Consider the following 111,708-nt stretch of genomic DNA (forward strand, 5'->3'; position numbering starts at 1 on the left):
CAGCACGTCGAACTCGGGGCGAGGTCGAAACGGGACGGTCGCGGCATCAGCGCGTAGCAACTCCGCAGGCGACGCCGGGGCACTCACAGGTTCCGCTAGTCCCGCCAACTCGACGGCTTCCACCAGCGGCGGCCGGCCTGTGTGCTCGGCGACGATCTCGGCGAACCTAGCGTCCGAAGCGACCTCGGCAATCGGCATGGTGACCAGACGGCGGCTATCGAATCCGCTCGGATCCTGAGTTACGACACCGACCAGGAGGCCGACACGGTCTCCGCAGCGCAGCGCCGCACCGGTGATGGTGCTCTCTGAATAGGGCCAGTCCTGCTCTCTGAAATTCCCCAGTTGGGGTGTCCTGTCGGCGCGCCGTTTGCGCTGGTCAGCGGCCTTCGGGTGACGGTTTCGGTGTTGATCACCGTGACCGTTGCCGGAGGCGTGGATGCTCACTCTGGAGGAAGACGTGGAGGCGCAGGCGCTGCGTGCTCAAGGCTGGTCAGTCTCGGCGATCGCCCGACATCTCGGGCGTGACCGCAAGACGATCCGCCGCTATCTGGCCGGTGAGGTGGTGCCGGGCAAGCGCCGGTCGGCGGGGCCGGACCCGTTCGAGCCGTTCGTGGCCTATTGCCGTGCCCGGCTGGCCGACGACCCGCATCTGTGGGCGGCGACGCTGCTGGACGAGGTCACCGAGCTCGGCTACCAGGGCGGCTATTCGACGTTCACCCGGGCGCTGCGCCGCTATCAGCTGCGCCCGCATTGCGAGCCTTGTCAGGTTTCCCGCGGCCGTGACGTCGCGATCATCGCCCACCCGCCGGGTGAGGAAACCCAGTGGGACTGGCTCGAGCTGCCGGACCCACCGCCGGGCTGGGGCGCCGGGAAGCAGGCACATCTGCTGGTCGGCGCGCTCGCGCACTCGAGCAAGTGGCGCGGAGTCCTGGCCGACGCCGAGGACTTCCCGCACCTGATCGAGGCCCTCGACCAGGTCGTCCGGCGCCTGGGCGGGGTGACCCAGGTCTGGCGCTTCGACCGGATGGCCACTGTCTGCCACCCCGCCTCCGGCCGCATCACACCCGCGTTCGCGCAGGTCGCGAAGCACTACGGGGTCCGGTCGGTGACGTGCCCGCCGCGGCGCGGGAACCGCAAGGGCGTGGTCGAGAAGGCCAACCACTCCGCCGCGCAGCGCTGGTGGCGCACCCTCGGCGACGACGTCACGCCCGTCGAGGCCCAGGCCGGGCTGGACCGGCTCGCGGCCAAGCTCGACAGCCGCCGCCGGGTCCTCGACGGCGAACGCACCACCGTCGCCGGCCTGGCCGCGGCCGAGCGGCTGCACGCCCCGCCGCTGGTCGCGTTCCCGGCCGAGTTCGACCTGCCCCGGACCGTCACGCCGCAGGCGCTGGTCGCCTTCCGCGGCAACTCCTACTCCGTCCCGCCCGGGCTGGGCGGCGCGCAAGTTCAGGTCCGCCATCGGCTCGGCGCGGACGTGCTGCGGATCGTCACCGAGGGCGGCGCGACGGTCGCGGTCCACCACCGCGCCCCGGACGGGGCCGGGCGGGTTGTCCGCGACGACGGGCATGTGATCGCGCTCGAACATGCGGCGATGGGCGCGTTCAGCACCGATCGGCCCTGCACCCACAAGACGCGCCGGCCGCCGTCGGCGGCGGCGTTGGCCGAAGCAGCCAAGCTGCGCGGCCTGCCCGCGACGGGGCCCGCGGCTCACGTCGTGATCGATCTGGCCACCTACGCCGCCACTGCGGCGAAGCTGGGCAGTGCACCCACCTATGAGTCCGAGGAGGACTGATCTCTTGTCCGGAAACCGTTTAGGGCCACAGATGAGCGAGGCCCGCCGTTATCAGCAACTCCGTTCGCACTTCTCCTACCTGAAGCTGGACAACGCCGCCGAAGCCCTGCCCCGCGTCCTCGACCAGGCGCGCGCGGAGAACCTGTCGATGACTGCGGCGCTGGAGCGGCTGCTGGAGATCGAGGTCAACGCCACCGAAGAACGCCGTCTGGCTGGGCGGTTGCGGTTCGCCTGCCTGCCCGATCCCTGGACCTTGGCGGATTTCGACTTCGCCGCCCAGCCCGGCGTCGACGAGAAACTCATCCGCGACCTGGCGACGTTGCGGTTTCTCGACGACGCCTCGAACGTGTTGTTCGTCGGGCCGCCCGGGGTCGGCAAGACGATGCTCGCCACCGCGCTCGCGCGCGGGACGGCCGAGGCGGGCAACCGGGTCTACTTCACCACCGCGGCCGACCTCGCCGCCCGCTGTCACAAGGCCGCGGTCGAAGGGCGTTGGCAGACCTGCATGCGGTTCTTCGCCGGACCGAAACTGCTCGTGATCGACGAGCTCGGCTATCTCCCGTTGCCCGGCGACGGGGCCTCGGCGTTGTTCCAGGTGATCAACCAGCGTTACCTCAAGTCATCCACGATCTTGACAACGAACGTCGGGATCGCCGACTGGGCAACGGCTTTCGGGGACGCGACAGTCGCAGCGGCGATGCTGGACCGGTTGCTGCACCGGGCGACCGTCGTTGGCATCGACGGCCCGTCTTATCGGCTCCGCTCGCATCAGTCCACATCGGACAAGTTGCGGAAGGCGGTGAACGCGCATGTCTCCTGACCCGAGCGACCCGGACTACAACGCGACCCGCAAGACCTGCCCGATCTGCTGGGAAGCGTTCGTCGCGACCGGCCGGCAGGCCAAGACCCGGCTCTACTGCTCGCGCCAGTGCAAACGCACTGCGGCCGCCCGCCGGGAGGTCGAGCGCACCACACCCGCCTCGGCTACTGCCAGTCCCTTCGGGACACCGCCTCCGGCGGCGACCCCGCCGGCGCCTGCGGCGCCGCTGCCGCACATCGCGGCCCAGCGGGACTGCCCGCACTGCGGCGGCCCGGTCACCATCGTCGCGCTGCTCACCACGCCCGAAGCGGCCCGGCCGCAGATGCCCGTCGCGGCACCCGGCGGAGTGATCCCGCTCCGCCGCTGACACCGGTTACGCTGCACTCCTCAGCTGGCCCATTTCGGAGAGCATGGCTGGCCCATCTCGGAGAGCGCGATCACCGGACATGCCCGCCCACCCCGATCCGTCCGCACCCGTGGGCGACGGCGGGTTGCTCACCTCCATCGCGTACAGGCCCGACTTGACCAGCGCGCCTGGGTTGAGCGCCCCCATGGCGTGATGGCTGTCGCGCATCTGCGGGGTGGCGACTACCTGAGGGAAGCCGATCGCCTCACACTTCTGGCCCGAGTTGCGGGTGACAAACCGCCCCCACCGCACTGGATGACGCCACAGCGGCGGAACCCACGCCGAGTCGGTGATCTCCAATAGCGCCGCGTCGGTCGTGCCCTCCCAGCGATGCCATACCACGCGAGCGGCGACCAGCCCGCCAGACTCGGCGCGAATCCGCACACTCGACAATGCCTGACCGGCCGGACACACCACATGTGCCGCCGTTAGCACCAACCGTCCGGCCAGCAGAAACCCTGACCCGCACGTCCACCGCCCCCGCTTCGGGGGATAATCGGGCCAGTCCCCGTAGACCTCGACCTCGCGACGCATCACCGCTGGCCGATTCTCAGTTCGGTGGCGGTGCGTCAGCGTCGTCAGCCACGATGAACGGCGTCCCCTGCGGTGTCTGCGGGACCAGTTCCACGGTCACCTTGTGCGCAGCGCTACTCGTGCGTTCGCCTTTCGCGTCTACGGTGACCACCCAAAATTTCACCCCACCGGAGCCGCCCGCGACGCGTTTCACCTCGCCGGCGAACTCGATCGACACCTTCCCCACAGCGAAGGTCAACGACTGCCCCGCTACTGTCTGCCGGCCGACCGTCTGCGCCGCAACCAACTGCTCACGCACAACCCCGATCGCATCCGACAGCTCAATCCACTGGTCCTCGTCCACCGACGTCCTTCCCACACGACACTCTCCGAGAAGTCGCCACTGTACGCGCGCTGTTACATGAGCGGATTTGCATAACTCCGTCCCCCGTTGAACGGCGGAATTGGCAGCGCAGCCTGACCCTGGCCTATTCGGTGAACGGTGACGTGAGAACGCCGCCATCAAAGCCACGTGATGACCCGATGCAGCCACTCGGTCGACCCGACGGCCGCTAACGAGCCAAGCCCCACCCGATAGCTCGGGCGGGGCCTGGCTTGTCGGGTGGCTAAGACCCCTGATTGGTGGTCGGAGGAAGTCCCGCAGGTTCCTCCGTCGCGGGGAAAAGCCGGTCCATTGCGGTCGCCCCGGACTCCACCACCGGCCGGATCTGCTTTCGGTAGACCAGCTCCGTAACGGCAGTGCTGCTGTGCCCGACCAACCGCGAGATCTCCTCGATCGGCATCCCGCCGTCCGAGAGGATCGAGACGAAGCTGTGTCGCAGCTCCCGGGGCGTCCACTGGGTCGGGTTGAGCCCGGCTGCCTTGATCAACCGGCGGAAGTCTCGCCGGACGTTGTTGACGTCCCGCTCGGTGCCCACGTTGGTTGCGAACACAAGCCCCTGTTCGCGCCAGTCGTCGCCCGCGACAGCCTTGACCGCCTGCTGGGCTACTCGGTGCGCTTCCAGCGCCTTGACGGCTCGTTCGGGCAGTGCCAGCGTGCGTCGCGACTTCCTCGTCTTCGTCTCGCCGCGGGCGCGGACCGAACGCCACACCTTGACGTTCGGCGGGATCGCCGGCGTCGCGTCCGGCTTGCCCACGAGATCTACGTGATCCCAGGTGAGCGGGCGCATCTCCTCGGTCCGCGCGCCAGTCAGCAGCGACACCACGATGTAGGCGCGCATCGGCGACGACTCCGCCGCCGCGAGCACCGCTTCGGCCTGCGCAAGCGTGAGCGCCTTCGACGGACGCCCGGTCCCCCTCCCGGCTGGCAGCTCGTCGCACAGCAACACCACGTTGTATCGGACCCGCTTGCGCACCTGTGCGCGGTTGATCGCCCGGCGGAGGATCGAGCGGAGGTTGCGCAAGGTCGAGGTCACCAGCACTTCGGCCTTCTCCGCCAGCCACTCCTCGACGTCGTCGACTTCGAGCTTCACCAGCGGCCGAGCGCCGATCGCGGGAACGATGTGGTTGTTCACCAGCGACCGGACGGCCTTGACGGTGTTGGGATCTCGCTCGCCGCGTTCGTAGCTCACGAGCCAGTCGTTGACCGCTTGCTCAACCGTGTACTTGGCCGACGCGTTAGCGGCGCCCTCTTCGACGTCGCGAATCAGCTCCTTGAGCTTGTTCTTGGCTTCGGTCTTGGTCTTGCCGCTGGCCTTGCGGAATATGCGCTTCCCGTTCGGCCGGTAGCCGATCGTCAGCTCGACGATCCAGCGCTGACGGCTTTCCGACCAGTAGACAGTGCCATCTCCGCGACTACGCCGACTCGCCATAGCCGACCTCCGCTTCCTTCATGAGCAACTCGACGTACTGCTGGATGGCGACGGCCGGCACGAGCCGCGCGCGTCCCTGCTTGACCGAGCGCAAGCGCCCTGCGCGGAGCTGTTCGTAGATGACCGAGCGGCTCATCGACAGCAGGCGCATGGCTTCGGTGATCCGGTAGAGGTGCCGTTCGGGCACGGCGACCGGCATGGGCACGGCGTTCATCGATCCCCCTCGTTCTTGTGGTTCGGCTTGGCGGGCGCGACGTCCGCGACCTCCGCGACAGGGCTGGTCAGCGCGGGTGTGAGTGGCGGTTGGGTGCCGCGACCTTCCGCGACCCGGGTCGCGGAGGTTGCGGCCGAACGGGGCGGCTCCGCGACGCTCGATGCGGCGTCGACCTGCGGGGTCGCGCTGGTCGCGGAGGTCGCGGCCGTTTCGAGCGACGGGAGGTAGCGGCTCCAGGCGTCGGCCAGGCCGCCGTCGCCGTCGACGCGGTAGCCCTTGAGCGTCTTACCGCTGACCTTGAGGTCCTTCGGCCGGACCAGGTACCGGTCGAGTTCCTTCGCGAGCCGGCGGCTGTCGAGCGGCTTGCCCTGGACATCGGTCCACGGTCCGTCTTCGATGGCGTGCAGTTCGCGGATCAGCTCGGCGGTGACCATGCGGTCGGTGTTCTCCGCGGTGAAGATCTGCCGGATGTCTGCCAGCAGCCGCACGCCGATCGATGCCGGTTGCGCGGTCGCTTCGAGCACGAAGTGTCGGCACGCCTTGCGCGCGATCTCCGGCCAGTGCCCGCCGGCCGCGTCCGCGATGGCGAGCAGTGGGCGCCAGATCTCCGCGGCGCGGTCGCGTACGCCGTCCGGCCGGTCGGGTCGAGCGCGGCTCACCTCGTCGCCGACTCGACCGACCCACCCCGCCAGCTCGGCGCGCACTGGTGCCGACTCCCGTTCGACGTCCTCTTCGATGAACTCCTCGACAACTTCGTCGAAGCGGCGCTTGCGCATGTGCACGGTGATCGCCCGGGTGGTGATGGTGTCCGGCATTCCGCCGGCGATTCCGGCGAGCGCGACCGGTGCGTAGACCGGGAACCGCGTGACGTTCATGCTCTTGGCGTCGCCGACGCACCGCGTCACAGTCGCCGAGCGCTTGTAACCGGCGTTGAGCAGGGCGCGGAGGTCTTCGTTGTTCCCGCCGGTCTTCGGGTTGAACACGGCGTCGATCTCGTCGAACAGCAGCGTCATCGGGCCGTCGGCGAGCATGCGGAAGATCGCGGCCGGGGTGATGCTGATGGTCATCTCCGGCTTGGCGACGAGGTACTGGGCGACCTCCAGCACGCGCGTCTTGCCGCTGCCGGGCTCAGCCGAGTCGAGGATGAGCCTCGGCGTGACGTACAGGCGCTCCGCGATGTGCGTGTGTGCGTACCAGAGCGCGAGCGTCGGCGCGGCGTGCTCGTTGGCGAAGGCCGAGAAACGCGCCACGAACGTCACGACCGAGTCGAGAACCTCGTGACCAGGCTTCGCGTAGGCCCCGGCCGGAGCCGGGCCGAGCCACGCCAGCGAGGTGACCGGCGCGGTCTCCAGTAGCGCCTGGCTCGGCTGGGCGCCACTGTCCTCGGCCGGCTTCGCCGCGATGTGGCGACCGCGCCAGACGCGTTGGCAGTTCTCCGAGCAGAAGTCGGCCGAAGGGGAGTCGCCGCGCGGCCGGCTGCACTGCTGGCAGCGGGGAGCCGGTTCATCCGAGATCACGAAGTCGATCACGGACAGGGTGTCGTCTATTTCGGACATCAGGCAGCCACCTCCAGGCGTGCGGTCGGTTCGTCGTCGCCTCCGGCTTCGCGGTAGCGCTGCCACAAGTCGTCGAGGCGTTCCGTGTCGTCGAGCCGGTGGCGGAGAACGTCCGTCGGCGAGTCGTCCTCGACGGCTTGCACCAGGCGGGCCGCGTGCTCCCGAACGGCGCGGCGGTACGCGTCCTTCAGTACGAGGGCTTTCAGCCAGGAGCCGTAGTACGGCGGCGGGAGGATCGGGCCGTTCGTGTACGTCTCGACGATCCAGAGGCCGAGGCTGCGCAGCCGGTTCGCGCCGCCGGACCGCGGGCTGCAGGTCGTCTTCTCGCGGGCGTGATCCATCACGGCTATCGGTGTCGGTGCGTGGCCGGCGGCGGTCAGCTCGATGACGAGCTGGAGCACGTGAGCGGCGATCGGTGAGCCGAAGTCGTCGGCACGCATTCCGGCGAGCAGTCGGCGGGCCGCGGTGTGCCGAACCTGCATCACGCAGCCCAGGAACTGACGCTCGGGGTTGAGAAGTGTGGTTGTCATGGGTGAGCCCTTCGGTTGAGCTGCGGAGTCAGCGGTTCTCGTCGCGGCGGTCGCGGTCACGCAGATCGCGGTACGACCGCCGGGCGCGGAGGCAGGAGTTGTAGGCGCGGCGGCCGGCGCGGAGCGTGCGGCCGGTTCCGCCGCACCGGCGGCAGAGCCGGATCGCGCGGAGCAGCGGGGAGCGAAAAGCTCCGATGCCCCGGCAGGAGCGGCATGGCCGGTAGGGGTAGACAGCGCACGACCAGGTGTAACCAAGGGTGACGACCGCGAGAACGATGAGGAACAGGACGTTCGGGTTGCTGAGGGGGTTCAACGGAGCCTCCGAGGCTGTTTTTGGCCGCATTCGGCCCGCGCCTCTAGGTGCTAGGGCGCTGATCAGCGTGGTTTTGATGGTCTAGAGGGGGCTCTAGGTCTAGAGGCAGCAGGCTCTAGACCTAGAGCCCCGCGGAGAGCTATCCGCTCTTGCGGTTCCTGTCACGCTCGGTAAGAGCGTCGGCGATCCATTCGCGCTTGACGCCCATCCGGTTGGCGCCCTTGCCGGCGTCCGGGTCGTTGCCCCAAACCTGTTTTGTCGCGATCCCGAATGGCTTGAGCGCGCCGGAAAGCTGCGTTGCCTTCGCGGCACCGGTCGGCAGATCGGCCCACGGGCCGTAGACCGCCGGCCGAAGCTCGGCCAGCCGATCGACGATGCGTTCCGACCACGCCTTCTCGGCGTCGCCGATCGCGGCCAGCACGTCGGCGAGCAGGGTGCTCGTGTCCTCTTCCTCATCGGGCGCGAGGTCGAGGCCCGCGGCGTAGCCGGTCAGCCGCCCGGCCGCCAGCCGTGCCGTCCGAGCACGGTTCGCGATCCTCTCGGCATCCGGGCCGTCGATGTAGACGCCACGGGTGATGCGTGGCTCGTCGCCTTCGCCGGCCAGGTACCCGATCCCCTTGTCCCGAAAGGACAGCGTGGTTGCGCGGATGCCGTTCCGGTAGGACGAAGTGCCGAGAACCATGTCGTTGGCCTGCTGACCGGTGACCTTGAGGCAGAACCGCATCACGGCGTTGTCGCTGATCGCAGTCGGGATGCTCTTCGCGTCCGGTCGTTGCGTTGCCATCATGACCACGATCCCCAGGGCTGGGCCGCGCTTCACCAGGTCGGTGCAGACCTCCTCGATCTCCGCGCCGTACTCGGGGTGCTCGAACCACTTCTGGCACTCGTCGACGCCGATCACGATGGGGTGCAGGCCGAGGGACTTCTTGTCGGCCAGCTCCGGCGTGACCTTGTTCTCCGGACACAGATCCTTCGGCAGCTCCCGGATCACCTTCGCGCGCCGCCGCAGCTCGCCGGCGAGCGCCCGCAGATCGGCGACGGCGTACGCGATGTCGTCCGGCTCGTCGCCGGCGCGGTACCGGTGGGACACCGGCGCCAGCGGCGAAAGGTCGCCGGTTCCCTTGAGGTCGAACGAGTGCAGCTCGGCCCTCGGGTCCAGCGCCGCGATCAGCAGCAGTTCTCGCAGCGTGAACGTCTTTCCCATCCGCGGGATCGCGCCGATGACCATCGAGATGAACATCAGGGTGACGTCCACCCACCGGCCGCGCTGGTCGGTGCCGAACGGCTGCGGCTTGAACAGGTCGACCTTGCCGAGCTTCCGCAGAGGCCAAGCCGCCTGGCGTGACTTGGACAAGTCCTGGTCGCCGACCCAGAGGACCATCCGCCCGGGGTGCACCTCCGCGTTGCCTTCCGGCCAGACACACCCGAGGGGACGGCCGAGGCCGGACGCGAGCTTCGCCCGCCGCTCGACCACTTCGGAGACCGTGACACCGGGTGGAAGGTCGACGTCGGCGCGCCAGCCGGGACCGTCCCGGGTGATCGGCGCCGTGAACCCGATCGCGTTCGGGTTCTTGCTGAGAGCCTGGTTGATGCCCGCGATGCCGAGCACGGACAGCGCCTGGACGACGTTGTCGCTCGTCAGCTTCTGCACCTGCGTCGACAGCACCGCGCGAGACGAGACGACCGGGTTGTCCCGAGTGGACCCGAGCTTTCCCAGCAGGGCAACCGCGAACGCGCCGCAAGCCCAGAGAACCCACTCCGGCAGGATGTTCGGCAGGGTGAACACCAGAACCAACCCGACTGTCGCCACGAGACCGAGCTGAATCAGCCGGAGCACGACTCGCCGATCGCGCTGCTGTGAGAGCTTCAAGTACAGGTCGGCCTTGTCGGCGGTCGCGGTTTCCGAGCGGGCCGGACGCCCTTCGGCGTCGGTCACGTGTCGGGCAGTCGCAGCCAGCAGGATCACGAGGCCGCGAGGAGAGCGCACCGCGAGCCGGAGGCCGTAGAGCGGCGACCGCGCAGCGTGGTATCCGGCTTTGTGGGCGTAGTGCTTGCCCACCCACTTCGCCGCGTCCTTCGCGTCCGCGGTGGACTTGAGGTACCGGGGGATGATCGGCTGACGGTTCTGCGAGCGCAGGCGGTCCAGCCACGACGAACCGTCCGAGGCTGAGCGGTCGACCGCAATGGCCGGCGACTGCTCCGCAGCCTCGTCGCCGGGCTCGGCGTCGATGACGAACGGGTCCGCGTCAGGGGTGGGCGTACTCGGGAACGCGATCACGCGGCCGCCGTGCGGGTCGTTGGTGGTGCTCATCAGTCGTTCACCTCCTGGTCAGTGGTGTCGCGCACGAGGTGCGCAAGGGCGGCGCCGCAGCCGAGCACGACGACCGGCAGGCAGGCGACGAGCGTGGTTACCGGCCAAGGAGCGCGCTCGACGTCCGCAGCGGACATCAGGTGGTAGGCGACCTGGCCGACCATGCCGAGCACGAGCGAGCCCAGGGCGGACCACTTCGCGAAGCTGCGGACGCGGTGGGTCCGGGTCACCGGGGACAGCCAGACCCGCAGGGCGAACGCCGCGTAGGTCTCGACTCCGATCGGGAGCGTGATCGCCGAGTTGATCGTCAGGTGGTCCCAGATCCCCGGCAGGAGCTGGATCGGGCCGAACCCGGTCAGCCGGCCGAGCCCGACCCAGCCACTCCAGACGGCTACGAACGCGGGAAGAGCGAGAAGCAGCACGGGCCAGAGCTTGATCGCGCGCCTCGGCGTCGTCCCCGGGTCTGCGGCCTCGATTACCTGCGCGTCTCCGTCGTCGTCAGCCGGTTCTGCCAGAACTTCCGGACCCGATTCCGGGCCTTCGCTCGCGGCCGGTTCGGTCACGGCGTGCAGCTTCCGCACGGGCTCGGTCTTGGTGTCGTCGCTCAGCGCTGCGAGGAGCGCGCTCGCCTTCGGCGCGCCCACCTTGAACTCGGTCATGATCCGGTTCCGGGACGGAACCTCGCCCAGGTCCACCATGAACTCGCGAACTCGGGGAAGGAGGTCAGCGACCGAAGCCGGGTACGCGCTTCGGGTGTTCGTGGGCGTGTTGAGCCCTACCATGAGGTTTCTCCTGACTGGCTTGGAAGTGGTTGGGAGGAGCCCGGTCCGGCGGGTGGTTCTTGGCGGTTCCGTGCGCCGGGCCGGGGCGAAATCAAGCAGCCGCGTCGGGCCGCGCCCGCAGAGCGGAGTTGACGGTCTGGCGGTTGTTGCGCCGCATGTGCCGGTGCGTCGCGACGCGATCCGCGATCGCCGCGGGCCGGGGGCTCTCCGGGTTCTGCTCCGCCGCCGTCACGAAGTACTCGGCGATCATCACGTCGATGTCCTGCTCGGTCAGGCCGTCCGGCGCGTAGCTGGGCAGGGGGATGAGGTCGTCCATGGGGATGTGCTCCAACGATTCGTAGGTCTCCTGTTCAGGAGTGGTCGGTGTCGACCGGAACCCAAAGTAAGTCCTGTCTATTAACTCTGTCAACTGACTGATGAGAACTGACTTAGCTAAGTCACCTGACATATGCTGGTGAGATGGCATCTATGGACCCGGACGATCCGCGTGCGCCGTTCTTGCAAGTAGCCGCCGGCCTTCGGGCCGCGATCACGTCTGGGGAGTACGGACCCGGCTCCCAGCTGCCCACCTACCAGGAACTCGCCGACTCGTGGGGAGTCGCCGTGAACACGGCCAAGAGCGCGGTTGCCCAGCTCCGGGAGGAGGGGTTGGTGGTGATCCGGCACGGCAAGGGCTCGTTCGTGCGTACCCAGCCGGCCGAGGGTGACTCAGCGGCTCGTCCCGAGGCCTCGGGGGATGAGCGGATCTGGCAGGCCATCGCCGAAATTCGGAAGCGGCTCGGCGACATCGAACGGAAACTTGGGGAGAGCTAGCCGAACAGCGCGCGGAGGAACGTCACCACACCGTCGATCACCGCGCCGACACCGTGGGCGGCACCGCTGGCCCACCCCGCCGAGTCGGCCGGGTACTTCACGATCAGCACGATGATCGCGAGCGTCACCACCAGGCCGACCGCCTTGCCGAGCAGGCCGCCGCCGCTCTTCATCATCGGGAAGTTGTTCTTCGCCATCGCTGTCTCCTCTGGTCCCGCGACCGGCCTCTGGTGGCCCGTCCGGCTCGGTGTTTCGAGCCGTCGTCGTCGCTGATGAACTCAGGAAACCGCGGAGGGGCGGGGGTTCAGCAGTGTGCACGCGGGGGTGCGTTTTTGCACGTGGGGGGTGCACGGGGGGTGCTTTAATGACCTTCGGAGGTATCGGTGGTCGACACGGGGAAGCAGCCGAACGCACTTCTAGCTGCGGTTATGCGACAGACGGGGGCGACGAACAAGGGTCTTGCCCGTCGTGTGCGCGAGCGCAGCCAGAGAGACGGCGGCGAGCTTGTCAGCTCGGACCACGTGTCGGTGAAGCGCTGGCTCGACGGCACGAAACCGCACCCGCGCACCTGTCAGCTGATCGCCGCCGTCCTCGGCGAGCTGCTCGGCCGACCCGTCGGCTTGGAGGAGATCGGCTTCGACGGTGCGGGCGAGACCACGTCGGACGACATCGGCCTGGAGTACCCCGAGGAGATCGCTCACAGCCTGGTCGCGTTGGGCGCGATCACCGAACTCGAGCTGCGGACCCCGAAGCGGGTCGGCCCGCTGGCCGTCGTGCCGGAGGCCTGGAGTGGGCTGGTTATCCGCTGGCTGACCGACTCTGACAACGAAGGATCTCGGCCGCCGTCCGAGCCGCGCTCGATCACCCTGGTGGACGTCGAGTCGGTTCGTGAGGCAACCGCGATGTTCAGCAGCTTCGACTACAAATACGGCGGCGGCCGACCGAAATCGCTCGTAGCATCGTTCCTCGACCAGGAGATCTTGCCGAACATCAGGCATGTGTCGCCGCAAGACCCCGTCGGGCGGGAGTACTTCCGGGAGGTCGCTGCCCTCACGCGGCTCGCCGGCTGGACGGCGTACGACACGGGCGCGCACGGGCTCGCGCAGCGCTACCTCACGCAGGCGTTCCGCCTGGCCAAAGCGGCCGGCGACAAGCCGCTGTGCGGCCGGATTCTTGCGGGGATGTCGCACCAGGCGAACTTCCTCGGGTACTACCAGCGCGCGGTCGACCTGGCGCGAGCCGCGTACAAGGGCGCCAACGGCTACGCCACTCCGACCACGATGGCGCTGTTCCACGCGATGGAAGCAAGGGCGCTGGCATCGCTCGGCCGGCAAGAGGACGTCACGGCCGCTCTGCTGACGGCCGAGCGCTGGCACGGCCAGGGCGTCCGGGACAACGATCCCGAGTGGATTCACTACTTCGACGAAGCCGAACTGCACGCCGAGTTCGCGCACTGCTTCCGCGACATCGGGAACGCCGAGCTGGCGAACCACCACGCCGCCGCGTCCATCGCGGTCTCGGCGTCGACCTACGTCAGAAGCCTCTCGTTCTGCCGGACCGTGCTGGCCACGGCGCACCTCCAGGGTGGGAACCTCGAAGAGGCGTTGGACGTGGCCAGGTCCGTTGTCGAGACGGCGGCCAAGCTGAAGTCGTTCCGGGTCCGTTCGTACCTCGACGACTTCCGCGGGCGGCTGGGCGGGCACGCCGGCGACCCGTTGGTGAAGGAGTTCCTCGACTTCGCCGACGTCCACTTGCCGTCAGAAAACCTTCCAGTGGCGGGGCGCCTGATCGTCGCGTAGGTCGGAGATCCGCTTCTCCACCTCGGCCTTGACCTCGGCGGACTCGTCCACGGTCTGCGAGAGCCACATGGTCATGTTCAGCTCGCGGGTAGCCCTGAGCACGGGGAAGCCCGACCAGTCGATGGGGTCGAACCCGTAGGCCTTCGTGTACGAGTCGTACTCGGCTTCGGACGCCCACCCGAACGCCTGGTGGCGGACCGAAAGCACGGCCGCATCCCACTCGCGTGGTCCGAAGGCGAAGTCCTCGAAGTCGATCAGGTTCAGCGTTCCGTCGGGGGCACGCATGACGTTCCCGGGGTGAGCGTCGCCGTGTACCGGGCCTGCGGGCAGCGGGAACTCAAGGTCTCGGAACTTCTTAGAGAGTTCCTCGTACCGGTCGCGTAGGAAGTCGAGGTCAGCCTCGGACAGCTTGCCCTTCAGCTCTTGCAGGCGCGGCTCGACCTTCGGCATCGGGGAGAACGTCGGCAGGCGAAAGTCCGTCGGATGGGGGAGAGCGTGCAGGTCGTGAAGCAGCTTGCCGAACTCCGCCGGCGTGATGGGGGTGTCGTCCTCTTCGAGGCAGTTCCAGAACGTGACGGGTAGCCCGTCCTCGACGAACGGTTGCTCGTGCCCGCTCAGCGACGTCGCAGCAGGGAACGCGTTCTCGGCGAGCCAGCCGGCCACGAGCACTTCCTTCGTCGCTGCCGGGATCGAGCGGCCGACGCGGACCACCGCGGAGCTGTCAGCCAGGCGAAAGATCGCGTTCTCCCCGAACCGGACTCGCTTCGCGCCGGCCGCGTCGAGTCCGGCGAAGGCGCACGCCGCCTCGAAGACGGCTTGTGTCCGCTCTGACGTGAAGGCCTTCGTCGTGGTCATCAGACTCCTCTATCGGTGCCTTGCTCAGGCTAGAGCTTGGGGTTGAGTACCGGCACGGTGAAGACCCGGCCGGCACGCCGCCTGGGGGGGGAGGGCAGGGCGTGCCGACCGGGAGCCGGTCAGGGCCACGGGTCTTGAGCCATGCCGCTACGGAGCCACTTGGCCGTTTTCGCGTAGGACTTCACGGATGCTTCGTTGGTGAGGAAGGCCGTACCGCGGTGGTGCGGTATGGCGACCGCGAAAGCGCCAAGGTGGTCCTCATACAGGGAGAACGGTTCGACCAAGCCGGTCGGGCAGAATGACGCCGGAACGACGCTGATCGAGATACGCAGCAGTTTTGACAGCGTCGCCACTTCCTCGATCTGCTCGTAGAGCACGCTCGGCGAGCAGGCATCGGGTCGAGTGGCGGCCTCGCCGAGCAGGAACGTGTACAGCGGCTTCGACTCGTCCGCCGAGTTGACACGAGCCTCCGCCGGGACAGGGTCGCGCGTGGTGGTATCGGGGTTGGGTAGGCCTGACTCCTGGATCGCGCGGGTGTAGCCAGCGGAGCGCAGCGTCTTCGGAAACAGCGTCGGAGACCACTCGAAAACCTGCTTTGACGACCGTTCGAACCCTGCGCGCAGCATCCTGTCGTCGCGCCCCGTCGGGTCGAAGTAGTCGGGTTCGTCTACGCGTTCCGCGAGGTCGATGAGCCGCTTCAGCGTTGTCACGGGGGCTCCGATAGCGCCGAGGAGATAAGCCATCGTCGTAGCTTCCACTCGGCGGCCGGTTTCGAGCCCCGACAGCCTGGAGGGGCTGATCTGCGTCTTCCTTGCGACTTGGCGAAGGCTGACGCCGCTCTCCTGGCGAAGGCCGCGGAGCGCTTGCGCAATGGCAATGATCGCCGGCCGGGTCGATGTACCTCGGGTCACGGTTCGGACCGTTCCGTTCTGTCGTCGATTCGTCTTGTCAGGTCTTCGAGCTGCACCAGCGCCGTCGAGTCGAGCCGGTTCCCGTCCAGCTCGCCAGCGCGCTGCGCGAGAGCCGCGCCGATCTGCACCAGCTGGCCGGCGAGCGTGCGCAACCCGGCTGCGTAGCCGGCGTCATCCGCCTGCATGGACAGCAGCTCGACCGTCACGTTCCCGATCCTGGAGTTCACCTTCGAGAGGCCGGCGAGCAGTTCCCGATCACGAGCGTGCACGCCGCACCTCGATCCGCCGGTGCTCGTTCTGGCTCGCGCAGACCGGGCACGTGCGGCCGCGTACCGGGATGACCTTCCTGCGGCTGATGCTCGGTCGGTCGTGCTCCAGCGGGAACGCGGCAGCTCGCAGGCACCACGGAAGCAGCATCTCCAACCGCTGGTTACGCATCGCGGATCGCAGGTAGAGGTGCGCCCACCCGTCGCCGCCGCTGAACTCGTGCCACTCCCACGAGTCCTCTACGGCGGCGCTGCGCGCGGTTGCGCGGTCGTCCACCGCGGTCACCGGATGCCCCGCTCGATCTCGAAGTTCCTGAGTGCGGCGGCGGCCAGTTCCCAGTCGGCGTCGGTCATGTCCGCGTGCGTCTCCGGGGGCCGGTAGGTGCTCAGGTCGATCTCGTTGACCCGTTGGCCGCCGGTGTTGAACAGGGAACCGCCGCACCGGAACGTCGGCCGGTCATCGTGGGAATCGCCGGTCATGACGCGGCTCCCGGCGGACCCGTCCGCGCATCCCGCAGGGAGATCGTCAGTGCGTCGCCCAGCTGGTTTCGCAGCTGAGCGGCTCCCTCGGCGCCGAAGAAGATCGGTTCTCCCGGAGGCGTCGAACTGGTCAGCGTGATCCGACCGTCGTCCCGCACTTCGATCTCAACGATGCCGGGAGTGCCCTGCGAATCGACGCCGTCGGTGGCTTGGCGAGTACGTAGTGGGTCACGCATAGTGAGTGACCGTACAAAGATGCAGGTCACAAAGGTTTCCTTCTGGGAAACCTAGGTATGTACGCTGACCCCATGGACTCGATCGGCACGACGATTCGACGCCTCCGCCGCTGGCGCGGCCTGTCCCTGGACCAGCTCGCAGGTCTGTCCGGCCTGTCCAAGGGCTACCTGTCCAAGATCGAGAACGAACGCACGGCGATCGACAAGCGCTCGACGCTCGTCGCGATCGCCGGCGCCCTGCGCGTCAGCCTGTCCGACATCACCGGCGACGGCCTGGAGATCCGCGACCCCCAAGCGGACACCGCCATTCCTGCGATCCGTGACGCCCTGCTGAGCACCGACCTCGACGGCACCGAGCCGCCGATCGGCGACCTCGGCCAGCTGCTGTCCGAGACGCAACTGCTCGCCGCGCTGCGCCAGGCGAACCAGGACGCCGAGGTCGGCGCCCGGCTCCCTGACCTGCTGCTGGCGCTACACACCCATGTCGCCAGTCCGGAAGCACTCCGGTCGATCGTCACCGCGACGCACACCACGGCACTCCTCACCAAAGGCCTTGGTGCCTTCGAGCTGGCGTGGATCGCCGCGGACCGCGGTCACGAGGCCGCGGTCCGGCTCGGCGAGCCGGGCTGGATCGCGCTCGCCGAATTCGCGCGCACGCAGGCTCTGTCCGGTCTCGGCGCACACAAGCGAGCCGGCAAACTCGCCGAGCGCGCGCTGGACTACGTGCCGGCCGACGCCTACGACGTGCGCGGCGCGCTCACCCTGACCTCGGGGTACACCGAGTCGGTGCTGGGTGGCGACGCTGCCGCAGCGCTCGACGAAGCCGCCGGCCTGGCCGAGCACGTCGAGTTCGGCAACCGGAACTTCCTGCTGTTCAGCCCGGCCAACGTTGTGCTCTGGCGTATCTCCTCAGCACTCGAACGAGGCGACCACGCCGAGGCTGCGGGGCTGGCGGCGACCGTCGACCCGGCCGAGCTGACGATCGACTCGCGCCGCACGACGTTCCTGATCGAGCACGCCCGCGCGCTCTACGGCATCCGCCGGCCCGACGAAGACGTGCTGGCGCTCCTAGTCCAGGCAGAGAAGCTGGGGCACATCCGAACCCGGACGAACCCGTTCGTCCGGGAGATCATCTCCACGATGCTCGCCCGCGCCCGGCGCGAAGGCGTCGCTCGTGAAGTCCGTGGCATGGCCGATCGAATGGGACTGATCAAGGCGTCCTAGTGCGGCCGCGACTCTCGTAGTCAGCCGACGTGAAAGTCCTTTTCGTGAGATTCACCGTCTTCAGTCCAGCTGACCCGCACAACAGGATCGGCTGAGCGACCCATCATGTACTGAGTGGTGATTCTGCGAGTTTGGCCAGCATGGATCACTGTAGGAGTTTTGTCGGAAAGTATGCTCAAGCCAGCGGCGTCTTCGGTTGCCTCGAAACGAACGTCGTGCGCGTCTGTGGTGCCTTCGTTCGTGATCTCCAGCCAGGTCCTTGTCCGGTATTGGTGTTTGCCTCGCTTGTCGATGCCCTGCGGTTCGCGTTCGCGCTTGGGCTGGACGATGAAGTGAACACCGCCGGGGGTCGGGGGGCTGGAGGGCGCACCGAATGCGAATTCGGTGAGGTCTTGCTCGATGGCTTTCCACACTTCGTGCTCTAGTTGGCTGGGGTTACTGAATTCCCCGTACAGCGAGCGTGCCTGGATCTCCCGTTTGAACGCGCGAAGGCCTTCGATCTGATCAAGGTCGACATCGTGAGGAAGCGGTTCAGTGGAGAAGTAGAGGTGAACCGGCTTGCCCTGGGCTGCGGCTCGTTCGATCTCCTCGACGGTGCCGGAGACCGCACCCGGCGTGGGGGATCCCAGCCTGCTGCCGAACAGAGCGAAGACGACGTCGGCCCGGTCGACGCCCTGGGCGTTGAGCAGTGCTTGGGGGTGATCTCCGAGCGATGGAACTGCTGCCTCCCACCACCAGGGTTGCAAGATGACCTGCCGGTTGCGCGCATACGCGTCGTTCCAGCCGTGAAGGGCCCGCTCCACCGCTGCGCGCGCTTCTTGCGCGTCCGATGGGAAGGCGATCATCACTTGAACAACGTGTGCTACGTACACCATCACAACAAGCTAACCCAACTGCTCGCTCAGTTCGAACCGGCGGCGCTGTATGCAGCGTGCGCCACGATCTACCGCAGCAGCGGCACGCCCAGTCCCTGCGCGGCGCCTTGATCGACCGCGATGCAGCCTGACAATCGCCCCGTATCCGCCGAGACCTCGACGGACGTCCACGGATGTTCGAATGTGAGGTCATCTAGCCTCGGCCTTGATCACGAACGAGTGATCTTGACCCGATAACGAAGAGGTCCCAGGTTCAAGTCCTGGTAGGCCCACGCAGGTCAAAGCCCGGTCCGCCACTCTGGTGAACCGGGCTTTTTGCTGTCGGCCTGACTAGTAATCGACGATGGCGGGCCTGTCCGTAGTCGGCCGGCTTCACGGTCTCGAACACCGCGTCGGCCTCGCCGACAGCCACGTCGCAGATGGCTTGTGACTGAGCCGCTAACGGCGGTCCGTTCGCGTATCCGAGTCTTCATGCATGGTCGGCGTCCCCGGACGTCGACTTCATCACAACCTTGTTATCGCGCACCTCGTAGTGTGGTGGAAGTCGAATGCGGGTTGCGTCCGTGACGCACGCCCCAGTAAGTATTGCGCCGCTCAGACCTGCATGGTCCAAGTTCGTGTTGGTGAGATTTGCGTCGGTGAGGTCCGCAAGTGTGAGGTTCGCGTCGGTCAGGTCCGCGTCGGTCAAGTCTGCCCCCGCGAGGTTTGCGCGGGTGAGATCTGCGTTGGTGAGATCTGCGTTGGTGAGGTTTGCGCGGACGAGCTGCGCGACGGTGAGGTCGGCGTTGGTGAGTTGTGCGCGGATGAGTCTTGCGTCGGTGAGATTCGCGTCGATGAGTACGGCCTCGGTGAGGTCCGCGTCGTTCAGCCTCGCTTGAGAGAGGTCCGTGCTACGGAGACTCGCCTTGGTCATGTCCGCCCGGAGGAGGCCTGAACTGGTGAAATCCGCGTTGTTGAGCTTAGCGTCGATGAGCGTCGCGCCAGTAAGCTCGGCGTCGGTGAAGATCGCCTCAGTGAGGTTCGCGCGAGCGAGCCTCGCATTGGTGAGGTTCGCGCTCGTGAGGTCCACGCCGGTGAGGTCCGCGTCGGACAGCCTCGTCTTGGTGAGGGTGGCGTCGGCCAGGTTCGCGCGAATGAGCTGTGCGTCATTCAGAAATGCGTCGGTGAGGTCTGCGTTGGCGAGGTTTGCACGGATGAGGGTCGCGCCGACGAGGTCGGTGCGGGCTAGAACCACATTCCGGAGATTCGCTTCGGTTAGGTCAATGGTTATCTGACGCCAGAAGAGACGTTCCGTCCACATATCGCGGTGGCGACTCAGGATGCGTTGCGCAGTGACCCGGACTTGATTTTCCTGCAAGCGGTCTTCATAACGGTCCAGTTGCTCAGGTGTCGCGTCGTCGGCTGGCTCGGCAGGCCAGGCGTAGCGCATCCGCAGGTATGCGCAGATCACGTTGATGATCGTGGAGCGTTGGTCCTCGTGGCTTTCGCCGAGGCGCTCCAGTGCGTAGAGGCCGCCAAGCCGGACCGGGGCCTTTGCCGAGCCAAGTTGCTCGACGGCCTTGGTGTAGAGCTCGGTGACTCGGCGCTCGGTGGCGTCAAGGCTGATGTCGGCAGCGGTGTGCTCCTGGTGGGTCTGGCGACGGACAGCGAGTAGGAGCGCGAAGATGCCGGTAGTGCCAGCACCGATACCGAGCCCCGTCTTGATCGCGTCCACGCGGGCAGCGCCCCGGTCGTTAGCAGAGTTGGCTTCCGTGAGCAGCCAGCTGGTCGCACCCCACGCGACCACCCCGACCACAACGCCAGCGGCGACCACCGTCCACCAGCTCAACCCCGGCGCCCGCCTGCGTGGCGGCTGCTTCGATTTCCACCACCAAGTCCAGCCGCCGACACCAGCGAACATCGCGGCCGCCGCGAAGGCGGCCAACCAAGGTGCTCGGCGCCCGCTCCATTGCCCGAGCCTGGGCCAGTCGATCCAGCCGGACGACAGGACGACACCAACCAGCAGCATTACCACGGCTGCTGCCAGAGGACCGCTCGCTCGCCGCCATCTGGACACCTGCGCATCACCTTCCACTAGAGAACAGTCATCGCACACTCGGGACTACTCCCCGAGTGCACGTGACTGCGAGTTGTGAATGAAAGTCTCGCAGTCTGCCGCAGCCGCGTTGGTCGTATGCGACGGCTGAGTCGCGACCCATCGCGTCCGACGGCTCACTGCCTCACTTGTCGATCAGTACGACTTCAAGGAGAGTTTGGCCCTTGTGCTGGGTGAACACGATCGCAAAGTTGTGCCCACCCGACTCGCAGTGGCCAGTTACTGCGATCCGCTGTCGTCGGCCATCGTGGACGACGGTGCCGGTCGGCGCGGGCGAATTGCCGTGCGTTTCAACTCGACCGGTCACAGCGTCGACCGTGATTTCGTTGGGCATTTCATCTTCCCCGCGTGCAGCGATCTGCACCTCCTCTACGTGGGTGTACTCATCGTCGCAGGCAGGGCACACCATCAACTTGCTATCGAACTTGGCGAACTTGAGCGTCAGCGTCACTTGCATCTCCTCTCCGTCGTCAGCCTAGTTGTGGCTGCAGGCATTCGACGTCAACCTTTGGTTGAGCGAACCGGCGGGTCTAGTGCGCCCACCCGTTGAACAGGCCTTCCACCGGCCATCCGTCGGGTTTGATGTAGCCAAGATGTTCCCGGGCGCCGGGTATGTCGCGAAGATAGCCTTCGGCGAGGCTATCCATCGCCTCCTCGACTTCTTGCTGGTCGGCAGCCAGCACCTTGACCAGGGCTTCATCGTGGAGAGTCGTCTGAATCCATTGGTGCCGTGGTGTTCCACCTTGGATGGTGCTTCCGCTTGCGCGGTTGCGAGGTTCCCTCACACCTGCTTGCTCAAATGCCAAAAGTATCCTGTCGCGTGCTTCGACTTGAACTTCACCTGACGGATTCGGGGCGCCGAAGTGTCGAAATACTCGAAGCACGACCGATCCTTCGACCTGGTCGGGATACTGGTCTATCGCGACGCGAAACCCAGCCTTCCGTAGCTTGCGCGCTGCGATGGGCTGCTGAGCTGCCGGTATCTCATAGTCGAAGTGCACTGTTCCGGGAGGTGACCATCTTTCAAGTTCACCTAGGGTTAATACGGCGATTCGAAGAGCGGAAGACTGCTCTGCGACGGCCAATGCTCCTTTTGAAACACCGGTGTTCGTCACAATCAATCCGCCGTCGAGGCCGACCTCCCTCACCATTGCCTCGAATTTCTGTACGTCGGGAACATCCACGGTCCGCTTCCAGCGCTTGCACTCTATTGCGACGCGGGTTGTGCCAAGGGGGACCACGCCTCTAGTTGTCACAAGCACATCGATCTGGCGGAGGATGCCGCTAACGTGCCCGCGAAGGCGGACGTTTCTTTTGACCGTCGCGCTTGAACCCGCAACATAGGAGAGCACGTCGGCAACGCCGTTTTCGTACTCCGTATCTAGCGCTTCTTCGCTGGTCACCGGGCTAACTTACCTCCGGATTCGTGTCCGTCGGATGCGTGACACGCGGCACCGGATCGGCCTCCGTCTGGTGTGCGACGGCCGGCGAGGTAGCTCTCGTTAGTTCGCGCTGAGCCCGGCGGACTCTCGCGGACGTTGGCCGCACCCAGTTCGCGGCTGACCGTTCGGCAAAGTGGCACGATCTCGGCCGTGGACGATTGGATCTGACCGTGAGCGACGGCGAGCAACTCGGCGCCGTCTACACCGACCACCCTGAAGATCGTAAGGACCCGCGGCCGCGATCACCGCGACGGAGGACCTGATGCCTGAGCGCTACCGGATTGCAAGACAGCGACACCTCGGTGAAATGCTCGATCGGTTGCAAGCGGATGGTGTCGTCCGATGGCGGTTCGACTACGACCACGCACAGAGCCGCGCCATTTACTGGGTGGCCGAGGGTGACGGTGAGCAGAAGCGGTACGACACGCGAAGTGCGGAGCGGCTGGTGCAGAAGCTGTGTGATGACCGCCAGATCGTATGGAAAGCAGTCCCGCCGCCAGGCGGGGAGAGGCAGTTCGCCGAGACTCAGGCTTGGATTGCCGTACAACAGAAGGAGACGTGAGGGCGTTACGTCTCGACTCACGGCTGGTCAAAGCGGCGTTCGGCCTGACGATCTGCCTGACGATCGCCCCAGCTCCCTAACTACGCCCGCGGACGTCTAAGGACGTTCGAACCCGGGGTCACCGGCACGCGCCTTGATCACGGATGGGTGGTCTTGCCCTGATAACGAAGAGGTCCCAGGTTTAACCCTCCGGAAGGCCCTTGCAGGTCAAGCCGGTTCATCATGCCCGCGAGCGAAGCTTTGCCTCTGCTTCGCTACGGTCCCGGCTCGCTGGCACGCACGGTGTCCTTATTGACCGCGTACCGGCTCGTCGCCGGAACGGTGGTCGACGGCTGCGGTGACTTGGGGCGGTGCTGGTCGACGCGTTGCGACTCGCGCGAAGAACCGAACGAAGTCGGCGGAGGCCGAGCAAGGTCCGGGACTCGGCTACATCGGCGGGTGGCTGGTGGTGCTCGGATCGGCGGGTTGCATGGTTCGTGCCGTGTGCTGCCACGCTGGGAGTCTGTCTGCGCTGACTCGGCGGCGTTGGCGTTTGCTGAGTGTCGAAGTGAGTGTCAATCAGGGTGGCAAGCGACGGACGTCCACGGACGCCTGGAGACTCTGAACGCGCAGGTCAACGCCCTACGACCAAGGTCAACAAGTGACGAATTCCGCTCGTAATGAAAATTCCGCTCGTAATGAATAGGTCAGGGGTTCGATTCCCCTAGGCGGCTCCGCAGGTCAGGCCCCATCCGAAGCACTTCGGATGGGGCCTGACTCGTCTGGTGGGTGACTAGCCGGGTGGCTACGTGGCTCGTGCCCGGGTTCAGAAAGTTCGTGAAGATCACCCGATGGGGGCAGAGCGCCGCGCGGAGCGCGCCTCTGCATGCCCAGGATGCGGCGTCGCAATGGCGGTCGTCCCGCTTTCGGTAACAGCGGCGCAGCAGACAGCGACCAAGGTGCGCGGGTGCCGACGCGGGTCGGCTGGCGGGACTGCGAGGAGTGATCTGCGTGCTCAACTGGTTCGACCCCGTGACGGCGATCATCTCCGTCATCGTGACGCCGATTGTCCTCTTCCTCGCGCGTCGGCTGGTCAAGTTTCTCAAGGAGCACGCGTCCGCGGTCCTCGACGCGATCTTCTTCGCGCTCGGCCGCGTTTTCCGGACGGCGTTGATGCGCCGCGTCAGCCTTCGCCGGTACTGCCGCACCTTGCTGGGAAAGTCCGGCAGCCGGTATCTCACGGTCCCGGGCCGGACTTCCATCTTCCTGGAAACGGATTCGGTCTTCGTCCCGCTCCGGTTCAGTAAGAAGATGGGGTCGCAGGATCTCCTGGAGGAGGTGCTGGGCAAAAGCCTGCGGGTGCGGATCATCGGTGACCCTGGCTCAGGGAAGAGCTCGCTGATCAAGAAGGTGTTCCGGCAGACGCTGAACCGGGGCTTGCATGGCGTCCAGCGGCACAAGCTGCCGATCATGATCGAGCTGAAGAACTTCTCGCCACCGGAAACTGCCGACGACGAACGAGCCCTCGGCGAATGGGCTTACGACGAGTTGCGCCGTACCGTGGCCACCGTCGAGGGCTTCGAGATGGAGAAGCTCTTCGACGTCTACGCGCTCGGCCGCGGCCTAGTCGTCCTCCTGGATGGTCTCGACGAGGTGGCAGGCGACTCTTACCCCCGGGTCGCCACGGCGATCCTGGAGCTGAGCAAACTCCTCGAGAACAAGAGCGACGGCAACTCGATCGTCCTGACCATGCGCAGCCAGTTCCACCAGCAGATCGGTGCGGACTTCGACGATGACTTCCCGATGGTGGCCCACATCCAGCCGTTCACTCCGAGTGGGATCTACCGGTTCCTAAGCCGCTGGCCTTTCGATGACAGCCACGAAGCCACAGTGACCAGGATCTACAGTGAACTGGCCGATCGGCCGACGCTCCGGGAAATGTGCTCGAATCCGCTGGTGCTCGCCATGTATGTCGCCAGCGATGTCGAGGGCCGGCACGCCGGGGGAGCTCCGGACACACGCACGGCGTTCTACTCGAACGTCGTGGAGGAGCTCCTGGTCCGGCGGCGTAGCCGGCAGCTCGGAGTTCAGGCTCGGTCGATGCTACGAGAACAACGCGAAACGATCCTCGGGCGGCTGGCACGAGACAATATCGCCGACCCGGCGCAGCCGGCCAATTCGCTGCGGTGGTCCAAGGCGATCGAGGTGGTGCAGGACGTCCTGAAGTCGTCCGAGGAAGTCGCCGAAGCCGAGTTCCTGAAGATCCTGAACGAAACCGGGATCATCTCAGAGGAGCGGTCGCGGGAGTCGTTCAGGTTCATCCACCTGACGTTTTGTGAGTTCCTCGCGGCGCGGGAGTTCGCGCAGGGAATCGCCGGTGGATGGAAGGCGCTGAGAGATCTGCAGGACGCCTTCGCTCAGTCGGCCCAGGTGCAGTTGCGGAGCCGTCTGGTGGAGGTGATTCCGTTCTGTGTGGCCTCCACTCACCGGTCTGAGCGGACGGAAGCCCTCGTCGAGCTCGCTCCGTTCGTCGACAGCGAGACGCTGGGGCGCTGTTTTCTGGAAACACAGGCCTATGACCTCGATCTGTGGCTGGACTACCGCAGGAACGAGGAAACGGCGCTGGCTTCGACCCCATCGGACGAGTGGGACGCGGACTGGCTCCGGCGTCTGCACCTGTTCAGCGTCGTCCTGTCGGACGAGGTGGAGTGGCGCTCGCTGTTCGGGCGCCAGGACGACGGCCATAAAGAAGAGTTCTTCGCGACGCTCATCCAGTCCGACAAGAACAGGTTGAACCGGGTCTTCGTGACCTTCGCCAGGACGGACGCCCCGGCCGCGTTCCGGCTCGCCGAAGCGGTCGGCATGGATCTGGTGGCGGAGCGCCCGGGGCTGGTGATCTCGAGCTTCGACGATCCGGCGTTCCGGTCACTGGCGTTGCAGAAGTTCGAAGACCTGCGGTGGGTACCGGGAAGTGAAGAAAAGCTGGAGCAGTGGAGCGTCGTGCTCGCCCATGCAGGTATGAACAGCGAATTCATCGCGGACGAACTGGTCGACCGGGATCCCACTCCTATGCAATCGAGGGTCAACGGTGAGCTGGCTCCGGCGGTTCGCTGGTATTTTGCGGGCAAGATGCCGTCGGTCGACAATCGGTCGTTGTGGAGCGCGCGAAGAATTCTGGGGCCGTCGATGTACAGCTACGCGCTGACGCTAGTGGTTGCCAGAAGGCTACCGTCACCGTACGGTGACGGCCCGGATGTCAATGGAATCGAACGCCTGGCCGCCCTGGTGCCGCCTGGCGGGTTGCGGCCGCGATGGGTTTCGCTTCTTGCTGCGCTGCTTTTGGTGGCATGTTCCACGGCAGTGTTTTTCGACACGGCTTCCTTTTTTTATAAAAAGAACCCGGGGGCGAACATGATCACATTCGCGGTTACAACTGCGATACTTGATCTGTTGCTTCTGCTGACGTTCGTGGTCGTAAAGTACCCGGCTGCGCGCAGGTTCTCCTATGCGATCCTGGCCAATGTCAACCCGCCTTGGCGTGCGCGCAGCTGGCGACAATCCTATCGGCGGATCTTCGTGGCTCTCTTGCCTCGGCTGTTCCTCCGGAAGGTGAAGGTGGCGGGCGTCGAGTTGCGGCGTATCACCTTCGTGTCCTCGGAGTCCTGCATGCTCGCCGAAGACGAGCGGCGCAACACGTTGCGCGCACTGATCGCGGATGACAGTGCGTGAGCGGCGATCGCTAAATGTCGCGACTGCCAGAGAATCACCCGCACGGGTCACTCTGAAGCAAGCGAAGGCCCCCACCTTGTGGGTGGGGGCCTTCGAGGTGAGCAGGGGGTTACTTCGGCGGGGCTACCTTGACCACGCTGGCCTTGGCGTCGCCTCGGGGGGTGCGGTAGGTGATCTCGTCGCCCGCTTTGCGGCCGACCAGGGCCAGGCCCAGGGGGCTGTCCGAGGTGATCGCGTCGGAGTCTTCGCCCGGGACCGTCACCACTTGGAACGTCTCTTCGTCGCCGTCCGAGAAGCGGAGGGTGACCGTTGTGCCGTCCGGGAGCTGGGCGTTGCCGTAGCCGCCGTGTTCCATCTTCGCGGCCAGGTCCGCGATCTGGCGGTCGAGCCGCGCCGCGGCCTCCGCTCGGTCGATCACGTCCGCCTGGTCCGCCGCGTCGCCCGTTCGCTCCTGCTCGCCGGGTTGCGGTGCGAGAGCTTCGCGTTGCGCGCGCAGGTTCGCGATTTCCTTCTCCAGCTGGCTGCGCGCAGCCGGGCTGAGCCCCTTGTCCCCTGAGATCACCATGCCGCGCATTGTCCGCCGCGCGGACCGGGGTGGCCAATCCGGTTTTTCACCCGGCGGCCACCCGCAGGACGTCTGCCCTAGGATTTGGGGCCGTCGTCCAGGAAGAAGGTAACGAGAATCACCGTGAGCGCCGTCCCCGGTCGCAGTGACCGGCTCTCTCCCAACCAGCTGGCCAAGCAGGAACAGATCGTCGAGGCCGCCCGTGTCGTGCTGGCCCGCGACGGCCTCGCGGGCTGCACCGTCCGCGCCATCGCGGACGCCGGACCGCTCACCAAGAGCGCGATCCACTACTACTTCGCCGACATCGACGTCCTCATCGACCGGGCCATGGCCGCGCACATCACCGCGTTCGCCGCGGGCCTGCGCGACGTCGGCGCGAAGCACGCCGACCCGCGCAAGCGGCTGTTCGCGGTGGTCGAGGAGTACCTGAGCGTGTTCGCCGCGAACCCGAACGCCGCGTTCCTCTGGTTCGAGTACTGGATCGCCGCCGGCCGGGCGCAGCACCCGCAGGCCATCGACGTGATGCTCACGTCGCTCACCGAGCTCCTCGCCGAGCTGCTGGCGCCCCTGGACGTCGACGACCCGCGCGCCCGGGCCCGCGCGCTGCTCTCGTACCTGCTGGGCACGGTCGTCCAGCAGCGGGTGCGGCCGCGGTCGTTCGCGACCCTGCGCGCCGACATCGAAGCGCTCTGCTTCGCCAACTACGGCTGACGGCAGAGGCGCAGCGCGCTCTCCAGGCACAACCTCTCGGCTTCGTCGGCGGTGACGCGCCCGGCCGTGACTTCCGCGGCCGCCGTGTGCAGGAGCCCGAGGATCGCGGCGGCGAGCCACGCCGCGGGCAGCGCCGCGTCGAACTCGCCTGTGTCCTGGCCTCGCACGATGAGCCGCTCGAGCCGCGGCGGCACGACGTCGTGGGGGTCGTTGCCGGGCCGGGGGAGCCCGGCGGCGGGGCTCAGCAACAGCGGGAAGCGGTCCAGGAACCGCCAGCCCGCCCCGAGGAACGCGGCCAGCGCGTCGGCGGGCGGGGCCGTGTCGAGGCCGGCGTTGTCGAGCAGCGCGACGTATTCGGCGGCCGCCACTTCGACGAGGGCGGCGAGCAGGGCGTCGCGTGACGGGAAGTGCGCGTAGACGGTCTGGCGCGTGACGCCGGCCGCCGCGGCGATGTCCTCCATGCCCGCATCCGGTTGCTCTCCGAGCACGCCTCTGGCCGCCGTGAGGATGGCGTCGATGCTGCGCTGGGCGTCGGCGCGGCGACGGCGTGGCTGCGTGGTGACCATTCCGAGCATCGTAGGAGCCCGGCTATAACCTTGACAACTTGTCAGAGATAGCTAACTCTTACGGCATGTCAAAGAAAAGTGATCCGCCGGCGGTCGAAGCACGCGGCCTGGTCAAGGCCTACGGCGGGCACCGGGCGCTGGACGGAATCGACCTCACGATCCGGCGCGGCGAGGTGTTCGGCTTCCTCGGTCCCAACGGCGCGGGCAAGACGACCACCATCCGCGTCCTGGCCACGCTGACCCGGCCGGACAGTGGCACGACGCGCGTCCTCGGCCACGACGTCGTGACCGGAACGGCCGCGATCCGCGCCCGGGTGGCGGTGACCGGCCAGTTCGCCTCCCTCGACGAAGACCTGACCGGCTACGAGAACCTGCTGCTCCTCGGCCGGCTGCACGGCCTGTCCCGCGCGGCGAGCAGGAAGCGCGCCGACGACCTGCTCGCCGCGTTCGACCTGACCCGTTCGGCCTGGCGTCCGGTGGGCGGCTACTCGGGCGGCATGCGGCGCCGGCTCGACATCGGCGCCAGCCTGATCACGACGCCCGACCTGCTGTTCCTCGACGAGCCGACCACCGGCCTCGACCCGCGCAGCCGCAACCAGGTGTGGGAGCTCGTCCGCCGGATCGCCGCGGCCGGCACCACGGTGCTGCTCACCACCCAGTACCTCGAAGAGGCGGACCAGCTCGCCGAGCGGATCGCGGTCATCGACCACGGCCGGATCGTGGCCGAAGGTACCAGCGCCCAGCTCAAGTCCCGGGTCGGCGCGGGCACGCTGCACGTCCGGCTGCTCGACGGCGAGCAGCGGCCGCGGGCCCGGCAGATCCTGGCGGCGGTCGGTGCGGTCCAGCTCGCCGACGACCCGCTCGCGCTGTCGATGCCGCTCGACGCCGGGGTGGACGCGGGCCGGCTGGCCGGGCGCGCCATGAGCCGGCTGGCCGACGCCGGGGTGGGCGTCGCGGAGTTCTCCCTCGGCCGGCCCAGTCTCGACGAGGCCTTCCTCGCCCTGACCGAGCACCGGGAGCTGACGGCATGAGCACCCCGATCGACGTCCTGCTCGCCGAGGGCCGCACCCGCCACCACGCCGGCGCTCTCACGGCCTCGGCCACCTTCGGCCGGCGCGGCCTGCTCAAGATCAAGCACGACCCCAAGCAGCTCGTGGACTCGGCCGCCGTGCCGATCCTGTTCACGGTGCTGTTCACCTACCTGTTCGGCGGCGCGCTCAGCGGCTCGACCGGCGACTACCTCGAGGTTCTCCTGCCCGGCGTGCTGAGCATGAGCATCGCCATCGTCACGATGTACGGCGGCGCCCGGCTCGCCCGGGACGTCCGGAGCGGCGCCTTCGACCGCTTCCGCGGCCTGCCGATCTGGCGTGGCGCCTTCGTGCTCGGCGGCCTGCTCAGCGACGCCGCCCGGTACGTGTTCGCCGCCGCCATCGTGGTCGTCCTCGGCCTGGTCATGGGCTACCGCCCGGACGGCGGCGCGCTGGGCGTGCTCGCCGCGGTCACGCTGGTCGTCGCGTTCGGGCTCGCGCTGTCGCTGGTGTGGGCGGCGGTCGCCCTGGTCGTCCGCGATCCGGCCGTCGTGATCAGCATCGCCAACGCCGTGCTGATCCCGCTTTCGTTCGCCAGCAACATCTTCGTCGAGCCCGCGACGTTGCCCGGCTGGCTCCGGGCCTTCGTCGACGTCAACCCGCTCAGCCACGTCGCGAGCGCGGCGCGGGACCTGATGAACGACGCCGGCGGCACCGGCGTCGGGTGGTCCCTCGTCGCCACGGCCGTCCTCGTCGTCGTGGCCGGCCCGGTGACGCTCCGGCTCTACAGCAGGCAAGGCTGAGGAAACCGCTCGTCTAGGGTGCGGACATGCCTCTGTTCTCGTTCGAAGGGCTCAGCCCGCAGGTCCACCCGGACGCCTGGATCGCGCCCACCGCCACCCTCATCGGCGACGTCGTCGTCGAGAAGGACGCCTCGATCTGGTACGGCGTGGTGGTCCGGGCCGACTTCGGCCGGATCGTCATCCGCGAGGGTGCCAACATCCAGGACAACTCGGTGATCCACGTCAACGACGGCGTCTGCGAGGTCGGCAAGAACGTCACCGTCGGCCACCAGTGCCTGGTGCACGACTGCACCATCGGGGAGCAGGCGCTGATCGGCAACGGCTCGACGGTGCTCGACAAGGCGAAGATCGGCGCGCGGGCGCTGGTCGCGGCGGGCGCGACGGTCACCCCGGCGACCGAGGTGCCCGAGGAGGTCATCGCGATGGGCAGCCCGGCGAAGAAGTTCGTCCCGCTGACCGATTCGGCACGGATGTGGGTCGACCACAACGCCGCGATCTACCAGGAGCTGGCCCGCCGTCACCGCGCCGGCACCAAGCCGATCGATTGAGGTTGACTCTCCAGTAACTGGAGACTCTAGCTTCGGGCCATGGCTCCGAAGAAACTCACCCACCAGGTCACCCTCGAACTCGCCGCGGGCAACGCCCCGGTCGTCGACCTCGGCAAGATGCTGGGGCAGACCGGGGTCAACCTGGTCGAGATCAAGAAGACCTACGACGCGGCGACGGCGAACCAGCGCGGCGACGTCGTGCCGGTGGTCGTCTCGGTCTTCGAGGACCGCTCGTTCGCGCTCCGCCTCAAGTCTCCGCCGACGGCGTTCCTGATCAAGAAGGCGTTGGGGGACAAAGGGTCCGCGCGGCCGGGGCACGAGGTGGCGGGCAAGATCACGACGGCGCAGCTGCGCGAGATCGCCGAGCGCAAGCTGCCGGACCTGAACACGTCCGACGTCGAGATGGCGATGCGCACGATCGCCGGCACGGCCCGGTCCATGGGCGTCGCGGTCGTCGGCTGAAGTGAACCGCGGCTCGAGCGGGGTGCACTAAGCTCTGCCCCGCAGCAGCGACTGGCGCCATCGAGGTGGAGCACCACCGGGAAGCGACGACGAGGCCGGCACCGCGCGCCTGGGTGAAGGCCACTCCAGAGCCGGAGTACGCCCATGACCCACCAGCCGAAACTGAACGCGCTCGCGACCGCCGACCCCGCCATCGCCGGGCTCGTCGAGGACGAAGCCAAGCGCCAGCACGACAAGATCCGCTTGATCGCGTCGGAGAACTACGTCTCGCAGGCCGTGCTCGAAGCCACCGGGACCGTGCTCACCAACAAGTACTCCGAGGGGTACGCGGGCAAGCGGTACTACGAGGGCCAGCAGTTCATCGACCAGGTCGAGCTGCTCGCCATCGAGCGCGCGAAGGCCGTCTTCGGCGCGGACCACGCCAACGTCCAGCCCTACTCCGGGTCTCCGGCGAACCTGGCCGTGTACCTCGCGTTCGCGAAGCCCGGCGACACCGTGCTCGGCATGGCGCTGCCGGACGGCGGCCACCTGACCCACGGCTGGAGCGTCTCCGCGACCGGCAAGTGGTTCACGCCGGTGCGCTACGGCGTCACCAAGGAGACCGGCCGCGTCGACCTCGACCAGGTGCGCGACCTGGCCCGCGAGCACCGGCCGAAGCTGATCTTCGCCGGTGGCACGGCGATCCCGCGCACCATCGACTTCCCGGCGTTCGCCGAGATCGCCGCCGAGGTGGACGCGGTGCTCGTCGCCGACATCGCGCACATCGCCGGGCTCGTCGCGGGCGGTGCGCACCCGTCGCCGGTCGGGCACGCGCAGGTCATCACCACGACGACGCACAAGACGTTGCGCGGCCCGCGTGGCGCGATGATCCTGTCCGACGCCGAGCACGCGAAGGCCGTCGACAAGGCCGTGTTCCCCGGCCTGCAGGGCGGCCCGCACAACCACACGACGGCGGCCATCGCGGTCGCCCTCGGGGAGGCGCAGCAGCCGTCGTTCAGCGAGTACGCGCACAGCATTGTCGCCAACGCCCGTGCGCTGGCCGACGCGCTGCTGGCGCGCGGTTACGACCTCGTCTCCGGCGGCACGGACAACCACCTGCTGCTGATCGACCTGACGAACAAGGCCGTCGCGGGCAAGCCGGCCGCGCAGGCCCTCGACCGCGCGGGCATCGAGCTGAACTACAACACGGTGCCGTTCGACCCGCGCAAGCCGTTCGACCCGTCCGGCATCCGGCTCGGCACGTCCGCGATCACCACCCGCGGCCTCCGTCCGGAGCACCAGGTGCAGGTGGCGGACTGGATCGACCGCACGGTCACCGCGGCCGCCGCGCAGAACGAGTCCTCTTTGGACACGATCGCCGCGGAGATCCGCGAGTTCCTGGCGCCGTTCCCCATCCCGGGCTACTCGGCCTGAGTTGTAAAGCCGTGAAGGCCTCCTTACCGGCTCTTATGGCCGGGAAGGAGGCCTTCACGGCTTTCGCGCCAGGGTGGCGAGGGCGAGCGGGTGCAGGGTGGGGGTGGCGGCGAGGAAGCTCGGGGACGCGGGGGTCCACGGGGCGCCGTCGGCGGTGGTGACCACCGCGCCGGCCTCGCGGGCGATCAGGGCCGCGCCGACGAGGTTCGTCGCGTCGCGGCCGTACTGCCAGAAGACGTCCAGGCGCCCGGCCGCGACGTCGGCGACCTGCCACGACGTCGGGCCGAGGTTCCGGACCGCGGCGACCTCGTCGAGTACCGCCGTGAGCGATCGGCCCGCCGCGGCCGAGACGCCGGGCTGGCGCGTGACGAACGGCGGCTGGCTGGTCGCCGCGACCGCCGCGTCCAGGGAAGTCTTGCGCGACGGCGAAATCGGCGTCCCGTTGCGCCACGCGCCGGCGCCGCGCGCAGCCGCGTAGGTCTCGCCGAGCCACGGCGAGTGCAGCACCGCCAGCTCCGCCTCGCCGTCGCGCAGCAGCGTCACGGTGACGCAGTACTGCGGCAGGCCCTGGACGAGCTGGACGGCGCCGTCGAGGGCGTCCACCACCCAGACCTCGCCGCCGGGGATGTCCTCGAACTCGTCGACCCAGCCCGCGTCCGGCCGGATTCCGGCGAGCGCCGCGCGCAGGCTCGCGACCAGCGGGTCGTCGATCGCCGAGAACGTCGTGGCGAGCTCGCCGAGCGACGCGGGTGGCCGCTGCGGTGCGCGGATGCCGGTGGCCAGGGTTTCCACGATGTCGATCACTGATTTCAGCATGCGTCCAGGGTTACGCTCGGGTGGCTGAGAGCGCTCGTGCCCGACGGATCGGATGTTGGCGCCATGGCTTGCGCTGCGGTTGTCCACAGGGGCGGAGCGTTGTGGACAGGTCGGCCGAGAACCCGCGCTACGGCCGGGTTTGCCGCCCGCCGCCGATAGACTGGACTGGGGACGTCCCCCCGAGGAGGGTGGGGGGTGTTTTCGGTTGCCGGCCCCGAGCCCGAGCCCGAGCGCGGCGCGCTGCTTCTGCGGGTGAAGCTGTTCCGCGGCTGGACGCCGGTGATCGGCGAGGCTGGCCGGGCGCACCCAGTGTCGACCTCCTGGCCGGTAGCGCGGAGATCAGCTTCCGGCCGGCTGGTGCACGACGCGTTGCCGTCGACCTCCGCGATCACCGAGCTGCGCGCGCACTCGATCCTCCACGTCTTCTCTGACGCGACGCGCTGGCGCACCGGCCTGCTCGCCGACGCCGAGGTCGCCGCGCTGACCCCGCCGCCACCCGGCGGCGACGTCACCCTCGACGAACTCGACCGGCGGCTGCTGGCCCGGCTCGCGATCGACGCCCGGCTCGGCCCCGGCGAGCTGGCCGCGGAAGCCCCGGAGTCCACCGTGCGCAGGCGGCTCGACCGGCTCACGGCGTCGGGGCGCATCCGGACCTACGCGAACATCGACGTCACGGCGCTCGGACTGACGGTCGACGCCAACGTCTGGATGACCGTCCCGCCCGGCCGGCTCGACGACGTCGGGCGCGTGCTCGCGCGGCACCCGATGGTCCACGGCACCCTCGCCACGACCGGCGTGACCAATCTGATGGCCGCCGTCTGGTGCCGTGACCTGGCCGGCCTCTACGCCTTCGTCACCGGCCTCGACGTGCCGTCCGCCGAGGTCACGGTGGTCGCGCGGGCCGTCAAGCGGGGCGGGAGACCAGGGTCACAGGATATTTGATTGCACGATACAAGCTTCCGCGGAATAGTTGGCCGAAGCAAGTAGTTGACAGCTACAAGCAACTACGACGAAGGCTTCATCCGAGGGAGACCACCATGAGCGACACCACCACGGCGGAAGGAGCAGCCGCTACGAAAGGCCGGCTATCGCACCGTCAGATCCTGACCATCCTGTCCGGGCTGATGCTCGGCATGTTCCTCGCCGCACTCGACCAGACCATCGTGTCGTCGTCGATGCGCACCATCGCCGACGAGCTCCACGGCCTGTCGCTGCAGGCCTGGGCCACCACGGCGTACCTCATCACCGCCACGCTTTCGACGCCGCTCTACGGCAAGCTGTCCGACCTCTACGGCCGCAAGCCCATGTACCTGACGGCGATCTCGCTGTTCCTGGTCGGCTCGCTGGCCAGCGGCATGGCGACCTCGATGTACGAGCTGGCCGCGTTCCGCGCGTTCCAGGGCCTCGGCGCCGGTGGCCTGATGTCCCTGGCGCTGGCGATCATCACCGACATCACCGCGCCGCGTGAGCGCAGCAAGTACCAGGGCTACTTCATGGCGGTGTTCGGCATCTCGAGCGTCGCGGGCCCGGTCGTCGGCGGCTTCTTCGCCGGCATCGACTCCTTCGCCGGCATCACCGGCTGGCGCTGGGTGTTCCTGGTCAACGTCCCGATCGCGCTCGCCGCGCTGGCCGTCGTCAGCAAGGTCCTCAACCTCCCGCACACCCGCGTCGAGCAGAAGGTCGACTACTGGGGCGCGGTGACGCTGGCCGTCGGGCTGGTGCCGCTGCTGATCGTCGCCGAGCAGGGCCGCGAGTGGGGCTGGGGTTCGGCCGCGTCGATCGCGATGTACGTCATCGGCGGGCTGGGTGTCGTGGCCTTCATCTGGCAGGAACGCCGGATGGGCGACGCCGCGCTGCTGCCGCTGCGCCTGTTCAACCGCCCCGTGTTCCGGATGGCCACGCTGGTCACCGTCGTGCAGGGCGCCGGGATGTTCGGCGCGATGATGTCGCTGCCGCTGTACCTGCAGATCGTCAAGGGTGCGACGCCGACCCAGGCCGGCCTGCAGATGCTCCCGCTGACGCTCGGCATCATGGTCGCCAGCCTGACCAGCGGCCGGCTGATCTCGAAGACCGGGCGCTACAAGATGTTCGCGGTGGCCGGGATCGGCCTGATGGCGGCGGCGCTGTTCGCGCTGTCGACGATCACCGTCGACACCTCGCTCAACCTGGTCATGGTGATCGCCTTCGTGATCGGCCTCGGCCTCGGCGCCTCGATGCAGACGCTGGTGCTGGCGGCGACCAACGACGTCCGCCCGCAGGACATCGGCGTCGCCACCTCGGCGGCGACGTTCTTCCGGCAGATCGGCGGCACGGCGGGCACCGCGGTGTTCCTGTCGATCCTGTTCGGCACGGTCGGCGACAAGATCGCCGGCGCCGTCCGCTCGGCGATCAGCACCCCGGCCTACGCCGCGGCGCTGGCCCAGCACCCGGAGTTCGCGCAGCAGCTGAAGAGCGGCCTGGACGTCAACGACACGTCGTTCCTGTCCTCGCTCGACCCGACGCTGGCCCGGCCGATCCTGCAGGGCTTCGCCGACTCGATGAGCACGGTGTTCCTGGTCGGCGGGATCGTGCTGACCGTCGGCTTCGCCCTGGTGTGGTTCCTCAAGGAGAAGCCGCTCTCGGACAAGTCGGCTATGGAGCAGCGCGCGGAGGCCGAGGAAGAGGGCACTCCCGCCCTGGCCCTGGCGCACTGACCTGCTGAAACACGAAGAGGCCCCTCGGTTTCCGAGGGGCCTCTTTCGCGTGGGGCGTCAGTGGGCGGTGCCGCCGTCGGCCTTCTCCTTGGCCAGGCGGTCGGTCTCGCGCTCGTACGAGCGGCCGATCTCGGCCTCGGCCTCGGTGCGGCCGACCCAGGACGAGCCCTCGACGCTCTTGCCGGGTTCGAGGTCCTTGTACACCTCGAAGAAGTGCTGGATCTCCAGGCGGTGGAACTCGTTCATGTGGTGGATGTCGCGCAGGTGCTCGAGGCGCGGGTCGTTCGACGGGACGGCGATGACCTTGTCGTCCGGGCCCTTCTCGTCGGTCATCCGGAACATGCCGATCGCGCGGCAGCGGATCAGGCAACCCGGGAAGGTGGGCTCCTGGACGAGCACCATCACGTCCAGGGGGTCGCCGTCCTGGCCGAGGGTGTCGTCGATGAAGCCGTAGTCGGCCGGGTACTGCGTGGCCGTGAACAGCGTCCGGTCCAGCTTGATGCGGCCGGTCTTGTGGTCGACCTCGTACTTGTTGCGCTCCCCTTTGGGGATTTCGATCGTGACGTCGAACTCCACGGCGTCCTCACTGCTTCTTTTAGATCCGGGCGTGCCCGCACGTCGCGGGCGGCAACCTCAGCGACTGTCTTGACGTCTCCTAGTGTGGACTACGGCCTGCCCGGCGGTCGCATCGATGTCGGCCGGGAGGCATGTGAGCTTGGCCCCTTCCGGGGCAGGTGAGAAGGAGTGGTGGGTGCCGGAAAACGACCAGCCGATGTGGCCTTCGTCGGACGAAGACCGCTCGTCGTCGGGTGCGGGCAAGACCACTCCGATGTCGCTGCCGGACACCCCACCGGCGTCAGCCGGACGGGTGAGCGTGCCGAAGGTCACAGGCAGTGAAGCGCCGAAGGGCTCGTGGTTCGCGCCGAACGTCGAGCCGGACCCGGTGCCCGGCTTGAACGCGCCGGTCGAGCCGCCGGAGCCGCCCGAGCCGCCGCCCGCGGTCAAGCAGGACCTCGCCGACCGCCTCGGCGGCGCCCCGAAGCCGAAGCTGCCGCAGCAGGCGCCGGAGCCGAAGCCCGCCGAGCCAGAGCCGGAGCCGGCCGAAGCCGCCGAGCCGGTCGAGGCCGAGCCGGAGCCCGCGGAGCCGAAGGCCGCGGAGCCGAAGTGGGACCCCGAGAGCACCCGGCAGATCAAGGTCGAGAAGCAGGAGAAGCCGGAGAAGGCGCCGTGGGTGCCGGTCGAGCGGAACGTCTGGCCCGGCGGGAAGCCGGAGCAGGGCGAGCCGAAGAAGCCGGACGAGCCGCAGCAGCCGTGGCGCGAGGAGCTGCAGCATTGGCGCGAGACGCAGCAGCGCGGCGAGACGCACCAGCAGCAACAGCGGCCGCCGGACCAGCAACGGCCCCAGGACCAGCAGCAACGCCGTGACGAGACGTCGTCGCGGCCGAACCCGGACGCCCCCTGGGCGCAGCGGATCGACCTGCGGGAACACCGCGGTGACCGGCCCGCCGAGCCCGGCGAACGCCGTCCCGGCCTGCCGCCCGAGCCGCCGCGCGGGGTCGTCCCGTCGGCGTCGGCCGGCTCGCTGGCCCGGCCGATGCGGATCGAGCCGGACGGGCGGCAGTTCGACGCCGAGGCGACCGTCGGGATCGAACGGCCCGCCCAGTTCCCCGGCGCCTTCCAGCAGCAGCCCCAGCCCCGCAACGAGCCGCCCCGCAGCGAGCCGCAAGCCGAGCCCCCGACACCGGAGCCGCCCGCCGAGGCCGCCACCGCCGCGGAGCCGCCGAAGAAGAAGCGCAAGGGCAAGCTGATCGCGATCGGTGCCATCGTGCTGGTGGTGCTCGTCGGCCTCGGGGTCGCCGCGGCCATGCCGAAGGTGTCCAACCGGCTGGGCCTGCCGTGGGCGCCGAACGCGCCGAAGGGCGACAGCCCCGACCCCGCCGCGGCCAGCCGCGTCTTGCAGGGGCCGAACACGTCCGGGCAGCCGCCGACCGCCAACGGCGTCAAGTCGGCGCTGGCCGGTGCGGCCGGCAGCAGCGCGCTCGGCCAGCTCACCGGCAGTGTCGTCGACCCGGTCAGCGGCACCGAGCTGTGGAACCGCAACGCGACGTCGCCCGTCACGCCCGCGTCGACGACGAAGGTGCTGACCTCCGCGGCCGCGTTGCTCTCGATGGACCCGAACACCCGGCTGTCGACGAAGATCGTGCAGGGCACCGACCCGGGCACGGTGATCCTGGTCGGCGGCGGCGACCCCACCCTCACCTCGCTGCCGCAGGGCACCGAGTCGCCGCTGTACCCGAGTGCGGCCCACGTCGACGACCTCGTTGCGCAGGTCAAGAAGGCCAACCCGGGCGTCAAGAAGGTGCAGGTCGACCTGAGCCTGTTCAAGGGCGCGACGACCGCGCCGGGCTGGGCCGCGGGCGACGCGCCGTCGACGTTCGCCACCCAGATCTCGTCGGTGATGGCCGACGCCGGCCGCACGGACCCGAAGAACAACAACTCCCAGCGCGTGCCCAACGCGGGCAGCGCGCTCGCGGGGACGATCGCGTCGAAGCTCAGCGCCTCGGCCGGCGGCCAGGCGACCGCGCCCAAGGACGCCAAGGTCCTCGCCGAGGTCAAGTCGGCCCCGCTGACCGAGCTGGTCTCCGACACCATGGAGCTGTCCGACGACGTCCTCGCCGAAGCCCTCGCCCGCCAGGTGGCCATGGCCAACGGCCAGGAAGCCAGCTTCGCCGGCGGTGCCGCCGCGACGCTCAAGGTGCTGAAGGACCACGGCTTCGACACGACCGGCGTCCAGCTGTCCGACGGCAGCGGCATCTCGGACCAGAACAAGATCCCGGCGAAGCTGCTGTCCCAGGTCCTCGCGGCCGCGGCGGGCCCGGAGGGCAAGCACCCGGACACCGCCAAGCTGCGCGCGCTGCTGGCCGGCCTGCCCGTGGCCGGTGCGTCGGGCACCCTCGCCGACAAGCGGTTCGACACGGCGGGCTCGCAGGCCGGCCGCGGCTGGGTGCGGGCCAAGACGGGCACGCTCACCGGCGTCAACACCCTCGCCGGGGTGGTGCTCGACCAGGACGGCCGGGTGCTGGTCTTCGCGTTCATGTCCAACGGCTCGGACACCGACGCCGGCCGGGACGCCCTGGACGTCCTCGCGACGGGCCTCCGGAAGTGCGGCTGCGGCTGATCGCGTACCGGTCCGTGTGCGAAGCGTGCGGAAGTCGTGGCCGGAAACCCGCTCCGGGCAGGTAGCGTCGAAAGGGTGAGTCAGGAAACCGACACCCGGCCCATGGTCGACTGGTCGCTCGCCGCGCAGACGGGGGCGCTGCTCGTGCGCGGCGGCCCCCAGGTTCCGCGCGACGAGGCCGAGGCGGCCGTCACCGATCTGCGTGAGCTGACGATGGCGGCCGAGGGGCACGTCCGGCAGCTGACGAACCTCGGGCTCGACCTGCCGCTGCTGCCCGGCGAGGTCGTCGACCGCCCGGGCTGGGTCCGGTCCGCCGCCGCGGGCCTCGACGCGCTCACCGGGCGCGCGCTGCCGCAGCAGGGCGGGCCGTTCGGGCCGATCCTCGCCGGCGGTGCCGGCGTCCAGACCGGCCTGGTGCTCGCGTTCCTCGCCAGCCGCGTGCTCGGCCAGTACGACCCCTTCGGCGGCCCCGAGCGCCAAGGCCAGCTGCTGCTGGTCGCGCCGAACGTCGTCGCCGCGGAACGCGCGATGAAGGTGCCCGGGCGCGACTTCCGGCTCTGGGTCTGCCTGCACGAGTGCACCCACCGGCTCCAGTTCACCGCCGTCACCTGGCTGCGCGACTACTTCGCCGACGAGGTAGAGCGGCTCGTCTCCGGCCTGGCCGGCGGCAGCAACGACAGTCTCGCCGACCTGGTCGGCCGGCTGCCCGAGGCGATCAAGCAGGGCCCGAAGCTGAACCTCGCCGAGCTGCTCCAGTCGCCGAAGGAACGCGCGGTGTTCGACCGGCTGCTCGCGCTCTCGACGTTGCTGGAAGGCCACGCCGACTACGTGATGGACGCCGTCGGCCCGCAGGTCGTGCCGAGCGTCGACACCATCCGCGCGCGGTTCTCAGCCCGGCGCAAGGGCGGCGGCGTCTTCGACCGGCTGCTGCGCGCGCTGCTCGGCGTCGACGCGAAGATCCGTCAGTACGAAGAAGGCGCGAAGTTCACGAAGCACGTCGTGGACGCCGTCGGCATGGCGGGCTTCAACGCCGTCTGGCGCTCGCCGAACACCCTGCCGTCGCGTGCCGAGATCGCCGATCCGGCCGCCTGGGTCCGGCGCCTGCACGGATGACCGGGCCGGCCGTCGCGGCCGTCCGGCGGGCCGTCCGCGGGTTCCTGGAGAGCGTCGAGGCGCCGGCCGAACTGTGCGTCGCGGTCTCCGGCGGCGCCGACTCGCTCGCGCTGGCCGAGGCCACGGCGTACGTCGGGCGCCACCGCGGCCACCGCGTCCGCGCGCTGGTCGTCGACCACGGCCTCCAGGAGGGCTCGGCGAAGATCGCGCGCGACGCCGCCGCGGCGGCGAAGTCACTGGGCGCCGACGAGGCCGAGGTGCGCCGGGTCGACGTCACCGGACCGGGCGGGCCCGAGGCGGCCGCGCGCAAGGCCCGCTACCGCGCGCTCGCCGGCCACGATCTCGTCCTGCTCGGCCACACCCTCGACGACCAGGCCGAAACCGTCCTGCTCGGGCTCGGCCGCGGCTCCGGCCCGCGCAGCGTCTCGGGGATGCGGCCGCACGACCCGCCGTGGGGCCGGCCGCTGCTGGCGGTGCCGCGCGCGACCACCCGGGCGGCGTGCGCCGAGCTCGGCGTCGAGCCGTGGGAGGACCCGCACAACACCGAAGCGCGCTTCACCCGGGTCCGGCTGCGCACCGAGGTCCTGCCGCTCCTGGAGGACGTCCTCAACGGCGGGGTGGCGGCCGCGCTCGCCCGCACGGCCGCGCAGCTGCGGGAGGACAGCGAGGCGTTGGACACATCGGCGGACAGGATCTTCACCCGTGCGGGCGGCGTCGAAGGGCTGGATGTCGCAGTCCTCGAAGGCGAGCCCGCGGCCCTGCGGCGGCGGGTTCTCCGCAGGTGGCTGCTGGAGTCGGGGGTGCGCGAGCTCACCGACGGGCACCTCCGGGCGGTCGACGCGCTCGTCGCCCGGTGGCGTGGTCAGGGTGGCGTCTGGTTACCCGGCAACTTGGAAGCACGACGGTGCCGTGGCAGGCTCTGCGTCATCTCCCAACCCACCACCCGAGGGGACTGACCCGTGTACGAGGGCGAAATCGCCTCCGTGCTCGTCACCGAGCAGCAGATCCAGGACAAGATCACGGAGCTGTCGGCGCAGATCGCCGCCGACTATCCGGCCAACGGGCAGGGTGAACTCCTGCTGGTGGGTGTCCTGAAGGGCGCGGTCATGTTCATGACCGACTTCGCCCGTGCGCTGCCGCTGCCGACGCAGCTGGAATTCATGGCCGTCTCTTCCTACGGCTCGGCGACGTCGTCGTCCGGTGTCGTCCGCATCCTCAAGGACCTCGACCGCGACATCGCGGGCCGCGACGTGCTGATCGTCGAGGACATCGTCGACTCCGGCCTCACGCTCTCGTGGCTGCTGAAGAACCTGGCCAGCCGCAACCCGGCCTCGCTCGAGGTGGTTTCGCTGCTGCGCAAGCCGGACGCGGTCAAGGTCGACGTCCCGGTGAAGTACATCGGCTTCGACATCCCGAACGAGTTCGTCGTCGGCTACGGCCTGGACTACGCCGAGCGCTACCGGGACCTGCCCTACATCGGGACGCTGGACCCGAAGGTCTACACGTCCTGACGGACGGGGTTCACCGACCGTTCACCGCAATTACCGGTTTCGCGGAACCCCGGCGCCGCCGATCGCGTCATACGCTCTGATCACGTGCGTTAACCTATGCGAAGACATTGTCGTGCCCGCGGTGACCGGGTCGGGGGAACGGGAGAGAGTTCTGATGGCGAACAGCAGCGCTGCCGACGCGAACGCCTTCAAGGCGGCCGCCGCGGCTGGTCAGGTCGGGATCGACCCCGACGCCGCGCAGACCGTGCTGAACAAGATCCGCACCGGCAAGGACGCCGTCGAGGCCCTGCTCAGCGGGGCGGGCACGCTCGCCCAGCCGCCGAAGCTCGGGGACAACCCGGTCGGCAACGCGATGGCGGCGAAGTTCGTGCAGCGCGCGGACGGAGGGGGCGACTCGTACGCCGCCGCCCTGCAGAACCTGCTCGACCAGTACTCCGCCGCCGAGGAGGGCATCGTCACGGCGATGTCCCGGTACCACGAGATCGACCAGGCCGCGGCCGACCCGTTCCGCAACGCCTGAGCCCAGAGGGGGACTCGAAGTCATGGCTCCGAACCACAGCGACCAGCCGTCGACCGCCACCACTGACCCGGGCTCGCTGGTCCCGCTCGGCGACAACGCGTCGGCCCAGAACATCGTCGCGGACGCCCGCGGCCGTTCCGACGGCTTCGACATGGGCAGCGACCGCGCGATCGCGAACCCGCCGAACTGGAACGCGCAGGCCAGCCAGCAGCTCTACGACGGCGCGGTCAACAACAACGACCCCGGCACGGCCGAGGCGACCGGGCAGGCCTGGTCGCACCACGGCAGCGAGCTGAAGCAGGCCTCCGACCACCTGTACAACGCGATCTCCGAGCTGGGCAACGCCTGGGTCGGCCGCGGTGCCGCGGGTGCCCAGGGCGCGCTGGTGGCCATCGCCAACTCGGGCTCGCAGGCCTCCGAGGCCGCGCACACGATGTCGGACCGGCTCGCCCGGCAGGCCGCCGCGGCCGCCGAGGTCAAGAAGATGCCGGCCCCCAAGGACTACGACCCGAAGCAGTCGATGGCGGCGGCACTGGCCGGCGGCCCGGCGGCGCTGGTCGCCGACCAGAAGGCCCAGGCGGACGCGGCCAACGACGTCAAGACGCAGCAGGTCGCGTTCTTCAACGCCTACACCAAGTCGATGAGCGACGTCGACAGCTCGACCCCGAGCTTCGGCCCGGAGTCGCTCGGCATGAAGCCGACGGGGTCGCACAACTCGATCTCGTTCGACGGCATCAGCAGCGTCGGCGCCACCGGCCCGGTCCACGGCCTCGGCGGTGCGGGCAACGCGGTCTTCGCCTCGAGCGGCGGGGGCTTCGGCGGCCACGGCGGCGCGTTCGACGCGCAGCACTCGGCGTTCGCCCCGAACGCGGCCCACGGCGGCGTCGGCGGGACCGGCGGTTTCGGCGGCCACGAAGCGGCGGCGGCGCTCGGCAGCGACGTGCCCGGTGGCACCGCGGCCGGGACGACCGGCGGCACCACCACGGGTGCCGGCCAGGTGCCCGGTGGCGCGCAGACCGGCGGCGGCAGCAGCAACCCGCTCGGCAAGATCGGCATGGGCCTGGGCATCGGCGGCGCCGCCGGCGGTCTCGGCGCTCTGGCGTCCCGCGCGCTGGGCAAGGGCAACCGCTCCGGTGCGAAGTCGGAGAACGAGACGTCCCTGGCGTCGGCGGACGGCCAGGCGCAGAGCGCCGCCTCGGCCCAGGCGCCGCAGCAGGGTCTCGTGTCGTCGGCCGGCACCATCGGCGGCCAGACCCCGCCGCCGCCCGGCATGGGCGGCATGGGCGGCGGAATGGCCCCGCGCGGTGCGCAGGGCGAGCAGGACGAGGAGCACACGCACGCGTCGTTCCTCATCGAAGCCGACCCGGACGAGGCCTTCGGCGCCAACCAGGCGACCCCGCCGCCGGTCATCGGCGCGTGGTCCGAGGACGACGAAGACCGCTGATCCTGATCGGGCCGGACGCGCTTCCCGCGCGTCCGGCCCGCTTTCACATCTTTGGGGGGTGGCTCGATGCCGAACGCTGAGCTGCTGACCCCGGCCGAGGTGGACTTCCTGTGGGAGTCGGCCGGGCTGGGTGAGCTGCCGTACCCGCTGCGCGTCCGGTCGCACGGCGAGACGCTCGACGAGCGGTCGCTGCTGCGCCAGCGGACGCTGGAGGGGCTGGCGGCGCGCGGGCTAGCGGACGGCCGCGGCCGCCCCGAACCGCACGTCGAGGACTACTTCGGCGTGCTGGCCACCCCCGAACTGAGCTTGGACGCCGTCCAGCTGATCGCCCCGGACGCCGAGCCGCTGCTCGCGATCGCCGGCGTACTGGGCGGTCAAGGTCTGCTGGCCGTCCAGGACACCCGCGGCCTGCACCTGCAGCCGTGCCCGGTGGACGGCCTGGCGAGCGCGATCGTCTCGCTGCTGCCCGCCGCCCCGCGCGGCAGCGAGAAGTCGATCACGGTGCCGCTGGAGCAGCTGGTCGGCGCGCACGGCGTCGACTTCCTGCAGCGCCGCGGCAACCCCGAGGACCGCACCAGCGCCGACGACGACCGCAAGGCCCTCGCCCGCCTGCACGCCCAGCCCCGCCTGCGCGGCGGCCAGATCGCGGCGAACGCCCGCACCCGCATGGGCGCCCGCAGCCGCACCCCGGTGCTGAGCTGGTTCGACACCGAGACGGGCCGTTACTTCACCCAGGCATCCAAGGGCCACGACGGCCGCGACTGGATCACGATCGCCCCCGCCGACGCGGCAACGCTGCGCCACCGGCTCGGCGAGCTGCTCGCAGGAGCGTCGGCGACCAGCTCGGTCTGACCTCCGGCCGCCTGCTTCGGCGGGCTGGTTCCGGATCCCGCACCCCGGCTTGCCTCGCGCCCGCACCCGGCGCGGCCCGCGAGCGGCTGATTCCGGACATCGTGAGCACAGGGCCCGCACGATCTCTGCCGGGAAGCTGTCCCACGGCTGAGGTGGGCGCAAGAGCTGTTCACCAACTCAACTCGCGCCCGCGCCCAGCGCGGCCTCGCGAACGGCTGATTTCGGACGCCGCCGCCCACGCCCGGCTCGACTCGCGCTCGGCGCGGCCCCGCGAGTGGCTGATTCCGGACACCGTGATCACGGGTCCCGCACTATCACTGCCAAGAAGCTGCCTCGCGGCTGAGGTGGGCGCGAGAGCTGCTCACCGGCTCAACTCGTGCCCGGACCCCGGCGCCGTCTCGCGAACGGCTGATTCCGGACACCGTGAACGCGGGTCCCACACCATCTCTGCCAAGATCGGCCCCGGGTTCTCCGAGCGTGCCCAACCGGCAGCGGGAACGGTCCCGTTCTGTCGGTGGTGCGGGCTACGCTGAGCGAGAATCCGATCCGGGAGAGTAGTGATGCAAGAGTTCTTCTCGCCGCTGGCGTTCGACTTCCTGTGGGAGTCGGCGCGGGTCGGTGAGCTGCCCTACCCGCTGCACGTCCGGTCGCACGGCGCGACCGAGGATGAGCGGGTTTCGCTGCGCCACCGCACCGACGTCGAGCTGAAGGCGCGCGGCATCCGCGAGCCGCGGGGCCGGCTGGCGCCACCGATCGAAGACGCGCTGGAGCTGCTGGCCTTCGCGCCCCTGACCATCGATGCGCTGCACATCCCGCGGTTCGAGACCCCGACGGTCGGGGTGCTGGCGGCGGCCGACGACACCAAGGGCGTGCTCGCGGTCCAGGACGCCGACGGCATCTGGCTGCGGGACGTCCCGCCGGACGCGCTGGTCTCCGCCGTCATCGGCGTGCTGCCCGCCGGGCCGCGCGGGACCGAGGCGTCCGTCACACTCCCGCTGGACGACGCCCTGCACACGGCCCCGATCCGGGTGCCCGTGTCGCTGCCGGCGTCCGGTGAGGAAGAGAACAAGGGCAAACGCCGGACGCCGCTGAGCGAGCGGGTCGTCGCCGATCCGCGCGAGGCCTACGCTCGGCTCGCCGGGCAGCCCCGGCTGTGCGGCGGTCAGCTGGCAGCGAACAGCCGGTCCCCGGTCGGGGCCAAGCAGCGGTCCCGGGTACTGGCCTGGTTCGACACGGCCACCGGGCGCTACCTGAGCCTCTCCCGTGCAGGTACAGACGGTCGGGAGTGGGTCACGGTGGCCCCGGCGGACCCGCCGACACTGCGGACCCGGCTGGGCGAGATGGTGAGTGGTGTGTCCGACGGCACGCGATAGCGTGACAGAGGTGTAGGCCGAACGGGAACCAGGACGCGGTATCGCCCGTTGACCTGCGAGAGGCTCACAGGGGATGAACGCGGCAGCGGACGGTACCCTGTTGGGACGGGTGTCCAGGCACCATGGGTTGTCAAGATCGTGATGGCGGGTATCACAGGAGCCGCCCAACCAGGGAGGGTCGAGGCCACCAGGGCCGAGTCGTATGAACCGGAAGAGCGTGCTCAGGAACCCACTGCTGTGGATCGTCGCGGGGTTGCTGGCGTTGTTCGCGTACAACACGATCTTCGACAGCGATCGTGGGTACACCCAAGCACCCATCTCGGTGGCGAACTCCCAGATCACCACGAACAACGTCAAGGAAGCCAGCCTCGAGGACAAGGAACAGCAGGTCAAACTCCTGCTGAACAAACCTGTCGACGTCGATGGCCAGCAGACCACCCAGCTCATCGCGCAGTACCCGGCCAACGCGTCGCTTGAGATCTACGACAAGCTGCTGGCCGCGAAGAACGGCGATGGCGGGGTCAAGTTCACCACCAAGGTCACCCAGCAGGGTGTACTGACCCAGATCCTCATCTTCGCCATCCCGCTGGCCCTCGTGCTGGGCCTGCTGATGTGGATGATGAACAACGCCCAGGGCGGCGGCAACCGCGTCCTCAACTTCGGCAAGTCCAAGGCCAAGCAGCTGAACAAGGACATGCCCAAGACGACCTTCGGGGACGTCGCGGGTGCCGACGAGGCCGTCGAAGAGCTGTACGAGATCAAGGACTTCCTCCAGAACCCGGCGCGATATCAGGCGCTCGGCGCGAAGATCCCGAAGGGCGTCCTGCTCTACGGGCCACCCGGTACCGGCAAGACGCTGCTCGCGCGAGCTGTCGCGGGTGAAGCGGGCGTGCCGTTCTACACGATCTCGGGCTCGGACTTCGTCGAGATGTTCGTCGGTGTCGGTGCCTCCCGTGTGCGTGACCTGTTCGAACAGGCCAAGCAGAACGCGCCGTGCATCATCTTCGTGGACGAGATCGACGCGGTCGGCCGCCAGCGCGGTGCCGGCCTCGGCGGCGGCCACGACGAGCGCGAGCAGACGCTGAACCAGCTGCTCGTCGAGATGGACGGCTTCGACGCCCGCGGCGGCATCATCCTGATCGCGGCCACCAACCGGCCCGACATCCTGGACCCCGCGCTGCTGCGCCCGGGCCGCTTCGACCGGCAGATCCCGGTCTCCGCGCCCGACATGCGTGGCCGTCGCGCGATCCTCGAGGTGCACTCCAAGGGCAAGCCGATCGCGCAGGGCACCGACATGGGCAGCCTGGCCAAGCGGACCGTCGGCATGTCCGGCGCCGACCTGGCCAACGTGCTCAACGAGGCCGCACTGCTCACCGCCCGCAAGAACGGGCACGTGATCAGCGACGTCGAGCTGGAGGAGTCCGTCGACCGCGTCGTCGGCGGGCCCGCCCGCAAGAGCCGGATCATCTCCGAGAAGGAGAAGAAGATCACGGCCTACCACGAGGGCGGGCACGCGCTCGCCGCGTGGGCGATGCCGGACATCGAACCGGTCTACAAGCTGACCATCCTGCCGCGCGGCCGCACGGGCGGGCACGCGCTGCTCGTCCCGGAGGACGACAAGGACCTGATGACCCGCTCCGAGATGATCGGGCGGCTGGTCTTCGCGATGGGTGGCCGCACGGCGGAGGAGCTCGTCTTCCACGAGCCCACCACGGGCGCGTCCTCGGACATCGAGCAGGCGACGAAGATCGCCCGCGCGATGGTCACCGAGTACGGCATGAGCGCCCGTCTGGGCGCGGTCAAGTACGGCCAGGAGCAGGGTGACCCGTTCCTGGGCCGCTCGGCCGGCCGTCAGGCGGACTACTCGCTCGAGGTGGCGCACGAGATCGACGAGGAGGTGCGCAAGCTCATCGAGACCGCGCACACCGAGGCGTGGCACGTGCTCAACACCTACCGCGACGTGCTCGACGAGCTGGTCATCGAACTCCTCGAGAAGGAGACGCTGACCCGCAAGGACCTCGAGCGGATCTTCGCGACGGTCGAGAAGCGCCCGCACATCACCGTGTTCAACGAGTTCGGCGAGCGCACGCCGTCCGACAAGCCGCCCATCAAGACCCCGGGCGAGCTGGCGATCGAGCGCGGCGAGCCGTGGCCCCCGCCGGAGAAGGAGAAGCCGGTCCTGAAGCCGGAGCCGACCCCGGTCGGCACCGCCCAGGGCGCGGGCGACCTGCCCGGTGGTCCGCCGTACCCGGCGTCGGCACCGGACCCGAACGCCAACCCGTACGCCCCGCCGCCGCCGGGCGCCTACCCGAACGGCGGCCGCTCCTACGGCGGTCCCAACGGTGGCCCGAACGGCTCGTCCCACTGGCCGCAGAGCTACACCGGCCAGACGGGCGGCGGTGGCCCGGCGGGCCAGAGCGGCCCGCCGAACTACGGTGCCCCTCCGGGCTGGACCCCCGCGACCTCCCCCGGCGGCCAGCCGGGCCAGTCGTGGCGGCCCGGTGGCGAAGATCGTTCTCGCGAGCACGGCTGGTTCGCCGATCAAGCGGGCGGTAACCAGCAGCAGAGCGAGGGGGAACGACGTGACGTGGACGGACCAGAAAAGCCCCAGTGACGCCGACCGCCCGGTCTTCGACCAAGACCGGGCGGAGAAGGCGATCCACGAGCTTCTGCTGGCCTGCGGCGAAAACCCGGACCGGGACGGCCTGAAGGACACCCCGGCCCGGGTCGCCCGCGCGTACAAGGAGATGTTCGCCGGCCTGTACACCGAGCCCGACTCGGTGCTGGACAAGACGTTCGACGAGTCCCACGAAGAACTGGTGCTCGTCACGGACATCCCGATGTACAGCCAATGTGAACACCACCTCGTGCCCTTCCACGGCGTTGCGCACGTCGGGTACATCCCCAACGCGGGCGGCAAGGTCACCGGGCTCTCCAAGCTCGCGCGGCTCGTCGACCTCTACGCCAAGCGGCCCCAGGTTCAGGAACGCCTCACCTCGCAGGTCGCCGACGCGCTCGTGCGCAAGCTCGAGCCGCGGGGGGTCATCGTCGTGATCGAGGCCGAGCACCTGTGCATGGCCATGCGCGGCATCCGGAAGCCCGGCGCGCGCACGACCACCTCGGCCGTGCGGGGGCAGCTCAAGACCTCCGCTTCGTCACGGGCGGAGGCGCTCGACCTCATCAAGGCGCGTCGGTGAGCACGAACCTTCCCGCGCCGGGGCGGTGCGTCGTGATGGGCGTGCTCAACGTGACCCCGGATTCCTTTTCGGACGGTGGCCGCTACCTCGACGTCGATCAGGCGCTGGAGCACGCCCGGGCGATGTGGACGCGCGGGGCCGACCTGATCGACGTCGGCGGGGAGTCGACGCGGCCCGGGGCGTTGCGGGTGGACGCCGGGACCGAGCTGGCCCGGGTTCTCCCGGTGATCCGGACGCTCGCCGGTGAAGGCGTGGCCGTGTCGGTCGACACCACGCGTGCGGCCGTCGCCGCCGCGGCGCTCGAGGCCGGGGCGCACGTCGTCAACGACGTCTCGGGTGGGCTGGCCGATCCGGACATGGCGCGGGTCGCGGCCGAGTCCGGGGCGCCGTGGGTGCTGATGCACTGGCGGGGCCACAGCGAGGACATGCAGGCCCTCGCGCAGTACGAAGACGTCGTCGCCGAAGTCCGGTCCGAGCTGCTGTCCCGGGTGGACGACGCGCTCGCGGCCGGCGTGGCCGAGAGTGCGATCGTGCTCGATCCCGGGCTCGGCTTCGCGAAGAACGCCGAGCACGACTGGGCGTTGCTGCGGGGGCTGGACTCGGTGCTCTCCCTCGGTTTCCCGGTGCTCGTGGGAGCTTCGCGCAAACGGTTCCTCGGCCGGCTGCTGTCCGAAAATGACGGTACGCCGCGGTCGCCGGACGGCCGGGAGGACGCGACCGCGGCCATCTCGGCCCTGGCCGCGGCCGCCGGGGCCTGGGGCGTGCGGGTGCACGAGGTCGGGGCGTCGCTGGACGCGGTCGCGGTGGCCGCGGCGTGGTGGAAAGGTTCTCCGGATGTCTGACCGGATCACGTTGACCGGGTTGCGCGTGTTCGGCCACCACGGCGTGTTCGAGCACGAGAAGCGGGACGGCCAGGAGTTCGTCATCGACGTCACGGTGTGGCTCGACCTCGGGCCGGCCGCGGCGTCGGACGACCTGACCAAGACGCTGCACTACGGCGAGCTGGCCGAGCTGGCCGCCGGGATCGTCGCCGGTGAGCCGTACGACCTCATCGAGAAGGTCGCCGGCACGATCGCCGACGCGGTCATGCGGGACGAGCGGCTCGACGCGGTCGAGGTGACGGTGCACAAGCCGTCGGCGCCGATCCCGCTGACCTTCGACGACGTCGCCGTCACGGTCCGGCGCGACCGGTGAGCCGCGCCGTCCTTTCCCTGGGCTCCAACCTCGGCGACCGGCTCGGCTTCCTGAAGCTCGCGCTGGACGCCGTCCGGCCCGCGCTGGTCGCGGTGTCGAGCGTGTACGAGACGAAGGCGTGGGGCGTCGAGGACCAGCCGGACTTCCTCAACGCCGTCTGCGTCGTCGACGACCCGGGCCGCGACCACTGGGCGTGGCTGCGCACCGGCCAGGCCGCCGAGCAGGCGGCCGGGCGCGTGCGCGAGCTGCGGTGGGGGCCGCGGACGCTGGACGTCGACGTCGTCACGGTGAACGGCGTCACCTCCGCCGACCCGGAGCTGCTGCTGCCGCACCCGGGCACGCCGGAGCGCGCGAGCGTGCTGGTCCCGTGGCTGGAGATCGAGCCGGACGCGATCCTGCCCGGCCACGGCCCGCTCGCCACGCTGCTGGCCGCGCGTCCGGCGTCGGACGTCGGCTCGGTCCGGCGGACCGATCTCGACCTGAAGGCATAAAAGATCGGTGAACCGGGGGTGTCCGTTACCGCCCACCCCCGGTTCGTCGCCGAACTGCGGTCCTCGTGCGGTCAGCCGCGCAGGGCCGCGATCATGAACTGCACCGCCGGCTGGGCCGTCGGGACCGGGGGCCAGCCGTTGATGGTGGCCAGCAGCTGCCAGTAGCGCTCGGCCCGTGGGTCGCCGCTCGCGGCGAAGCGGTCCGCCATCTCCGTGCGGAACTCCGGCGACTTCGCGTCTTGGCCGGGGCGGGCGGTGGCCGTCGCGATGTCGGCCGCAAGCGTTTGCCCCGCCTCCGACGTCGGCGATTCTCCGGCCGCCACGGCCGCTTCGGCGCGGGAGACCCAGCCCGGCCAGTTCTGCTGCCAGGCGTCAGCGGGCGGGTGGAACTCGCCGTCCGCGATCTGCCGGGCCTGGGTTTCGCTCAGCTCGCGGATCAAGGTGCGGAACGACGGGTCCTGGACGAGCTCGGCGAACTCGATCCACGCCTCCAGCTGCTCGGGTGACGGGTCGTCGGGCAGCTCGGGCTTCCCGGCGCGCATCCGCGCGTAGAACTGCGGGTCGATCTCCAGCCCCGAGACCATCTCGTCCCAGAACTCGTCGACCAGCCGCTTGCGCTCCTCGTCGGACATCGACGCGAGACGGTTCATCAGGTTCACTTCCTCCAGCTCGGAATCACGCTTGGCCACCGCGCGCAGCACCGCCCGGCGCAGCCGCAGCCGCCGGATCTGCTCGTCGAGCGCCTCGACGTGCCGGTTCGCCAGCTCGCCGACCGTCGCGGAGCGCGACAGGGCGGCTTCGACGTCGGCGAGGCCGAGACCCAGCTCGCGCAGGGTGCGGACCAGCTCCAGCCGGGCCATGGCCGTGGCGTCGTAGAGCCGGTAGCCGGCGTCCGTCCGGTCGGTCGGGGGCAGCAGGCCCTCGTCCGAGTAGAACCGGATGGTCTTGACCGGCAGGCCCGTGCGCCTGGCCAGCTCGCCGATGGTGAAGATCGCGGTGGTACCCACAAGACGCATGGTGAACTCTCCAGTCGGTGGAGAGTCAAGGCTAGGCGCGGGTCCGGGTGCGCGGGGGCGAGCCCCGGTACGGTTGGCACATGCACTTCACCCGGCCTCGCGACCTGGTGGTGGCCGGGGTACTCGGCCTGGTCCTCGGCTACCTGCTCTTCCAGATGGCCTACGGTTCGCTGCCCCAGCTGCCGCTGCTCGCCGGCGTCACGTTCGCGGTGCTGGCCGTGATCGAGGCCGTGCTCGCGTTCCGGGTCCGCTCCCGGATCAGGAACGGCCGCGTCCTTGCCGCTATCGGGATCGCCCGATCGGTGGCGCTGGCGAAGGCTTCGTCACTCGCCGGCGCGTTCATGACGGGTGCTTGGCTGGCGGCGCTCGCCTACCTTTTTCCCCGACGTGACGAACTCGTCGCCGCGGTCCTCGACACCCGGGCCGCGGTGGTCGGCGTGGTGTCCGCGGCACTGCTGGTAGCAGCGGGTTTGTGGCTCGAACACTGCTGCCGGACCCCGCGCGACCAGCCCCGTGAACGGACCCGCGGGACGACCGGTTAGCGCTCGAATCCCACCGCTCGCTGGACCGAGTAGGTCTCGTTCGGATTACGAGCAGGTACGGTGTCAGTCATGACCGGCGTGGGTGACGACTCGCGCGGCCGCCTTCTGGGTAGGCCGTGGCTTGTTGTCGGATTCGTCCTCGCCATCGGAGCCACCCTCGCACTGGTGCTCAGCAACGATCTCAAGTACCTCAGACTCGGGATCGTCGCCGCCCTCTGGGCTGCCCTGATCGGCGCGTTCCTCGCCGTGAAGTACCGCAAGCACGCGGCACAGAGCGAGGACGCGGTCTCCGAGGCGCAGGCTGTGTACGAGTTGGAGCTGGAACGCGAGATCGCGGCCCGGCGCGAGTACGAACTGGAGGTGGAGGCGGAGAACCGCACGACGGCCGACTCCCGCGGCCGCGAGGAGCTCGAGGCGCTGCGCGTCGAAGTCTCAGCGCTGCGCGACAGCCTCCAGTCGCTGTTCGGCGGTGAGGTGCTGCTCGAACGCGTCGCGCTGACCGCGCAGGCGACCCGCATGCGCAAGGTGTCCGACGACAACCGGATGATCCCCGACGGCGCCCCGAAGAAGAAGCCGGCGCAGCTGATGGCCGCGAAGAAGCCCGTTCCCGAGGGCGGCGAACGGCCGACCGAGCTGATCGACCGCGTGCTCGACGAGCGCCGCCGCAAGGCGTCGAACGGCAAGCCCGCGAACGGCAAGGGGTTCGGCGGCAAGGGCAAGGGGTTCGGCGGCAAGCCGGGCACCGGCCCGAAGGCCCCGGCCAACGTCAACGCCCAGAGCACCCAGCAGATCGCCCGGCCGAAGCCGCTGAGCGACCGCCGTCCGCCCGTGCCGGAGGTCGACCCGGCGCTGAACGCCGCGCAGCGCGAGCTGAAGGCCGCCGAGCTGCGCGCCGAGGCGGCCCGCCGCCAGGCCGAGTCGCAGCCGATGCGGCTGCCGGACCCGGCCGAGGTCGCCAAGCAGCCCGAGCGCCGTCCCGAAGCCCCCGCCGAGCCGACGCGCCGGGAGATGCCGCGGACCCCCGACCCCAGTGCCGAGGTCCGCCGCCCGGAGCCGAAGACCGAGATCCGCCGTCCCGAGCCGCCGCCCGCGCGCCGCGCGGAGATCTCGCGCTCGGAGATGCGGCCCGTCGAGATGTCCCGCCCCGACATCCCCCGCGTGGAGATGTCGCGTCCGGACATCCCGCGTGTCGAGATGTCGCGGTCCGACCTGCCCCGCGTCGAGCGGCAGCGGCCCGCCGAGCGGTCGCGCCAGGAGATGCGGCCCGCCGAGATGTCCCGGCCGGACCTGCCGCGCGTCCCCAACCCGAACGGCGCGCGCCCCGATCCGCGGAAGGCGCCCGAGCCCCCCGCACGCCCGCTCCAGGGCCGTTCGGCGGCCAGTGTGCCGCCGCCGAAGCCGTCCGAGATGTCCCGGTCGGACATCCGGCCGGTCGAGCGCCCGGTGGCCGACCTGAGCGCGGCGTTCCAGAACCGCGACGACTTCGCCGAGCGGCAGCGGCCCAACCGGCCGAAGCCGCCGGAGCCGAAGCCCGCCGACCGCAAGCCGCCGATGCCGCGGGACGCCACGGCATCGCGCACCGACCTGCCCGCGGTACCCAGGCGGGATCCGGCCGGCTCGCGGATCGATCTGCCTGCCGTGCCGCGGCGCGATCCGGCCGGGTCGCGCACCGACCTGCCCGCCGTGGCGCGCCGGGACCCGGCCGGGTCCCGGACCGACCTCCCGGTCGTCCCGATGACGATGCCGGTGCCCAGTGCCGGTCCGCCGTCGCGGACCAACCTGCCGCCCGTCGTGCCGCCGACCACGCCGGTGCCGGCCGCCGACGGCCGACGTCCGTCGCGCCTCGAGCAGTTCTCGCGGCCCGACATGTCGCCGATCCTCGACGAGCCGCCGTCCCGGCACGGTTCGCACGGTTCGCACCGCGCTCCCACGGAGGCGGCGGCCCAGGCCGAGGCGCCGGTGAACCCGACGCTGCCGGAGTCGATGCGCAGCTTCCAGGGCCGTTCCACCGGCGGCGGTCGCCGCCGGAAGCCGGACGACTCGCAGGTGATGCCCGCCGTGCCCCCGCCGCCGCCCGAGCCATCGGGTGGCCGCCGGCGCCGTCCGGACGGCGAACCGCCGGCCTGGGAAGGCATGGTCGCCGAACGCGCGTCCATGTCGCGGCGCAACATGACGCCGGTCGACCCGGCCGACCTCGAGCGCAACGGCACCGGCCAGAACGGCACCGGGCAGCACGGCAACGGCCAGAACGGCAACGGGCAGAACGGGAACGGCCAGAACGGCCACAGCAACGGGAACGGCAACGGCCAGGCCCCGCGCAACGGCCACCGTTCCACCGAGGTGCCGGGCAGCGGGTCGCACAACACCGGCCGGTCGGTCAGCGAGCTGCTGGCGGCCAACGGCGGCACCGGTTCGACCCCGCGCCGCAGGCGGCGTGCCGAGGACTGAGGCGAGCCGGGTGGTGGCCGCGACGGCCCCGCCGGGCCACACCCGGGGTTCGCATTCCGGTCCGTGTCCGGTCTGCGTAGGGTGACCCGCTGTGAGCGGAACCCTCTCGCCCGCGACGGGACTCGATCGCGGACGGCGGCCTCGCCGGATCACCGTGCTGCTGCCGGTGCTCGGGCTGATCGTGGTCGCCCTGTGCGGCCTGTTCCTGTTCGGCCTGGCGACGGCGCGGGTCGGCCCGCTGGCCGTCACCATCGGTGTGCTGGCCGCCCTGGTGCCGGTCGCCGGGGTGGTGGCGGGCTTCCTGTGGGTCGACCGCTGGGAGCCCGAGCCGGCGAAGTTCCTGCTGCTGGCCTTCGCCTGGGGCGCCTGCATCGCGACGATCACCGCGCTGCTCATCAACACCACCGCCGAGGCGGTCGGTGACGAGCTGCTCGGCAAGGGCAGCGGCAACACCGTCGCCGCGCTGGTGTCCGCGCCGGTCGTCGAAGAGGCCGCGAAGGCGCTCTTCGTGGTCCTCATCCTGTGGCGCCGCCGCAGCGAGTTCGACGGCGTCGTGGACGGTGTCGTCTACGCCGGGTTCAGCGCGGCCGGGTTCGCCTTCACCGAGAACATCTACTACTTCGGCCGGGCCTTCTACGACTACGGCTTCGGCGACGGGCACAGCCAGGGCGTCATCACGGCGTTCTTCCTGCGCGGCGTGCTCGCGCCGTTCACGCACCCGCTGTTCGCGGTGCTCACCGGCATCGGGATCGGCATCGCCGCCCGGACGACGACCAAGGCGCTGCGGATCATCGCGCCGGTCGCCGGGTACCTGGCCGCGGTCTGCCTGCACGCGCTGTGGAACAGCGCCGCGCTGCTGGGCGGGTCGAAGTTCCTGACCGTGTACTTCCTGATCATGCTGCCGCTGTTCCTCGGCGTGGTCTACCTGGTCATCCTGCAGCGACGGCGGGAGCAGCGGATCATCGAAGCCGCTCTGCCGCACATGGCCGCGGCGCGGTGGATCGCGCCGTCGGAGGTCGAGCTGCTGGCCAGCCTGCCCGGCCGCCGCGCTTGGCGCCGTCAGGCGAAACGCCAGTCCGGCAAGCAGGCCGCGAAGGCCGTCGCCGTGTACCAGGCCAGCGTCACGGAGCTCGCGTTCCTGGACCGCCAGGAGCTGCACACCGCGCTCGACCGGCAACGTCAGCAAGAGCTGCTGCGCACGCTCAAGGCCGCTCGTGCCGAAGCCACCCGGCTTGCCCAGGAAGCGCCACAAGGGTGAACCGGTCCGGGTGAAGCTTGTCACCCGGGCTCAACGGTCCACGCTCAGCCGAGTTAGTCTCGCGCCGTCGTCCGGTACCCGGAGCGGGACTGGAACGAGAGCAGAGGGAGTCTGCCAACCATGAGCGTCCACAGGCGCACGCCATGATGAGACCTGCTCGCCTCGCGGTCGGGGTCGTTTCCGCCGGCCGGGTGGGCAGTGTGCTCGGTGCTGCCCTGGCCCGGGCGGGCCACACGGTGGTCGCCGCGTCCGGCCTGTCCGCCGCGTCGCTGGCCCGCGCCGAACGCCTCCTCCCCGACGTGCCCATCCTGCCGCCCGACGAAACCGTCCGCCGGGCTGACTTGGTCGTGCTCGCCCTCCCCGACGACGCGCTGGCCGGCATGGTCCGCGGCCTGGTCGCCACCAAGTCGCTGCGGCCGGGCCAGATCGTCGTGCACACCTCCGGCGCGCAGGGCATCGACGTCCTGGCGCCCGCGGCCGAGGCCGGGGCGCTCCCGCTGGCCCTGCACCCGGTGATGACGTTCACCGGCCGCGCGGAGGACCTCGAGCGGCTGGCGGCGTGCAGCATCGGCGTCACGGCGATGGCCGACGACGAAGCGGCGTGGAACGTCGGCGAAGCGCTGGCCGTCGAGATGGGTGCCGAGCCGGTGCGCATCCCCGACTCCGCGCGAGCGCTCTACCACGCTGCGTTGACCCACGGCGCGAACCACCTGATGACGCTGGTCGCGGACTGCGCGGAAGTCTTGCGCGAAGCGGGAATCGGGCATTCCGAACGCCTGGTCGCACCACTGCTTTCGGCCGCGTTGGATAATGTGCTCCGACACGGCGACCGCGCGCTCACCGGCCCGGTCGCCCGTGGCGACATCGGCACCGTCCGCAAGCACCTCGAGGTGCTGGGGGACCGGGCGCCGGACGTCGCACCGGCCTACCGCGCGCTGGCCAAGCGCACGGCGGAGCGTTCCGTGGCCGCCGGGCTGCTCGACACCGCGGCCGCCAAGGAACTCACCGACCTCCTCGACGATCCCGCCGAAGGGCATCCAGACCAGTGACCACACCGAAATTCAGCCGCGGCACCCTGAACACCTTCGCCTCGCCCGAGCAGATGAGCCAGGTCAGCCGGGCCCTGCACGGCGTCGGGCGCAAGCTGGCGCTCGTGCCGACCATGGGCGCGCTGCACGCCGGGCACCGCGAGCTGATCCGCCGCGCCAAGCGGCTGCCGAACAACGTCGTGGCCACCTCGATCTTCGTCAACCCGCTGCAGTTCGGCGAGGGCGAGGACTTCGCGGCCTACCCGCGTCCGCTGGAGGCCGACCTGGCCGTGCTGGACGAGGACGGCGTCGAAATCGCCTTCACCCCGGCCGCCGACGCGCTGTACGCCGAGGGCGCCGCCGTCACCGTGCACCCCGGTCCGCTCGGCGACGAGCTCGAAGGCGTCGTCCGGCCCGGCCACTTCGCCGGCGTACTGACCGTCGTGGCGAAGCTGTTCAACCTGCTCCGTCCGGACTACGCGCTCTTCGGCGAAAAGGACTACCAGCAACTGGTCCTGATCAAGCGGATGGTGCGCGACCTGAACATCGGCACGCACGTGATCGGCGTGCCGACCGTGCGTGAACGCGACGGGCTCGCGCTGTCGTCGCGCAACGTCTACCTCACGCCTGAGCAGCGTGAGGACGCCATCGTCCTGTCAGCCGCCCTCACCGCGGGGGCGTTCGTCGGCCGGGACGGGGCGGAAGCGGTCCTCGAGACCGCGTGGAAGACCCTCGCCGCGCGGCCCGCGGTCGAGGTGGATTACCTGGAGTTGAGGGGAACCGACCTCGGGGCCGCGCCCGTCGATGGTGAAGCACGACTGTTGATCGCGGCCCGGGTGGGGAGTACCCGGCTGATCGACAACGTCCCGGTGTTGCTCGGTGCGGCGGTTGACCACCCAGCGCAGCCGGAGCGGGACGCAGGGGAATAGGAGTCCACGATGTACCGCACCATGCTCAAGTCGAAGATCCACCGGGTCACCGTCACCCAGGCCGACCTGCACTACGTCGGCTCGGTCACCGTCGACGAAGACCTGATGGAGGCCGCGGACCTGCTGCCGGGGGAACAGGTGTCCATTGTGGACGTCACCAACGGCTCGCGGCTGGAGACCTACGTCATCAAGGGGGAACGCGGCAGCGGCGTGCTCGGCATCAACGGCGCCGCGGCCCACCTGGTGCACCCCGGTGACCTGGTCATCCTGATCTCGTACGGTCAGATGGAGGACGCCGAGGCCGCGACGTACGAACCGCGCGTGGTGTTCGTCGACGCGGACAACCGGATCGTCCACCGGCACACCGATCCCGGCCACGCACCGGAGGGTTCCGGGCTGCTCAGTGGCACGGTGACCCTGCCGGAGGAGGAGACGGCGATCTTCCCGGTGGCCGAGACGGCGGACGCCCGCCGGCTCGACGCGTTGCTGCACGCGGAAAGCTGACCCGCTTGCTGCTCACCGTCGACGTCGGCAACACGAACATCGTGCTAGGGCTCTATTCCGGCACCGAGCTCGTGGGCGACTGGCGCATGCGCACCGACGCGCGGATGACCGCCGACGAGCTCGCGCTGACCGTGCGCGGGCTACTCGGCCCGCACGCGGATGACGTCACGGGGATCAGCGCGTTGTCGACGGTGCCGGCGGTGCTGCGCGAACTGCGGGTGATGCTTTCGCGCTACTACGCGAAAGTGCCGAAGATCGTCGTCGAGCCGGGGGTGCGCACGGGCGTGCCCCTGCTCGTCGACAACCCGAAGGAAGTGGGCGCGGACCGGCTGGCGAACACGCTGGCCGCGCACCACCTGCACAGCGACACGGCGTGCGTCGTCGTCGACTTCGGCACGTCGACCAACGTGGACGCGATCTCGGCCCGCGGCGAGTTCCTGGGCGGCGCGTTCGCCCCCGGGATCGAGATCTCGGTCGACGCGCTGGCCGCGCGCGCGGCGGCGCTGCGGAAGGTCGAGCTGGTGCCGCCGCGGTCGGTGATCGGCAAGAACACGGTGGAGTGCCTGCAGTCGGGCATCCTGTACGGCTTCGCGGGCCAGGTCGACGGCCTGGTCCGCCGGATCGTCCGCGAGCTGTCCCCGGGCGGCCGGGAACCGGTGGCGGTGCTCGCCACCGGTGGCCTGGCGCCGCTGGTGATCAGCGAGTCGGAGACGATCACGGACCACGTCCCGGACCTGACCCTGCTCGGGCTGCGCCTGGTCTACGAGCGCAACATCCGCCCTTAGCCCCGCGCCAGGCGCCGGCGTTCGAGAACGTAGCCCAGCGCCGTCACGGCCAGTGCCGGGAACGCGATCACCGCCTGCGGGAACTTCGCCGTCCCCGGCGGGTCGACGGCCTTCGAGCCCGGGTAGGCCAGCGCCGAGATCTGCGTCAGCCAGTACAGCGAAGCCAGCGCGGCGCCGGCGTCGAGCCCCTCCCGGGACGAGGGTGCCCGCCAGAGCTGCCACAGGCTCGTGACGCCGAGCGCGAGCCCGAGGCTCATCGTCTGGCCGTTGTGGAACTTCGCGTGCGGTGGCCAGGCCGGGTTCTTCACGTGGGTCTCGTTCCAGTCGGCCCGGTAGGGGCCGGCCGCGGTCACGAGCGACGTCAGGGAGATCAGTGCCCGGCCCCAGGATTTGGTACGCATGGGGTCCAGTCTGGAACCTCCAGTTTGCTGGAGGTCAAGGTAAAGCTTCAGCGGCGCCGGCTGCGGAACGTCCAGGTGATCAGCGGCAGGTCGAACTCGCCGGACGACGTCGCGGGATTCGTCTCCAGGAAGTGGCGGACGCGGGCGACCAGCGGCGCGGACTCCGCCGGGTCCGAGATGATCACGCGTGAATAGGTCTGCAGCGTTTCGAGCAGGCTCTCCGCCGTCCGCCGGTGGGCGTGGTGGAAGCGATGGCTCTCGAACGTCGTGAACGCCGGGTGGGTGGCCGGTTGCCGATCGCCGTCGGCGGCCGGGCGGCGCCGGCCCATGCTCGCGCTTTCGGTGAACTCCGCCACCCACGGCACCGATTCGTCCTCGTAGTTCCACATCGGCACGAACACCCCGCCCGGGCGCAGCACCCGCGCCATTTCGGTCATCGCGGGCCCGACGTCGAACCAGTGGAACGCCTGGCCGACGAAAATCGCGTCGACGGCCGCGTCGGGCAGCGGGATCCGTTCCGCGCTGCCGGCCAGCGCCGTCACCGCCGGCAGCAGGCGGGACAGTTCGGCCAGCATTTCCGGGTCGGGTTCGACGGCGGTGACGTCGAGGCCGAGGTCGACCAGGGTCGCCGTGACCTTGCCGGTTCCGGCGCCGAGATCGAGCACCCGCCGAGGGGTGCCGTCCGCTCCGGCGAGGCCCCACTCGATGGCTTCCCGCGAGTAGCCGGGCCGGTGCTCGGCGTACGCGCCGGCGCGCGAACCGAAGGAAGCGGCTTGCCGGGCGCGGATGTCCGCTGTGGGATCACTCACCGGCCCAGGTTAATGGACGGAAAGGAAAGGTAATCCGGTTGGCGTAGCGCCAGGTGAGGTTCGTACCCTATGGGCCATGACCGAAAACCCCGCGTCCACCAGCGACCCCGCCGAAGACGAACTGCCCGAGCAGATGCGGGTGCGCCGGGAGAAGCGCGACCGGATCATCGCCGAAGGGATCGATCCGTACCCGGTGGAGGTGCCCCGCACGCACTCGCTCGCCGAGGTGCGCGCGTCCCATTCCGGCCTGCCGGCCGACACCGCCACCGGCGATCTGGTCGGCGTCACCGGCCGGGTGATGTTCCTGCGCAATACGGGCAAACTGTGCTTCGCGAGCCTTCGCGAGGGCGACGGCACCGAACTGCAGGCGATGATCAGCCTGGCGAAGGTCGGCGAAGACGCGCTCGCGGCGTGGAAGTCCGACGTCGACCTGGGCGACCACGTCTTCGTGCACGGTGAGGTCATCACCTCCAAGCGCGGCGAGCTTTCGGTGATGGCCGACAGCTGGCGGCTCACGTCGAAGTCGCTGCGCCCGCTCCCGGTGGCCCACAAGGAGCTCGCCGAGGAGACGCGGATCCGGCAGCGCTACGTCGACCTCATCCTGCGCCCGCGCGCGCGGGACGTCGTGCGCACGCGCGCCGGCGTCGTCCGGTCGCTGCGGGAGTCGTTCCACCGGCGCGGGTACACCGAGGTCGAGACGCCGATGCTGCAGACGCTGCACGGCGGCGCCGCGGCCCGCCCGTTCGTCACGCATTCGAACGCTTTCGACCTGGAGCTCTTCCTGCGGATCGCGCCGGAGCTCTACCTCAAGCGCTGCGTCGTCGGCGGCATCGAGAAGGTTTTCGAGATCAATCGCAACTTCCGGAACGAGGGCAGCGACTCGTCGCACTCGCCGGAGTTCGCGATGCTGGAGTACTACGAGGCGTACGCCACGTACGACACCAATGCCGTGATGACCCGCGAGCTGATCCAGGAAGCCGCACAGGCGGTCTTGGACACCCAGGTCGTCACCCTGCCCGACGGTTCGGAGTACGACCTCTCCGGCGAATGGACCACACTCGGAATGTACGAGTCGTTGTCCGATTCCCTCGGCGAAGAGGTGACGCCGGAGACCCCCGCCGCCAAACTGCACGGATTCGCGCAGGCCAGGGGCTTGGAAGTGGATCCGAAGCTCACGCACGGCAAGCTGGTCGAGGAACTGTGGGAACACCTCGTCGGAGATCACCTGCACGCCCCGACGTTTGTGCGTGATTTTCCGCTGGAGACGTCGCCATTGACCAGGCAGCACCGCTCGCGGGCCGGTGTGGCCGAGAAGTGGGACCTCTACGTGCGCGGATTCGAACTCGCCACCGGATACTCCGAGCTGGTCGATCCGGTCGTCGAACGGGAACGGCTCACCGAACAGTCCAGGCTGGCGGCACAGGGCGATAGCGAAGCCATGCGGCTGGATGAAGATTTCCTCCGGGCACTTGAGTACGGAATGCCACCGAGCGGCGGGGTCGGAATGGGGATCGACCGGCTGCTGATGGCGCTGACCGGTCTCGGTATCCGGGAGACGATCCTCTTCCCGCTCACCCGGCCCGAATAACCCGGCCGTGTGAGTTGTCTACTGGTTATCTCAATGAGATTTGCGCTGTCACCCGGAAGCGGGTACTAATGTACAGACAAAGTCTTCTGTGCGGGGCACGCCCCGTAACCAGATCATTGAGTAAGCCCCCGCAGGAGGAAACAGATGGCACAGAAGGTGCTCGTCTCGCTGGTCGACGACCTCGACGGCAGTGAGGCGGAAGAGACCGTCGAGTTCGGTTTGGACGGCATCAGCTACCAGATCGACCTCTCCTCGGAAAACGCCGAGGAGCTCCGGGACGCGCTCGCGCAGTATGTCGAGCACGCCCGCCGCGCCGGTGGTCGCAAGCGCGCTTCCGTGCGTCCGGTCGCGGGTGGCAAGGGCTCCGCTCGCCCGGCCGCCGTCGACCGTGAGCAGAACCAGGCCATTCGGTCCTGGGCGCGCAAGAACGGGTACGCGGTTTCGGACCGGGGCCGGATCCCCTCCGAGGTCGTCGAGGCCTACCACAAGAAGAACTGACGCGGGGTTTGCGGGACTGGGGCCGCCGGGCGAATTCGCCCGGCGGCTTTCTTCATGTCCGGTGACTGTCCGGCACCGCTCCGGGGCCGGTCCGGGCCGTTCGGGCGTACTCGCCGGGCGACTGACCGGTCACCGCCGCGAAATCACGGATGAAGTGCGACTGGTCGCTATAGCCCAGCCGAGCCGCCAGTCCGGCGTAATCCACTGGTCCTTCGGTGGCGATCCGGTGCGCGGCGTCGTTGAGCCGGTATATCCGGATCGCCCACTTGGGTGCGCATCCGACGTGTTCGGCGAACAGCCGTTGCAGTGAGCGGGTGGTTAGTCCAGTATCGGTGCAGAGCTGTGCCACCCGGGTAATTCCCGGATCCCGCGCGATTGATTCGACCGCGGCCGCGGCTTCTCGTGCCGCCGGTCGGAGTACCGCCGCATTTGCGATCAGCAAGTTGTCGATCGCACCGACCATTTGCGCGTCGTCCGGCGCGGTCCGCACCGATTCCGCGGCTTCGCGGGCCTTCGCGCCGAAAACGTCCGTGAGCGGGACGGCGCGGTCGGCGATGTCACTCACGGGGCCGTCGAGGAACGCGCGGAAGCACCCGGGCCGGAATCGCACGCCGAGGCCCTGCACCCGGCCTTCCAGCCGATGTGAAAAGACTTCACGACCTGGTCCGTACACCCCGGAAGCGGTGGGGAAGAACGTCGCGTGCACCGCGAGGTTCGGCAGCACGCGCTGCTCGTGCGGCGGATTGCCGCGCCGGTCCCAGTGCAGCACCCAGTGGTAGTCGACGCATTCCGCCAGTTCGGGCGCCGGCGGGTACCGGGTCAAGGTGAACATCGTGCGGGCGGTGGCCGCGGCCACGATGCCCTGCGGGATCCGGTGTTCCACCACGGCTCAACGGTAACTGTCGCGTTCTTTCAAGACGCCGCCGCGGCGGGGCCGTTTTGATCTCGGCATGACTGCCGAGTTGATGCGCCCCGCCGCGGCCGAGTTCCTGAGCGTCGCGCTGGCCGTGGACGACCTGAGCGCCCCGACGCCGTGTGCCGGCTACGACGTCTCCGGACTGCTGAACCACCTTCTTTACTGGGGCCCGTGGCTCATCGCCGCGGGCCGGCGCGAGGAGCCGCCGTCGCCAGGAGCGAGCGAGGTCGGCGCGGGGCTGGTGACGGCCGGCTGGGCGGCCGCGCTGGAGAAGCAGACGGAGACGCTGGTGGAGATCTTCGAGGAGGCCCCGGCGTGGACCGGCACGACGAAGCTGGGCACGGCCGAGCTGCCCGGGGCGGTGCTCGGCGACATGGTCCTGGGCGAGTTCGTCCTGCACGGCTGGGACCTGGCCCGGGCGAGCGGCCGACCGCTGCACTGCGCGCCCTCCGCGGCGACGGCGGTCCTGGAGTCCGCGCGGGCGATGGGCGAGCAGGCGCGCGCGATGGGCGTCTACGGCCCGGAGGTACCGGTTCCGGCGGAGGCGGCTGTGTTGGACCGTGCGCTCGGGGCGGCGGGCCGTGATCCGTCGTGGGGCCGCTGAGCGGAGGTCCTGGGCGCTGCGTGCTGTCTGTGGCCCTGGCTGCGCTGAGCACCGGCCCTGCCCGGCTGTCCGGCTGGCCGCTGCCCGCCGCCCGGCCGTCCGGCTGGCCGCGGCCTTGGTCGCGCTGAGCGTCGGCCTTGCCCGCTGCCCGGCTGTCCGCTGCCCTGGCCTGGCCTGGCCTGGCCTGGCCTGGCCTGCTGAGTGTCGGCCCTGCTCGGCTGTCCGCGGGCCGTGGCTGCCCGGAGCGTTGTCCACGGCCCTGGCCCCGCTGAGCGTTTGTCCACAGCCCGGCCTGGATGTGGACAACTCCGGCGCTCGGGCGGCGATTCGGGCTTTTCGTCCTACCCCGCCGATAGACTGGGTCGGGGCCGTCCCCCCGGGGATGGGTGGGGGGCGCCGTCAGGCGCCGGAGGGCCGGAACAGCATCGGACGTTGCCGGGGGCTAGCGGGCGCAGGTTCGGGGGCAGCCGTCGCACTCGGACTCGGCCGGGAGCAGGTACGAGAAGCAGCAGCTCTCGCGGCGGCGGGTCCACTCGCGGTGGCCGTCCGCCCCCTCCGCCAGCCGTAGGGTCGATGCCGACGTCAGTGGCGGGTAGACCGTGTCCAGCACCAGGGCCGCGTCGGCGACGCCCGCGCCTTCGGCCTCCGCGGTGCCTCCTTGGCGGCCCGCCCACCAGAGCGAGTTCTCCAGCGCGTCGGTCGCCGCGGCCCAGAGCATGCGGCGGCCCAGCCTGCTGACCGGGGCGTACGCCTGGACGAACTTGGCCGCGTGGGCCAGGTAGTGGGCCCGCAGCACCGCCGCGAGGGTTCGCTCGTCGCGGACGACCGTCGCCTCCGGGCGGGCTGATCCCGGGTCCGTCGGGAGGCAGTAGAAGTCGTCGCCGAGCACGGCCATGCCGTCCGGGTGCGGGCGGTCGTCGGCCAGCCGGAACGCCAGCTCGCCGGGCTTCAGCGAGGGCACCCGGCGCTCGTGGTGCAGCAGCAGCGCGCCGACGTACGCCGGGACGTGAAGGTACCAGGTCATCACGTAGCTGGCCGTGGTCCGCGCCGGCGCGGCGTCGTGCTCGCGCAGCAGCCAGTCGCCCAGCAGGCCGCGCCACTCGTCGAAGTACGCCGGCGTCTCCAGCAGCTCCGAACAGCGGATCCAGCCCACCGGGACGTCACGCCGCAGTTCGTTGCGTTCCTGCAGGCCGGAGACCCGCAGGAGCGACGACGCGAGGCCGTCGCCGACCTCGCGTGCGTCACGGAAGGACCGCTGCTGGTTCAACCGCGGCCCTCCTAGCGCCGTGGGGATTAGGCCTGCCTAACCTTACAGGCTTTCCGTTACTGCGCCAATCGGGTGGCCGGTCTCACGGGTCTCCCATGTTGCGGACCTGTTCGCGTTGAGCGGACACCGCGCGGATGGCGGAATCCGGGTGGCCGTCCGCACGTTGGGGTTGACGTAAAGGTGCAGGGCAACCTGATGATGGGATGCGCCCGGAGTGCTCCACGTCCGGGTGCGAAAAAGACCGCGAACAGCCGTAGTGGTACGCCAGCGCTACCAGTTGGCTACTAGAGTGGTCTCACGGTGCTGAATCCATCGCGGTGAAAGCACGGATGGATAACGGGCCGCCGGCGCAGCAGTCGAGGGAGTGCACATGTTTGAGAGGTTCACCGACCGCGCGAGGCGGGTGGTCGTTCTGGCTCAAGAAGAAGCCAGGATGCTCAACCACAACTACATCGGCACCGAGCACATCCTCCTGGGTCTGATCCACGAGGGTGAGGGTGTCGCCGCCAAGGCGCTGGAGTCGCTGGGCATCGCCCTGGAGGGCGTGCGCCAGCAGGTCGAAGAGATCATCGGCCAGGGCCAGCAGGCGCCGAGCGGGCACATCCCGTTCACGCCGCGGGCGAAGAAGGTGCTGGAGCTGTCGCTGCGCGAAGCGCTGCAGCTCGGCCACAACTACATCGGTACCGAGCACATCCTGCTGGGCCTGATCCGCGAGGGCGAAGGCGTCGCCGCGCAGGTGCTGGTCAAGCTGGGTGCGGACCTGAACCGCGTCCGCCAGCAGGTCCTGCAGCTGCTCTCGGGCTACCAGGGCAAGGAGTCCACCGAAACCGGTTCCGGCGGTCGCGGTGAAGGCACCCCGTCGTCGTCGCTGGTGCTGGACCAGTTCGGCCGCAACATGACCGTGCTCGCCCGCGAGGGCAAGCTCGACCCGGTCATCGGGCGCGGCAAGGAGATCGAGCGGGTCATGCAGGTCCTGTCCCGCCGGACCAAGAACAACCCGGTGCTCATCGGCGAGCCCGGCGTCGGCAAGACCGCCGTCGTCGAGGGCCTCGCGCAGAGCATCGTCAAGGGCGAGGTGCCCGAGACGCTCAAGGACAAGCAGCTCTACACGCTTGACCTGGGCTCCCTGGTCGCCGGCTCCCGCTACCGCGGTGACTTCGAAGAGCGTCTGAAGAAGGTGCTCAAGGAGATCAAGACCCGCGGCGACATCATCCTGTTCATCGACGAGCTGCACACGCTGGTCGGGGCGGGTGCCGCCGAGGGTGCGATCGACGCGGCTTCGATCCTGAAGCCGATGCTCGCCCGCGGTGAGCTGCAGACGATCGGCGCGACCACCCTCGAGGAGTACCGCAAGTACATCGAGAAGGACGCCGCGCTCGAGCGCCGGTTCCAGCCGATCCAGGTCGGCGAGCCGTCGCTGGAGCACACCATCGAGATCCTCAAGGGCCTGCGTGACCGGTACGAGGCGCACCACCGCGTCTCGATCACCGACTCGGCGCTGGTCGCCGCCGCGACCCTGGCGGACCGGTACATCAACGACCGGTTCCTCCCGGACAAGGCGATCGACCTGATCGACGAGGCCGGCGCCCGGATGCGCATCCGCCGGATGACCGCGCCGCCGGACCTGCGCGAGTTCGACGAGAAGATCGCGAACGTCCGTCGCGACAAGGAGTCCGCGATCGACGCGCAGGACTTCGAGCGGGCCGCCCGCCTGCGTGACGAGGAGAAGACCCTCCTCGGCCAGAAGGGCGAGCGGGAGAAGCAGTGGAAGGACGGCGACCTCGACGTCGTCGCCGAGGTCGACGACGAGCAGATCGCGGAGGTGCTGGCCAACTGGACCGGCATCCCGGTGTTCAAGCTGACCGAGGAGGAGACCACCCGGCTGCTGCGCATGGAGGAAGAGCTCCACAAGCGCATCATCGGCCAGGAGGACGCGGTCAAGGCCGTCTCGCAGGCGATCCGCCGTACGCGTGCCGGTCTGAAGGACCCGAAGCGCCCGTCGGGCTCGTTCATCTTCGCCGGCCCGTCCGGTGTCGGTAAGACCGAGCTGTCCAAGGCGCTGGCGGCGTTCCTGTTCGGCGAGGACGACGCGCTCATCCAGATCGACATGGGCGAGTTCCACGACCGCTACACCGCGTCGCGGCTCTTCGGTGCCCCTCCGGGCTACGTCGGCTACGAAGAGGGTGGCCAGCTGACCGAGAAGGTGCGGCGCAAGCCGTTCTCGGTGGTCCTCTTCGACGAGATCGAGAAGGCGCACCAGGAGATCTACAACACGCTCCTGCAGGTGCTGGAAGACGGCCGCCTGACCGACGGTCAGGGTCGCACGGTCGACTTCAAGAACACGGTCCTCATCTTCACGTCCAACCTGGGCACTTCGGACATCTCGAAGTCCGTCTCGCTCGGGTTCGCCGGCGGCAACGACGTCAGCACGAAGTACGAGAAGATGAAGCAAAAGGTCAACGAGGAAATGAAGAAGCATTTCCGCCCGGAGTTCCTGAACCGGATCGATGACATCATCGTGTTCCACCAGCTGACCAAGGAACAGATCATCATGATGGTCGATCTGATGATCGGCCGCGTGGAGAAGCAGCTCAAGGCCAAGGACATGGAGCTGGAGCTGACCGAGAAGGCGAAGTCCTTGCTCGCGAAGCGCGGCTTCGACCCGGTGCTGGGTGCCCGGCCGCTGCGCCGCACCATCCAGCGCGAGATCGAGGACCAGCTGTCGGAGAAGATCCTCTTCGGCGAGGTCGAGGCCGGCCAGATCATCCTGGTCGACGTCGAAGGCTGGAGCGGCAACCCCGAGGACAAGGACGACCAGGCGAAGTTCACCTTCCGCGGTGAGCGCCGGCCGTCCTCGATCCCGGACGCCCCGCCGGTCAGCATCGGCGCCGGCCACGAAGAGAACGGCGGCGAAGCCGAAGGCGAGTGATCGCCTGAACGCTTGAAGGTCGAGTAGTACGCCGGAAGGGCGGTTCCCGTTGGGAGCCGCCCTTCTTGCATGTCCGGGCTCTGGTCCCCGGCGCGTTTGTGCTGGCGGAAACTTGCGAAGCGGAGAGGAGCACTGAGCGATGAGCCGATCTTGGCGGGAAGTCAAGGCGGACAAGCTCGCGATCGACCGCGAAGCTGGCCGTGACGTAGATGTCGCCCACGCGGCGGGGCGCGAGGCTACCCAGGTGTACGTAGACGACCATGACGTCACCGTTTCCGCGAGCCAGCGGGGCCAGCGGGACCAGCGCGACGCCTGCGCCTGATCGAGGCACCGCGGGCGCATGAGACGATGCCCGCGGGCCTTGGGAGGGGACGCCGCGTGGATGTTTTGTCGATCGACTTCGGGACTTCCAGTACGGTCGGCGTGCTCTCCGCTTTCGGGCGGGGGCCGCGGGCCATCGAGGTTGATGGGTCCGTCACCATGTCCTCCGCGGTCTTCCTCAACGATGACGGTCTGCTCATCGTCGGGCAGGACGCCGAACGTGGTGGGCGGCTCGATCCCAGCCGGTTCGAGGCCAATCCCAAGCGGCGGATCGACGAAGGCATCTTGCAGCTCGGCGAAACCAGCGTCCGGATCACCGACGCCTTCGCCGCCGTCCTGCGGCGGATGGGTGAGGAAGCCGGGCGGCAGCTGGGACGGCTGCCCGGGCAGACGCGGATCTCGCACCCCGCCGGCTGGGGTGCGGCGCGGCAGGAAGTCCTGCGGATCGCCGCCGCTGACGCCGGGCTCGTCGATGTGCGGCTGGTTCCCGAACCGGTGGCCGCCGCGGCGCACTACGGGAGTCTCGGCAACCGCGACACCGGGCCGATCGGGGTTTACGACCTCGGGGCCGGCACCTTCGACTGCGCCGTCGTCGGCATGTCCGCGCAGGGCTTCGCCGTGCTCGCCGAGGACGGCCTGCCCGACCTGGGCAGCCTCGACATCGACCAGGCGCTGCTCGTCCACATCGGCCGCTCGGTGTCGCACGCCGATCCGGCGCAGTGGCAACGCCTGCTGCGCCCGCAGACGACGGCCGACCGCCGCCTGCGGCGTGCGTTGCTCCAGGATGTCCGTGACGCCAAGGAAAGCCTCTCCCGCCACCCGCAGACCGACGTGCCGATGCCCGAGCCGTTCGGCGACGTCCTCGTCAGCCGTGCGGAGCTCGAGGCGCTCGTGCGGCCGAGCCTGCTGCGCAGCGCCGAACTGCTCGCCGCGACCATCCACCGCGCCGGCCTGAACCCCGCGCAGCTCGCCGGCGTCTACCTGGTCGGCGGGCCGAGCCGGATGCCGTTGCTGGCCGGGCTGCTCGGCCGCCAGCTCGGCGTCGTGCCGACCACGCAGGACCAGCCTGAGACGGCCGTCGCGTTCGGGCTGCACCACGTGCCGCTCGGCACGAGCGACCCGAACCTCACCGTGCCCGCGTTCGCGCCGGTCCGCCCGCCCGCGGCCCCGCCGCGCCCGCAACCCTGGCCGCAGCAGGCCTTCCGCCCACCGCAGCCACCACCGGAACCCCGGCCGGGCAAGAAGAAACCGCTGCTGATCGCGGCCGCACTGCTCGTCGTCGTCGCGATCGTGGTGACCGTGGTCCTGCTCGCGACCCGCACCGACGCCGCCGAGTCCACAGTGGACTGCACGAGCACGGCGCAACGCGACCAGGCCGGGTTCACCGGCTGCCTGCGGTCGCTCGCCGGGACGGTGCCGGACCGCGTCGCGTGCCGGCCGTCCGACAGCGTGGCCAGGATCGTGCACGCGCAAACCGCTGTCACGTGCGGTTTCCCGGGCGGGTCCGGCAAGAGCAGCGCTGTCACCTACTACCAGGGCCTGACCGTCGACGCCTTCGAGGCGGGCGCGAAGCTGCAGATGGGCGAGGGCACCGTCGTCCGCGGGACCTGGGACGGCGGCGGGCTGCACGGCCGGTACGTCGCCGGCGTCGGCACCCTCGCCGGGATCGTGCTCTTCGGCGCGGACGGCCGTGACGCGGCCGCGCTCTACGTCTCGATCGACTTCACGGACCGCGACCGCCGCACCGAAGACCTCGTCGCGTACTTCACCGGCGACCTCAAGCCGGCCTGACTCACCGGCCGGGTGGGCCCGACGTCACGGAGCGGCGGCCGGGCAGGAACCGGATCCCCACCAGCCACGGCCAGAGAGCCTGCAGCAGGCCGGAAACCACGGCCAGCAGGAGGATCCGGTAGTCACCGAGGGCGCCCGTCACGTTGTAGACGACCAGCAGCGGCACCTGGGTGATGAGCGCGGACACCACGGCCTGCAACTGCGGCCAGATCCGGGCCACCATCAGCGCGGCCAGGGTGAGCAGGGCCGAGCCGCCGGACGCGGCCCACAGGACGAACACACCGAGCGCGCTCTGGTTGACCATCGCGCAGAAGCCTTCGACGGCGTCGGCGCACATGGTGTCGTAACGGTGGCCGGCCCACACCCAGAGCGCGCCGGTGCCCGCGCCGCCGCCCAGGGCCGCGAGGACCACCACGAGCACCGCCCGTGGGTCCGCCCGGGGTCTCAGTGCTCCACGCCCGCACTGACCGCGATGTCCTCGGTGAGCTTCGACGCCGTGTCCGCCAAGGCTTCCAGCGCGTCGGCGATCCGGTCGACGCCCAGCGACGGCGCGGTCTTGCCCGACGCCGCGACCTGCTCGGGGCTGAACGGCACGTGCGCAAAACCGCCGCGCACGTCCGGGAAGTCCGTGGCCAGCAGGTGCATCAGGCCGTAGAAGACCTGGTTGCAGACGTACGTCCCGGCCGTGTGGGACACCGCCGCCGGGACGCCCGCCGCGCGGATCGCCGCGACGCAGGCCTTCACCGGGAGCGTCGTGAAGTACGCCGCCGGGCCGCCTTCGACGACCGGGACGTCAACCGGCTGGGCACCGGCGTTGTCCGGGATGCGGGCGTCGACGAGGTTGATCGCGACACGCTCCGGCGTCACCTCGGCCCGGCCGCCCGCCTGCCCAACACAAACCACCAGCTCCGGCTGGTGCTCGGCCAGAGCCCGCCGCAACGCGGGCAGCGACGCCGCGAACTCGACCGGCAGCTCGACGGCGGCGACGTCGTCCCGCCGCGCCCCGACGAGCGACACCGCCTGCCACGACGGGTTCACCGGCTCGCCGCCGAACGGCGCGAACCCCGTCATCAGCACCCTGGCCATGGTTCCCTCCCCGAAGTCCGTGAATGCCACATCGAGAGACACTACGTCCCTCGATGTGGCATTCACGGACTTGAAGCTCAGGCGGCGGGCTTGAGGCCGCCCGGGTAGAGGTACTGGTCGGCCGGCTTGCCGGTGCCGTAGATCCACGCGTCGAAGAAGCCCTTGAGGTTCTTGTGCGCGACGCTTTCGGTGTAGCGCTGGAAGTCCTGCATGCTCGCGTTGCCGCCCCGGTGCAGCGACGGCCAGGTCTTGAGCACCCGGTCGAACGCGCTCTGCCCGATGTAGTTGCGCAGCGCGTGCAGCATGACCGGGCCCTTCGAGTACACGTACGTGAACTCGTTGCCGGCGCCCATGTCGTAGAGCTTGCCGTTCCAGAACGCCGTCGACGCCTTCTTGACGTCGTCCGCGTACTGCTTGTTGAGGTCGACGCCGTTCTTGGCCTCGTCCCAGAGCCACTCGGCGTAGGAGGCGAAGCACTCGTTCATGCAGACGTCACGCCAGTGGTCGACGGCCACCGAGTCGCCGTACCACTGGTGGGCGTTCTCGTGGACGATCGTCGGGACCGTGCCGGCCCAGCCCGCGGAGTAGATCGGCCGGCTCATCGTCTCCAGCGAGAAGCCGATCTGCTCGTTGAGGAAGATGCCGCCCGCGGCGTCGATCGGGTACTTGCCGAACTTCGACTCGAGGAAGTCGAGGATCTCCGGCAGCTTCGCCTCGGCCTGCTTCGTCGAGTCGGGCGTGCCCGGGGCGAACGCGCTGATGATCGGCGTGCCGTCCTTGCGCTTCTGCTTGTCGAACGTCCACTTGTCGATCGCGACCGTCGTCATGTACGGCACGATCGGCGTTTCCTCGGCCCAGACGTGCGTCGTGCCGCCGGGGGCCGGGAAGGTGGCGCGCTCGCGGCCGTTGGAGATCACGCCCCACTCGTCGGGCACGGTGATCGCGAGGTGGAACGTGGCCTTGTCGAGCGGGGTGTCGTTGACCGGGTACCAGGTGGTCGCCGACTTCGGCTCACCGGCGACGAACGCGCCGCCCGCTTGGGCGTACTGCCAGCCGTTGTCGCCCAGCGACGGGTCGCTGATCGCCGCGGGGACCCCGTGGTAGCCGATCTTGACGTCGAAGTCCTGGCCGCGCCGCAGGGGCCGCGACGGCGTGATCGTCAGCTCGTGGTCGCCACTGCGGCCGAACTTCGCGTCCCGCCCGTCGACCCGGACGTTGTCGACGGTCAGCCCGCGCAGGTCCAGGTTGAACGAGCTGAGTGCCTGCGTCGCCCGCGCGGTGATGTCCTGCAGCCCGATGAGCTGGTGCGACGCCGTGTCGTAGGTGACCTTCAGGTTGTAGTCGGCGACGTCGTAGCCGCCGTTGCCGTCCTGGGGGTAGTAGCTGTCCCCGGCGCCGTCGCTGCCCGGCTTCGCGGCGCCCCAGTCGTTCCCGGCGGCGGCGACGCCCGAGCTCAGGCAGATGCCGGTGAGCAGGGCCGCCGCGAGCACGACCGGTTTCTTGCCCCTCATGAACGCTCCTGTCCGTCTGGGGTGCACGTGAACCCGCAACGTAGCGCCACGGCTGTGTACCAGGCCGGGTCGAAGTCGTATTTGTCCGGAAAATCAACCCTTCCGTCGGTGCCGCTCCGGGCATCCGCCCCCGGCCCTCAGCGAGGGTCTGGAAAGCTGGGTGCATGCGCGTTGCGCTGCTGGGCCCGCTGCGGGCAGCGGAGGACGACGGCACCCCGATCGACATCGGCGGCGCCCGCCTCCGCATGCTCTTGGCCAGGCTGGCGCTGGACGCCGGCCGGGCCGTTCCGGCCGACGCGCTGATCGACGGCCTGTGGGGTGCCGAGCCGCCCGCCGACGCGCCGAACGCCCTCCAGTCGCTGGTCTCGCGGCTGCGGAAGGCCCTGCCGGTGGCGATCGAGTCCGGCCCCGGCGGCTACCGGCTCGCCGTCGCCCGGGAGGACGTCGACGCGGAGCGCTTCGAACGGCTGGCCGCCGACGGCCGGCGTGAGCTCGCCGCCGGCCGGGCCGCCCGCGCGGCCGAGCTGCTCGCCGAGGCGCTCGCGCTGTGGCAGGGCGGCGCGCTCGCCGACGTCCTCGACGCGCCGTTCGCGCAAGCTCCGGCCCGGCGGCTCACCGACCTGCGCGCGGAGGCGGCCGAAGACCGCTTCGACGCGCTCATCCGCTTGGGCGAGCACACCGCCGTCCTGCCCGACCTGGCCGCCGCGGCCGAGGCCGACCCGCTGCGTGAACGGCTCGCCGGCCTGCTGATCCGCGCGCTCTGCGCCGCCGGGCGGCAGTCCGAGGCGCTGACCGTCTACTCCAGCCTGCGCCGCACGCTGGCCGACCAGCTCGGCGTCGACCCGTCGGCCGAGCTGCAGGAGATCCAGCTGGCCGCGCTGCGGGGCGAGTTCGCACCGCCGTCCCCGGTGGCCGACCGGCTGCCGACGCGGCTGACGACGTTCATCGGCCGCGACGACGAGCTCAAGCTGCTGGCCGAGCTGCTCGGCGGGAACCGGCTGGTCACCCTGACCGGGCCGGGCGGCGCCGGCAAGACCCGGCTGGCCACCGAAACGGCGTCCCGGCACCCGGTGCACCAGCAGGGGCGGGTCTGGTTCGCCGCGCTGGCCGGCGTCCGCGACCCCGACGACGTCGAGGCCGCGCTGCTGGGCGCGCTGGGCGTCCGCGACATGCGCAGCACCGAGACCGACGTCCGCCGGCGCCCGGCGGACCCGCTCGAGCAGGCCGTCGAGGTGCTCGGGGGCGCGGACGCGCTGCTGGTGCTGGACAACTGCGAGCACGTCGTCGACGCCGCCGCGCGGCTGGCGGACGACCTGCTGCACCGCGCGCCGCGGTTGCGGATCCTGGCCACCAGCCGCGAACCGCTGGCGATCACCGGGGAGGCGCTCTGCCCGCTGGGGCCGTTGCCGGTGCCGGCGGAACGCGCCGCGCCCGCCGAAGCCGCCGAGCTGGACTCGACGCGGCTGTTCCTCGACCGGGCGGCCGCGGTCCGCCCCGACTTCGTCCTCGACCGGTCCACTGTGGACCACGTCGGCGAGATCTGCCGCCGGCTCGACGGCATGCCGCTGGCCCTGGAGCTGGCCGCGGCGCGGCTGCGGTCGATGACGGTCGCGCAGATCGCCGGTCGGCTCGGCGACCGGTTCCGGCTGCTCACCTCGGGCAGCCGCACGGCGTTGCCGCGTCAGCGCACGCTGCGCGCGGTCGTCGAGTGGAGCTGGGACCTGCTGACCGACGCCGAGCGGGTGCTGGCCCGGCGGCTCTCGGTGTTCACCGGCGGCGCCGAGCTGGAGACGGTCGAAGCCGTCTGCGCGGACGAGCCGCTGCTCGCGGCCGACGTCCCGTACGTGCTCGGCAGCCTGGTCGAGAAGTCCATTGTGGACACTGTGCCGGGGGATCTCGGCGAGCCGCGTTACCGGATGCTGGAGACGCTGCGGGCCTACGCGACCGAGCGCCTGGCGGAGTCGGGCGAGCTGGACGCGACGCGACGCGCGATGGCGAAGTACTACACCGAACTGGCGGCCCGGCTGGAGCCGGTGCTGCGCACCCGTGAACAGCTGCCGGCGATCGCCCGGTACGAGGCCGAGAACGCCAACATGATCACGGCGCTGCGTGGCGCGCTCGAGATGTCCGATGTGGACAACGCGATCGGCCTGCTGGACGGGATGTTCTGGTACCTCACCATTCTCGGGCAGAGCGGCCGGTTCGGCGGGCTGGTCCGCGAGACGCTCGCCTTCGGCGACCGGTTGCCCGCCGTCGTCGCCGCGGCCTACAAGGCGATCCTGTACCTGATGGACATGGTCCCGATGCGCACCGACGACTCGGACACCCTGCCGGTGGTCGACGAATGCGTCCGCACCGGCGCGATGGACCGCTACGCCGGGCTCTCGGTGGCCCTGCCGATGCTGGCCTTCCTCGGCGGCGACCGCGACGTCGCGCTGCGCGAGGTGCGCCGGTCGGAGCGGAGCGCGGACGCGTGGACCCGCGCCGGCGGGCACTGGGTGGAGAGCTTCGTGCTCGACGACGAGGGGGACGTCGAGGGTGCGGACCGGGCGCGCGACCTGGCTTACGCCGGCTTCGTCGAGGTCGGCGACCGCTGGGGCATCGCGATGACGCTGAGCTTCAAGGCGTACGCGCTTTCGCAGGCGGGCGAGAGCGCGAAGGCCATCGAGACCTACCAGCAGGGCCTGGCGATGTCGATGGAGCTGCGTTCGCACGAGGACGCCGTCCAGCACTGGTGGCGGCTGGCCGTGGAGCGGGCCCGGGCCGGCGACATCGAAGGTGCCTGGCGCGACCAGGAGGCGGCCGAGCGCTACGGCGCGAGCGTCACGAACCCGCAGCAGAAGATCGTCCTGATGTTCGGCCGGCTGGAGCTGCTGGTGCGCACGGACCGGCTGACCGAGGCCCGGGTGCAGCTCGACCGCATCGCGGAGCTGGCGCGGGACGAGGCGTTCCCCGGCGGGATGGGCGAAGAGTGGGTCTGCGCGGCCGAAGCGCGGCTGAGCCTCGCCACCGGCCGCGCCGACGAGGCGGAGGCCCCCGCCGCCTCGGCGATCCGGTCCACCTACCGCCGCGGCGACATGCCGGACCTGGCCGGGGCGGTCGAGCTGCTGGCGCTGATCCGCGCCCGGCAGGGCCGCCTCGACGTGGCGGTCCGGGCGCTCGCGGCGTCCGCCGTCATCCGCGGCCGGCTCGACCTGGGCAGTCCCGAGCTGCGGGAGCTTCGCGTCGAGCTGAACGACGAGCTGCCGGACTACGAAGCGCGGTACGAGCAGGCCCGGGCGATGTCCAAAGAGGACACGATCACCTGGGTGCTGGCGGAGCTGGACGCCGTCAAAAGCTGAAGGGGACGCTCGCCCCCGCGAACGTCCCCTTCAGCTACTGGCGTGGGTCACCCCCGTGCACCCGCGCCCTCAGACCCGCCGGCGGTAGGCCCAGGTGGCCAGCGGGAAGAACACGATGACTGCGCCTGCCATCCAGGCCAGGGCCCCGGCCAGCGGACCGGCGACGGCGCCGCCGTTCATCAGGCCGCGCAACGCGTTGGCCATCAGGCTCACCGGGCTGATGTCCGCCCACGCCTTCAGCCAGCCCGGCATGGTGGCCGTGCTGACGAACACGTTGCTGCCGAACGTCAGCGGCATGATGAAGACGAACATCAGCGCCTGCGCCGCGCCCGGCGACTTCATGATCATGCCGACGAACACCGAGCCCCAGCAGAAGCAGAGCCCGAACGCCAGCGCCAGCAGGATCGCCACGGCGAACTCGCCGGGGCTGGTCGCGATCCGGTAGCCCATGATCGTCGCGACGACCATCAGCACGACCAGGCAGACCACGTACCGCACGATGTCCGCCAGCACCGCCCCGATCAGGGGTGCCGACCGGGCGATCGGCATGCTGCGGAACCGGTCGAACACGCCCTTGGTGATGTCGGTGTTGAGGTTCGTGCCGACGGTGAGACAGGCCTGCAGGATGTTCATCACCATGATGCCCGGCACGACCATCTGCAGGTACGCGTCGGTCGATCCGGACAGCGCGCCGCCGAACAGGTAGACGAACATGACCAGGAAGATGATCGGCATCAGCGTGACGTCGGCCAGCTGCTCCGGGTTCTTGCGGATCTTCAGCACGCCGCGCCACGCCAGGGAAAGCGCGTGCTGGAAGCCCTTTCCCGGGCTGATGTGCCGCGGCGGGGCCGGGCGGTCGAGTGCCAAGGTCGTCATGCCAGGCTCCCTTCGAGGTCGCGGGTGTCCTTCTTGGGTTCGTCGGCGGCGTGCCCGGTCAGCGCGAGGAACACCTCGTCGAGGCTGGGCAGCCGCAGCGCCAGCTCGTCCGCGGTGATCCCGGCCTCGTCGAGCTTGCGGACCAACGTGGACAGCAGCACCGGGTCGCTGACCGGCGCGGTGAGCAGCCCGGAGGCGTCGTCCCGGGTGGGCCGGACGCCGCTGAGGTCGCCGAGGATCCGGTTGACGGCGTCCATGTCGGACAGCTGGGTCGGGCGCACCTGCAGCGTCTGCCCGCCGACGCGGCGCTTCAGCTCGTCGGCCCGGCCGTCGGCGACGACGCGGCCGTGGTCGAACACGGTGATCTTGTCGGCCAGCTGGTCGGCCTCCTCCAGGTACTGCGTGGTCAGCAGCACCGTCGCGCCGTCGGCGACGAGGTTGCGGACGACGTCCCAGACCTCGTTGCGGGCGTGCGGGTCGAGCCCGGTGGTCGGTTCGTCGAGGTAGAGCACCTCGGGGCCGCCGACGAGGCTGGCGGCCAGGTCGATCCGGCGTCGCATGCCGCCCGAGAACGTCCGGATCGCCCGCTTGGCCGCGCCGGTCAGCTCGAACCGCTCGATCAGCTCGGTGGCGCGCTTGCGGGCCTGGGCCCGGGGCAGGCCGTACAGCCGGCCGATGAGCATCAGGTTCTCGATGCCGTTGAGGTCCTCGTCGACCGACGCGTACTGCCCGGTCAGCCCGATCAGGCTGCGGACCCGGACCGGGTCGGAAACCACGTCGTAGCCCCCGACCGTTGCTCTCCCGGAGTCGGGTTTCATCAACGTCGCCAGAATGCGGATCGCGGTCGTCTTGCCCGCGCCGTTCGGCCCGAGCACCCCCACCACCTGGCCGTAGGGGACCTCGAGGTCCACCCCGTCCAGCGCCTTGGTTTCCCCGAAATGCTTGACCAGGCCTTCGGCCTGGATCGCGTGCGACATGGGCGTCCTCCTTCGCTGGTCGCTGTGAGGACCACAGTGGACGTCCGGGCTGGCAGGCCGCGCACAGCGCGCTGACAGCGGCTGTCCGGCGCTGGCAGCGCCGGTGGAGATGTTGTGGAGGTGTGGTCGCCGCCCGGGCCGTCCGGCGGCGACCTCGGCATACTCGGCTGCATGGTGACAACGGAAGAGACGCGGGTGCGGCGGAAGAACCCGCTGGTCACGGCCCTGCTGGTGGTACCGGTGGTGCCGCTGGCGGTGCTGGTCGTGCTGCGCCTGGTCGGCTTCGACGGCGACTGGTACGTCCTGGTCGCGCTGTCGTTGACGCCGTACGCGGTGCTGTACGGCGTGCTGGCCGGCGGCCTGGCGCTGGCGTGCCGCCGCTGGTGGGTCGGCGGGGTCGCGCTGGTGCTGGCGATCGTGCTGGCCGTCCTGGTCGTGCCGCGGGTGTCGGCGAGCGATCAACGCGACGTGCACGGCAGGACACTGCGCGTGCTCTCCTCGAACCTGCTCTACGGCCAGGCGGACCCGAAAGCCGTCGTCGACCTGGTGCGCGCGCAGCGGATCGACGTGCTGAACCTGGTCGAGATGACGCCCCGCGTGGTCGACGGCCTGACCGCGGCCGGGCTGTTCCAGACCCTGCCGTACCGCGTCCTGCACCCCGCGCCCGGCGCGTTCGGCTCGGGGATCGTGTCGCGGTTCCCCCTGACGGAGGTCAACCTGACGGGTGATTCCGCGGCCAAGCAGCCGGGCGCCCAGGCCGATCTCGGCGACGGCGTGGTGGTGGAGATCGTCGCCGTCCACCCGATCTCCCCGGACGTCGACACCCCGCAGTGGGAGCGCGAGACGAAGGACCTCTCCCGCGCGGCGGGCGAGCACGGCCTCCGGATCCTCGCGGGCGACTTCAACGCGACCCTGGACCACGCGGCGTTCCGCACGGTGCTGTCCCGCGGCTACAACGACGCGGCCGAGCAGCACGGCTCGGGGCTGACGCCGACGTGGCCGTCGTCGCTGCCACTGGTGACGATCGACCACGTCGTGGTGGACAACCGCGCGGCGGTCCGGGACTACGGCGTGTTCGACGTCCCGGGCAGCGACCACCGCGCGGTCTTCGCCGAGGTGCAACTGCCGTGAGCACGCCCGTCGTGAGTGTTTAGGGCGGTTAGAACCGCCCTAAACACTCACGAGCTGTTCGAGCGTCTCCAGCGCACCGGCCGCGATGGACACGCCGCGGCCGTGGCGGATCTGGGGTTCGCGCGGGTTGATGCGGATCAACGCGCCCGTCGCGGCGCTGGCGAGTTCGCTGTAGCGGCGGACCGTCGGGACCGCCTGGCCCGCGCCCAGCTCCACCACCACGAGGTCGCGCGCCGTGCGGCGCCACGTCGTCAGCTCGTCGAGCTGGGCCTGGCTGCGGTCCGGCACCCATTCGTAGTCGCCGAACATCAGGATGTTGGGGCGGGCCAAGCCGCCGCAGCGCGGGCACGACGGCAGCGGCGGCAGCGCGCGCATCGTCTCGGTGTCGACGGGCACGTCGACGTCGGCCGGCCAGATCTCCGTGGTGCAGCCGGACAGGCACTGCAGGTGGTGGATCGAGCCGTGCGCTTCGGCGACGTGTTCGAAACCCGCCTTCTGGAACTGGCCGTCCACATTGGACGTGAAGACGCGGACGCCGCCGGCCGGCCGGAGTTCGCGCAGCAGGCCGAAACCGCGGTGGGGCACCGTCTTGCGGTACAGGTCCAGCCGGTGGCCGTAGAACCCCCAGGCCAGCTCGGGGTCCTCGGCGAAGTGGCGCGGATCGGCGATCTCCTCGAACCGCAGGCCGAGCCGCGCGTACGACGGGTACGCGCGCCAGAACCCTTCGCCGCCCCGGAAGTCCGGCAGCCCGGAGTCGACGCCCATCCCGGCGCCGGCGCAGATCAGGAGCGCGCCGGCGCCGTCGAGCAGCTCCGCGGCGCGGGCGAGGTCACTCACCCGGCTGCGAGCCGAGGACGACCTCGAACTCCAGCAGGCTGGCACCGCTCGACACGGGCTTGGCCCGCTCCCCGGAGTGCGCGGCCGCGGCGGCGCCACCGGTCGCCCAGGCCTGGTAGGCCTCCTCCGTCTCCCACTTCGTGTAGACGAAGTACCGCGTCTCGCCGGAAACCGGCCGCAGCAGCTCGAAGCCGAGGAAGCCGGGCTGCTGGTCGACGGCGTGCAGCCGCGCACCGAACCGCTTCTCCAGCTCGGCGCCGGAACCTTCGGGAACCTCGATCGCGTTGATCTTCACAACACTCATGACCCCAGCCTACTGACGCCGTGTCGACCCTCCAATCACGTGTGATGACCGTTCAATCACACGAGATGTCTCCCCAATCACGGGTGTGACCCGTCCGAGCACAGGCTCCGGGGCATCTCGCGTGATTAGAGAGACATCACACGTGATTGGGGGGTCGACTCACGTGATTGGAGGGTCGACACGCGGGGCCGGTCAGCTGCGTAGGGAGCCGGGGAAGAGGTCGGCGTCCGCGGGTAGTGCTGTGCCGTGGAACCAGTCGGTGAAGAAGGCGTGGAGGTCTTGGCCCGCGATGCTGCCGGCCATGTTCTCGAAGTCCGCCCACGTTGCGTTTGCGTGGCGGTAGCGGGCCGGCCACTCGTGCAGGAGGCGGTCGAACGCCGGGTCGCCGATCTTGCGGCGCAGCGCGTGCAGAGCGAGGATGCCCTTGTCGTAGACGCCTTCGAACTCGTGGCCGGCACCCATGCCGACCAGCTTGCGGCTCCAGAAGTCGGTGCTGCCGCGGGTCAGCTCGATCGCCGCGCGGTAGCGGTCGTCGAGGTTCTGGCCCTCGCGCTCGCCCCACAGCCACTGCGCGTACGACGCGAAGCACTCGTTCAGGCAGGCGTCGGACCAGTCGGCCACCGACACCGAGTCGCCGAACCACTGGTGGGCGTTCTCGTGCACCAGCGTCAGCAGCTCGGCCCACTTCGCGTACGTCGGCCGGGTCTGCGTCTCCAGCGAGAAGTGGATGTCCTCGTTCAGGTAGATCCCGCCGGCCGCCGACTGCGGGTACGGCCCGAACTTGCCGGTCAGGAAGGTGAGGATCTCGGGCAGCCGGTCGCCGGTCGCGCGGTGGGCCTCGGCGCCGGGCGCGTACGCGGAGACGACCGGGGTGCCGTCCGGCAGCGTCGAGCGGTCGACGCTGAACTTGCCGATCGCGACGGTCGTGAGGTAGCTCGCCACCGGGTTCGTCTCGGTCCACGTCGTCGTGGTCTTGCCGCCGGCGTGGACCGGCGGCAGCTCACGGCCGTTGGAGATCACCGTCCAGCCGTCCGGGACGTGCGCGGTGAGCGTGAAAGTGGCCTTGTCGCGCGGGGTCTCGTTGACCGGGTACCAGAACGCCGCCGAGTGCGGCTCGCCGACCATGAACGCGCCGCCGTCGGCCGAGTGCTGCCAGCCGTTCTCGCTGCCGCCGCCGTGCGGGGTCTTCGCCGGGTCACCGCCGTAGCGGACGCGCGTGCGGAACGTCGTCCCGGCGCGGATCGGCGCCGCCGGCGTGACGACCAGTTCGTACGCCTTCTCCCGGCTGAACTTCACCGGCTGCCCGTCGACCTCGACGCCGGCGACGTCGAGCCCGCGCAGGTCGAGGTCGAACCGGCTGAGGTCCTGGGTCGCCTTGGCCGTGACGGTCGTGTCGCCGTCGAGCCGGCCGCTCGGCGGGTCGTAGCTCGCGTCGACGTCGTAGTGCAGGGCGTCGTAACCGCCGTTGCCGTCGTCCGGGTAATACGGATCACCGGCGCCGGCCGCTCCGGGCACCGGGTGCATGGGCGGCGGTGGCGGCGGCGCCGGGAGGGCGTCGCCGCTGCAGGCCGCGGCGGAGATCACCACACTGCAGAGGGCGAGGGCGGTGAGTCGGCGGCGCATGCGACCCAGCCTAGGTCATCGTGCGCGACCACTCGGTCACGTTCCGCACCTGCGGATCTGTGGTTAGGTGGCCGCGTGCTCTGTTTCGGCGGCAGCGGCGTGCCGATCGTTCTGCTCCACGGCCTGATGGGCCGGGCGCGGACGTGGCGGCGGGTCGCGGAGTGGCTCCGGCCCTACGGCGCGGTCTACGGTCTCGACGCGCGCGGTCACGGCAGCGCGCCGCGGGTCGGGCCGTGGACGACCGAGCGGTTCGCCGCCGACGTCGCCGGCGCGCTGCGCACCCTCGACGCCGGCCCGGCGGTGCTCATCGGCCACTCGATGGGCGGCCTGCACGCGTGGGCGACGGCCGCGCGGTACCCGGAGCTGGTGCGCGCGGTGGTGTCCGAGGACTTCGCGCCGGACCAGCGCGGCCGGACGGTCGAGACCTGGCGTGGCTACTTCGAGAGCTGGCCGGTGCCGTTCGAGTCGCTCGACCACGTCCGGGAGTTCTTCGGCGACGCGGGCGAGTACTTCACCGACTGCGTCGAGGAGCGTCCCGACGGCTACCACCTGGTCGCCGACCTCGAAGACCTCTACGTCATCGCCGCCGAATGGGGCCGCGTCGACTACTGGTCCACTGTGGACGGAATCCGCTGCCCGTTGCTGGTAGTCGAGGGCGAGCACACGGCCATGCCGCCGGGCCAGCAGGCGCTGGTCGCCGCCCGGGTGCCGGGCGCGAAACACCTGGTCGTCCCCGGTTCGGCCCACCTGCCCCACGACGAGGCCCCGGAGACCTACCGGGGCGCCGTCGAGGCCTTCCTGTCCCAAATCTTGAACCGTTAAAGCGGCACTTTCACGTGAAAGTGCCGCTTCAGGTCCGGGACAGGTCCGCTCGCCAAGCCGTCGTGGAGCGGTCCGCCGGGACGATCAGCGGCCAGACGTCCGAGCCGAGGAAGCCCGTCTCGTCGGCTGCCTTCGCCGCCGTGCACGTGTCACGCGGCAGGTCGGCCCGGGCCGCCAGCGCGGCCACGGCGTCCTTTGTGGACGCTCCGAAGACGCCGTCGGTCGGCACGTCGGCGCCGGCCGCGCGCAGGAACTGCTGCGCGAGCTGGACCCGCCGGCCCGTGTCACCCGGCTTCAGCAGCGGCCACTCCGCGACGTCCGATCGCGCGACCGAGACGCCGAGCACGCGCCCCACCGCCGTCCGCAGCTCCGGCAGCCGGTCGTAGAGGACCTGGCCGCAGCACTCCGTCGAGTTGAAGTCGCGGTGGCCCTTGATGAACTCGGGCGTGATGCCGTACTGGTGCGCGATGTAGGCGACCAGGCCGACCAGCGAGTTCCACAGCGCCACCGGGACGTCGACCGTGCTGTAGAGGCCTTCGTTCTCGATGCCGATGCACTCGCTGTTGTGGTTGCCGACGTTCGCGCCCTGCACGTGCTGGGTGCCACCGCGCAGGATCTCCAGGCTGCGGTGCCTGCCCTCGGTGACGTAGCCGCCGCGGCTGTTCGTGAACTGCTGGCCGGTGTCGATCCAGCCGCGCGTGTCCATGTGGAAGTTCTGGATGTCCCGCGAGATCTGCAGTGCGTGGGCCAGCGAGTAGTCGGTGACGTTCCCCGGATCCACGGTGTGGTGCACGACGATGTACGTCGGTTTGTGGTTCTCGACCACGATCGCGCCGGTCGCGGCCCGAGCGTTCCACTCCGCTGTGCCGTGGATGGTCGGCGTCGGTACCGCGGCCGCCGCTGCCGCTGTTCGAACCCCGGTCAGCCCCAGTGTTCCGACCGCGGTCGCCGTGAATCCCGCCTTCAGCAGGGCACGGCGGTCAAAGTCCGCCATTGCGAGAACCTTCCGCCGGAATGCAATCAGCAGAAGGTAGCCCCGGAGCGCGCCGTTGACAACTATTGACCAACTTTTGTTGTAGCGCGTTAGTGTTCGCCCGGAAGTGCGAACAGGCCGTCTCGGGTCTGCTCCAGCAGGCCGTCGACCAGCAGGGAGTCCAGGCATCGATCACGCTGGCCGTCGTCGTGCCAGACCAGGTCCAGCTTCGCTTTTTCGACCGGCCCGTCGGTGCCGCGCAGGACGTCGAGCAGTCGCCCGCGGACCTGCCGGTCGGTGCCGGCGAACTTCTGCACCGGCTTGGCCGGGCCCGCGTACTCGGGCCGGCCGGCGTGCTGCCACGCGCACTCGTCGTACACCGGGCAGTCCGCGCAGCGCGGGGCGCGCGCGGTGCAGATCAGCGCGCCGAGTTCCATGATCGCTGCCGAAAACCGGGCCGCCGGCTCGTCGTCGGCCGGCAGCAGCGCCTCGACGTCGGCCATGTCGCGGGTGTTCGACGCGGGCCCGGCGTCGCCGGCGCCGTGCACCGCCCGCGCGACGACCCGCCGCACGTTGGTGTCCACGACCGGCGCACGCTGCCCGTAGGCGAACGCGGCGACGGCCCGCGCGGTGTAGGCGCCGATCCCCGGCAGCGCGAGCAGGGTGTCCACATCGGACGGGACGACGTCGCCGTGCTCGGCCGCGATCACGCCCGCCGCCTGGTGCAGCCGCAGCGCGCGGCGCGGGTAACCGAGCTTGCCCCAAGCCCGCACGACCTCGCCCTGGGACGACGCGGCCAGCGCCGAGGGCACCGGCCAGCGCGCCAGCCACTCGTGCCAGATCGGCTCGACGCGCGCGACCGGCGTCTGCTGCAGCATGATTTCGCTGACCAGGACGCCCCAGGCCGAACATTCGGGCTCGCGCCAGGGCAGGTCCCGGCCGTGCGCGGAGAACCAGTCGAGCAGTACGTCAGCGTCCACAGCCACGCCGGGAGGCTACTTCGCGTGCTTCGGCAGCTCGCGAGCGACCTCGTCCGGTGACGGCATGGCGGCGATCTCCGCGGCGATCGCGCGCGCCGCGTCACGGCGGGACGGCAGCTTCCGCGCCTGTTCGGTGACGGCGTCCGCGCTCAGTTCGTCCGGGGAGGAGGCGCAGCGCCGCACCCACGGTGACTAACGCTTCCGCGTTGGCGAACTGGTCGGCGCCCTGGGGCAGGACCAGCTGCGGGACGCCCTCGGCGAGCGCGCCGAGCGTGGTGCCGCTGCCGCCGTGGTGCACCACCAGGTCGGCGTGCGCCACCACGTCGGCCTGTGGCACCCAGGCCCGGACCGTGACGTCGGCTGGCAGTTCGCCCAGGTCGTCCGGACGTACCCGGCCGGCGGCGACGACCACGTGCGCGTCCAGGCGGGCCAGGCCCCGGATCGCCGTGGTGAGCACCTCGGCGGTGCCGAACGCGGTGCCGAGCGTCAGGTAGATCAGCGGCCGCGGCGGCCGCTCGAAGGGGCCGGGTTCGAACCCGATCCCGTCCGGGAACATGCGGCCGAACCCGTGCCAGAGGGCGGGCATCCCGGCGCGTCGCGCGGCGACGGCCGCCTCGGGCACGCCCCAGCCGTGCACCACGAGATCCGGTCGCAGCCGCGTCAGCTCCGGTTCGAGGTCTTCGGCGTAGATCTCGTAGAACGAATCCGCCGGCCGGAAGGGCCGGAGCCCGTTCCGGACCAGCGGCGCGTGCACGTTCTCACCGGCCGCGAAGTGCACCTCGTGCCCGGCCTCCCGCGCCGCGGCGGCGAGCTACTCGACCTCGGAAAGCCGCCCGGTCTTGACGTCGTAGACGAAGCCGCGGACGTTGTCGGTGTGCGGCAGGAAGTCGCTGCGGCGCACGCGCTCCACCGACGTCCGGACGCTGTTCTCGACGTTGCGGAACGCCTCGACCGCCCAGGTCGGGCGCAGTCCGGTGTCGCTCTCGAGCTCGTCCTTGAAGTCGTCTTCGGTGACCATCGAGAGGCCGCACTCGGTGTGCTGCACGATCAGGACCTCGCGGGTGCCGAGCTTGCGCTGCGACAGGGCCAGCGAACGGATCATGTCGTCGGTCACCACGCCGCCGGCGTTGCGCAGGACGTGCGATTCACCCTGCAGCAGGCCGAAGAGCTCGAACACCCGGATGCGGGCGTCCATGCAGGTCAGGACGGCCACCTGGAGCGACGGCTTCGGCGACGAACGGTCGCCGGGCGTGACTTCGCCGAGTTCTTGGTTCCGCTTGAGCAGTACGTCGATCGAGGTCATCGGTCACCTTCCGGCCAGTGGCCCCGCGGCGCGGGCGTACCCCACCATTGGACCGGCCGGTGCTCGATCGGGCAACGGGATACGAGCAAAGTCACGGCGAAAGCCGGTGCTCAGCCCCCGAACCAGGGCTCCTCGACGGTCCGGGGCGGCGCCGACGTCCGGCCGATGCGCAGCTCGGTCGGCAGCGTGATCACCTTCGGCGCGCTCCGCTCGCCCGAGCTGAGCAGCAGCCGTCCGGCCGCCTTGCCCTTCTCGAGCACCGGCTGGTGCACGGTGGTGAGCCCGATCCGCTCGGCTTCGGCGATGCCGTCGAAGCCGGTGACGGTGAGGTCCTGCGGCACGCGCAGCCCGCGGCGTTCGGCTTCGGCCATGGCGCCGAGCGCGAGGATGTCGGAGGTGCAGATCACGGCCGTGATCTGCGGGTACGCGTCGAGCAGCTGCCGGGCGGCCGACGCGCCGTCGTCCACCGTGTGGTCGAACCGCTCGACCACCGGGACGCCCGCCCAGTCGACGCCGGCGCCGGAGAAGGCCACGGCGAGCGCTTCGAGCCGGGTGCGCTGGACGTGGAAGTGCGCGCCGCTCTGGCGCGCGGGGGAGACGAAGTCGTCGTTGCGCTCGCGGGCCAGCCGCATGCAGATGACGCCGACCTGCCGGTGGCCGAGGCCGACGAGGTGCTCGGCGATCTTGCCGACCGCCGCCGCGTCGTCCGGGCCGACGCGGTCGATCCCCTCGATGCTCGGCTGGTCGATGATCACCGTGGGCACCGGCCGCTCCAGCACGGCGGCCAGGTGCGGGTCGTCGTCCGGCACGGAGTAGACGACGAAGCCGTCGACACCCGCGCGGTGCACTGCGGCGACGTCCTCCCGGCCCGGGCTGGCCGGCACCAGGTGCAGGCCGACGCTGGCGTCTTCGCAGGCCAGGGCCAGTCCTTCGAGCACGCCGACGGCGGCGGGGTCGCGGAAGGCGTAGGAGAGGTTCTCGGTGAGCAGCAGCCCGACGGCGCCGGCCCTGCGGGTGCGCAGCGAGCGGGCGACGGGGTCGGGGCCGGGGTAACCGAGGCGCCGCGCGGTCTCGAGGACCCGGCGGCGCAGTTCCGGGGACAACTGGTCCGGCCGGTTGTAGGCGTTGGACACCGTGGTCCTGGACACACCGAGCTCCGCCGCGAGCGACGCCAGTGTCGCCTGCCTCCGGGTGCGAATAGGACGTCCCATCAGCAAACCGTAACGGTTCAGATCGTTTTCCTGAAGAGACACCCCGCGTGGTCGATGTCTCGATCCGTATGCACGTCGGCGCATACACCAGCCACGATCGGATTGCCAGGGTGTCATCCGGATGGGGTAAAGTGAATCTGACAACGGTTTCCATTAGCAGTCGTGCATCTCTCGCAGGAGTCCCCGATGAGTTCCCGCCGCACCAGGAGCGCGCTCGCCGCCGCTTCGGCCCTGTCCCTCTTCGCGCTCGCCGCGTGCTCCGGCGGCGGGTCGTCCGGCGCCGACGGCGGCGGCCAGTCCGGCGGTGACGGCAAGATCGAGGTCGTCGCCTCGACCGACGTCTGGGGCAGCGTGGCCAGTGCTGTCGGCGGCGACAAGGTCGAGGTCAAGTCGGTCATCCACGACCCGTCGGCCGACCCGCACTCCTACGAGACGACGGCCGAAGACGCGCTGGCGGCCAAGGACGCGCAGCTGCTGCTGTCCAACGGCGGCGGCTACGACGAGTTCTTCGGCAAGCTCACCGACCAGGCGGGCGACGCGAAGAAGCTCGTTGCCTACGACATCGCCGCGACCGGCGACGAGAACGAGCACGTCTGGTACGACCTGCCGGGCGTCGACAAGGTGGCCGACCAGGTCGCCGCGCAGCTCGGCGAGCTGCAGCCGGCGTCGAAGCAGCTCTTCACCGACAACGCGACGGCGTTCAAGGCGAAGGTCGACGCGCTGGAGAAGCGCCTCGGCGAGCTGGGCGCGGCGCACCCGGGTGTGAAGGTCGTCGTCACCGAGCCGGTCGCGCACTACCTGCTCCGGAGCGCGAAGCTGACGGACGCGACGCCCAAGGCGTTTTCGGACGCGGTGGAGAACGACACGGACGTCCCGGCGGGCGCGGTCAGCGAGTACAAGCAGCTCATCGCCACCAAGCAGGTCAAGGCGCTGATCAACAACGCCCAGACGGTGACGCCGCTGACCCAGGACGTCGTCGGCCAGGCGAAGGCCGCCGGGATCGGCGTCGTGGACGTGACCGAAACGCTGCCCCAGGGTGTGACGGACTACATTGGCTGGATGACCGGGGAAGTCGATGCACTCGCGAAAGCGTTGAGCTGAGCATGTCCCCCGTCTCCGATGACGTACGCCCCGCGGTCCGGGTCCGCGGCGCGGGTCTCGCGTTCGGTCCCCGGACGCTCTGGTCGGGCCTCGACCTCGTCGTCGAGCCCGGGGAGTTCCTCGCCGTGCTCGGCCCGAACGGTTCCGGCAAGAGCAGCCTGCTCAAGGCGTTGCTCGGCATGCAGGGCCTGTCCGCGGGCACGGTCGAGATCGCCGGCGGCCGCCCGGGCGGCGCGAACCGCAAGGTCGGCTACATCCCGCAGCAGCGCGCGATCGACGAGTCGCTCACGCTGCGCGGCGTCGACCTGGTCGGGCTGGGCCTCGACGGGCACCGCTGGGGCCCGGGCCTGTTCGGCATGGCCGCCCGCCGTCGTCGGGTCGCCGAAGCCATCGAAGCGGTGGGCGCGACGCGGTACGCGAAGCAGCCCGTCGGCCGGCTGTCCGGCGGCGAGCAGCAGCGGCTGCGGGTCGCGCAGGCCCTGGTCGGTGACCCCGAAGTGCTGCTCTGCGACGAGCCGCTGCTGTCACTGGACCTGGCGCACCAGCGCGCGATCAGCGAGCTGATCGACGAGCGGCGCAGCACGTCCGGCACCGCGGTGCTGTTCGTGACGCACGAGATCAACCCGGTGCTGCCCTTCGTCGACCGGGTGTTGTACCTGGTCAACGGCTCTTTCCGGATCGGCAAGCCGGACGAGGTGATGAACACCGAGACGCTGTCGCAGCTGTACGGCGCGCGGGTCGAGGTGCTCGAGGTCGGCGGCCAGATCCACATCGCGGGCTCGCAGAGCTCGCTGTGCGAGGAAGAGCCGCACCACCACGAACACGACGTCGAAGAACAAGTGGGCTGAGTCTTGGATCTGTTCGACTTCGGCAAGACCTGGGAGCTGATCACCGAGCTCGAAGGCGTCCAGACGGCGTTGCTGGCGGCCGCGATCCTCGGCCTGGTGGCCGGGGTGCTGGGCCCGTTGATCGTGATGCGCCGCATGTCGTTCGCCGTGCACGGCACGTCCGAGCTGGCCTTCACCGGCGGCGCGGCGGCCCTGCTGCTGGGCATCGGCGTCGAGTACGGCGCGTTGATCGGCGCGGTCGTCGCGGCCCTGCTGCTGGGCATCCTGGGCGCGCGGGACGCCGACCGCGACTCGGTGATCGGCGTGATCCTCTCGTTCGGTCTCGGCATGGGCGTGCTGTTCCTGTCGTTCTACAAAGGACGGTCCGGCAACAAGTTCGGCATCCTGACCGGCCAGATCATCACCATCGACTCGACGAACCTGACGTTGTTCGTGGTGTCGTCGGTGGTGGTGCTGGCCGTGCTGGCACTGGTCTACCGGCCGCTGCTGTTCGCGTCGGTCGACCGCAACGTGGCGATCGCGCGCGGCGTCCCGGTGAAGACGCTGACGGTGGTGTTCGCGCTGCTGGTGGGCATCTCGACGGCGCTGAGCGTGAAGGTCGTCGGCTCGCTGCTGGTGGTGGCGCTGATGGTGACACCGGCCGCGGCGGCGGCGCGCGTGACGGCGTCCCCCTGGAAGGCGACGGTCCTGGCGATCGTCTTCGCGGAGGTGTCGGCGCTGGGCGGGATCGTGCTGTCGCTGGCCCCGGGCCTGCCGGTGAGCGCGTTCGTCACGGCGATCTCGTTCTTGATCTACGTGGTCTGCCGCTTGATCGCCTGGCGGCGCGACCGCCGGACGCGGGTGCGCGCGGTGACCTCGGCCGCCGAGCTGACCCCGGTGGCCTAACCCAGCATCAGCAGGACCTGCAGCTCCCCGACCAGGAACCCGATCACCCCGCCGACCGCGATCAGCTTCCACTCGTCCTGGCGGAACGCCGGGCGCAGCAGGCCCTCGAACTCCAGCGGTGTCAGCGCCAGCATCCGCTGCTCGATCATCTTCGCGACGTCCATCGCCTCGGTCAGGTAGCCCTCGGCGTAGCGCGCCGTGTCCGGCAGCTGCTCCAGCGCCTTCGTCGCGGCCGCGTGCTTCATCTCGCGCAGCCGGGGGCCGCCCACCGTCAGCGTCAGCACCGAGGCCGACATCTGTGTGTCGACCGCCGACGACACCATCTGCTCCACCATCGCGGCCAAGCGATCCGCGCGCGGGCCGCGCAGGACGGCGTCCAGCAGGTTCTGGACGGTGAGGACCTCGGTCGCGATCAGTTCGCCGTACTGCCGGGCGACCTCGGCGCGGCGCCGCTGGAACTTGCCCTGGAAGATCACCCGGCCGACGCGGACCGGCTCGCGGGGGACGAAGATCAGCTTGATCGCCAGCCAGTCCGTGCACAGCCCGATCACGCCGCCGAACACCGGCAGCACCCACGGCTCGCGCGTGAACGCCCACACGATCGTCTGCACCAGGCCCAGCCCGAAGCCGAAGTAGATGCCCATCCGGGCGATGAACGCCATCTCCGGCCGGGACGTCTCGCGGATCAGCCGCACCAGCAGCGCCTTGTCGCGGGTGAGCCGCTGGACCGTCATGTGCTGGACGTCGAGCACCTCGTCGAGGTTCTCGCGGACGTCGTCGAGGAACTCCCGCACCAGCCGCGGCGCCGACGCCTGGACCTGCTTGATCAGCATCTCCTGGGCCAGCGTCGGCATGACCTCCCACAGCCGCGGGTGGTGCTCGGCGAGCACCTCGCGCGCGATGTGGTCGACCGCGCGCAGCAGCGGCTGCTCCAGCTCGCTCGTGATGATCACCGGGTCGATCCGGCCGAAGACCTCTTTCAGGTCGAGCAGGTTCGCCGTCAGCAGCTCGGTCGCGACGGCCGCCATCCGGCCGCCGTGCTTCGGGACGACGCCCTGCCAGCCGAGCAGCGGCGGGACGCCGAGGAACTCCAGCGGCCGGAACATCATCTCGATCGCGACGCGCTTGGTGACGTACCCGATCAGCGCGGCGATGAACGGCATCGCCGCGTACAGCGGCCAATGCAGCGCGAGGTCGGCCAGGACAGCGTCCATCCGACCTCCCTCGCCGTGCCGAGAACGAAACCGTACCGGCTAGCCGAGCAGCGCGAGCACCTGCAGTTCGCCGACGAGACCGCCGATCACCGCGCCCACCGCGATCAGCTTCCACTCGTCCTGGCGGAACGCCGGCCGCAGCAGCTGCTCGAACTCCAGCGCGCTCAGCTTCCGCATCCGGTCCACGATCGTGTTGCGGACGTCGAGCGCGTTGACCGCGTAGTTCTCGGCGTACCGGATCGTCTCGGGGACGCGCTCCGCCGCCTTCGTCGCCGCTGTCTGCTTCATCTCCTGGAACCGCCTGGTGCCGACGGCGATGGCGACGAACGGCTTGACGACGCTCGCCTGCGCGTCGATCGTCTTCTGCACCTCACGCGTGATCATCGCGAAGAGCCTGTCCGACTTCGGCCCGCGCAGCACGGCCTCCAGGAGGTTCGGGATGGTGATGATCTCGCGCGCGATCATGTCGCCGTAGTCGGCGGCCACGACGTCGCGGCGCTTCTGGAACACGCCCTGCCAGGTGTAGAGCCCGAAGAACCGACGCGGTTCGCGCGGCAGGAAGATCATCTTCAGCGCCAGCCAGTCGGTGAGCCAGCCGATGCCGATGCCGAACAGCGGCAGCACGATCGGCGACTTCGTCAGCGCCCAGACGACGAGCTGCACGCAGCCGAGGATGAACCCGAAGCCGATCCCGGAGCGGGCGATGAACCGCATCTCCGGGCGCGAGATGTCGCGGATCAGCCGGTTCAGCAACGCCTTGTCGCGCACCAGGTTCGTCACGACCATGTGCTTGAGGTCGAGGACGTCCTCGATGTTGTCGGCGATCTCCCGCATGATCTTGGTGATCGCCTTCGGCGCTTCGGCCTGCACGCGCTTGAGCAGCACCTGCTGCGCGGTGTTCGGCAGCACCTCCCACAGCCGCGGCTGGTAGGTCTCCATGACGTCGCGGGTGACGTCCTCGACGACCCGCAGCAGCGGCTGCTCGATCTCCTTCGCCACTTGTTCCGGGTCGAGCCGGGAGAAGATCTCCTTCGGGTCGACGAGGTTCGTCGTCAGCATCTCGGTGGCGGTCGTGGCCATGCGCTCCGCGTTCGCCGGCAGCACGCCCTGCCAGCCGAGGAACGGTCTGACGCCGGTGAACTCGAGCGGCCGGAACATCATCTCGATGGCGACGCGCTTGGTGACGTACCCGATCAGCGCCGCGATGAACGGCATGGTGACGTACACCTGCCAGTGCGTGCCGAAGTCCACGTCCGCACGCTAGCGGCCCGGTGTCAGTGGAGCAGGAGCAGGACCTGCAGCTCGCCGACGAGCCCGCCGATGACCGCGCCGACCGCGATGAGCTTCCATTCGTCCTGCTTGAAGGCCGGACGCAGGATCCCTTCGAACTCGATCGGCGTCAGCTGCCGCATCTTTTCGACGATCGTGTTGCGGACGTCGAGGGCGCCGGTGGCGTAACTCTCGACGTGTTTCACCGTTTCGGGGAGGTAGGCGATGGCCTTCTCGGCGGCCGCGCGTTTCATCTCCTGGTACTGCTTGCCGCCCATGGTCAGCGCGACCAGTGGTTTGGCGATGCTCGCCTGGGCGTCGATCGTGCGCTGCACCTCGCGGGTGATGAGCGCGAACAGCCTGTCCGCGCGCGGGCCGGTGAGCACGGCCTCCATCACGTTCCGCACGGTCAGCACCTCGTCGGCGATCAGCGCGCCGTAGTCGGCGGCCACCTCCTGACGGCGTTTCTGGAACATGCCCTGCCAGCGGAAGAAGCCGAAGCCGCGGGGCTCGCGCGGGTAGAAGATCATCTTGAGGGCCAGCCAGTCCGTGACGAAGCCCGTGACGAAACCGAAGATCGGCATGATCAGCGGCTCCTTCGTCAGCGCCCAGGCGACGAACTGGACGAGCCCGATGACGAACCCGAAGTAGATCCCCGACCGCGCGATGAACTTGAACTCGGGCGCGGCGACCTCGCGGATCAGCCGGCAGGTCAGCGACTTGTCGCGGACCATGGCGCCGATGAGCATGTCGTTGACGTCGAGGACGTCGTCGATGTTGGTCGAGACCTCGCGCAGGAGCCGCTTGACGACGTCCGGCGCCTGCGCGCGCACCTGGTCGACGAGCAGCCGCTGCGCCCGCGACGGCAGCATCTCCCACAGCCGCGGCTGGTAGGTCTCCATGACTTCCCGCGTGACGTCTTCGACGGCCTTGAGCAGCGGCGTTTCGAGCTCTTTGAGCATTTCCTCCGGATCGAGCCTGGCGAAGATCTCCTGCGGGTCGACGAGGTTGCGGGTCAGCAGATCGACGGCGGTCGTGGCCATCCGCCGCGAGTTGGCCGGGATGACCCCCTGCCAGCCGAGGAACGGCTTGATCCCGGTGAACTCGAGGGGCCGGAACATCATCTCGATGGCGACGCGCTTGGTGACGTAACCGATCATCGCCGCGATGAACGGCATCGTGAGGTACACGTGCCAGTGAGCGCCGATGTCCGCGAGGATCGCCGATGTGTCCAAAGTGGCCTCCCCGCGGCAACCGCTGGTCAACGGAGGTCAGAATGCCATGGGTGACCGGGGGTTCCCAAATTCGTGATGCATCCGTTTGGCGGTACGTCCGGAAGGCCCCTTGCTTACTAAGGTGGCGCGATGGTCGCGCCTGAGAAGCCCCAATCCGCCCCGAAGACCGCCCAGTTCGCCGTGGGCCTCCGCGGCTACAACCAGCGTCAGGTCGACGAACGCATCGCCGAGCTGACCAAGGAGTTCCGCGAGACCGCCCGCAACCGCGACGACGCCGTCGCGACGTCGTCCGATCTCACGAAGGCTCTCGCGTACGCGCAGAAGGAGCTGGCCGAGACGAAGGCCGCCCTCGCGCGGATGAGCTCCAGCCCGTCCGGCGCCGGCGCGATGGCCGAGCGCGTCCGCACGATGATGCAGCTCGCGGAGGAGGAGATCGCCGACCTGCGCTCCGCCGCGGACGCCGACGCGGCCTCGACGCGCGACCAGGCGGACAAGTACGCGCACGAGACCCACCGCACGGCCGACAAGCTGGCGAAGGACGCGGAAGAAGAGCGCGCGCGCCTGCTGAAGGACGCGAAGATCGAGATCGACAAGCTGACCGCGGCGGCGGGCGCCAAGCGGGTGGAGCTGGCGGCGGCGGCCGAGCGGACCCGCAAGGAGGCCGACGCGAAGGCCGAGGCCGCGGCGGCTGCGAAGCGCGCTGACGCGGACCGGGTGGCGTCCGAGGAGCTGGCGAAGAAGAAGCAGGCCTTCGAGCAGGAGGTCGCGCGCAAGAAGCAGGAGACGGAGGCGGCGCTGGCGCAGGCTCGCGACCGCCAGGCGGAGGCGGACCGGAACCGGAAGCTGGCGCTGGACCTGCGGACAAAGGTCGCGGAGCGGATCGCGGCGACGGACGTGGCGGTACGCGAGGCGATAAAGCTGCTGGCCCCGGCGGAGGACGCGTCGGCTGCGGCGTCGGCTCAGACCCCGGCTTCGGCTCAGGCTCCGGCGAACGGGGACCGCAAGCCGGCTCCGGCGCCTGCCCCAGCCTCGACGCCCGCTGCCAAGCCCCAGGCCCAGGCTGCTCCGGCGCCCGCTGCCAAGGCTCCGGCTCCCGCGCCGGCCGCGAAGGCGTAGTTATCCACATCGGCTCCGGTTGTCCACAGATTTCCGGAGACCCCGTTTTTGCAGGTCAGACCCGATAGACTGGACAGGGGACGCCCCCCAGGGAGTGGTGGGGGCTGCGTGTGGGCCAGAGTGGTGGGCGTGAGCTCACGAGACGGGACCCGCGCATGATCCTCGAGACCGAGCGGGCCGCCGTCTGCGCTTATGCCCGGCGGATGGTCGGTGACGGCCTCGTCGTCGGGACCTCGGGGAACGTCTCCGTGCGCGCCGGGAACCTCGTCGCCGTCACGCCCACCGGCGTCGCCTACTCCGCGATGACCCCCGCCGACATCCCCGTGGTCGATCTCGGCGGGGAGGTCATCGACGGCGAACTGCAGCCGACCAGTGAGCTGCCGATGCACCTGTCCGTCTACTGGGACGCGCGCGATCCCGACGGCGAGCCGGTGACCGCCGTCGTGCACACTCACTCGCCGCACGCCACCGCCGTGTCGACGCTCGTGCGGGAGGTGCCGCCGATCCACTACATCGTCGCCACCATCGGCCCTTCCGTGCGCGTCGCCCGCTACGCCACCTACGGCACGCCCGAGCTCGCCTCCTCCGTTCTGGAAGCACTCGAAGGGCGCCGTGGCTGCCTGATGGCCAACCACGGCACCCTCACCTTCGGCGACGGCCTCGAAGCCGCCTACCACCGCGCGCAGCAGCTCGAGTGGGCGTGCCGCGTGTGGCTGCTCGCGCAGAGCGCCGGCCGGCCGAGCCTGCTGCCGCCGCCCGAGGTGGCGAACGTCGTCGACCGGTTGCGGGGCTACGGCCAGCGTTAGGACGCCAGCGCGTCGACCGCGTGCACCGCGTCCAGCAGCTCCACGACCGTCGGATCGTCGACCGCTTCCTTGATGCACTGCCACAGCTGGAGGTTCGCCATCGCCCAGCGCGAGTACGTCGCCGCCGCTTCGGGGTTGTAGAAGTAGTACCCCTCGTCGTGGACGTCGCACTGCTCGCCGACGATCTTGTCCGCCAGCTCCCGCAGGCTCAGGCCGTTCTCGCGCAGGTAGCGGTGCGCGAGCACCACCGGCGTCACCGGCAGCGCCTTGAACAGCGTGTCCGCGTCGCTCAAGGCCTGCGCCTCCAGCGAGATGTCGCGGCCGCGGGTGGCCATCTCGGCTTCGTCGACGATTTCGTCGATCCAGTTCGCGACGCCGTCGGCGACGCCGCACTCCGCGAGGATCTCCCCGCGGAGACCGCTGCCGGCGGCGGCCGGCGAGTTGCGGAGCACCAGGTAGTTGACGTCGTGCACCAGTGCGGCCACCTCCACCACGGTGCGGTCGGCTCCGTTGTGCTGGGCGAAGCCGGCCGCCTTCGCGCGGACGAAGCTGACGTGGTGCCAGCCGTGGAACGGCAGCCGCTCGGCGTACTGCCGGCACAGCCGGCGAACCCGGTTTTCGACGGCGTCGAGAGTCACGTTGTCGATCGTGCTTTCCTGCGTACGCATACACCTCTCCGATCCCGGCCGTGGTATTCAGACGGGTGGAGTAATGGTAAGCGTCGCTGACGCCGGTGTGTAGCTAGATGCGGTCCGCCAATTCCCCCAATCGGACCTCGACCGGAACGTGACGATGGCCGATTCCGCTGGTCGGATCGTAGGAAAGGCTGAACGTGCTCACCGGACGTGATTTCACGAGGAAGGTCATCGTGCCGGGGGCCGCTTCGGGAATCCGGTGGTATTCGTCGGCCAGCATGGTGGCGCAGGCCCCGGCCTGGCACAACGTCCGGCGACGCAGGTGCGCGGAGTCGATCAAGCCGGTGCCGGGATCGTGGGTCGTCTCGTACCTTTCGTGGAGGTAGCTGCCCCGGAGAATGGTGGTGCAGAAGTGGTACCTGTGGTTGTGCACGGAATCCGCGTACCCCTCCCGCCAGTCCTGCTGCGGCTTGTATTCGTGCAGCCAGAAGGAAAACGGGTCGGTCGGCGAATCGAGCAGGCACCACGCGAAATGGGTCGTGGTTTCCCGGGACGAGCGCAGCAGTTTCGCGGCCTGCGCGGCGGACAGTGAGCGGAGCTGCGAGCGCAGCTCCTCCCGCAGCTCGGGGTGGTCGGCCCACGACCGGAACCAGGTCTCGACCGTGCGCCAGTCGACGGCGAGCGGGAACCCGGCCGTGCGCAGGCGCGTGGCCAGTTCGGTGAGCGGGGACAGGCGGGTGAGCAAGGTCAGCTCCCTAGCTCGGCGACTTCGGAGAACTCCGTGCGGAAGGCGTGGAACTTGCTTTCCAGCTCACGGAACTGCTCCTCGGACAACGGGGATCCGGTGATCTTTTCGAACAGCGCCAGGAAATCCGCCCGCGTCGTCGCGGACGTGATGCGGAAGTGGCGGCCGGTCCGGGACTGCGAGACGCGCACGAACTCGGCGCGCTCCATGTTGTAGAGGAAGGAACCCTCGGTGAACCGCAGGGACCGCGGGTACAGCTTCGTGGCGCCGCGCACGTCGCTGTAGAGCGACATCCACACGCTGTCGTCGAACATCTCGAGCCGGTCCAGCGGCGGGTCGGCGATCACGGTGATGTCGACCTGAGCGCAGCGGCTGCGCGCCAGGAAGAGGCCCACCAGCCCGATCCGGATCTCTTCGTCGAGCCGGGTCTGGATCTGTTCGTAGTCGACGTCGCCCGCCTCGCGGCGGAGCAGGTAGCGGGCGCGCCCGCTGATCGAGCTCGCGTCACGCGGATCGGCGATCACGGCCCGCAGTTCGCGTTCCGTGCGGGAAAGCAACAGGCGGGCGGCGGCGTGCCGCCCGGAGAAGCCGCGGAAGAAGTACTGCCGGGTCGCGTCGAGGTCGGCCATCAGCGCGCGGTTGAACGCGGGGTCGGGATCGGTCGTCGCCTCGAACACGTCGGTGGGGAAGAACTCCTTGTTCAGCGCGCGGTATTCGGCGCTGAGGTCCTCCAGCGCGCGCCTGCTCTCTTCGATCACCGGGGTCACCAGCGCCCGCTGCGAGGCGCTGGCGGTGATCAAGCTGGTGCCGAACCCCACGATCGCGGAGATCAGGGTGCCGGTGCCCAGCGACGTCACCAGGTTCTTCCCGGTGCCGGGTTCCATCAAGCCGGCCAGCCACAGGCTGAGACCGGCGACCACCACGAGTACCGTGAGCAGCAGGCTCGTCCTGGTCCAGAAGATCTCCTGCAGTGGGGTACGGCGGAGGCGTCCGCCTTCCGCGGCCACGTGCTTCACCTCCCTCGAATCACCCGAACAGACGAATGCGTAAAGTGTCGGTTCGAGTGCGGGGAGTCACTTTACGCGCGTCTCGGGGACCGCGAAATAAGAGATTCGGGGGACAGGCGGAGGCCCCGGACGTCACTCTCGGCAATAATTCACCGAATTGCCGGGTTTTCGGAAAATACCGCTAAACCTGGGGTTCCAGGGTGGCCGGCAGGCCGGTTTCGTACCAGCCGGCCCCCGGTGCGACCGTCCTCAGGAAGTCCACGACCGCCGGCGCGGGCGCGGGGTGGATCTCCGGGTGGTCGCGTTCACCGCGCGCGGGATCGACGGGCCAGGCGAGCCGTTCGACGTCGAGGGAGAACTCCCCGCCGGCCCCCGTGCGGTTGCCGCGGGCGTCGAGGCGTGACCACTTGCCGTGCAGGTACACCGCGTTCAGCCCGTGCAGCGCGGACAGCTCCTGGTAGCAGAACCCGGCCGGAATCCCTTGCGTACGAAGCAAAGCGGCCAGCAGGTGTGCCTTGGCGTAGCAGATCCCGACGCGTTCGCGCAGCACATCCGACGCCCGCCAGGTGACCCGCGGATCGGCGGCGTCGACGACGTGGTCGACCTCGTCGCGCACGAACCGGAACGCGGCTTCGGCGTACCCGGCCGGGCCGTCCGTCAGGGGTCTGAGCGCGTCGGCTCGTTCCCGGATCGACGGGTGGCCGTGATCGATGACGGCGTCGGCCGCGAGGTAGTCGCTCAGCCGAACGGACGTGGGCGACGGCACGAAACTCATCCGGCCATCGTGCCAGGCTCGGCCATTCGGGCGAGACCTGTTTTCGGTGCCGGACACGCTCCGCGTTCCCCGGTTACGGAAGGTAAAACTCGGGCGGGAAGCCCGTCCAGCGCAGTGCGGGCGGGAGATGACCTTGGTCGTTGTACGCCAGCAGCGCGGCGGGCCGCCCCGGCACGTAGCGGATGACGGTGAGCGCCGCGTTGCCGTGGTTGAGGGCGAGCCACCGCCACGGCGGTGCGTCCTGCGACGCGCGCACGAGCCAGGAGATGAGGTAGTTGTGCGTGACCACGAGGTCGAACCGCGCCTCGTTCCCGGGAACGGGCCCGGTGAACCGCCGTTCGGCCTCGGCGGCGAGCTCCTCGTCGGCGGGCGGGAGCTGCCGGGTGAAGGCGAGCAGCCGGTCGGCGGACGTCTCGGGCAGCTCCTCGCGCTTCGGCAGGTAGGGCACGAAGTCGCCGGCCGCTTCTTCGACGTGGAGCGGAACGCCGGGCAGCTGGTCCCCGATGATCGCCGCGGTGAGCGCGGCCCGCCGGAGCGGCCCGTGGTGGATGGCGGCGACGGGCAGCTCGCGCAACCGCCGTCCGAGCAAAACCGCCTGCTGCTGCCCGGCTTCGGTGAGCCCGGCCTCGTCGGGCGTCGCTTCGCCGTGCCGGGTGAGGAGGAGGTAGCGCGCAGCCAGCACGTGGTTCACCCGAGGGGCACGAGCGAGCCCTGGGGGCCCTGGCGCGGCACGAACTGGGCGAGCAGCCGCAGCGGCGCGGAGTGGGCGGACAGGACGATCGAGGCGAACGGCGTGATCGTGTGCTCGTGGCCGCTGTTCGTGTGCAGGTGGACGCTGACGTGCACGTTGCGGTCGGCGGGGATCTCGAAGGTGACTGAGCCCCAGGAGACGATGTACTGCCTTCCGTCGACGCTGGCGATCGGGGCGTAGGCGCGGACGGTGTGGGCCAAGTGGGGGATTTCCAGGGTGAGCAGCCGTCTCGGGCCGGTGTGGTGGTCCACGTAGGGGATCACGCCTGGGATGTTGTCCAGGTCGGTCATCCCGGTGCCCCCTTCCTCGCGGCTTTCGATCATGCTGCCACGGCTGTTGGTTCTCTGCCGTGGCTCCACCGACCCGAACGCCGGATCGTCCAACGGCCGCCTGGGCGGCTGCTTATCGGTTCGATGGGGGCGGGCTGGTCTTGGTTCCTTCTTGCGCCTTAGAACTGGTAGTACAAGAACGGGCTGAATGTGCCCGTTGCTATCAAGATGGCCGCGTAGATCAAGCCCACCGTCATCACGCCGATGCGTAGCGCTGTTGCCGGGCGGCTTCTGGACGACTCCAGTAGGGGGCCTGTCACCGGGTGAGCCGGTAGTGCGAATACCGCCAGGGCCGCCAGTAGCAGGACCAGGCGTTGGTTGGTGAACGCCTGTTCCACTCCTGTGCCCAGGCCGTCGAAGTCGGGGATCAGCATGTGGCCGATCATCGCCAAGGCGTGGCCGATGTCCTGTGAGCGGAAGAAGACCCAGCCGAACACCACCAACAGCATCGTCAGGGCCCTGCGTAGGTAGCGCTGGCGGGGGTTTGCGGGGTTCAGGTCCAGGCCGAAGCGGCGCTCTATCACCAGCAGCGCTCCGTGGTAGCAGCCCCACACCAGGAACGTCCACTGCGCGCCGTGCCAGAAGCCTGTCAGGACGAACACCACGCACAGGTTGCGGTACGTCTTGCCCGCTCCGTGACGGTTGCCGCCCAGGGGGATGTAGACGTAGTCGCGGAACCAGCGGGACAGGCTCATGTGCCAGCGGCGCCAGAACTCCGTGATCGTCACCGACGAGTACGGCCTGGCGAAGTTCTCCGGGAGGCGGAAGCCCAGCATGCGGCCCAAGCCGATCGCCATGTCCGAATAGCCCGAGAAGTCGAAGAACAGCTGCAACGTGTAGCCGATCGCGCCGAGCCACGCCGTCGCGAACGTCATCTGGTCCGGTGGCACCTTGAAACACGCCTCGACCAGCGGGCTCAGGGAGTCCGCGATGATCGTCTTCTTGCACAGGCCCAGCGCGAACCGGGGGAAGCCCGCCGCGATGTCGTCCAGGCGGTGCGAACGCAGCTGGGGCAGCTGGTCGGCGATCTCGCGGTAGCGGACGATCGGGCCGGCCACCAGCTGCGGGAACATCGCGATGTACGCGGCGAACGACACCGGGTTGCGCAGTGCCGGCCGCTCGCCGCGGTAGATGTCGACCACGTACGAGATGTGGTGGAACGTGTAGAACGAGATGCCGATCGGCACCACCAGGCTCGCGACCGGCAGGCTGCCGCCGAACCAGTGTGAGACGGCGGCGATCTGCTGGGTCGCGAACCCGGCGTACTTCCAGATCAGCAGGACGCCGACGTCGAGCGAGACGACGGCGATGAGGATCCGCCGCCGCCGGACGCCCTGGACGTCCCACGGGCTCGCCTCCAGCAGCGGCCCGGCCATGAAGTTGACGACCATGCAGCCGAGCAGCAGGAACACGAACGGGCCGGCGCCGATCGTGTAGAACAGCAGGCTGCCGACCGCGATGATGCCGTTGCGCCAGGTCCGCGGGCACACCAGGACGGCGATGAGCACCGCCGGCATGAAGTACCACAGGAACAGTGGCGAAACGAATGACATCGGTGGTCAGGTCCCCTCGGTTTATCCGATGGTGACCTTAACCCGAGTGGGTGGTTCCTCGTCGTGAAGGTGGGTCGTGGAGGCGGGGCTCAGATCCGTCCGGCGAGACGACGGCGCCGCGCCACCTCGGCCAGCAGCACACCGGCCGCCACCGACGCGTTCAACGACTCCACGCCCGCCGCCATCGGGATCGACACGGTCGCGTCGCACGTCTCGCGCACCAAGCGCGACAGGCCGCGGCCCTCCGAGCCCAGCACGATGACCAGCGGGTCCGCCGCCAGCTCCAGCCCGTCGATCTCGACCGAGCCGTCCGCGTCCAGGCCGACCAGCATCAGGCCCTCGTTCGCCCACGACTTCAGCTGGCGCGTGAGGTTGGTCGCGACCGCGATCGGCAGCTTCGCCGCCGTGCCCGCGCTCGTGCGCCACGCCACCGCCGTCATGCCCGCGCTGCGCCGCTCCGGCAGCAGCACGCCGTGAGCGCCGAACGCGGCCGCCGAGCGGATCACCGCGCCGAGGTTGCGCGGGTCGGTGACGCCGTCGAGCGCGACGAACAGGGGCACCTCGCCCGAGTTGCGCGCCGCCGCCATCAGGTCGTCCGGGTGGGCGTACTCGAACGGCGGGACCTGCAGGCCCAGACCCTGGTGCACGGCCCGGTTCGTCTTGCGGTCCAGCTCCTCGCGCGGGATCTCCAGGATCGAGATGCCCTTGTCGCCGGCCAGCCGGACGGCGTCGTTCACGCGGTCGTCGATCTCGATGTTGATCGCTACGTACAGCGCGGTCGCCGGGACGTCCGCGCGCAGCGCCTCGACCACCGGGTTGCGCCCGGCGATCAGTTCCGGCTTGTCGGCCTTCTTCTGCCGCGCCTGGTCGCGCTTGGTCTGGGCGTTGTTCTGGCGGTAGGCCTTGTGCCCGGGACGGTCCTCCGCCTTCGGGGTCGGGCCCTTGCCTTCGAGGGCCTTGCGGCGCTGTCCGCCGGAACCGACGACGGCACCCTTCTTGGTGCCCGTCTTGCGGATGGCGCCCTGGCGCCGGGAGTTGCCTGCCATGCTGAAAAGTCCTTGCGGTTATGGAGAACGGCTCAGTCGGACTTGACTGTCCACTGTGGACCGTTAGGGGTGTCCTCCACCACGATGCCCGCCTGCTGGAGGCGGTCACGGGCGGCGTCCGCGCGGGCGAAGTCCTTCTCGGCCCGGGCCTGCTGGCGCTCGGCCAGCAGATCCTTGACGAGGAAGTCCAGCGCCTCTTTGGTGGGCGTTTCGGAACCGCCCGCCTCGGACCAGCGCGCGGACAGCGGGTCGAGGCCGAGCACGTCGGTCATCGCGCGCACGGCGGCGGCGAGTTCGAGTGCCTTGGAGGTGTCGCCCGCGTCGAGGGCGGCGTTACCGTCCCGCACGGTGGTGTGGACCACGGCGAACGCCTGCGGGGTGGCGAGGTCGTCGTCCATCGCGGCGGCGAACCCGGCCGGGATCGTGCCGATCCCCACCTCGCCGGAAGAAGTGGCGCGACGCAGGAACGTCTCGATCCGCCGGTAGCCCTGCGCGGCTTCCGAGACCGCGCCGTCGGAGTACTCGATCTTGGACCGGTAGTGCGGCTGCATCAGGTAGTAGCGCAGCTCGGCCGCCCGGTAGCGCTCCAGCATCGCGGGGATCGTCACGGTGTTGCCCAGCGACTTCGACATCTTCTCGCCGGACATGGTCACCCAGTCGTTGTGCAGCCAGTAGCGGGCGAACGGGTCGCCGGCGGCGTTCGACTGCGCGCGCTCGTTTTCGTGGTGCGGGAAGACCAGGTCGCGCCCGCCGCCGTGGATGTCGAACTCCGCGCCGAGGTAGGCCGTGGCCATCGCCGAGCACTCCAGGTGCCAGCCCGGCCGGCCGTCGCCCCACGGCGTCGGCCACGACGGCTCGCCCGGCTTCGCGGACTTCCACAGCGTGAAGTCGTGCGGGTCCCGCTTGCCGCGGGCCGGCGTCTCGCCCTGCTGGACGTCCTCGAGGACCTGGCCGGACAGCTTGCCGTAGTCGTCGAACGACTTCACCGAGAAGTAGACGTCACCGTCCACGGCGTAGGCGTGCCCCTGGTCGATCAGCCGCTGCATCAGCTCGACCATCTGGGTGACGTGCCCGGTCGCGCGCGGGTTGATCGACGGCGGGAGGCAGCCGAGCTGCTCGTAGGCCTGCTCGAAGGCGCGCTCGTGCGTCGCCGCCCACTCCCACCAGGGGCGATCCGCGGCCGCGGCCTTGGTCAGGATCTTGTCGTCGATGTCCGTGACGTTGCGGACCAGCAGCACATCCAGTCCACTGTGGACGAGCCAGCGGCGCAGGACGTCGTAGTTCAGGGCGCCGCGGATGTGCCCGATGTGCGGCACGCCCTGCACGGTGGCACCACACACGTAGATCGACGCCGTTCCGCTACGGGCGGGCTGGAACTCCCGCACGCTCCGGGTCGCTGTGTCGAAAAGGTGTAGGGCCACCCTGATAAGGGTACGGGTGGGCGTGAGCGAGGTCGCAGGCGCCTAGCTGGGCTCTTGCCCGACACCGAACGCGCTCAGCGCCGTGAGCAGGGCGTCCGGCCGCTGCGCCGTCGGCAGCGGGTCGACCAGCGCGAACTCGCAGCCGAGCGCGCGGGCCCCGCCGTCGGCCTCTTCGCTGTCGCCGACCATCAGGGTCTCGGTGGCCGGGACGTCGAGGGCCTGCACGGCCCGGCGGAAGATCTCCAGCTCCGGCTTGATCGCCCCGACCTCGAAGGACAGGACGAACTCGTCGACGTAGGCGTCCCAGCCGCGGGCGGTGAACGCGGGCCGGATGTCGAAGGCGATGTTGCTCAGGACGCCGACCTTGAGCCCCTGCTCGGACGCCGCCTTGAGCGCGGCCTCGGTGTCCGGGTAGGGCGTCCACTGGCTGGGATCGATCAGCCGGTCGTACAGCGCGACGGCCTGCTCGGGCCGCGGGACGCCGGACTTCTTGAGGACCTCCAGGTACACCTTCCGGTGCAGCACCGGGTCGCGGTCGCGGTGGTGCCAGGCGTGCTGGTGGTCGGCGTCCAGCTCGACGACCTGGCCGACCGGCGCCGTCATCCGGCGCATCAGCTCGGCCTGGGCCTCGATGTCAAGCGGCGTGCCCACGTGGTCGGTCAGTTCGGTGAGCCAGGTCTCGTCCTGCTCGAGCCGGAAAAGCGTGCCGGAGTAGTCGAACAACACCGCCCTGATCGTCATGGGTTTCAGCCTAACGGGATCGTCAGGCCGAATGCCCTGTGATGTGTTCGGGAACAACGCGGACGAGCACCCGCACGACGTCGGCCGGCTCGGGTGGGAAGGCCTCGCCGGTGTACTTGTGGGCCAGCTCGTCGTTCAGCTCGGGGCCGCCTTCGACGGTGACCTCGGCCCGCCCGCGGATTTCGACGTAGTTCTCCGGATCGGCCAGGTCGAAGACGGAGAGTGAGACGCGGGGGTCACGGCGGATGTTGCGTTCCTTCCGGCGGCCCTGGACGGTCACGAAGACCACGGTGTCGCCGTCGCGGCGGGCCCAGACGACCGAGCTCTGCGGCGAGCCGTCGGCGTTGGTGGTGGCGACGACGGGGTAGTTCTTCCCGTCGAGGAGCGCCTTGGTCGCGTCGTTGAATGTCACACCCATGGTCCGGACCCTATTTGACGTTGCCCGCGATCTTCTCGACGTGCAGGCGGACGATCACCCGTTCGACGTCGTCACCCTCCGCGGGCGGGTCCTCGCCGAGGTACTTGTGGCTCAGCGTCTTCGGCAGCGTCTTGCCCGGGTCGGGGGTGAGCGTCACCGTGCCGCGCAGCTGCGTGTGCCGGTAGGGGTTGCCGGCGTCGGTGATCGACACGCCGACGCGGGGATCGCGCCGCAGGTTGCGGACCTTCCGGCGATCTTCGGTGGCGCTGAACACGAGGTCACCGCCGTCGAGGCCGATCCAGACGACGGAGGTCTGCGGGCTGCCGTCGGGGTCGAGCGTGGCGACCGTGGCGAAGTTCCTGCCGTCGACGAGCGCGCGGACGGCGTCGGGGAGAGTGAGGGCCATGTCACGCCGAACGTGCTCGGGCGGCGGGGCTATTCCGCTGCGCGGGCCGGCTGCGAGGCCGCGGCCATTTCGGAACGATCCTGCCGAGCAAGGCAGCCCCGCCGGAAAGCACCCCCCACCCTCTCCGGGGGACCGGCCCCGCTTCCAGCGTATCGGGACCCTCCGATGAAAAGCGGGAAACGTCACAGGCGGGGCCTTGTTGTCCACATCTCGGTCTGGCTGTGGATAACCCAGGCGGCGAGGCTATTCCGCCGTCAGCAGCAGTGCCGTGGCGAAGGCCGCGATGCCTTCGCCGCGGCCGGTGAGGCCCAAGCCGTCGGATGTGGTGCCCGAGACGCTCACCGGGCCGCCGACGGCCTCCGAGAGCACCTTCTGCGCCTCGTCGCGCCGCTTGCCCACGCGGGGGGCGTTGCCGACGATCTGGACCGTCGCGTTCGCGACGCGCCAGCCCTCGGCCTCGATCAGGCCGCGGACCTCGGCGAGCATGTCGGCGCCGTGCGCGCCGTCCATCCGGGGGTCGCCGGTGCCGAACACCGCGCCGAGGTCGCCCAGGCCGGCCGCGGACAGGAGCGCGTCGCACAGGGCGTGCGCCGCGACGTCGCCGTCCGAGTGGCCCGCGCAGCCGTCGACGCCCGGCCAGCTCAGCCCGGCGATCCAGCACTCGCGGCCCGCCTCGATCGGGTGGACGTCCACCCCGTTGCCGATCCTCACAGCGTCTCCTCCGTGCTCGGTGCCGCCGCGATCGCCTCGGCCAGGGAAAGTTCGAAGTCGGTGGTGACGCGCATCGCGTCCGGGTGCCCCGGCACGGTCGCCGCGCCCTCGGGGACGGCCGCCTCGAGGTCCGCCGCGCGGAAGGCGTCGAGGGTGTAGCCGACCGGGGTCTGGGCGGTGCGCAGCCGCGTGCGGTCCTCGGTGCCGACGATCAGCTCGGCCGCGTCGGTCACCTTCACCGTGTCGGCCATCGGGAGCACCGGGACGACGACGGGATTCGCGCTACTGACCGCGGTGATCACGTCACGCACCGTTTGCGCAGGAATGAAGGCCCGCAAGGCGTCGTGGAGGAGTAGAACGGAGTCACGGGAAAGTTCGGGCTCGACGACGGCGAAGGCCTGCCGGAGCGAACCGGGGACGACCCGGCACGAGAGATCCTCGAGGACCTGTGAATAGACTTGCGCACACCGCTGGGGGGCCGCGACGAGAACCAGATCGATCTCCGGTACTGCCAGCAGCCCCCGCACGGTGTGCGTGAGTAGCGCTTCACCACGGACCGGCGTGAGAGCGAGCTCTCCGTCGGAGGCGTGGTGTGCGACGGTCACGATCACGGCGACGTTCATCGGTTCGCGATCGTAGAGGCACCTGCTCGCCCGTCGAGCAGGAAGGCCTGGGGTGTCAGACCGCCGCGGTTTCCAGAACTTCGTCGAGGAGGACTTCAGCCTTGTCCTCGTCGGTGCCCTCCGCGAGCGCGAGCTCGCTGACCAGAATTTGCCGCGCCTTCGCCAGCATGCGCTTCTCGCCGGCTGAAAGTCCGCGGTCCTTCTCTCGTCGCCAGAGGTCGCGCACCACTTCGGCCACCTTGTTCACATCGCCGGAGGCGAGCTTCTCGAGGTTGGCCTTGTACCGACGAGACCAGTTCGTGGGCTCTTCGGTGTGCGGAGCACGCAGTACGTCGAAAACCTTGTCCAGTCCTTCTTGCCCGACGACATCACGCACACCGACGATCTCGGCGTTGTCAGCGGGCACGCGAACCGTAAGATCCCCTTGCGCGACTTTGAGGACGAGGTACTTCTTCTCCTCGCCCTTGATCACGCGGGTCTCGATGGCTTCGATGAGTGCGGCACCGTGGTGCGGGTAGACGACGGTCTCTCCGACCTTGAAAACCATGTGTCCTCTGCCCCTTTCGCTGACCCCATCCTATCACGGTCCGCCAGTGCCCACCTAGCGGGCCGGAGTCGTCCTCGCAGGTCAGCGGCCTGAGCGGGGGTTGACAAACGTCGGACCCCCGTGCTCACGCAGGTTACGGCGAAGGGTCCGTGCGACCATTGGGAATTCCTTTGTGGACGGTTGATCTTGAGGACAACGCGGACCGGTTCCGCGCTGGAGATCGCTCCGGGCTAGTCTTCGCGGGAACGAGGCCGTGAAAAGGGAAGGACTGCGACGTGAGGCTGCAGAATCGTCGCGTGCTCGGTACGGGCGTGCTGGCGCTCGGTGCCGCGCTCGCGCTCGCCGGGTGCGGGGCAGGCCAGATCACCCAGACCGACACGCAGCAGCCCGCCGTCAACGGCACGCACGCCCAGGTCAAGACCATCGTGATGCGCGACGTGGCGGTCCAGTACCCGACGTCCGGCCCGGGCTACGCGGCCGGCGCGACCCCGGCGCTGACCCTGACGATCGTCAACCAGGGCGCGCAGGACGACTCGCTCGTCTCGGTGACGACCGAGGACGGCACGCAGGCGACCGTCGGCGGCTCGAAGGACATCGTCGCCGGGCACTCCCTGGTGATCGGCCCGGACGACGCGGTCGAGTCCACCAACCAGGTCGAGCCCACCTCCTCGGGCGCGCCGAGCTCTTCTTCGGAAGCGCCGACGGCGACCGGGACCAGCACCACGGGCACCGCTACCTCTTCCTCTTCCGCTGAGGCCCCTGCCACCAGTGCGACGCCGACCGCGGCCCCCGCGACCGTCGGCAAGGGCACTGTGACGCTCGCCGCGCTGAAGCAGCCGCTCTGGCCCGGTCAGACCGTGAAGGTCACGTTCGTCTTCAAGAACGCCGGACCGGTTACCGTCGAGCTGCCCGTGGCGGCGCCGGCGCACGACAAGGGGTAGGTCCCCGTTTTTGTCGGTGGGCGCCGATAGCCTCGCGGGGTGAAGAAAGGCGTCAACTACCGCTGCGCGAGCTGCGGCTACGAAGCGGCCAAGTGGCTGGGCCGGTGTCCGGAGTGCCAGGAATGGGGCTCGTTCGCGGAACGCGGGGCCGCCGGGAAACCGGCGATCCAGCGCGTCGCGGCCGGTGCGCCGAGTGCGCCCGCGCGGCCGATCGGCGAAGTCGACGTCGAAACCGCCCGCGCCCGCCGCACCGGGGTGTCCGAGCTGGACCGCGTCCTCGGTGGCGGCCTGGTGCCGGGCGCGGTGGTGCTGCTCGCGGGTGAGCCGGGTGTCGGCAAGTCGACCCTGCTGCTCGAAGTCGCCTACCAATGGGCGAAAACGGTCGACCGCTCCCTGTACGTCACGGGCGAGGAGTCCGCGGGCCAGGTCCGGTTGCGCGCGGAGCGGACCGGCAACGTCCACGACCGGATGTACCTCGCGGCCGAGAGCGATCTCTCGGCCATCCTCGGGCACGTCGACGACGTGAAGCCGGGCGTGCTGATCGTCGACTCGGTGCAGACGATGGCGTCCCCGCTGGTGGACGGTTCACCCGGTGGGGTGACCCAGGTCAAGGCGGTGACGTCCGGGCTGGTCGCGCTGGCCAAGGAGCGCGGGCTGCCGGTGGTGCTGGTGGGGCACGTCACGAAGGACGGCACGGTGGCCGGTCCGCGCGTGCTGGAGCACCTGGTGGACGTCGTGCTGCAGTTCGAGGGCGACAAGCACTCGACGCTGCGCATGGTCCGCGGCATCAAGAACCGGTTCGGCGCGGCCGACGAGATCGGCTGCTTCGAGCTGGTGGAGGAAGGCATCGTCGGGGTGCCGGACCCGTCGGGGCTGTTCATCAGCCAGACGGCGGAGCCGGTCCCGGGCACGGCGATCACGGTCGCGATGGAGGGCAAGCGCCCGCTGCTGGGCGAGGTCCAGGCGCTGGTGTCGTCGACTTCGGCACCCCAGCCGAGGCGCGCGGTCAGCGGCCTCGACTCGGCGCGGGTGGCGATGGTGCTGGCGGTGCTGGAGAAGCGCGGCGGCCTGAAGCTCGCCGACAAGGACGTCTACGTCGCCACGGTCGGCGGCATGAAGATCACCGAACCGGGCATCGACCTGGCACTGGTGCTGGCTTTGACGTCGTCGTTCGGCGACGTGGCGCTGTCGCCCCGGCTGGTGTCGGTGGGCGAGGTCGGGCTGGCGGGCGAGATCCGCCGCGTCCCGAGCGTCGGCCGCCGCCTGGCGGAGGCGGCACGGCTGGGGTTCACGCACGCGCTGGTACCGCCGGACTCGGGCAAGCCCCCGGCCGGGATCCGGGTGCTGGAGGTGGCGAACGTAGCGGACGCACTGAACGCGGCAAGCCACGCCCGCTGACGCCTTCGGCTCGGCGGTGGTCGGATGGCCGGCGGATGGTGTCGGCGTGGTGGTGGTCGGCGCGCTGATGCCGCTGGTTCGGCGGGTGGCCGAGCTGTTGCTGCCCTTGGCTCGGTGGGTAGCCGGGCCACTGGCGTCGGGGGCGCCCGGCGGATGGTCTGCATCGCTGATGCCGCCGGACCGAGGGTGGGCAGGCGGATACCGGTCGCTGATGCCGCCGGCCTGGTGGTGGTCGGCGCGCTGATGCCGCCGGTTCGGCTGCTGGCCGAGCTGCTGCTGCCTTGGGCTCGGCGCGTGACCGGGCCGCTGGTGCCGTCGGCGCCCGGCGGATGGCCGGCCTGGTGATGCCGCCGATCCGAGGGTGGACCGCTGGCTGGGTGAGCCAGGTCATTACTGGCTTGGCGTGGTGGCCGGGCGCCCCCAGGGCGCCCGGCCACCACGAGTCAGTGGTCGGTCTTGGTTATCGAGTACGTGTAGCTCTCCGCCATCGAGTTCTGCTCCTCCGCCGGCTGGTGGGGCGAGTGTGGCGGGGGAATCGTGGTCATGATCGGGACTCTGGGCTCGTTGGACGTCGACGAGTCCGGTGGGACCACCTCCGAACTCTGGATGCCCGGCCCGCCGATCGACTCCTTCAGCGGCAGCGTGTAGCCGATGAGCTGGGCCGTCGCCTGGTCGGCGATCAGGGTGCCGCCGTCCTTCGCCGTGAAGCCGATGCCTGTCCGGCCGTCCGGGGAGGGCATGCCCGGGGTCGTCACGATGCCTTCGACGCCGGCCAGTGCGCGCCAGAGCGCCACCCGCACGTCGCCGCGGGCCAGGCCCAGCTCCAGTGTCTTGCGCACCATCTGGACGACCGCTCCGGGGCTGTTCTCCTCGCCCCGGCGCACCGGGGTCCCCACGCCGGCCTGGGCGTTGGTCAGCTGCGCTCGCAGCGCCTGGACGTCCGCGGGCAGGCTTGTGACGAACAGCGCGGTCGGCGCGTCCCAGGAACCCTGGAAGTCGGGTCCGCCGTACATGCCGGGGAAGATCCCGCCGGCGCCGGTCGTGTCGGTGTTGTGCACCGGTACCGGTTCGAGGCGCGGTACGGGGACCTGCAGGCCGGTCGGGGTGTTCGTGAGCGTGGAGCGCAGGTGCCAGTCCCCGGCCGGGTCGGCGGGGATCCAGAGCCTGGCCTGCATCCCCACGTAGGTCTTCGGGTTCGCGCCTTTGTCGGCCGCCATCCACGACGACGACGTCGTGAGCCGGAACTCGCCGGGGCCGATCGGGAGGTCCACGCCACGCAGGTCGTCGAGCCCGGGCAACGTGGCGGCCGGCGCGATCGGGGCGGGGGCGGGGTCGCGGTTGGTGAGCTGCGTGGCGACGACCAGGCCGCCGGTGAGCGTGGCGACGGCGGCCGCCACCGCGATCCACCGCCACGCGCCGCGGGACTCCGCCGGCGCGGGGGGCGTTTCGGGCTCAGCACCGGCCGCCGCCAGCAGCGAGGTGCGGGCAAACGTCAGATCACCGTCGCCGACGTCGTCGTGGAGGTCGGCCAGCGCCGCGTCCAGCTCGGCGTCGGACCAGATCTGCCGGATGTTGTCGTCGGTCATGGCACTACGCCTCCTTCACGGCGGTAGCGGCGGGAGCGGGGATGGCGGGAGTGGGGGCGGCGGTTCTCAGCCAGCGGCGGATCCGGTGCAGCCGGGAGCGCACCGTGCCCTGCGGGATGCCCAGGGCTTCGGCCACTTCGGCCGCGTCGAGCCCGGCCCACGAGACGAGCAGCAACGTG

114 protein-coding genes and 2 pseudogenes (2 of these 116 running past the window's edge) are annotated in these 111,708 nt (G+C 69.9%); 52 read left to right on the top strand and 64 right to left on the bottom strand.

From position 1 onward, the window contains the following. On the bottom strand, positions 1–444 hold the beginning of the coding sequence (locus OG570_RS14305) for a tetratricopeptide repeat protein (RefSeq protein ID WP_326956842.1). It extends 2,874 nt beyond the left edge of the window; 444 of the gene's 3,318 nt are visible here — the first part of the coding sequence; it begins with the start codon at positions 442–444; its stop codon lies beyond the left edge, outside the window. On the opposite strand from OG570_RS14305, the gene istA reads away from it, so the two are divergent. Genes istA through OG570_RS14320 form a run of 3 tightly spaced genes read left to right on the top strand, consistent with a single transcriptional unit; the run spans position 437 to position 2,979 of the window. Continuing rightward, a complete protein-coding gene (gene istA, locus OG570_RS14310) occupies positions 437–1,792 on the top strand; it encodes an IS21 family transposase (protein ID WP_326952239.1) in 1,356 nt (451 codons plus the stop codon). The genes OG570_RS14305 and istA overlap by 8 nt on opposite strands. Before the next feature lie 31 nt (positions 1,793–1,823). Next, positions 1,824–2,612 (top strand): IS21-like element helper ATPase IstB, encoded by a 789-nt coding sequence (gene istB, locus OG570_RS14315; protein ID WP_326952238.1) that lies wholly within the window; start codon positions 1,824–1,826, stop codon positions 2,610–2,612. After that, positions 2,602–2,979, top strand: coding sequence for a hypothetical protein (locus OG570_RS14320; RefSeq protein ID WP_326952237.1), 378 nt, complete (start codon positions 2,602–2,604; stop codon positions 2,977–2,979). The genes istB and OG570_RS14320 overlap by 11 nt, the downstream gene beginning before the upstream one ends. A gap of 6 nt (positions 2,980–2,985) precedes the next feature. Here the strand turns inward: OG570_RS14320 and OG570_RS48265 are convergent, their stop codons facing one another. The 10 genes from OG570_RS48265 to OG570_RS14365 form a co-directional block, all read right to left on the bottom strand. After that, a complete protein-coding gene (locus OG570_RS48265) occupies positions 2,986–3,552 on the bottom strand; it encodes a S1 family peptidase (RefSeq protein ID WP_442788271.1) in 567 nt (188 codons plus the stop codon). Between the two features lie 16 nt (positions 3,553–3,568). Beyond that, positions 3,569–3,895, bottom strand: coding sequence for a trypco2 family protein (locus OG570_RS14325; protein WP_326956845.1), 327 nt, complete (start codon positions 3,893–3,895; stop codon positions 3,569–3,571). A gap of 262 nt (positions 3,896–4,157) precedes the next feature. Further along, positions 4,158–5,363, bottom strand: coding sequence for a site-specific integrase (locus OG570_RS14330; protein WP_326956847.1), 1,206 nt, complete (start codon positions 5,361–5,363; stop codon positions 4,158–4,160). Continuing rightward, on the bottom strand, positions 5,347–5,577 hold the full coding sequence (locus tag OG570_RS14335) for a helix-turn-helix domain-containing protein (protein WP_326956849.1): 231 nt from the start codon (positions 5,575–5,577) through the stop codon (positions 5,347–5,349). The genes OG570_RS14330 and OG570_RS14335 overlap by 17 nt, the downstream gene beginning before the upstream one ends. Continuing rightward, on the bottom strand, positions 5,574–7,133 hold the full coding sequence (locus tag OG570_RS14340) for a DUF3631 domain-containing protein (protein WP_326956851.1): 1,560 nt from the start codon (positions 7,131–7,133) through the stop codon (positions 5,574–5,576). The genes OG570_RS14335 and OG570_RS14340 overlap by 4 nt, the downstream gene beginning before the upstream one ends. Next, positions 7,133–7,723 (bottom strand): hypothetical protein, encoded by a 591-nt coding sequence (locus OG570_RS14345; RefSeq protein ID WP_326956854.1) that lies wholly within the window; start codon positions 7,721–7,723, stop codon positions 7,133–7,135. Before OG570_RS14345 ends, OG570_RS14340 begins: the two co-directional genes overlap by 1 nt. Then, the gene (locus tag OG570_RS14350) at positions 7,692–7,976 is read right to left on the bottom strand and encodes a hypothetical protein (protein ID WP_326956856.1); all 285 of its coding nucleotides are present in this window, start codon (positions 7,974–7,976) and stop codon (positions 7,692–7,694) included. Before OG570_RS14350 ends, OG570_RS14345 begins: the two co-directional genes overlap by 32 nt. A 139-nt stretch (positions 7,977–8,115) precedes the next feature. Continuing rightward, positions 8,116–10,287, bottom strand: a complete 2,172-nt coding sequence (locus OG570_RS14355; RefSeq protein WP_326956858.1) for a cell division protein FtsK — start codon at positions 10,285–10,287, stop codon at positions 8,116–8,118. Beyond that, a complete protein-coding gene (locus OG570_RS14360; RefSeq protein ID WP_326956860.1) occupies positions 10,287–10,946 on the bottom strand; it encodes an ABC transporter permease in 660 nt (219 codons plus the stop codon). Before OG570_RS14360 ends, OG570_RS14355 begins: the two co-directional genes overlap by 1 nt. 214 nt (positions 10,947–11,160) lie before the next feature. Further along, the gene (locus OG570_RS14365) at positions 11,161–11,385 is read right to left on the bottom strand and encodes a hypothetical protein (RefSeq protein WP_326956862.1); all 225 of its coding nucleotides are present in this window, start codon (positions 11,383–11,385) and stop codon (positions 11,161–11,163) included. 152 nt (positions 11,386–11,537) lie between these two features. On the opposite strand from OG570_RS14365, the gene OG570_RS14370 reads away from it, so the two are divergent. Next, the gene (locus OG570_RS14370; protein ID WP_326956864.1) at positions 11,538–11,882 is read left to right on the top strand and encodes a GntR family transcriptional regulator; all 345 of its coding nucleotides are present in this window, start codon (positions 11,538–11,540) and stop codon (positions 11,880–11,882) included. On the opposite strand, the gene OG570_RS14375 is transcribed toward OG570_RS14370, so the two are convergent. Then, positions 11,879–12,079, bottom strand: coding sequence for a hypothetical protein (locus OG570_RS14375; RefSeq protein ID WP_326956866.1), 201 nt, complete (start codon positions 12,077–12,079; stop codon positions 11,879–11,881). The two genes, OG570_RS14370 and OG570_RS14375, sit on opposite strands and share 4 nt — an antisense overlap. Before the next feature lie 273 nt (positions 12,080–12,352). Between OG570_RS14375 and OG570_RS14380 the strand changes: the two genes are divergently transcribed. Next, positions 12,353–13,681, top strand: coding sequence for a hypothetical protein (locus OG570_RS14380; RefSeq protein ID WP_326956868.1), 1,329 nt, complete (start codon positions 12,353–12,355; stop codon positions 13,679–13,681). On the opposite strand, the gene OG570_RS14385 is transcribed toward OG570_RS14380, so the two are convergent. The 6 genes and pseudogenes from OG570_RS14385 to OG570_RS14405 all read right to left on the bottom strand — a co-directional run bounded on the left by OG570_RS14385 (position 13,640) and on the right by OG570_RS14405 (position 16,193). Next, positions 13,640–14,536, bottom strand: coding sequence for a phosphotransferase family protein (locus OG570_RS14385; RefSeq protein ID WP_326956870.1), 897 nt, complete (start codon positions 14,534–14,536; stop codon positions 13,640–13,642). The genes OG570_RS14380 and OG570_RS14385 overlap by 42 nt on opposite strands. A 119-nt stretch (positions 14,537–14,655) precedes the next feature. Beyond that, positions 14,656–15,246 carry a Scr1 family TA system antitoxin-like transcriptional regulator gene (locus OG570_RS14390; RefSeq protein ID WP_442788316.1) on the bottom strand — a complete coding sequence of 197 codons (591 nt, stop codon included), beginning with the start codon at positions 15,244–15,246 and terminating at the stop codon, positions 14,656–14,658. Next, a pseudogene (locus OG570_RS48270) lies at positions 15,247–15,447 on the bottom strand (helix-turn-helix domain-containing protein); the annotation flags it as partial. It abuts the gene before it with no gap. After that, positions 15,444–15,653 (bottom strand): hypothetical protein, encoded by a 210-nt coding sequence (locus tag OG570_RS14395; protein ID WP_326956875.1) that lies wholly within the window; start codon positions 15,651–15,653, stop codon positions 15,444–15,446. The gene OG570_RS14395 and the pseudogene OG570_RS48270, both read right to left, overlap by 4 nt. Before the next feature lie 49 nt (positions 15,654–15,702). After that, positions 15,703–15,999, bottom strand: coding sequence for a hypothetical protein (locus OG570_RS14400; protein WP_326956877.1), 297 nt, complete (start codon positions 15,997–15,999; stop codon positions 15,703–15,705). Continuing rightward, positions 15,996–16,193 carry a hypothetical protein gene (locus OG570_RS14405; protein WP_326956879.1) on the bottom strand — a complete coding sequence of 66 codons (198 nt, stop codon included), beginning with the start codon at positions 16,191–16,193 and terminating at the stop codon, positions 15,996–15,998. Before OG570_RS14405 ends, OG570_RS14400 begins: the two co-directional genes overlap by 4 nt. A 308-nt stretch (positions 16,194–16,501) precedes the next feature. Between OG570_RS14405 and OG570_RS14410 the strand changes: the two genes are divergently transcribed. Continuing rightward, on the top strand, positions 16,502–17,653 hold the full coding sequence (locus OG570_RS14410; protein WP_326956881.1) for a helix-turn-helix domain-containing protein: 1,152 nt from the start codon (positions 16,502–16,504) through the stop codon (positions 17,651–17,653). Between the two features lie 20 nt (positions 17,654–17,673). Here OG570_RS14410 and OG570_RS14415 read toward each other — a convergent pair whose 3' ends face one another. From OG570_RS14415 to OG570_RS14430, 4 genes are all read right to left on the bottom strand, one after another. After that, positions 17,674–18,501 carry a hypothetical protein gene (locus tag OG570_RS14415; RefSeq protein ID WP_326956883.1) on the bottom strand — a complete coding sequence of 276 codons (828 nt, stop codon included), beginning with the start codon at positions 18,499–18,501 and terminating at the stop codon, positions 17,674–17,676. A 496-nt stretch (positions 18,502–18,997) separates the two neighbouring features. Continuing rightward, positions 18,998–20,536, bottom strand: coding sequence for a pentapeptide repeat-containing protein (locus tag OG570_RS14420; protein ID WP_326960026.1), 1,539 nt, complete (start codon positions 20,534–20,536; stop codon positions 18,998–19,000). 211 nt (positions 20,537–20,747) lie between these two features. Beyond that, positions 20,748–21,074, bottom strand: a complete 327-nt coding sequence (locus OG570_RS14425; RefSeq protein WP_326956885.1) for a hypothetical protein — start codon at positions 21,072–21,074, stop codon at positions 20,748–20,750. Between the two features lie 79 nt (positions 21,075–21,153). Continuing rightward, positions 21,154–22,026 carry a restriction endonuclease gene (locus tag OG570_RS14430; protein WP_326956887.1) on the bottom strand — a complete coding sequence of 291 codons (873 nt, stop codon included), beginning with the start codon at positions 22,024–22,026 and terminating at the stop codon, positions 21,154–21,156. Between the two features lie 301 nt (positions 22,027–22,327). Here OG570_RS14430 and OG570_RS14435 point away from each other — a divergent pair, with 301 nt between their 5' ends. Next, entirely contained in the window at positions 22,328–22,627 is a 300-nt protein-coding gene (locus OG570_RS14435; RefSeq protein WP_326956889.1) for a hypothetical protein, read from the top strand. A 990-nt stretch (positions 22,628–23,617) separates the two neighbouring features. Next, positions 23,618–26,335: an NACHT domain-containing protein gene (locus OG570_RS14440; RefSeq protein WP_326956891.1), complete on the top strand. Its 2,718-nt coding sequence runs from the start codon at positions 23,618–23,620 to the stop codon at positions 26,333–26,335. Positions 26,336–26,444: 109 nt separating this feature from the next. Here the strand turns inward: OG570_RS14440 and OG570_RS14445 are convergent, their stop codons facing one another. After that, positions 26,445–26,900, bottom strand: coding sequence for a GreA/GreB family elongation factor (locus OG570_RS14445; RefSeq protein WP_247058823.1), 456 nt, complete (start codon positions 26,898–26,900; stop codon positions 26,445–26,447). 123 nt (positions 26,901–27,023) lie between these two features. On the opposite strand from OG570_RS14445, the gene OG570_RS14450 reads away from it, so the two are divergent. Then, the gene (locus tag OG570_RS14450) at positions 27,024–27,611 is read left to right on the top strand and encodes a TetR/AcrR family transcriptional regulator (protein ID WP_247058822.1); all 588 of its coding nucleotides are present in this window, start codon (positions 27,024–27,026) and stop codon (positions 27,609–27,611) included. Here the strand turns inward: OG570_RS14450 and OG570_RS14455 are convergent. Beyond that, the gene (locus OG570_RS14455) at positions 27,602–28,177 is read right to left on the bottom strand and encodes a TetR/AcrR family transcriptional regulator (RefSeq protein ID WP_326956895.1); all 576 of its coding nucleotides are present in this window, start codon (positions 28,175–28,177) and stop codon (positions 27,602–27,604) included. The genes OG570_RS14450 and OG570_RS14455 overlap by 10 nt on opposite strands. A gap of 65 nt (positions 28,178–28,242) precedes the next feature. On the opposite strand from OG570_RS14455, the gene OG570_RS14460 reads away from it, so the two are divergent. The 5 genes from OG570_RS14460 to glyA all read left to right on the top strand — a co-directional run bounded on the left by OG570_RS14460 (position 28,243) and on the right by glyA (position 32,431). Then, complete coding sequence (locus OG570_RS14460) at positions 28,243–29,208, top strand: ATP-binding cassette domain-containing protein (protein WP_326956897.1); 966 nt, start codon at positions 28,243–28,245, stop codon at positions 29,206–29,208. Next, on the top strand, positions 29,205–30,008 hold the full coding sequence (locus tag OG570_RS14465; RefSeq protein ID WP_326956899.1) for an ABC transporter permease: 804 nt from the start codon (positions 29,205–29,207) through the stop codon (positions 30,006–30,008). The genes OG570_RS14460 and OG570_RS14465 overlap by 4 nt, the downstream gene beginning before the upstream one ends. 26 nt (positions 30,009–30,034) lie before the next feature. Next, a complete protein-coding gene (locus tag OG570_RS14470; protein ID WP_326944942.1) occupies positions 30,035–30,556 on the top strand; it encodes a gamma carbonic anhydrase family protein in 522 nt (173 codons plus the stop codon). A 39-nt stretch (positions 30,557–30,595) separates the two neighbouring features. Then, entirely contained in the window at positions 30,596–31,018 is a 423-nt protein-coding gene (rplK, locus tag OG570_RS14475) for a 50S ribosomal protein L11 (RefSeq protein WP_326956901.1), read from the top strand. Between the two features lie 144 nt (positions 31,019–31,162). Continuing rightward, the gene (gene glyA / locus OG570_RS14480; protein ID WP_326956903.1) at positions 31,163–32,431 is read left to right on the top strand and encodes a serine hydroxymethyltransferase; all 1,269 of its coding nucleotides are present in this window, start codon (positions 31,163–31,165) and stop codon (positions 32,429–32,431) included. A 54-nt stretch (positions 32,432–32,485) separates the two neighbouring features. Here glyA and OG570_RS14485 read toward each other — a convergent pair whose 3' ends face one another. Then, a complete protein-coding gene (locus OG570_RS14485) occupies positions 32,486–33,247 on the bottom strand; it encodes an inositol monophosphatase family protein (RefSeq protein ID WP_326956906.1) in 762 nt (253 codons plus the stop codon). Positions 33,248–33,442: 195 nt separating this feature from the next. Between OG570_RS14485 and OG570_RS14490 the strand changes: the two genes are divergently transcribed. Beyond that, positions 33,443–34,189 (top strand): Lrp/AsnC family transcriptional regulator, encoded by a 747-nt coding sequence (locus tag OG570_RS14490; RefSeq protein ID WP_326956908.1) that lies wholly within the window; start codon positions 33,443–33,445, stop codon positions 34,187–34,189. Between the two features lie 95 nt (positions 34,190–34,284). Next, positions 34,285–35,940 carry an MDR family MFS transporter gene (locus tag OG570_RS14495; protein ID WP_247058813.1) on the top strand — a complete coding sequence of 552 codons (1,656 nt, stop codon included), beginning with the start codon at positions 34,285–34,287 and terminating at the stop codon, positions 35,938–35,940. A gap of 57 nt (positions 35,941–35,997) precedes the next feature. Here the strand turns inward: OG570_RS14495 and OG570_RS14500 are convergent, their stop codons facing one another. Further along, complete coding sequence (locus OG570_RS14500) at positions 35,998–36,516, bottom strand: inorganic diphosphatase (protein WP_247058812.1); 519 nt, start codon at positions 36,514–36,516, stop codon at positions 35,998–36,000. A gap of 175 nt (positions 36,517–36,691) precedes the next feature. Here OG570_RS14500 and dacB point away from each other — a divergent pair, with 175 nt between their 5' ends. From dacB to folK, 13 genes are all read left to right on the top strand, one after another. Further along, positions 36,692–39,118 carry a D-alanyl-D-alanine carboxypeptidase/D-alanyl-D-alanine endopeptidase gene (dacB, locus tag OG570_RS14505; protein WP_326956912.1) on the top strand — a complete coding sequence of 809 codons (2,427 nt, stop codon included), beginning with the start codon at positions 36,692–36,694 and terminating at the stop codon, positions 39,116–39,118. 102 nt (positions 39,119–39,220) lie between these two features. Continuing rightward, the gene (locus tag OG570_RS14510) at positions 39,221–40,231 is read left to right on the top strand and encodes a zinc-dependent metalloprotease (protein ID WP_326960028.1); all 1,011 of its coding nucleotides are present in this window, start codon (positions 39,221–39,223) and stop codon (positions 40,229–40,231) included. Next, a complete protein-coding gene (tilS, locus tag OG570_RS14515; protein ID WP_326956914.1) occupies positions 40,228–41,187 on the top strand; it encodes a tRNA lysidine(34) synthetase TilS in 960 nt (319 codons plus the stop codon). Before OG570_RS14510 ends, tilS begins: the two co-directional genes overlap by 4 nt. A 3-nt stretch (positions 41,188–41,190) precedes the next feature. Then, positions 41,191–41,742 carry a hypoxanthine phosphoribosyltransferase gene (hpt, locus tag OG570_RS14520; protein WP_326944934.1) on the top strand — a complete coding sequence of 184 codons (552 nt, stop codon included), beginning with the start codon at positions 41,191–41,193 and terminating at the stop codon, positions 41,740–41,742. A gap of 154 nt (positions 41,743–41,896) precedes the next feature. Beyond that, positions 41,897–42,262 carry a hypothetical protein gene (locus OG570_RS14525; RefSeq protein WP_247058808.1) on the top strand — a complete coding sequence of 122 codons (366 nt, stop codon included), beginning with the start codon at positions 41,897–41,899 and terminating at the stop codon, positions 42,260–42,262. A 22-nt stretch (positions 42,263–42,284) separates the two neighbouring features. Continuing rightward, positions 42,285–43,706, top strand: a complete 1,422-nt coding sequence (locus OG570_RS14530) for a hypothetical protein (protein ID WP_326944933.1) — start codon at positions 42,285–42,287, stop codon at positions 43,704–43,706. A 66-nt stretch (positions 43,707–43,772) separates the two neighbouring features. Further along, the gene (locus OG570_RS14535) at positions 43,773–44,558 is read left to right on the top strand and encodes an ESX secretion-associated protein EspG (RefSeq protein WP_326956917.1); all 786 of its coding nucleotides are present in this window, start codon (positions 43,773–43,775) and stop codon (positions 44,556–44,558) included. 557 nt (positions 44,559–45,115) lie between these two features. Continuing rightward, positions 45,116–45,931, top strand: a complete 816-nt coding sequence (locus OG570_RS14540; RefSeq protein WP_326956919.1) for an ESX secretion-associated protein EspG — start codon at positions 45,116–45,118, stop codon at positions 45,929–45,931. 202 nt (positions 45,932–46,133) lie between these two features. Continuing rightward, positions 46,134–48,545, top strand: coding sequence for an ATP-dependent zinc metalloprotease FtsH (ftsH, locus tag OG570_RS14545; protein ID WP_326944931.1), 2,412 nt, complete (start codon positions 46,134–46,136; stop codon positions 48,543–48,545). Then, a complete protein-coding gene (folE, locus tag OG570_RS14550; RefSeq protein ID WP_326956921.1) occupies positions 48,514–49,128 on the top strand; it encodes a GTP cyclohydrolase I FolE in 615 nt (204 codons plus the stop codon). Before ftsH ends, folE begins: the two co-directional genes overlap by 32 nt. Before the next feature lie 35 nt (positions 49,129–49,163). Then, positions 49,164–49,970: a dihydropteroate synthase gene (gene folP / locus OG570_RS14555; RefSeq protein WP_326960030.1), complete on the top strand. Its 807-nt coding sequence runs from the start codon at positions 49,164–49,166 to the stop codon at positions 49,968–49,970. Beyond that, positions 49,963–50,322, top strand: a complete 360-nt coding sequence (gene folB, locus OG570_RS14560) for a dihydroneopterin aldolase (protein WP_326944930.1) — start codon at positions 49,963–49,965, stop codon at positions 50,320–50,322. The genes folP and folB overlap by 8 nt, the downstream gene beginning before the upstream one ends. Beyond that, positions 50,319–50,813, top strand: a complete 495-nt coding sequence (gene folK / locus OG570_RS14565; protein WP_326956924.1) for a 2-amino-4-hydroxy-6-hydroxymethyldihydropteridine diphosphokinase — start codon at positions 50,319–50,321, stop codon at positions 50,811–50,813. Before folB ends, folK begins: the two co-directional genes overlap by 4 nt. A 71-nt stretch (positions 50,814–50,884) precedes the next feature. Here the strand turns inward: folK and OG570_RS14570 are convergent, their stop codons facing one another. Beyond that, positions 50,885–51,820 carry a helix-turn-helix domain-containing protein gene (locus tag OG570_RS14570; protein WP_326956926.1) on the bottom strand — a complete coding sequence of 312 codons (936 nt, stop codon included), beginning with the start codon at positions 51,818–51,820 and terminating at the stop codon, positions 50,885–50,887. An 89-nt stretch (positions 51,821–51,909) separates the two neighbouring features. Between OG570_RS14570 and OG570_RS14575 the strand changes: the two genes are divergently transcribed. The 7 genes from OG570_RS14575 (at position 51,910) to OG570_RS14605 (ending at position 59,323) form a co-directional block, all read left to right on the top strand. Continuing rightward, complete coding sequence (locus OG570_RS14575; protein ID WP_326956929.1) at positions 51,910–52,371, top strand: DUF3180 domain-containing protein; 462 nt, start codon at positions 51,910–51,912, stop codon at positions 52,369–52,371. A gap of 69 nt (positions 52,372–52,440) precedes the next feature. Continuing rightward, complete coding sequence (locus OG570_RS14580) at positions 52,441–54,819, top strand: DUF6779 domain-containing protein (protein WP_326956931.1); 2,379 nt, start codon at positions 52,441–52,443, stop codon at positions 54,817–54,819. Positions 54,820–54,973: 154 nt separating this feature from the next. Then, a complete protein-coding gene (locus tag OG570_RS14585; protein WP_326951690.1) occupies positions 54,974–56,077 on the top strand; it encodes a PrsW family intramembrane metalloprotease in 1,104 nt (367 codons plus the stop codon). Positions 56,078–56,166: 89 nt separating this feature from the next. After that, on the top strand, positions 56,167–57,126 hold the full coding sequence (locus OG570_RS14590; protein ID WP_442788317.1) for a Rossmann-like and DUF2520 domain-containing protein: 960 nt from the start codon (positions 56,167–56,169) through the stop codon (positions 57,124–57,126). Continuing rightward, a complete protein-coding gene (gene panC / locus OG570_RS14595; protein ID WP_326956935.1) occupies positions 57,123–58,034 on the top strand; it encodes a pantoate--beta-alanine ligase in 912 nt (303 codons plus the stop codon). The genes OG570_RS14590 and panC overlap by 4 nt, the downstream gene beginning before the upstream one ends. 9 nt (positions 58,035–58,043) lie before the next feature. Next, positions 58,044–58,538 carry an aspartate 1-decarboxylase gene (gene panD / locus OG570_RS14600; RefSeq protein WP_326944925.1) on the top strand — a complete coding sequence of 165 codons (495 nt, stop codon included), beginning with the start codon at positions 58,044–58,046 and terminating at the stop codon, positions 58,536–58,538. 5 nt (positions 58,539–58,543) lie between these two features. After that, entirely contained in the window at positions 58,544–59,323 is a 780-nt protein-coding gene (locus OG570_RS14605; protein WP_326944924.1) for a type III pantothenate kinase, read from the top strand. Here OG570_RS14605 and OG570_RS14610 read toward each other — a convergent pair. Continuing rightward, positions 59,320–59,724, bottom strand: coding sequence for a DUF6640 family protein (locus OG570_RS14610; protein WP_326956937.1), 405 nt, complete (start codon positions 59,722–59,724; stop codon positions 59,320–59,322). The genes OG570_RS14605 and OG570_RS14610 overlap by 4 nt on opposite strands. A 47-nt stretch (positions 59,725–59,771) precedes the next feature. Next, on the bottom strand, positions 59,772–60,533 hold the full coding sequence (locus OG570_RS14615; RefSeq protein ID WP_326956940.1) for a class I SAM-dependent methyltransferase: 762 nt from the start codon (positions 60,531–60,533) through the stop codon (positions 59,772–59,774). A 76-nt stretch (positions 60,534–60,609) separates the two neighbouring features. Between OG570_RS14615 and lysS the strand changes: the two genes are divergently transcribed. Both lysS and OG570_RS14625 read left to right on the top strand, forming a co-directional pair. After that, positions 60,610–62,121 carry a lysine--tRNA ligase gene (lysS, locus tag OG570_RS14620; protein ID WP_326944921.1) on the top strand — a complete coding sequence of 504 codons (1,512 nt, stop codon included), beginning with the start codon at positions 60,610–60,612 and terminating at the stop codon, positions 62,119–62,121. Positions 62,122–62,265: 144 nt separating this feature from the next. Beyond that, entirely contained in the window at positions 62,266–62,619 is a 354-nt protein-coding gene (locus tag OG570_RS14625) for a histone-like nucleoid-structuring protein Lsr2 (RefSeq protein ID WP_247058791.1), read from the top strand. 52 nt (positions 62,620–62,671) lie between these two features. Here OG570_RS14625 and OG570_RS14630 read toward each other — a convergent pair whose 3' ends face one another. Then, complete coding sequence (locus OG570_RS14630) at positions 62,672–63,505, bottom strand: helix-turn-helix domain-containing protein (protein WP_326956942.1); 834 nt, start codon at positions 63,503–63,505, stop codon at positions 62,672–62,674. A gap of 64 nt (positions 63,506–63,569) precedes the next feature. On the opposite strand from OG570_RS14630, the gene OG570_RS14635 reads away from it, so the two are divergent. Beyond that, complete coding sequence (locus OG570_RS14635) at positions 63,570–64,139, top strand: TIGR03086 family metal-binding protein (protein ID WP_326956944.1); 570 nt, start codon at positions 63,570–63,572, stop codon at positions 64,137–64,139. Positions 64,140–64,581: 442 nt separating this feature from the next. On the opposite strand, the gene OG570_RS14640 is transcribed toward OG570_RS14635, so the two are convergent. Then, complete coding sequence (locus tag OG570_RS14640; RefSeq protein WP_326944918.1) at positions 64,582–65,406, bottom strand: (2Fe-2S)-binding protein; 825 nt, start codon at positions 65,404–65,406, stop codon at positions 64,582–64,584. 370 nt (positions 65,407–65,776) lie between these two features. On the opposite strand from OG570_RS14640, the gene OG570_RS14645 reads away from it, so the two are divergent. Together OG570_RS14645 and OG570_RS14650 are read left to right on the top strand one after the other, a co-directional pair. After that, entirely contained in the window at positions 65,777–68,335 is a 2,559-nt protein-coding gene (locus OG570_RS14645) for an ATP-dependent Clp protease ATP-binding subunit (RefSeq protein ID WP_247058787.1), read from the top strand. 378 nt (positions 68,336–68,713) lie between these two features. After that, entirely contained in the window at positions 68,714–70,447 is a 1,734-nt protein-coding gene (locus OG570_RS14650; protein WP_326956946.1) for an Hsp70 family protein, read from the top strand. A gap of 1 nt (position 70,448) precedes the next feature. Here OG570_RS14650 and OG570_RS14655 read toward each other — a convergent pair whose 3' ends face one another. The 3 genes from OG570_RS14655 to OG570_RS14665 all read right to left on the bottom strand — a co-directional run bounded on the left by OG570_RS14655 (position 70,449) and on the right by OG570_RS14665 (position 73,044). After that, the gene (locus tag OG570_RS14655) at positions 70,449–70,868 is read right to left on the bottom strand and encodes a hypothetical protein (RefSeq protein ID WP_326956948.1); all 420 of its coding nucleotides are present in this window, start codon (positions 70,866–70,868) and stop codon (positions 70,449–70,451) included. Positions 70,869–70,891: 23 nt separating this feature from the next. Then, positions 70,892–71,533, bottom strand: coding sequence for a pyroglutamyl-peptidase I (gene pcp / locus OG570_RS14660; RefSeq protein WP_326956949.1), 642 nt, complete (start codon positions 71,531–71,533; stop codon positions 70,892–70,894). Between the two features lie 77 nt (positions 71,534–71,610). Continuing rightward, complete coding sequence (locus tag OG570_RS14665) at positions 71,611–73,044, bottom strand: M1 family metallopeptidase (RefSeq protein WP_326956950.1); 1,434 nt, start codon at positions 73,042–73,044, stop codon at positions 71,611–71,613. Between the two features lie 164 nt (positions 73,045–73,208). Between OG570_RS14665 and OG570_RS14670 the strand changes: the two genes are divergently transcribed. Further along, positions 73,209–76,385, top strand: a complete 3,177-nt coding sequence (locus tag OG570_RS14670) for a BTAD domain-containing putative transcriptional regulator (RefSeq protein WP_326956952.1) — start codon at positions 73,209–73,211, stop codon at positions 76,383–76,385. Positions 76,386–76,454: 69 nt separating this feature from the next. On the opposite strand, the gene OG570_RS14675 is transcribed toward OG570_RS14670, so the two are convergent. Next, the gene (locus OG570_RS14675) at positions 76,455–77,261 is read right to left on the bottom strand and encodes an ABC transporter permease (RefSeq protein WP_326944912.1); all 807 of its coding nucleotides are present in this window, start codon (positions 77,259–77,261) and stop codon (positions 76,455–76,457) included. Continuing rightward, positions 77,258–78,238 carry an ATP-binding cassette domain-containing protein gene (locus tag OG570_RS14680; RefSeq protein WP_247058780.1) on the bottom strand — a complete coding sequence of 327 codons (981 nt, stop codon included), beginning with the start codon at positions 78,236–78,238 and terminating at the stop codon, positions 77,258–77,260. The genes OG570_RS14675 and OG570_RS14680 overlap by 4 nt, the downstream gene beginning before the upstream one ends. A 171-nt stretch (positions 78,239–78,409) precedes the next feature. On the opposite strand from OG570_RS14680, the gene OG570_RS14685 reads away from it, so the two are divergent. Next, positions 78,410–79,369, top strand: coding sequence for an endonuclease/exonuclease/phosphatase family protein (locus tag OG570_RS14685; RefSeq protein WP_326956954.1), 960 nt, complete (start codon positions 78,410–78,412; stop codon positions 79,367–79,369). 39 nt (positions 79,370–79,408) lie between these two features. On the opposite strand, the gene OG570_RS14690 is transcribed toward OG570_RS14685, so the two are convergent. The 3 genes from OG570_RS14690 to OG570_RS14700 form a co-directional block, all read right to left on the bottom strand. Continuing rightward, positions 79,409–80,206, bottom strand: a complete 798-nt coding sequence (locus tag OG570_RS14690; protein ID WP_326956956.1) for an SIR2 family NAD-dependent protein deacylase — start codon at positions 80,204–80,206, stop codon at positions 79,409–79,411. After that, positions 80,199–80,510 (bottom strand): antibiotic biosynthesis monooxygenase family protein, encoded by a 312-nt coding sequence (locus OG570_RS14695; protein WP_326944909.1) that lies wholly within the window; start codon positions 80,508–80,510, stop codon positions 80,199–80,201. The genes OG570_RS14690 and OG570_RS14695 overlap by 8 nt, the downstream gene beginning before the upstream one ends. Positions 80,511–80,702: 192 nt before the next feature. Then, positions 80,703–82,133: a M1 family metallopeptidase gene (locus OG570_RS14700; RefSeq protein ID WP_326956958.1), complete on the bottom strand. Its 1,431-nt coding sequence runs from the start codon at positions 82,131–82,133 to the stop codon at positions 80,703–80,705. Between the two features lie 75 nt (positions 82,134–82,208). On the opposite strand from OG570_RS14700, the gene OG570_RS14705 reads away from it, so the two are divergent. Further along, the gene (locus OG570_RS14705; RefSeq protein ID WP_326956960.1) at positions 82,209–82,955 is read left to right on the top strand and encodes an alpha/beta fold hydrolase; all 747 of its coding nucleotides are present in this window, start codon (positions 82,209–82,211) and stop codon (positions 82,953–82,955) included. A gap of 28 nt (positions 82,956–82,983) precedes the next feature. Here OG570_RS14705 and OG570_RS14710 read toward each other — a convergent pair whose 3' ends face one another. The 5 genes and pseudogenes from OG570_RS14710 to OG570_RS14730 form a co-directional block, all read right to left on the bottom strand. Further along, positions 82,984–83,949, bottom strand: a complete 966-nt coding sequence (locus tag OG570_RS14710; protein WP_326956962.1) for a peptidoglycan recognition protein family protein — start codon at positions 83,947–83,949, stop codon at positions 82,984–82,986. A gap of 89 nt (positions 83,950–84,038) precedes the next feature. Then, entirely contained in the window at positions 84,039–84,914 is an 876-nt protein-coding gene (locus OG570_RS14715; protein WP_326956964.1) for an A/G-specific adenine glycosylase, read from the bottom strand. Between the two features lie 9 nt (positions 84,915–84,923). Further along, a pseudogene (locus OG570_RS14720) lies at positions 84,924–85,719 on the bottom strand (glycosyltransferase); the annotation flags it as partial. Further along, positions 85,720–86,211 carry a beta-class carbonic anhydrase gene (locus OG570_RS14725; protein WP_247058771.1) on the bottom strand — a complete coding sequence of 164 codons (492 nt, stop codon included), beginning with the start codon at positions 86,209–86,211 and terminating at the stop codon, positions 85,720–85,722. Between the two features lie 110 nt (positions 86,212–86,321). Continuing rightward, the gene (locus OG570_RS14730) at positions 86,322–87,422 is read right to left on the bottom strand and encodes a LacI family DNA-binding transcriptional regulator (RefSeq protein WP_247058770.1); all 1,101 of its coding nucleotides are present in this window, start codon (positions 87,420–87,422) and stop codon (positions 86,322–86,324) included. A gap of 186 nt (positions 87,423–87,608) precedes the next feature. On the opposite strand from OG570_RS14730, the gene OG570_RS14735 reads away from it, so the two are divergent. The 3 genes from OG570_RS14735 to OG570_RS14745 are packed head-to-tail and all read left to right on the top strand — an operon-like array spanning position 87,609 to position 90,256. Continuing rightward, positions 87,609–88,523, top strand: a complete 915-nt coding sequence (locus OG570_RS14735; protein WP_326956966.1) for a metal ABC transporter solute-binding protein, Zn/Mn family — start codon at positions 87,609–87,611, stop codon at positions 88,521–88,523. 2 nt (positions 88,524–88,525) lie between these two features. Continuing rightward, positions 88,526–89,371 carry a metal ABC transporter ATP-binding protein gene (locus tag OG570_RS14740; RefSeq protein ID WP_326944902.1) on the top strand — a complete coding sequence of 282 codons (846 nt, stop codon included), beginning with the start codon at positions 88,526–88,528 and terminating at the stop codon, positions 89,369–89,371. Between the two features lie 3 nt (positions 89,372–89,374). Next, the gene (locus OG570_RS14745) at positions 89,375–90,256 is read left to right on the top strand and encodes a metal ABC transporter permease (RefSeq protein ID WP_247058767.1); all 882 of its coding nucleotides are present in this window, start codon (positions 89,375–89,377) and stop codon (positions 90,254–90,256) included. Here OG570_RS14745 and OG570_RS14750 read toward each other — a convergent pair. From OG570_RS14750 to OG570_RS14760, 3 genes are read right to left on the bottom strand one after another with little or no spacing between them, the layout of a single operon-like run. Further along, positions 90,253–91,470 (bottom strand): DUF445 domain-containing protein, encoded by a 1,218-nt coding sequence (locus OG570_RS14750; protein ID WP_326944901.1) that lies wholly within the window; start codon positions 91,468–91,470, stop codon positions 90,253–90,255. The two genes, OG570_RS14745 and OG570_RS14750, sit on opposite strands and share 4 nt — an antisense overlap. Before the next feature lie 39 nt (positions 91,471–91,509). Continuing rightward, the gene (locus OG570_RS14755) at positions 91,510–92,685 is read right to left on the bottom strand and encodes a DUF445 domain-containing protein (protein WP_326960032.1); all 1,176 of its coding nucleotides are present in this window, start codon (positions 92,683–92,685) and stop codon (positions 91,510–91,512) included. 59 nt (positions 92,686–92,744) lie between these two features. After that, positions 92,745–93,974, bottom strand: coding sequence for a DUF445 family protein (locus OG570_RS14760; protein ID WP_326956968.1), 1,230 nt, complete (start codon positions 93,972–93,974; stop codon positions 92,745–92,747). A gap of 129 nt (positions 93,975–94,103) precedes the next feature. On the opposite strand from OG570_RS14760, the gene OG570_RS14765 reads away from it, so the two are divergent. Both OG570_RS14765 and OG570_RS14770 read left to right on the top strand, forming a co-directional pair. Beyond that, positions 94,104–95,090 carry a hypothetical protein gene (locus OG570_RS14765; protein WP_326956970.1) on the top strand — a complete coding sequence of 329 codons (987 nt, stop codon included), beginning with the start codon at positions 94,104–94,106 and terminating at the stop codon, positions 95,088–95,090. A gap of 155 nt (positions 95,091–95,245) precedes the next feature. Then, positions 95,246–95,896 carry a class II aldolase/adducin family protein gene (locus tag OG570_RS14770; RefSeq protein WP_326956972.1) on the top strand — a complete coding sequence of 217 codons (651 nt, stop codon included), beginning with the start codon at positions 95,246–95,248 and terminating at the stop codon, positions 95,894–95,896. Here the strand turns inward: OG570_RS14770 and OG570_RS14775 are convergent. The 15 genes from OG570_RS14775 to OG570_RS14845 form a co-directional block, all read right to left on the bottom strand. Next, positions 95,893–96,564 carry an HD family phosphohydrolase gene (locus OG570_RS14775; protein WP_326956974.1) on the bottom strand — a complete coding sequence of 224 codons (672 nt, stop codon included), beginning with the start codon at positions 96,562–96,564 and terminating at the stop codon, positions 95,893–95,895. The two genes, OG570_RS14770 and OG570_RS14775, sit on opposite strands and share 4 nt — an antisense overlap. Positions 96,565–96,637: 73 nt before the next feature. Next, positions 96,638–97,276, bottom strand: a complete 639-nt coding sequence (locus OG570_RS14780; RefSeq protein WP_326944896.1) for a hypothetical protein — start codon at positions 97,274–97,276, stop codon at positions 96,638–96,640. 2 nt (positions 97,277–97,278) lie between these two features. Beyond that, complete coding sequence (locus OG570_RS14785; protein ID WP_326944895.1) at positions 97,279–98,292, bottom strand: hypothetical protein; 1,014 nt, start codon at positions 98,290–98,292, stop codon at positions 97,279–97,281. Positions 98,293–98,464: 172 nt separating this feature from the next. After that, positions 98,465–99,058 (bottom strand): transglutaminase family protein, encoded by a 594-nt coding sequence (locus OG570_RS14790; protein ID WP_326956977.1) that lies wholly within the window; start codon positions 99,056–99,058, stop codon positions 98,465–98,467. A gap of 73 nt (positions 99,059–99,131) precedes the next feature. Beyond that, entirely contained in the window at positions 99,132–99,740 is a 609-nt protein-coding gene (locus tag OG570_RS14795) for a histidine phosphatase family protein (protein ID WP_326956979.1), read from the bottom strand. Between the two features lie 5 nt (positions 99,741–99,745). Next, positions 99,746–100,099, bottom strand: a complete 354-nt coding sequence (locus tag OG570_RS14800) for a hypothetical protein (RefSeq protein WP_326956981.1) — start codon at positions 100,097–100,099, stop codon at positions 99,746–99,748. Positions 100,100–100,257: 158 nt separating this feature from the next. Further along, positions 100,258–101,691 (bottom strand): MBOAT family O-acyltransferase, encoded by a 1,434-nt coding sequence (locus OG570_RS14805; RefSeq protein ID WP_326956983.1) that lies wholly within the window; start codon positions 101,689–101,691, stop codon positions 100,258–100,260. Positions 101,692–101,780: 89 nt separating this feature from the next. After that, entirely contained in the window at positions 101,781–102,737 is a 957-nt protein-coding gene (rlmB, locus tag OG570_RS14810) for a 23S rRNA (guanosine(2251)-2'-O)-methyltransferase RlmB (protein WP_247058755.1), read from the bottom strand. Positions 102,738–102,769: 32 nt separating this feature from the next. After that, on the bottom strand, positions 102,770–104,158 hold the full coding sequence (gene cysS / locus OG570_RS14815; protein ID WP_326944890.1) for a cysteine--tRNA ligase: 1,389 nt from the start codon (positions 104,156–104,158) through the stop codon (positions 102,770–102,772). A gap of 42 nt (positions 104,159–104,200) precedes the next feature. Next, positions 104,201–104,899, bottom strand: coding sequence for an HAD family hydrolase (locus OG570_RS14820; RefSeq protein ID WP_326956985.1), 699 nt, complete (start codon positions 104,897–104,899; stop codon positions 104,201–104,203). A 22-nt stretch (positions 104,900–104,921) separates the two neighbouring features. Beyond that, complete coding sequence (locus OG570_RS14825) at positions 104,922–105,317, bottom strand: PPOX class F420-dependent oxidoreductase (protein ID WP_326956987.1); 396 nt, start codon at positions 105,315–105,317, stop codon at positions 104,922–104,924. Between the two features lie 10 nt (positions 105,318–105,327). Beyond that, positions 105,328–105,723 carry a PPOX class F420-dependent oxidoreductase gene (locus OG570_RS14830; protein ID WP_326956989.1) on the bottom strand — a complete coding sequence of 132 codons (396 nt, stop codon included), beginning with the start codon at positions 105,721–105,723 and terminating at the stop codon, positions 105,328–105,330. 243 nt (positions 105,724–105,966) lie between these two features. Further along, positions 105,967–106,434 (bottom strand): 2-C-methyl-D-erythritol 2,4-cyclodiphosphate synthase, encoded by a 468-nt coding sequence (ispF, locus tag OG570_RS14835; protein WP_247058750.1) that lies wholly within the window; start codon positions 106,432–106,434, stop codon positions 105,967–105,969. Next, positions 106,431–107,057 (bottom strand): IspD/TarI family cytidylyltransferase, encoded by a 627-nt coding sequence (locus OG570_RS14840; RefSeq protein ID WP_326956992.1) that lies wholly within the window; start codon positions 107,055–107,057, stop codon positions 106,431–106,433. Before OG570_RS14840 ends, ispF begins: the two co-directional genes overlap by 4 nt. 55 nt (positions 107,058–107,112) lie before the next feature. After that, entirely contained in the window at positions 107,113–107,604 is a 492-nt protein-coding gene (locus tag OG570_RS14845; RefSeq protein ID WP_005165253.1) for a CarD family transcriptional regulator, read from the bottom strand. Between the two features lie 275 nt (positions 107,605–107,879). Between OG570_RS14845 and OG570_RS14850 the strand changes: the two genes are divergently transcribed. From OG570_RS14850 to OG570_RS14860, 3 genes are all read left to right on the top strand, one after another. Further along, complete coding sequence (locus OG570_RS14850) at positions 107,880–108,545, top strand: hypothetical protein (RefSeq protein ID WP_326956994.1); 666 nt, start codon at positions 107,880–107,882, stop codon at positions 108,543–108,545. A gap of 39 nt (positions 108,546–108,584) precedes the next feature. Continuing rightward, complete coding sequence (gene radA, locus OG570_RS14855) at positions 108,585–109,943, top strand: DNA repair protein RadA (protein ID WP_247058747.1); 1,359 nt, start codon at positions 108,585–108,587, stop codon at positions 109,941–109,943. A 186-nt stretch (positions 109,944–110,129) separates the two neighbouring features. After that, a complete protein-coding gene (locus tag OG570_RS14860) occupies positions 110,130–110,288 on the top strand; it encodes a hypothetical protein (protein WP_326956996.1) in 159 nt (52 codons plus the stop codon). A gap of 98 nt (positions 110,289–110,386) precedes the next feature. Here the strand turns inward: OG570_RS14860 and OG570_RS14865 are convergent, their stop codons facing one another. Next, the gene (locus OG570_RS14865) at positions 110,387–111,529 is read right to left on the bottom strand and encodes a CU044_5270 family protein (RefSeq protein ID WP_326956998.1); all 1,143 of its coding nucleotides are present in this window, start codon (positions 111,527–111,529) and stop codon (positions 110,387–110,389) included. Between the two features lie 4 nt (positions 111,530–111,533). Further along, positions 111,534–111,708, bottom strand: the final stretch of a protein-coding gene (locus OG570_RS14870; protein ID WP_326944882.1) for an RNA polymerase sigma factor. Its footprint extends 437 nt past the window's final position; only the last 175 of its 612 coding nucleotides appear in the window; the start codon falls outside the window, past its right edge; the stop codon is at positions 111,534–111,536.

It is taken from the genome of Amycolatopsis sp. NBC_01286 (assembly GCF_035982555.1).
Classification (GTDB): Bacteria; Actinomycetota; Actinomycetes; order Mycobacteriales; family Pseudonocardiaceae; genus Amycolatopsis.

What these genes read in the sequence shown, in the direction of transcription:
- istA (WP_326952239.1), top strand. Translation starts at nt 437, where the DNA reads ATGCTCACTCTGGAGGAAGACGTGGAGGCGCAGGCGCTGCGTGCTCAA.
- istB (WP_326952238.1), top strand. Translation starts at nt 1,824, where the DNA reads ATGAGCGAGGCCCGCCGTTATCAGCAACTCCGTTCGCACTTCTCCTAC.
- OG570_RS14320 (WP_326952237.1), top strand. Translation starts at nt 2,602, where the DNA reads ATGTCTCCTGACCCGAGCGACCCGGACTACAACGCGACCCGCAAGACC.
- OG570_RS48265 (WP_442788271.1), bottom strand. Translation starts at nt 3,552, where the DNA reads ATGCGTCGCGAGGTCGAGGTCTACGGGGACTGGCCCGATTATCCCCCG.
- OG570_RS14330 (WP_326956847.1), bottom strand. Translation starts at nt 5,363, where the DNA reads ATGGCGAGTCGGCGTAGTCGCGGAGATGGCACTGTCTACTGGTCGGAA.
- OG570_RS14335 (WP_326956849.1), bottom strand. Translation starts at nt 5,577, where the DNA reads ATGAACGCCGTGCCCATGCCGGTCGCCGTGCCCGAACGGCACCTCTAC.
- OG570_RS14340 (WP_326956851.1), bottom strand. Translation starts at nt 7,133, where the DNA reads ATGTCCGAAATAGACGACACCCTGTCCGTGATCGACTTCGTGATCTCG.
- OG570_RS14355 (WP_326956858.1), bottom strand. Translation starts at nt 10,287, where the DNA reads ATGAGCACCACCAACGACCCGCACGGCGGCCGCGTGATCGCGTTCCCG.
- OG570_RS14360 (WP_326956860.1), bottom strand. Translation starts at nt 10,946, where the DNA reads ATGACCGAGTTCAAGGTGGGCGCGCCGAAGGCGAGCGCGCTCCTCGCA.
- OG570_RS14365 (WP_326956862.1), bottom strand. Translation starts at nt 11,385, where the DNA reads ATGGACGACCTCATCCCCCTGCCCAGCTACGCGCCGGACGGCCTGACC.
- OG570_RS14370 (WP_326956864.1), top strand. Translation starts at nt 11,538, where the DNA reads ATGGACCCGGACGATCCGCGTGCGCCGTTCTTGCAAGTAGCCGCCGGC.
- OG570_RS14375 (WP_326956866.1), bottom strand. Translation starts at nt 12,079, where the DNA reads ATGGCGAAGAACAACTTCCCGATGATGAAGAGCGGCGGCGGCCTGCTC.
- OG570_RS14385 (WP_326956870.1), bottom strand. Translation starts at nt 14,536, where the DNA reads ATGACCACGACGAAGGCCTTCACGTCAGAGCGGACACAAGCCGTCTTC.
- OG570_RS14405 (WP_326956879.1), bottom strand. Translation starts at nt 16,193, where the DNA reads ATGACCGGCGATTCCCACGATGACCGGCCGACGTTCCGGTGCGGCGGT.
- OG570_RS14410 (WP_326956881.1), top strand. Translation starts at nt 16,502, where the DNA reads ATGGACTCGATCGGCACGACGATTCGACGCCTCCGCCGCTGGCGCGGC.
- OG570_RS14420 (WP_326960026.1), bottom strand. Translation starts at nt 20,536, where the DNA reads ATGCTGCTGGTTGGTGTCGTCCTGTCGTCCGGCTGGATCGACTGGCCC.
- OG570_RS14435 (WP_326956889.1), top strand. Translation starts at nt 22,328, where the DNA reads ATGCCTGAGCGCTACCGGATTGCAAGACAGCGACACCTCGGTGAAATG.
- OG570_RS14445 (WP_247058823.1), bottom strand. Translation starts at nt 26,900, where the DNA reads ATGGTGATCTCAGGGGACAAGGGGCTCAGCCCGGCTGCGCGCAGCCAG.
- OG570_RS14455 (WP_326956895.1), bottom strand. Translation starts at nt 28,177, where the DNA reads ATGGTCACCACGCAGCCACGCCGTCGCCGCGCCGACGCCCAGCGCAGC.
- OG570_RS14460 (WP_326956897.1), top strand. Translation starts at nt 28,243, where the DNA reads ATGTCAAAGAAAAGTGATCCGCCGGCGGTCGAAGCACGCGGCCTGGTC.
- OG570_RS14465 (WP_326956899.1), top strand. Translation starts at nt 29,205, where the DNA reads ATGAGCACCCCGATCGACGTCCTGCTCGCCGAGGGCCGCACCCGCCAC.
- OG570_RS14470 (WP_326944942.1), top strand. Translation starts at nt 30,035, where the DNA reads ATGCCTCTGTTCTCGTTCGAAGGGCTCAGCCCGCAGGTCCACCCGGAC.
- rplK (WP_326956901.1), top strand. Translation starts at nt 30,596, where the DNA reads ATGGCTCCGAAGAAACTCACCCACCAGGTCACCCTCGAACTCGCCGCG.
- glyA (WP_326956903.1), top strand. Translation starts at nt 31,163, where the DNA reads ATGACCCACCAGCCGAAACTGAACGCGCTCGCGACCGCCGACCCCGCC.
- OG570_RS14485 (WP_326956906.1), bottom strand. Translation starts at nt 33,247, where the DNA reads ATGCTGAAATCAGTGATCGACATCGTGGAAACCCTGGCCACCGGCATC.
- OG570_RS14495 (WP_247058813.1), top strand. Translation starts at nt 34,285, where the DNA reads ATGAGCGACACCACCACGGCGGAAGGAGCAGCCGCTACGAAAGGCCGG.
- OG570_RS14510 (WP_326960028.1), top strand. Translation starts at nt 39,221, where the DNA reads ATGGTCGACTGGTCGCTCGCCGCGCAGACGGGGGCGCTGCTCGTGCGC.
- tilS (WP_326956914.1), top strand. Translation starts at nt 40,228, where the DNA reads ATGACCGGGCCGGCCGTCGCGGCCGTCCGGCGGGCCGTCCGCGGGTTC.
- OG570_RS14525 (WP_247058808.1), top strand. Translation starts at nt 41,897, where the DNA reads ATGGCGAACAGCAGCGCTGCCGACGCGAACGCCTTCAAGGCGGCCGCC.
- OG570_RS14530 (WP_326944933.1), top strand. Translation starts at nt 42,285, where the DNA reads ATGGCTCCGAACCACAGCGACCAGCCGTCGACCGCCACCACTGACCCG.
- OG570_RS14535 (WP_326956917.1), top strand. Translation starts at nt 43,773, where the DNA reads ATGCCGAACGCTGAGCTGCTGACCCCGGCCGAGGTGGACTTCCTGTGG.
- ftsH (WP_326944931.1), top strand. Translation starts at nt 46,134, where the DNA reads ATGAACCGGAAGAGCGTGCTCAGGAACCCACTGCTGTGGATCGTCGCG.
- folP (WP_326960030.1), top strand. Translation starts at nt 49,164, where the DNA reads ATGGGCGTGCTCAACGTGACCCCGGATTCCTTTTCGGACGGTGGCCGC.
- folB (WP_326944930.1), top strand. Translation starts at nt 49,963, where the DNA reads ATGTCTGACCGGATCACGTTGACCGGGTTGCGCGTGTTCGGCCACCAC.
- OG570_RS14575 (WP_326956929.1), top strand. Translation starts at nt 51,910, where the DNA reads ATGCACTTCACCCGGCCTCGCGACCTGGTGGTGGCCGGGGTACTCGGC.
- OG570_RS14580 (WP_326956931.1), top strand. Translation starts at nt 52,441, where the DNA reads ATGACCGGCGTGGGTGACGACTCGCGCGGCCGCCTTCTGGGTAGGCCG.
- panD (WP_326944925.1), top strand. Translation starts at nt 58,044, where the DNA reads ATGTACCGCACCATGCTCAAGTCGAAGATCCACCGGGTCACCGTCACC.
- OG570_RS14610 (WP_326956937.1), bottom strand. Translation starts at nt 59,724, where the DNA reads ATGCGTACCAAATCCTGGGGCCGGGCACTGATCTCCCTGACGTCGCTC.
- lysS (WP_326944921.1), top strand. Translation starts at nt 60,610, where the DNA reads ATGACCGAAAACCCCGCGTCCACCAGCGACCCCGCCGAAGACGAACTG.
- OG570_RS14625 (WP_247058791.1), top strand. Translation starts at nt 62,266, where the DNA reads ATGGCACAGAAGGTGCTCGTCTCGCTGGTCGACGACCTCGACGGCAGT.
- OG570_RS14635 (WP_326956944.1), top strand. Translation starts at nt 63,570, where the DNA reads ATGACTGCCGAGTTGATGCGCCCCGCCGCGGCCGAGTTCCTGAGCGTC.
- OG570_RS14645 (WP_247058787.1), top strand. Translation starts at nt 65,777, where the DNA reads ATGTTTGAGAGGTTCACCGACCGCGCGAGGCGGGTGGTCGTTCTGGCT.
- pcp (WP_326956949.1), bottom strand. Translation starts at nt 71,533, where the DNA reads ATGGCCAGGGTGCTGATGACGGGGTTCGCGCCGTTCGGCGGCGAGCCG.
- OG570_RS14665 (WP_326956950.1), bottom strand. Translation starts at nt 73,044, where the DNA reads ATGAGGGGCAAGAAACCGGTCGTGCTCGCGGCGGCCCTGCTCACCGGC.
- OG570_RS14670 (WP_326956952.1), top strand. Translation starts at nt 73,209, where the DNA reads ATGCGCGTTGCGCTGCTGGGCCCGCTGCGGGCAGCGGAGGACGACGGC.
- OG570_RS14675 (WP_326944912.1), bottom strand. Translation starts at nt 77,261, where the DNA reads ATGACGACCTTGGCACTCGACCGCCCGGCCCCGCCGCGGCACATCAGC.
- OG570_RS14680 (WP_247058780.1), bottom strand. Translation starts at nt 78,238, where the DNA reads ATGTCGCACGCGATCCAGGCCGAAGGCCTGGTCAAGCATTTCGGGGAA.
- OG570_RS14685 (WP_326956954.1), top strand. Translation starts at nt 78,410, where the DNA reads ATGGTGACAACGGAAGAGACGCGGGTGCGGCGGAAGAACCCGCTGGTC.
- OG570_RS14695 (WP_326944909.1), bottom strand. Translation starts at nt 80,510, where the DNA reads ATGAGTGTTGTGAAGATCAACGCGATCGAGGTTCCCGAAGGTTCCGGC.
- OG570_RS14700 (WP_326956958.1), bottom strand. Translation starts at nt 82,133, where the DNA reads ATGCGCCGCCGACTCACCGCCCTCGCCCTCTGCAGTGTGGTGATCTCC.
- OG570_RS14710 (WP_326956962.1), bottom strand. Translation starts at nt 83,949, where the DNA reads ATGGCGGACTTTGACCGCCGTGCCCTGCTGAAGGCGGGATTCACGGCG.
- OG570_RS14725 (WP_247058771.1), bottom strand. Translation starts at nt 86,211, where the DNA reads ATGACCTCGATCGACGTACTGCTCAAGCGGAACCAAGAACTCGGCGAA.
- OG570_RS14730 (WP_247058770.1), bottom strand. Translation starts at nt 87,422, where the DNA reads ATGGGACGTCCTATTCGCACCCGGAGGCAGGCGACACTGGCGTCGCTC.
- OG570_RS14735 (WP_326956966.1), top strand. Translation starts at nt 87,609, where the DNA reads ATGAGTTCCCGCCGCACCAGGAGCGCGCTCGCCGCCGCTTCGGCCCTG.
- OG570_RS14740 (WP_326944902.1), top strand. Translation starts at nt 88,526, where the DNA reads ATGTCCCCCGTCTCCGATGACGTACGCCCCGCGGTCCGGGTCCGCGGC.
- OG570_RS14750 (WP_326944901.1), bottom strand. Translation starts at nt 91,470, where the DNA reads ATGGACGCTGTCCTGGCCGACCTCGCGCTGCATTGGCCGCTGTACGCG.
- OG570_RS14755 (WP_326960032.1), bottom strand. Translation starts at nt 92,685, where the DNA reads ATGCCGTTCATCGCGGCGCTGATCGGGTACGTCACCAAGCGCGTCGCC.
- OG570_RS14765 (WP_326956970.1), top strand. Translation starts at nt 94,104, where the DNA reads ATGGTCGCGCCTGAGAAGCCCCAATCCGCCCCGAAGACCGCCCAGTTC.
- OG570_RS14770 (WP_326956972.1), top strand. Translation starts at nt 95,246, where the DNA reads ATGATCCTCGAGACCGAGCGGGCCGCCGTCTGCGCTTATGCCCGGCGG.
- OG570_RS14775 (WP_326956974.1), bottom strand. Translation starts at nt 96,564, where the DNA reads ATGCGTACGCAGGAAAGCACGATCGACAACGTGACTCTCGACGCCGTC.
- OG570_RS14790 (WP_326956977.1), bottom strand. Translation starts at nt 99,058, where the DNA reads ATGAGTTTCGTGCCGTCGCCCACGTCCGTTCGGCTGAGCGACTACCTC.
- OG570_RS14800 (WP_326956981.1), bottom strand. Translation starts at nt 100,099, where the DNA reads ATGACCGACCTGGACAACATCCCAGGCGTGATCCCCTACGTGGACCAC.
- OG570_RS14805 (WP_326956983.1), bottom strand. Translation starts at nt 101,691, where the DNA reads ATGTCATTCGTTTCGCCACTGTTCCTGTGGTACTTCATGCCGGCGGTG.
- rlmB (WP_247058755.1), bottom strand. Translation starts at nt 102,737, where the DNA reads ATGGCAGGCAACTCCCGGCGCCAGGGCGCCATCCGCAAGACGGGCACC.
- OG570_RS14820 (WP_326956985.1), bottom strand. Translation starts at nt 104,899, where the DNA reads ATGACGATCAGGGCGGTGTTGTTCGACTACTCCGGCACGCTTTTCCGG.
- OG570_RS14825 (WP_326956987.1), bottom strand. Translation starts at nt 105,317, where the DNA reads ATGGGTGTGACATTCAACGACGCGACCAAGGCGCTCCTCGACGGGAAG.
- OG570_RS14830 (WP_326956989.1), bottom strand. Translation starts at nt 105,723, where the DNA reads ATGGCCCTCACTCTCCCCGACGCCGTCCGCGCGCTCGTCGACGGCAGG.
- OG570_RS14840 (WP_326956992.1), bottom strand. Translation starts at nt 107,057, where the DNA reads ATGAACGTCGCCGTGATCGTGACCGTCGCACACCACGCCTCCGACGGA.
- OG570_RS14845 (WP_005165253.1), bottom strand. Translation starts at nt 107,604, where the DNA reads ATGGTTTTCAAGGTCGGAGAGACCGTCGTCTACCCGCACCACGGTGCC.
- OG570_RS14865 (WP_326956998.1), bottom strand. Translation starts at nt 111,529, where the DNA reads ATGACCGACGACAACATCCGGCAGATCTGGTCCGACGCCGAGCTGGAC.